Origin of the sequence: Actinomyces naeslundii (genome assembly GCF_001956585.1) — a bacterium.
In the GTDB taxonomy this organism is placed as follows: domain Bacteria; phylum Actinomycetota; class Actinomycetes; order Actinomycetales; family Actinomycetaceae; genus Actinomyces; species Actinomyces naeslundii.
On the sequence record NZ_MSRR01000018.1, the window covers coordinates 1 to 115343 of the forward strand.

Sequence of the window (115343 nt, forward strand, 5' to 3'; positions counted from 1 at the left end):
ACCGCCCAAGAAGCAGTCACCATTCGCAGAAAACTAGCCGAGCACAACCCAGCCGCCCACACCCCCGACCTCGCCATGTCCCTCAAAACCTACGCAAACGTCCTGGAACGGAGTGGCAGCAATAAGGAGGCCGCCCGCATCCGGCAGGTGCGAGATGAGGTCCTCAAGCGGATGAAGGAGACGGAGGAGGGCCACGTCTGACAGGCCCGCCACCACCTCACGCAAACACGACGAGGGCCGGTCACCATCAGGTGACCGGCCCTCCCCGGAGCGTTAACTCAGCGCATCACGCCCTGGCTCACTTCTCGACCTTCTGGGCGGAGGCGCCGCCGGCGGGGGCGAAGCCCGCGGCCTCGGCCTCCTCAGCGCTGGCGAACCAAACCTCGGCGACCGTGGCGTCGTACCAGCGCGAGCCGGGAACGTGGTACTTCATGGAGTCCTCGTTGCCCTTGACCAGGTGGTCGTCGTCGGGAGCGTCCGTGGAGCCCTCCTCCAGGCGGACCGCGCCGGCGTACTCGGCCTTGTCAGCCTTGTCGTCCTTCTCGGTCTCGGACTTCTTCGCGGCCTTGTCCTCGTCGGCGACGGCCTTCTGGGCGGCCTTCTTGGCGGTGGCGATCGCGTCGTCCACGACCTCCTTGCGAGCAACCGGCTCCAGCACCAGGGAGATGACCGCCATGGGGGCGTTGTCGCCCTTACGGGGGGTCGTCTTGATGATGCGGGTGTAGCCGCCCTCGCGGCCCTCGAACTGGGGGGCGAGCTCCTCGAAGAGGCGGTAGACGGCGTACTTGTCCGTCACCTTCTTCAGCACGGTGCGGCGGGCGTGCAGGTCACCGCGCTTGCCCTTGGTGATGAGCTTCTCGACATAGGGACGCAGGCGGCGGGCGCGAGCCTCCGTGGTCTTGATCGACTCGTGGACGATGAGCTGCGTGGCCAGGTTGGCGAGCAGGTGACGCTCGTGCTGGGCGCTGCCGCCCAGGCGGGGACCCTTAGTGGGGCGAGGCATGGTTGTCTCCTAGGTGAAAAACGAGCTGGCTCAGGCCTGGTTCTCGTCGCTGAAGGTGGGGTTGGCGTAGTCGTCATCCGAGATGTAGTCGACCGGGGAGCCCTTGAGGGAGAGCCCCAGCTCGGCCAGCTTGTCCTTGATCTCGGAGATGGACTTGGCACCGAAGTTACGGATGTCGAGCAGGTCGGCCTCGCTGCGCGAGACGAGCTCGCCGACGGTGTGGATGCCCTCGCGCTTGAGGGCGTTGGAGGAACGGGCCTGCAGGTCGAGCTCGTCGATCATGAGGGCGAGGTCCTGCTGGAAGGCCTCGTCGATCGGCGAGGGGCCGACCTCGATGCCCTCGGCCTCGACATTGAGCTCACGGGCCAGGCCGAAGAGCTCCACGAGCGTCTTGCCGGCGGAGGCCAGGGCGTCACGCGGGGTGATGGAGGCCTTGGTCTCGACGTCGACGATGAGACGGTCGAAGTCGGTGCGCTGCTCCACACGGGTGGCCTCGACGGAGTAGGAGACCTTCTTGACCGGCGAGTAGATCGAGTCCACCGGGATGCGGGAGATCTCCGCGTTGGGGTCCTTGTTCTGGTTGGCCGAGACGTAGCCGCGGCCGCGCTCGACCGTCAGCTCGATCTCCAGCTTGCCCTTCTCGTTGAGAGTGGCGATGACCAGGTCGGGGTTGTGGATCTCGACGCCGGCCGGCGGGGTGATGTCACCGGCGGTGACCTCGCTCGGACCGGACTTGCGCAGGTACATGACGACCGGCTCGTCGTTCTCCGAGGACAGGACGATCTCCTTGATGTTGAGGATGATCTGGGCGACATCCTCCTTGACCCCGGGGATCGTGCGGAACTCGTGGGGCACCCCGTCGATGCGGACGCTGGTCACGGCCGCCCCCGGGATGGAGGACAGCAGCGTGCGGCGCAGGGAGTTGCCGAGTGTGTAGCCGAAGCCGGGCTCGAGGGGCTCGAGCACGAAGCGCGAGCGGCGGTCCTCGACCACGACCTCCTCGGTGAGCGTGGGTCGCTGTGCAATGAGCACGTGGTTTCCTTTCGTCGCGGCGCCCGCTATATGACGCCGTTCCTCATGGGTGGAGCCGCCGGCCCGCCCGGACCGGTCCTACTCCGTGCCCCGCCGGTCGGGCGGGACGTGGTGAGACGACGACGCAGCACCGGCTGCGCCGTCGTCCCGTGAAGCCTCAGACGCGGCGGCGCTTGGGCGGGCGGCAGCCGTTGAAGGCCTGGGGGGTGACGTCGGTGATCGAGCCGACCTCGAGGCCGGCGGCCTGGAGGGAGCGGATCGCGGTCTCACGGCCAGAGCCGGGACCCTTGACGAAGACGTCAACCTTCTTCATGCCGTGCTCCTGGGCGCGCCGGGCGGCGGCCTCGGCAGCGAGCTGGGCGGCGTAGGGGGTCGACTTGCGCGAGCCCTTGAAGCCGACCTGGCCGGAGGAGCACCAGGCGATGACGGCACCCTGCGGGTCCGTCAGGGAGACGATGGTGTTGTTGAAGGTGGACTTGATGTAGGCGTGACCGTGGGTGACGTTCTTGCGGTCCTTGCGGCGCGTCTTGCGCGCGGCGGCGCGGGTCTTGGGAGGCATTCTTCCTTCTTCGTGATGAGGTCGTCACTGCGCCCTGAGATAGGCGGGCGCGAGCTGCTGCTTACTTGGCCTTCTTCTTACCGGCCACGGTGCGCTTGGGACCCTTGCGGGTGCGCGCGTTGGTCTTGGTGCGCTGACCGTGCACCGGCAGGTGACGGCGGTGGCGCAGGCCCTGGTAGCAGCCGATCTCGATCTTGCGGCGGATGTCCGCCTGAACCTCACGACGCAGGTCACCCTCAACCTGGTAGCTGCCGTCGATGTGGGTGCGGAGCTTGACCAGCTCCTCCTCGGTGAGGTCCTTGACGCGGGTGTCGGGGTTGACGCCCGTCGCCTTCAGGGTCTCGTCCGCGCGGGTACGTCCGATCCCGAAGATGTAGGTGAGTGCGACCTCGACTCGCTTCTCGCGAGGCAGGTCGACACCGGAAATGCGTGCCACGGTGTGGTTCTCCTGTGTGCTCCCGGAGGTCGTCACCCATCTCCCCCACCTCGCTGGGTGGCCCCGGCCTCCGAGAACCGGGGGTTGCGGACCCGCGGTGCGGGTGCGCTGGGATGGGTGCTGGAAAGGGCCGTCCAGGTCTCTGAGCGGCCCGGCGCCGGGGACTCAGCCCTGACGCTGCTTGTGCCGCGGGTTCTCGCAGATGACCATGACGCGGCCGTGGCGACGAATCACCTTGCAGCTGTCACAGATCTTCTTGACGCTCGGCTTGACCTTCATGATGTTCCTCCGCCGGCTCTGAGAGCCGACATGTCACTTGTACCGATAGACGATTCGGCCGCGGGAGAGGTCATAGGGGCTCAGCTCCACGACCACCCGGTCCTCGGGGAGGATGCGGATGTAGTGCTGCCGCATCTTTCCGGAGATGTGCGCGAGCACGACGTGCCCGTTGCTCAGCTCCACCCGGAACATCGCGTTCGGAAGGGCCTCGACGACCGATCCCTCGACCTCGATGACTCCGTCCTTCTTAGCCATGTTCCTCCGTCGGTGCTTTCTCGCTCGAGTTCACCCCGACGACGACGTCGCCGGGCAGCCGCGGTCGCCGTTGCAGAGGCCCCACCACGGGCAGTCCCCTGTTGCCAGGGCCCCGATTGCGTGATGCGGGCATGCGTCATCGACGGACGCGCGTCCAGCGGATAACTTTACGGCAGGCAGCCCGGGCTCCACCATGCCAGATGGCGTCATCACGCGGTGTTTCCTGACACACCGGTGTCATGACGACCGGCCGACGAGCGACACCGGAAGCCGTCCGCCTCCTAGCCCAGCGCCTTGGGCTCGATGCCGTAGGGGGCGAGCCCCTCGGCGCCGCCGTCGGGTGCCGTGAGGACCCACACGCCGCCGGGGACGATGGCCACGGTGTGCTCCCACTGGGCAGCGTGGGAGCCGTCCTGGGTGACAACGGTCCAACCGTCGTCGAGCTCGCGCGTGGCCGGGCTGCCGGCCGTCAGCATGGGCTCGATGGCCAGCACCATGCCGGGACGCAGCCGCGGTCCGCGGCGCTTGACCGAGTAGTTGAGGACATCGGGGGCCATGTGCATGCTCGTACCGATGCCGTGGCCGACGTACTCCTGGAGGATCCCCAGCTCGAGCCCCTCGCGCTCGGCCACGTCCGCGACCACGGCCTCGACGGCGTCGCCGACGGCGTTGAGGCGCAGCTCGCGCCCACTGCCCTCCCCCGCTGCGGCACGAGCCACGGCGGCGATGGCCGCCCACAGGGCCTCCCGGGTGGTGGTGTCCACGAGCCGATCGGTCTCGCTGCGGTACGTCCCACCGACGACGGCGGTGAAGGCGGCGTCGCCGTGCCACTGGGTGCCGTCGTCGTCGAGGATGTAGGCGCCGCAGTCGAAGGTGACCAGGTCGCCGTCGGTCAGGACGCGCTCGCCGGGGATGCCGTGGACGACCTCGTCATTGACGGAGATGCACACGGTGGCCGGGTAGTCGTAGTAGCCCAGGAAGTTCGAGTGGGCACCGGCCGCCTCGATGACGCCGGCCGAGACGGCGTCGAGCTCGGCGGTAGTGATCCCGGCGCGCACCGCCTCGCGCAGGGCGGCGTGGATGTCGGCGACGACGAGCCCGGCCCGACGCATGAGGCGGACCTGCTGCGGGGTCTTGATCTGGATCTGCTCGCGTGAGAGCACGCTGCCTCCTGTGGTCGCGTGGACGGGGTGAGACTGTCGGGGTGTTCCCTCGGGCGTCCCCACAGGCGCTGGGACGGGCCGGAGCATGCGTAGGCGGGCCGTCCGCATGAGCGGACGGCCCGCCGGTGAGGCCTGAGCTCAGGAGCCGGTGATGCCGCGGGCGGCGAGCGCCTCCATGATGCGCCCGGTGACGGCGTCGATCTCGCCCATGCCGTCGACCTGGACCAGCAGGCCGCGCTCGGCGTAGATGCCGGCCAGCGGCGCGGTGGACTCGGCGTAGACCTCGAGGCGACGGCGGATGACGGGCTCGGTGTCGTCGGCGCGTCCCTGCTCACCGGCCCGCTTGAGCAGGCGGGCGACGACGGCCTCGGCGTCGGCGGTGATCTCGACGACGACGTCGAGGGCCAGCCCCGAGCCCTTCAGCATGGAATCGAGCTCACCGACCTGCGCGGTGGTGCGCGGGTAGCCGTCCAGGAGGAAGCCGGCCTTGCAGTCGGCCTGGGCGATACGGTCGGCGACCATGGCGTTGGTGATGGAGTCGGGCACGTACTCGCCCTTGTCCATGTAGGCCTTGGCCTGCGTGCCGAGCTCGGTGGCTCCGGCAACGTTGGCGCGGAAGATGTCACCGGTGGAGATGGCCGGGATGCTGAGGCGTTCGGCGATCCGGGCGGCCTGGGTGCCCTTACCCGCTCCGGGGGGACCGAGGAGAACCATGCGTGCGCTCATGACAAGAACCCTTCGTAGTGGCGCTGCTGCAGCTGGGAGTTGACTTCCTTGACCGTCTGGAGGCCCACACCCACCATAATGAGGATAGTGGTTCCGCCGAAGGGCAGGTGCTGGGACAGTTCCAGCCCGATCACGGCGAGCGTCGGGATGAGGGCGAGAACCACCAGGTAGATGGAGCCCGCCGTCGTGATGCGGTTGATGACGTAGGACAGGTAGCGCACGGTGGGCTCTCCGGCTCGGATGCCCGGGATGAAGCCGCCGTAGCGCTTCATGTTGTCCGCGATCTCCTCAGCGTCGAAGGTGATGGCCGTGTAGAAGAAGGCGAAGAAGAGGATGAGGACGCCGTAGGCCGTCAGGTAGATCGGGTGGGTCTGCTGCAGGTGGGTCATGATCCAGCGCACCCACCCGCTACGTTGGTTGCCGAAGCCGGCGATCAGCTGGGGCATGGCCAGGATCGAGGAGGCGAAGATGACCGGGATGACGCCTGCGGTGTTGATCTTGACCGGGATGTAGGTGGTGGATCCGCCGTATTGGCGGCGCCCGATCATCCGCTTGGCGTACTGCACGGGGATGCGTCGCTGGGCCTGCTCGATGTACACCACCGCGAGGGTGGCCACGAGGACCACGCCGATGACGATGAGGAACTTGGACGCGCCGTTGTTGCCGCCGGCGATGGAGAACATGTTGGAGGGGAACTGGGCCACGATGGAGGTGAAGATCAGCAGCGACATGCCGTTGCCGATGCCGCGCTCGGTGATGAGCTCACCCAGCCACATGATGAGGCCGGTACCGGCGGTCATGGTGACGATCATGAGCAGCATGGTGATGACCGAGCCGCCGGGGATGATCTCAGCGGTGCAGCCGGGGAAGAGCTGGCCGCTGTTGGCGGTGGCCACGATGGTGCTGGACTGGAGCAGCCCCAGGCCGATGGTCAGGTAGCGGGTGTACTCGGTGAGCTTGGCGGTGCCGGCCTGTCCCTCCTTGTGGAGCTCCTCGAAGCGGGGGATGACCACGCGCAGGAGCTGGATGATGATGGAGGCGGTGATGTAGGGCATGATCCCCAGCGCGAAGACGCTCAGCTGGAGCAGTGCGCCGCCGGAGAAGACGTTGACGAGGCTGAGCAGGCTCTGGTCCTGGGTCTGACCGATGCAGGTCTTGACGTTGGCCAGGTTGACACCGGGGGCCGGCACGATCGACCCGAGCCGGAACAGGGCCATGATGCCGAGGGTGAAGAGCAGCTTCGCCCTGAGGTCTGGCGTTCGGAACGCCTGGGTGAACGCGCTGAGCACTCGATCTCCTGTGGACTCGGGGTTGGGTCAGGCCCTGCGGGCAGCAAGGCTGAGCGCAGGGGAGCTGCGCCCACCCCAGACTACCCCGCCGAGGTCTCGACCTGGGCGCTGAGACAGCCTTGCAACGCCGCCGAGATGCGGGTTTTGTCACGTCTCCTCCCGGCGATGCACCCTCGGGTGATTCAGCGCACCTCACCGCAGGCGAGCGTCGTTCATCCGGTTCCTCGACATCGGAGCACGAGAAACCCCGGTGGTCCAGGGATACCTGGACCACCGGGGTCAGTGATCTCGCGACTCGTGACGGCCGTGCTCTCAGAGGGCTACTCCCCCGTCGGGCGCAACCTCACGGCGTTCAGCGCGTGGCGATGGTGCCGCCGGCGGCCTCGATCTTCTCCTTGGCGGAGCCGGACCAGGCGTCGACCGTGAGCGTCAGGGCCACGGTGACGTCGCCGCCGCCGAGGACCTTGACGAGCTGGTTCTTGCGAACCGCACCCTTGGCGACGAGATCCTCCACGGTCACCGTGCCGCCCTCGGGGAACAGCTCGGCGATGCGGCCGACGTTCACGGGCTGGTACTCGACCCGGTTGGGGTTGCGGAAGCCGCGCAGCTTGGGAAGACGCATGTGCAGCGGCATCTGACCACCTTCGAAACCAGGACGGACCTGGTAACGCGCCTTGGTGCCCTTGGTACCGCGACCGGCGGTCTTACCCTTGGACGCCTCACCACGACCCACACGGGTCTTGGCCTTCTTGGCGCCGGGGGCGGGACGCAGGTGGTGCAGCTTGACGACGCGCACCTTCTCCTCCTGCGTGTTCTCGGTGTCAGCCATCTCAGACCTCCTCAACGGTGACCAGGTGGTGCACCGTGGCAATCAGGCCGCGCACGCTGGGGGTGTCCTCGCGCACGACGGACTGGCGGATCTTGCGCAGACCCAGGGTCTTGAGGGACTCGCGCTGGCGGTGGGTGCCCCCGATGCCAGAGCGAATCTGAGTGACCTTGAGCTGCTTGGTCATCTGCTTCGATGCGGACTCAGCCATCACGCACCCACTCCTTCAGCGGCCTTCTCGGCCTCCTGCTTCTCGGCCTGGGCGCGCTTGTCGGCCTCTCCCTCGGCACGGGCCCGCAGCATGGACTGCGGGGCGACGTCCTCCAGGGGCAGGCCGCGGCGGGCCGCGACGGCCTCGGGCTGCTCAAGCTGCTTGAGGGCGTCCACCGTGGCGTGCACGATGTTGATCGCGTTGGAGGAGCCCAGCGACTTGGACAGGATGTCGTGGACACCGGCGCAGTCCAGCACGGCGCGCACCGGACCACCGGCGATAACACCGGTACCGGGAGACGCCGGGCGCAGGAGGACGACTCCGGCGGAGTCCTCGCCCTGGACCAGGTGCGGGATGGTGCGGCGGATCATCGGGACGTGGAAGAAGTTCTTCTTCGCGATCTCGACGGCCTTGGCAATGGCGGCGGGAACTTCCTTCGCCTTGCCGTAGCCCACGCCGACGGTGCCCTCACCGTCACCGACGACCACGAGGGCCGTGAAGGTGAAGCGGCGGCCGCCCTTGACGACCTTGGACACGCGGTTGATGGTGACGACGCGCTCGATGTACTTGTCGTCGTTGCCGCGACCACGGTCGCGGCGGTCGTTGTTGCGGTCGCGGCGGCCGCGGCCCTCGCCCCGGCGCTCGTCGTTCTCGCGCTGGGCCGAGCCGTCGGACGACGCGGACCTGTCTCGCTGCGGTGCAGCCATCAGATGTTCCTCTGCTTTCTCGTCGTCTTAGTGCTCACAGCTTCAGGCCGCCCTCGCGGGCACCCTCGGCGACGGCCGCGACACGGCCGTGGTACTTGTTGCCGCCGCGGTCGAACACGACTGCCTCAATGCCCAGCGCCTTGGCGCGCTCGGCGATCAGCTCGCCGACCTTGCGAGCGGCGCCCACCTTGTGGCCCTCGACGCCCTTGGCGGCCTCCTCCAGGGTGGAGGCGGCGCACAGGGTGTGGCCGATGGTGTCGTCCACGACCTGAGCCACCATGTGGCGGTTGGACCGGGTGACCACCAGGCGGGGGCGCTCGGGCGTACCGGAGATGTGCTTGCGCACGCGCTGGTGGCGGATCTTGCGGGCGATGGCGCGGGGGTTGCCCTTGCCCCTCTTGATCGAGTAAGCCATGGTCACTTACCAGCCTTTCCGACCTTGCGGCGCACGTTCTCGCCGGCGTAGCGCACACCCTTGCCCTTGTAGGGCTCCGGCGGGCGGATCTTGCGGATGTTCGCCGCGACCTCGCCGACCTGCTCCTTGGAGATACCGGAGACGGTGATCTTCAGGTTGCCGTCGACCGTGAAGGTGATGCCCTCGGGGGGCTCAACGGTCACGGTGTGGGAGAAGCCGAGGGAGAGCTCGATGCCCTGGCCCTTGGCGGCGACGCGGTAACCGGTGCCGACGATCTCGAGCTGCTTGGAGTAGCCCTCAGTGACGCCGATCACCATGTTGTTGATGAGGGTGCGCGACAGTCCGTGCAGCGAGCGCGAGCGGCGCTCGTCGTCGGGACGCGTGACCAGGATGGAGCCGTCCTCCTGTCGGGTGACGCTCAGGGGCTCGCTGATCGTGCGGGACAGGGTGCCCTTGGGCCCCTTGACCGTCACGTCCTGGCCGTCGATGGTGACGTCCACTCCGGCAGGAACCGGAACGGGGAGCCGTCCAATACGAGACATGGTTTTCCTCCGTTCCTTCTCTTACCAGACGTAGGCGAGGACTTCGCCGCCCACGCCACGCGACTCGGCCTGCTTGTCGGTCAGGAGGCCGGAGGAGGTGGACAGGATCGCCACTCCCAGGCCGCCGAGGACCTTGGGCAGGTTGGTGGACTTAGCGTAGACGCGCAGGCCGGGCTTGGAGATCCGGCGCAGGCCCTGGATGGCCCGCTGACGGTTGGCTCCGTACTTGAGGCTCAGCGTGAGCGTCTTGCCGACCTCGGCGTCCGTGACCTCGTAGCCGGCGATGTAGCCCTCGGACTTGAGCATCTCAGCGATGTTCACCTTGAGCTTGCTCGACGGCATCGACACGGTGTCGTGGTAGGCGCTGTTTGCGTTGCGCAGACGGGTCAGCATGTCTGCGATGGGGTCTGTCATTGTCATGAGTGGGCCTTGGCCCTTCCTCGTCGTGGTTTCCTTACCGGACCTGCGACGTAAGTTCTTACCAGCTGGACTTGCTCACGCCCGGGAGCTCGCCGCGAAGGGCCATCTCACGCAGGCAGATACGGCACAGGCCGAACTTGCGGTACACCGAGTGCGGACGGCCGCAGCGCTGGCAGCGCGTGTAGGCACGGACACCGAACTTGGGCTTGCGGTTCGCCTTCTCAATCAGAGCGGTCTTCGCCATGTCACTTCTCCTTGAAGGGGAAGCCGAGCTGCTTGAGCAGCGAGCGGGCCTCCTCGTCGGTCTTGGCCGTGGTCACCACGGTGATGTCCATGCCGCGGACGCGGTCGATCTGGTCCTGGTCGATCTCGTGGAAGACGGCCTGCTCGGTCAGACCGAAGGTGTAGTTGCCGTTTCCGTCGAACTGCTTGGGACTCAGACCGCGGAAGTCGCGGATACGAGGCAGGGAGATCGACACCAGACGGTCCAGGAACTCCCACATGCGGTCGCCGCGCAGCGTGGAGTGCGCGCCGATCGGCATGCCCTCACGCAGCTTGAACTGCGCGATGGACTTGCGGGCCCGGGTGACCTGGGGCTTCTGACCCGTGATGGCGGCGAGGTCGCGCACGGCGCCCTCGATCATCTTGGAGTCGTGGGCGGCCTCGCCCACACCCATGTTGACGACGACCTTGACGACGCGCCCAACCTCCATCACGTTGCTGTGCTGGAACTCCTTGAGCAGAGCGGGGCGCACCTCCTCGGTGTACTTCGCCTTGAGACGGGGGGTGGTCTTCTCAGCCATGGTCACAGGTCCTCCCCGCTCTTCTTGGCGTAGCGCACGCGGACGGTGCGCTTGCGGCCATCGGGACGCACGCCCTCCTCGACACGGAAGCCCACGCGGGTGCGCTTCTTGGTCTTGGGGTCGACGAGCATGACGTTGGAGGCGTGGATGGGCGCCTCCACGGTCTCGATGCCGCCGGTGCGGGCGCCCTGCTGGGACTGCCCCACCTTGGTGTGCTTGGTAACGCGCTGGACGCCCTCGACGATGACACGGTCAGTGCCCTTGAGGACCTCCAGAACGCGGCCGGTCTTGCCCTTGTCCTTACCGGCGATGACGATGACCTGGTCGCCCTTCTTGATGCGTGCCATGTTCAGATCACCTCCGGGGCGAGCGAGACGATACGCATGAACTTCTTCTCGCGAAGCTCACGGCCGACGGGGCCGAAGATACGCGTACCGCGCGGCTCCCCGTCGTTCTTGAGGATGACGGCGGCGTTCTCGTCGAAGCGGATGTATGAGCCGTCGGGACGACGACGCTCCTTGCGGGCACGCACGACGACGGCCTTGACGACCTCGCCCTTCTTCACGTTGCCGCCGGGAATGGCGTCCTTGACGGTGGCGACGATCGTGTCGCCGATACCCGCATAGCGCCGACCCGATCCACCGAGAACACGGATGCAAAGGATCTCCTTGGCACCGGTGTTGTCGGCGACCTTCAGTCGCGACTCCTGCTGGATCATTGAGTGTTCTCCTGTCGTCGAGCCGGTTCTCAGGAAGCTCCTGAGCCTGGCCGAACGTTCTTCTGGTCTTGCACACGTCTCCCCCGGCCGCAGGCCGCACGAGGCCGACCCAGGGATAGGGGATGTCCGCGGTACGCTGTCCCCGACAGACACAGGTGCAGGCTGCACGAGGTCTCTGTCGGTCGCACCGAGGGCGCGCGCAACTCCATTAGCCTAGTCCAGCCGCCGCATCAAGCGGTACCTGAGACCGTCACCCCGCCCTGTGCCTTTGCTCACCGGCTTTTCCCGGCTTTCTGGCACTGACGCCGAGGCGGTCCTGCCGGTGACTTCCCCGTCCAGCGGGGACTGCGCTTTCCTGCAGACGACTGGGGTACGACCACCATCGTTTGAGGGAGAAGTACGTTCTGGCTGGAGGACGCAGTTCTCAATCCGCCTGACCGACAGCCTTGCGCCGCGGCCGGGACCGGACAGGGCGGGCATGCTCCGGTTCGGTTCCCGCGGTGAGCGGCCGACGGCGTCGTCACCGCCTGGGTCAGCGGCATGAGGCGACCGCCTGTCATGGAGGGCTACCCACCCCTGACGCAGCCCACTACTGCACGAGGGTGGGAGCGCACTGGCCAAGGGCTGCGCATACTGCACGAACCCCCGCACCTCGGAAAGTACACCCGCACCTCCCCCAGTAGCCCCCAGCCCTCGTGCAGTACACGCCAGACCACACTGGGGCGTTCACGTCCCCAGTCGCCGTCGTACATGGGCCCCGTGGTCAACAACGCCGACGCCGCAGCCTCCCGGGTGGGATGCTGCGGCGTCGGGGGCCGTCTCGACGTCGTCGAGGGCGGCGGTCAACCGAGGGTCACTTGGCGCGCTCGAGGATCTCCAGGAGGCGGAAGTGCTTGGTGGCGCTCAGCGGGCGGGTCTCCATGATGGAGACGAGATCGCCGATGCCGGCCTCGTTGTGCTCGTCGTGGACCTTGACCTTCTTGGAGCGACGGAGGACCTTGCCGTACAGAGAGTGCTTGTAGCGCTCCTCGACGAGGACGACAACCGTCTTGTCCATCTTGTCGGAGACGACGTAGCCGCGACGCACCTTGCGCTGAGGGCGCTCGGTGGACTGCTCGACGTTCTCGGTGCTGGTCTGCTCGCTCACTTGGACTCCTCCGTGCTCGGGGCGGTGCGAATACCGAGCTCACGCTCGCGCACGATCGTGTAGATACGGGCGATGTCGCGACGCACAGCCTTGAGACGTCCGTGGTCCTCGAGCTGGCCGGTCGCCGAGGCGAACCGGAGGTTGAACAGCTCTGCCTTGGCCTTGGAGAGCTCCTCGGCGAGGCGCTCGTTGTCCATGCCGTCGAGGTCGGTGGGGGTCAGGCCCTTGGAACCGATTGCCATCAGACGTCACCACCCTCACGAGTCACGAAACGGGTCTTCATCGGAAGCTTGTGCTGTGCGCGGCGCATGGCCTCGCGGGCGAGGGCCTCGTCGACACCGCCGAGCTCGAACAGGATGCGTCCGGGCTTGACGTTGGCGATCCACCACTCGGGTGCACCCTTACCGGAACCCATACGGGTCTCGGCGGGCTTCTTGGTCAGGGGGCGGTCCGGGAAGATGTTGATCCACACCTTGCCGCCACGCTTGATGTGGCGGGTCATGGCGATACGGGCCGCCTCGATCTGGCGGTTGGTGATGTAGGCGGGCTCGAGAGCCTGGATGCCGTACTCACCGAAGGCGATCTGGTTGCCGCCCTTGGAAAGGCCCGTGCGGTGCGGGCGGTGCTGCTTGCGGAACTTGGTCCGGCGGGGGATGAGCACGGCTCAGGCCTCCGTTCCCTGGTCTGCGGCAGCGGTCTCGGCGGCCGGCGTCTGCTCGGCGGCCTGCTGCTGCTCGGTGTTCTGACGCGAACCGCGCTCGCCGCGGTCGCCACGACGGCCGCCGCGGCGCTCGCCCCGGCCGCGGCCACGGGAGCCGGACTCGGCCTGCTGGCGGGCGAACTCGCGCTCGGTGATGTCACCCTTGTAGATCCACACCTTGACGCCGAGGCGACCGAAGGTGGTCTTGGCCTCGTAGAAGCCGTAGTCGATGTTCGCACGCAAGGTGTGCAGCGGCACGCGCCCCTCACGGTAGAACTCGCTGCGGCTCATCTCGGCGCCGCCCAGGCGGCCGGAGCACTGCACCCGGATGCCCTTGGCACCGGCGCGCATCGCGGACTGCATGCCCTTGCGCATCGCGCGGCGGAAGGACACGCGGGAGGCGAGCTGCTCGGCGATGCCCTGGGCGACCAGCTGGGCGTCCAGGTCAGGGCTCTTGACCTCGAGGATGTTGAGCTGGACCTGCTTTCCGGTCAGCTTCTCGAGCTGACCACGCAGGCGCTCGGCCTCGGCGCCGCGGCGACCGATGACGATGCCGGGACGGGCGGTGTGCAGGTCGACGCGCACGCGGTCACGGGTGCGCTCGATGTCGACCTTGGAGATACCGGCCCGCTCCATGCCGTCCTCCATGAGGCGGCGGATCTTGACATCCTCCTCCACGAAGTCACGGTAACGCTGACCGGGCTTGGTGGAGTCGGCGAACCAGCGCGAGCGGTGGTCCGTGGTGATGCCCAGGCGGAACCCGGTCGGGTTGACCTTCTGCCCCATTACCGGGCTCCTTCCTTCGTTGTGGCGTCGGATTTGTCTCCGACGATGACGGTGATGTGGCTGGTGCGCTTCAGGATCCTGCTGGCCCGACCCTGTGCCCGGGGACGGAACCGCTTGAGGGTGGGACCCTCGTCGGCGAACGCCTCGATGATGAACAGGTCGTTCTCGTCGAAACGCTCACCGTCACGCTCAGCCTTGAACCGGGCGTTGGCAATTGCGGACTCGAGGACCTTGCGCACCGGCACCGCAGCGGCCTGCGGGGCGAATCGGAGCACGTTGACGGCCTCGACGGCGCGCTTGCCGCGGACGACGTCCACGACCCGGCGCGCCTTCATCGGCGTGCAGCGCACGTACTTGGCCTGCGCCTTGGCTTCCATGTTCTCTGCCTCTCAAACTTTCCGACGTCCGTCAGCGACGCGACTTGCGGTCGTCCTTGACGTGCCCGCGGAAGGTGCGGGTCGGAGCGAACTCACCGAGCTTGTGGCCCACCATGGACTCGGTAACGAAGACCGGCACGTGCTTGCGACCGTCGTGGACGGCGAAGGTGTGCCCCAGGAAGTCCGGCGTGATGACCGAACGGCGGGACCAGGTCTTAATGACGTTCTTGGTGCCCTTCTCGTTCTGAGCGTCCACCTTCTTGAGGAGGTGGTCGTCGACGAAGGGACCCTTCTTCAGACTACGCGGCATGATTCAGGCTCCTATCAGCGCTTCTTGCCGGTCCGACGACGACGCACGATGAGGCGGTCGCTGGACTTGTTGGGACGGCGGGTGCGGCCCTCGGGCTTGCCCCACGGTGAGACGGGGTGACGACCACCGGAGGTCTTGCCCTCACCACCACCGTGCGGGTGGTCCACCGGGTTCATGACGACACCGCGGACGGTCGGGCGCACGCCCTTCCAGCGCATACGGCCGGCCTTACCCCAGTTGATGTTGGACTGCTCGGCGTTGCCGACCTCGCCGATGGTGGCGCGGCAGGCGGCCTCCACGTTGCGGATCTCCCCGGAGGGCATGCGCAGCTGCGCGTACTTACCCTCCTTGGCGACCAGCTGGACGGAGGTGCCGGCGCTGCGGGCGATCTTGGCTCCGCCACCGGGACGCAGCTCGACCGCGTGGACGACCGTACCGGTGGGGATGTGACGCAGCTGCAGGTTGTTGCCGGGCTTGATGTCCGCGCCCGGACCGGCCTCGACGACGTCGCCCTGACGGAGCTTGTTCGGGGCGATGATGTAGCGCTTCTCGCCGTCGACGTAGTGCAGCAGGGCGATGCGCGCGGTGCGGTTGGGGTCGTACTCGATGTGAGCGACCTTGGCGGGCACGCCGTCCTTGTCATGGCGACGGAAGTCGATGAGACGGTAGGCGCGCTTGTGGCCACCACCCTTGTGGCGAGTGGTGATACGGCCGGAGGAGTTGCGTCCACCGGACTTGCTCAGCGGGCGCACCAGCGACTTCTCGGGCGTGCTGCGCGTGATCTCCACGAAGTCGGCCACGGAGGAGCCGCGACGACCCGGGGTCGTGGGCTTGTACTTACGGATTCCCATATCGGTCCTTTACCTTCCGTGGCGCACTAGGCCACATCACCGAAGATGTCGATGGTCCCCTCGCGCAGGGTGACGATCGCACGGCGGGTGTCCTTGGACTTGCCGATCCCGGTACGGGTGCGGTGCGTCTTGCCCTTGCGGTTGATGGTGTTCACCGAGGAGACCTTGACGTCGAAGATGGCCTCGACGGCCTGCTTGATCTCGGTCTTGTTGGATCCCGGCGCCACGATGAACGTGTACTGGCCACGGTCCATGCAGGCGTAGGACTTCTCGGAGACCACCGGCGCGATGATGACGTCGCGGGGGTTCTTGGACTTCTCGAGGCTCACTTGGACTCCTCCTCACCCTTGCCCAGGAACGCGTCCAGGCCAGAGGCCGTGAAGACGACGTCGTCGGACTTGAGGACGTCGTAGGTGTTGAGCTGGTCGGCCCACAGGACGTGCGCCTCGGGGGCGTTGCGCAGGCTGAGCCTGGACAGGTCGTCCTGACGGTCCACGATCACCAGGGCCTTGCGGTCGGTGAGGTTACGCAGCGCGACCAGGGCGTTCTTGGTGGAGGGCACCGCGGTGGTGACGAACTCGGTGATGACGTGGACGCGGCCGTTGCGGGCGCGGTCGGACAGGGCGCTGCGCAGGGCGGCGGCCTTCATCTTCTTGGGGGTCCGCTGGGTGTAGTCGCGCGGCTGAGGGCCGTGCACGGTGCCACCGCCGACGAACTGCGGGGCGCGGGTCGAGCCCTGGCGGGCGCGGCCGGTGCCCTTCTGACGGTAGGGCTTGCGGCCACCGCCGCGGACGTCGCCGCGGGTCTTGGTGGCGTGGGTGCCCTGGCGGGCCGCGGCCAGCTGGCCGACGACCACCTGGTGCATGAGCGGAATGTTGAGGGGGGCGTCGAAGACCTCGGCGGGCAGCTCGACGCTGCCGGTCTTCTTGCCCGCGGAGTCGACAACGTCGACGGTGAGTGCCTCAGTCATGGTCTCAGGCTCCCTTCACGGCGGTGCGGACGACGACGACCGAGCCCTTGGGGCCGGGGATCGCGCCGTTGACGAGCAGAACGCCCTTGTCAACGTCGACGCCGCGGATCTTGAGGTTCTGGACGGTGCGGCGCGCGTGCCCCATGCGGCCGGCCATACGCAGGCCCTTGAAGATGCGGCCGGGGGTGGCGCAGGCACCGATGGAGCCGGGCTTGCGGTGGTTGCGGTGGGCACCGTGAGAGGCGCCCACACCGGCGAAGCCGTGGCGCTTCATGACACCGGCGAACCCCTTACCCTTGGAGGTCCCGGTGACGTCGACCAGCTGGCCGACCTCGAAGGTGTCGGCGGCCAGCTCCTGACCGGGGGTGAACTCCGAGGCCAGGGAGGTGCGCACCTCGGCCACGTGGCGACGGGGCTCGACCCCGGCCTTGGCGAAGTGGCCGGCGAGCGGCTTGGTGACCTTACGGGTGTCGATGTCGCCGAAGGCGAGCTGAACGGCCTCGTAGCCATCGGTCTCGATGGTGCGGACCTGGGTCACGACGTTGGTGTCGACCCGGACGACGGTCACGGGGCGCAGGACCCCGTTCTCGTCCCAGATCTGCGTCATGCCGAGCTTGGTGCCGAGCAGCGCCTTGGCAGGCGCGGCGGCAGCCGGCGTGTTAAGCGTTGTCATGGCAGTCCTCAGAGCTTGATCTCGATGTTGACGTCAGCGGGCAGGTCGAGACGCATGAGCGAGTCGACGGCCTTGGGCGTCGGGTCGACGATGTCGATCAGCCGCTTGTGCGTGCGCATCTCGAAGTGCTCGCGGCTGTCCTTGTACTTGTGCGGCGACCGGATCACGCAGAACACGTTCTTCTCGGTCGGCAGCGGCACCGGACCCACGACCGTCGCGCCAGCGCGGGTCACGACGTCGACGATCTTGCGCGCCGAGGAATCGATGACCTCGTGGTCGTAGGACTTGAGCCGGATGCGGATCTTCTGTCCCGCCATGGCGCCTAACCTCTCTTGTACTTGCTTCTGGCCGGTCCACGCGCTCGGGCGTGTCGTTTAAAGGCGCACGCCGCTCCCATGATGGAAGGCGGTGAACCGGTCTGGACACACGGAAACCCGTTCAGGAGGAACGGGTCCGTCAGAAATGGATCCCGGGTGACCCCCGGGGCGGCACAGCCGTGAGCATGCGTGAGCGTGCCCTTGGCCGGCCGGATTACGTTATCAGGGCTCGCACGGGCAGCGGAACCCGAGACAGGACCTAGAGGCTGTGAGTCCGCCCACTGGCACCCGCGCTCGGGCGTGTCGCGCCCACCACCGGGATCTCCGTCGTGTCGATGAGCTCCTGATCATCTGATCGGCCAGACGGCTCCGACAGTGACGCGATCTCCTCCAGAAGCGCCAGGTTCTCCTCCTCGGAGAGCTCCTGCGGGACCGGCAGGTCGGTGAACCAGCGTCGGGGCTCCACGCCGGCATCGTCGTCCATCCAGATCCGCATCTGCTCCTCCCAGGTCTGGGGGCGAGGCTCCTGCTGCTCGTCCCGTTTGCGGACCAGGGCTCGTTCCTTGCGCTCCTTGGCCCGGGCGGCCGCGTAGCCCGAGCGCCACAGGTACAGCCCGACGGCGATGAGGCCGCCCGCCAGCGCGATGATCCACCAGGGGAAGTGCGGGATGTCAGGGCGCTTACCCGCCGCCGCGACATCCTTGGCCGGGGTCGGGTAGATGCGCTCACCGGTCAGCAGGATGCGGTGGGTGTTGATGCCCAACGGTGTGCAGGTCACCAGAGTGAGAAGGTCCTTGCCCTCCTCGACGCGCAGCGCCTCGGTCTCCTCGGGCTCCACGACCTTGGTGCTGGTGACCCGATAGGTGAGGACCTCTCCGAAGACCTCGACGATGAGACTGTCACCGTTCTTCACCTTGTCCAAGTGGGTGAACATGGTGGCCTCAGCCAGTCCGCGGTGCCCGGTGATGACCGATCGGGTCCCCTTTCCGCCGACTGGCAAAGAGGTGCCCTCCAGGTGCCCCAGACCCTTGAGCAGAGTGTCCTCGGCCGTTCCGTGGTAGACGGGCAGATCCAGGGAGATGGAGGGGATCTTGAGACGGGCCATGAGGCCCTCGTTATTGGCCTTGAGAATCGAGCTGTAGTTCAGGGAGCTGTCCTTGCTGGAGCCGGCGCCGGTGGGGACGTGGTTGTTGGCCTCAAGGACCGCGCTGGCGGAGAGCGCCTCGTTGTAGGCGTGGGCCTGGGCGATCTGGGTCTTGGCATCGGGTCGGGCGCTGTCGACCTGAGCCGAGTAGTCGGCGGTCACCTTCGACTGGTTGTACTGGGCCACCCAGGAGGCCGCCGTCGGATAGGTCAGCAGCCCCATGCCCACGACCGCCATGATGGAGGTGACCAGGGCTGAGATCGACAGGCGCCAGGCACGGGGGCGGCGGTGCTTCTGGGTGATCGAAGCGCGGGTGCGCGGAGTCCGGGCGGTGCGGGGTTTGCGTGCGGTGCGGAAGATCATGGGGCCTCGTGCGCTTCCAGGGTCGGGTGTCCGGGGTGGAGATAGTGCGGGGTTGCACATGAAGGTGCAGGCGCTCGACGGATCGAGGCCCGTCGAGTGCCTGCACCGTTTCCGCTCAGGCCACAACCTGACAATCGAGACAGGTTCCGAACACGGTCAAGACGTGGTTGAGGGGAGACTTGAGCGGTCGTGACTGCCTGCTGAGGCCCGTCAGCCTCAGCAGGCAGCGATTCGTCATCAGGCGGCGAGGTCCGCGTTCCGCTTGCGCTCGCGGTAGCGGGCCACGAGGACGGAGCCGACGGCGATCATCAGCAGAGCCGCGCCGGAGGCGGTCAGGATGAGCATGCCGTTGGCACCGGTCAGGGGCAGGCCCGGAACCGACTGCTTGACGTTGTCGATCACGACCTGCTGCGTCACACCGGCCCCAGGCTCCACGGTGATGGCCCGACTGGCGTCTGCGGGAAGCACGTAGCCGGCAGGAGCCTTGGTCTCCACCAGCACGTAGCAACGGTGGGGCGCGTCCACCCGGTTGTCACGACCGGTGTCCTGGACGGAGTCGGAGACGAACAGGGCCTTGAAGTTGATCGTGCCGCCCTCACCGGTGGTGAAGGTGCTCTCACCGTTGATGGTGAGGGGCTGCCCATCGGCCTCCGGGGAGCATGTGTCCGCGTAGGCGTCCTTGGCCTTGTAGATCTGGAACTCAGCACCCTTGAGGCCGTCCTTGTCACCGGACCGGTCGTTGCCGTCGACCTTCTTGATCGTCAGGTCGCCCCACTTCGAGGTCACCTGTTCGGTCGTCGGAGGGTTGTCGGGGTTGGCGGGAGGCGTCTCAGGTGCCGGGGGCTGCTCGGCGTAGGTCGTGTCGGAGATGAGCTGGGCGGTGTTGTTGATGCTGCCGTCGCCGACTTCGGAGACGACTCCCTCGAAGACCGCCTGAAGCTTCTGACCCGGATTGCCCTTGAGCTTGCTCAGACCATTCTGGTTGAAGGTCACGGTCACGGTCTGCCCGTCGGTGCCCAGGGTGTAGTCGGTGCCCTCATCCAGCCGCGTCCCCCCGAGAGTGACGTCTGTAGCCGTCACCTGCTTCAGACGATTGTCCAGGGTGTCCTTGAACTGGTAGTACTTGTAGTAGGAATTGTCATCCAGCTTCGGCAGCGTCGAGGAGACCGGGAAGCGGACTTTGGATCCGACGATGTAGCCGTTGTTCCTCTGGTCCTCGATGGTCTTGGCGACTTCGATCTTCTCGTTCTTGGGGTAGACGTGGACGTCGTAGAGCCACGTTCCATCCGCCTTCGCGGCAGTGTTCGGGTGAGGAATCGTGACCACGAAGGGCTTGGCCTTCTGGACGATGTTGCCAGGAGTCTTGGTCTCGCACACGAGATAGGCCTTGACCGGCAGGCTCTCGATCTTGGCCTCTCCGTCGCGATCAGTGTCGCCCGAGACCCTGCTCGAGCGGAAGGTGTAGTTGGGGAGCGTCGGCTGCCCAGGGTTGGCGCAGGCGTTGTCGGGAATCGCTCCGGTATTGGTCAGGGCGTTGACCTTGGCCCATCCCTCTGAGGTCTTCAGGTCGATCCCATTGATCTCGTAGGCCGTGAACTGCACTCCGGAGACCGGTGCACCCTTGCCATCGTCGTTGGAAGCGGTGCCGTCAGGAGCACCGATGGGGTTGCCGTCTCCGTTGAGGTGCTTGTGGATGGTGAGGGAGCCTAACGCCTCGGTGTTGATGTCTCCGTGGTTGGCGTTCTCGGCCTGAGCCATGGGGGCCAGACCAAGCACGGCCAGGGTGAGGACACCGGCTGCGGCTGCAGCCCGACGCCCCAGCGTGCTGGTGTTGTACTTCATGGGTTGGGATTTCCTTTCACTGTGCGCCGCCGGGGAGGGCAGACGCATGGCAGGGTTAAATCGGGAGCGTGTTCTCCAGCGAACGTCCTCGTCTCGTCCGACGGCGTTAACGGAATAACGTTGCAACCGCCCGTTCACAAACGTTGACACCCACACCTGGGTAACGCCGATAAACTAGCCCACACAACCAAAAGAAACAGCGACGGTAATAGATCTGAAATCGTTTGTTACTGCATTGCGACGCCTTTTATTACGGCACCATCACACCCACGTAATATTGATGTCGCTATTACTACTATTCGTGCCATCGGTAGGGCATCAGCCATCAGGTTCAGGGCACAAAAGACCTCCCCGGTCGGAGCAACTGCTCTGACCGGGGAGGTCTGGTGCTACGCGGAGGCGCGGAGCGTCAGTGGGTCACTTGATGACCTTGGTGACGCGGCCGGAGCCGACGGTGCGGCCACCCTCACGGATGGCGAAGCCGAGGCCCTCCTCCATGGCGATGGGCTGGATGAGCTGGACGCTCATCTCGGTGGTGTCACCGGGCATGACCATCTCGGTGCCCTCGGGCAGGGTGATGACACCGGTGACGTCCGTGGTCCGGAAGTAGAACTGCGGACGGTAGTTCGAGTAGAAGGGGTTGTGGCGGCCGCCCTCGTCCTTGGTGAGGATGTAGACGTGGCCCTCGAACTCGGTGTGCGGGGTGATGGAGCCGGGCTTGCAGATGACCTGACCGCGCTCGACGTCCTCGCGACGGGTGCCGCGCAGGAGCAGACCGCAGTTCTCGCCGGCCCAGGCCTCGTCCATCTGCTTGTGGAACATCTCGATACCGGTGACCGTGGTCTTCTGGGCCTCGCGGATACCGAGGATCTCGACCTCGGAGTTGATCGGGAGCTTGCCGCGCTCCACACGACCGGTGACGACGGTGCCGCGACCGGTGATGGTGAAGACGTCCTCGATGGGCATGAGGAAGGGCTTGTCCATGTCACGCTCGGGAGTGGGGATGAAGTCATCCACCGCGTCCATGAGCTCCTTGATCTTGCCGGCCCACTCGGCGTCGCCCTCGAGGGCCTTGAGAGCGGAGACGCGGATGACGGGAGCCTCGTCGCCGTCGTAGTCCTGGGAGGACAGCAGCTCGCGCACCTCCATCTCAACCAGGTCGAGGAGCTCCTCGTCGTCCACCATGTCGGACTTGTTGAGGGCCACGAGGAGGGCGGGGACGCCCACCTGGCGGGCGAGCAGGACGTGCTCGCGGGTCTGGGCCATCGGGCCGTCGGTGGCGGCGACCACGAGGATCGCGCCATCCATCTGGGCGGCACCGGTGATCATGTTCTTGATGTAGTCGGCGTGACCGGGGGCGTCGACGTGCGCGTAGTGGCGCTTGTCGGTCTCGTACTCGACGTGCGCGATGTTGATGGTGATACCGCGCTGACGCTCCTCGGGAGCCTTGTCGATCTCGTCGAAGGGGGTGAAGGGGTTCAGCTCGGGGTACTCGTCGTGCAGAACCTTGGAGATCGCAGCGGTCAGCGTCGTCTTGCCGTGGTCGACGTGACCGATCGTTCCGATGTTGACGTGCGGCTTGGTCCGCTCGAACTTGGCCTTGGCCACTGGTGTCCTCCTGGGACTCGGGTAGTTCTCTTCGTCGGGATTCGACTAGCACACATGGTAGCCGTCCGGGCGTCGAGAGTCTCTACTGGTGGATGTTGGAAATCTTACTGAAGTGGGTCCCGACCGCCCCGGTGGGACGATCGGGCCGGGGGCCCGCTGCGAGTGCGCGCAGCCGGAGCGGGCCCCGGTGAGTGGGCGTCAGGCGCCCCTGACCTTGGCGATGATCTCGTCGGCGACGTTCTTGGGAACCTCGGCGTAGGAGTCGAAGGTCATGGAGTAGACGGCACGTCCCTGCGTCTTGGAGCGCAGGTCACCGACGTAGCCGAACATCTCCGACAGAGGGACGTTGGCGCGGATGACCTTGACGCCGACGGCGTCCTCCATCGAGGCGATCATGCCGCGACGGGAGTTGAGGTCACCGATGACGTCGCCCATGTACTCCTCGGGAGTACGGACCTCGACGGCCATGACGGGCTCGAGGAGGACCGGCGAGGCCTTCTTGGCACCCTCCTTGAACGCCATGGAGCCGGCGATCTTGAAGGCCATCTCGGAGGAGTCGACCTCGTGGTAGGCGCCGTCGATGAGGGTGGCCTTGATGTCCACCATCGGGTAGCCGGCCAGGACACCGGTGAGCATGGCGTCCTGCACCCCGGCGTCCACGCTGGGGATGTACTCGCGGGGCACGCGGCCACCGGTGACGGCGTTGGCGAACTCGTAGTGCGCCTTCTCGCCGTCGGCGGTCTCGGCGGCCTCGTCGGCCACGAGGGGCTCGAAGCTCATCTGCACCTTGGCGAACTGGCCGGAACCACCCGTCTGCTTCTTGTGGGTGTACTCGACCTTGTCCACCTTCTTGCGGATGGTCTCACGGTAGGCGACCTGCGGAGCGCCCACGTTGGCCTCGACCTTGAACTCGCGGCGCATGCGGTCCACGAACACGTCCAGGTGGAGCTCGCCCATACCGCCGATGACGGTCTGGCCGGTCTCCTCGTCGAGGGAGACGGTGAAGGTGGGGTCCTCCTCGGAGAGCTTCTGGATGGCCACGCTCAGCTTCTCCTGGTCGCCCTTGGTCTTGGGCTCGATGGCCACGTGGATGACCGGGTCCGGGAAGGTCATGGACTCCAGGATGATCGGGGAGTCCTGGGCGCACAGGGTGTCACCGGTGGTGACGTCCTTGAGGCCGATGAGGGCGTAGATGTGGCCGGCGTGGGCCTCCTCCACCGGGTTCTCCTTGTTGGAGTGCATCTGGAAGAGCTTCCCGATGCGCTCCTTCTTGCCCTTGGTGGCGTTGAGGACCATGTCGCCCTGAGAGACCTTGCCGGAGTAGACGCGCACGTAGACGAGCTTGCCGTAGAAGGGGTGGGTGGCCACCTTGGAGGCCAGGGCGGCGAAGGGGGCCTTCTCATCGGCCGGACGGGTGAGCACCTCCTCCTCATCGCCGACGGCGTGGCCCTCGACGTCGGGGACGTCGAGCGGGGAGGGCAGGTAGTCCAGGACGGCGTCGAGCACGGGCTGGATGCCCTTGTTCTTGAAGGCGGACCCGGCCAGGACCGGGAAGGCCTCACCGGCCACGGTGAGCTTGCGGATACCGGCCTTGAGCTCGGCGACGCTGAGCTCCTCGCCCTCGAGGTACTTCTCCATGAGGGTGTCGTCGGCCTCGGCGACCGTCTCGACCAGCTGGCCGCGCAGCTCCTCGGCCTTGGCGACGAGCTCGGAGGGGATCTCCTCGTACTCGACGATGGAGCCGCGGGTGTCCTTGCCGTCGGCATCCTTCTCGGGGAAGCGGATGGCCCGCATCTCCAGGACGTCGACGAGGCCGGAGAACTCGTTCTCGGCGCCGATCGGGAAGTTGAGGACGATCGGGGTGGCGTGGAGGCGGTCGCGGATGGTCTGGACGGAGAAGTCGAAGTCGGCGCCCAGCTTGTCCATCTTGTTGATGTAGCAGATGCGCGGGACGTTGTACTTGTCCGCCTGGCGCCACACCGTCTCGGACTGCGGCTCCACGCCCTCCTTGCCGTCGAAGACCGCGACGGCGCCGTCGAGCACGCGCAGGGAGCGCTCGACCTCGACCGTGAAGTCCACGTGGCCGGGGGTGTCGATGATGTTGATCTGGTTGTTCTTCCAGAAGCAGGTGGTGGCCGCGGAGGTGATGGTGATACCGCGCTCCTGCTCCTGCTCCATCCAGTCCATCGTCGAGGCGCCGTCGTGCGTCTCGCCGATCTTGTAGTTGATGCCCGTGTAGAACAGGATGCGCTCTGTCACGGTGGTCTTACCGGCATCGATGTGGGCCATGATGCCGATGTTGCGGACCTTGGTGAGGTCTGTCAGCACGTCAAGTGCCACTGGTGGTGTCCTTCGTTCGTGTGGGGTACGGAGCTGCTTCCGGCACTACCAGCGGTAGTGTGCGAAGGCCTTGTTGGACTCGGCCATGCGGTGCATGTCCTCGCGGCGCTTGACCGCGGCGCCCAGGCCGTTGGAGGCGTCGAGGATCTCGTTCATGAGACGCTCGGTCATGGTGTTCTCGCGGCGCTGGCGGGAGAAGTCCACGAGCCAGCGCAGCGCCAGGGTGGTGGCGCGGCCGGGGCGGACCTCGACGGGCACCTGGTAGGTGGCACCACCGACGCGACGGGAGCGGACCTCCAGGGCAGGGCGGATGTTGTCCAGCGCGCGCTTGAGGACGGAGACCGGGTCCTGGTCCGTCTTGGAGCGGACGCCCTCAAGAGCGCCGTAGACGATGCGCTCGGCGGTGGACTTCTTGCCGTCCAGCAGGACGCGGTTGACGAGCTGGGTGACGACCGGCGAGCCGTAGACGGGGTCGACGACGAGCGGGCGCTTGGGTGCGGGACCCTTACGAGGCATTACTTCTTCTCCTTCTTGGCGCCGTACTTGGAACGTGCCTGCTGGCGACCCTTGACACCCTGGGTGTCGAGGGCACCGCGCACGATGTGGTAGCGGACACCGGGAAGGTCCTTCACACGACCTCCGCGCACGAGCACGATGGAGTGCTCCTGGAGGTTGTGGCCCTCACCGGGGATGTAGGCCGTGACCTCAATACCGGTGGACAGGCGCACACGGGCGACCTTACGGAGGGCGGAGTTCGGCTTCTTGGGGGTCGTGGTGTACACACGGGTGCACACGCCACGGCGCTGCGGACTGGCCTTGAGCGCCGGCGTCTTGGACGCGGAGCGCTTCGTCGAGCGGCCCTTGCGGACCAGCTGCTGAATGGTAGGCACTACTGATTCTCCATTGGGACGTGAGTCTGTATCTGGCTGCTGCCTGCGTGCCGGACCGCTCCCCCATTGGTGGCTCGACGGCGCACGCCACCGCGGAGAGGGCCGGCCCGCCGGGATCGGGATGACCCGATGATGACGTCCGGAGCCCCGCAGTCAGGGGCCCGTCGGTTCCCGCCGCGGCAGACCCGCGTCACGATGCCGAACTGAACCGACCAGGCATGAGGCCTGGACGAAGCCGACGTCGCTGGGAACGGAATGGAGATGCGGTGACCCGCCTGCGGGCACCGTCGGCCAGGCTACCCGTTCGCCGCAGGAGGGCACCAGGGAGGACACCGGGGCGCGGACGTGGTACTCGACACGTGGCAGAGGTGCGAGGAAAGGCGAAGGGCACCCCGACGTCCATTGCCGAAGACTCACTGGAGGACACGAGAGGTACAGGCGACATGCCCCCTTACCTCGAACGTGGCTAACGTGCGAAAGTGTGGCGGTGAATGTCCCCGCACTCCTGGTCGCCATCGCCGTTGGCTGTGCAGCCATCGCAGTCGTTGCCTGCCCGGTCTCGGCCTTCGCCCGGCGGTACGTGTCCGACCTGGAGCGGGCTGAGGCACGGACCGAGGGGTCCTCACCCGGCGGCACCACCGCCGAGCCGGGCACATTCCGTGTCCAGTGGCTGCTGACGCCCACCTCGCAGGGCGTTCTGGCCGCCATTCTGTGTGGGGTGACGCTCATGCGGGGAGCAGCCGGCGGGGCGTGGGGCGAAGTGATCGTTGCGCTTCCTCTCGTGGCGCTGCTCGGCGCGGCATGCGGTGTCGACGCCGTGTGTCACCGCCTCCCCAACCGCATTCTCGGTCCGGCCGCTATGTGGACCGGTGCGGCAACCGTGACTCTCGTCCTGCTCAACGTGGTCACAGGGACGCCCTTGTCCGAAGCGGGCTGGGCGGCACTCCGGTCCGTTCTGTGCGCAGTGAGTGCTGGCGTCATTGTCGGGGCCATGGCGCTGCTCCCCGGTTCGGGCATGGGACTGGGGGATGCGAAGCTGTGTGCGGTTCTTGGACTGTGGCTCGGATACTTCGGCGGGACCTACGCCGCGATGGGCATCATCCTCGGATTCTTCATCGGCGGGATCGTCGCCATCGCACTGATGATCAGTCGCCTGGCGGGTCGCAAGACACTCATTGCCTTCGGCCCCTACCTGTCACTGGGGGGCTGGTTGACATGGATGCTCGCAGTGGCGTGACCCCGCGGGACGATGCGAGCAGCACAGTCTCCGCGGGAGTCACGCCCCGACTCGGTCACCGACCGAGGAGTCGCCCGCAAAGGGCTTTCCCCACGACGTCCAGCATCTCTCCTGCTCCACCTTGGCGCTGAGCATCGCCGCCACGTCGGGCTGGTCTTCGTCAGCTCACCTATCGGGGCGTGGGCGATGATTCTCCAGTATCCTCCAGCATCATTGGTGATCCACAGAGCAGCGTCATCATGCTCAACGGTTCCGCCGTCGCGGCCTTTCCCTCGATGAATCCAGGTCACGAGGCAGGCGGGAACCTCCTTCGTGCCCAGCATCCACGTTTCCGGTGTCCTCATCACGTAGGTGTCCTCGCGCCCCGGCCCCAGAAGAAACGCCTCTTGAAGATGAGTTTCGTCGTCGAGAGTCTTCCCCGCCTCCTTGAGGTAGGTGACCACGAAGTTGGGGAGCAGGTCCTGGGTGCCGCCGAGCTGGACCGTGGTCACCGGAAGCCCTTGGTCGTTCACTTGCTCCCCACTCACCACCATCTCCGGTACGGTCAACGTCATCCCATACATCGACAGGCTCTTACCGGAGGGGGCGGTCTGCTTGATTACTCTCGATGGCAGGTCGGGAGTAACTGAGAGCTCGGATGCCGGTCGCCGCTCCGGAGCCGTTGGCGACGCTGTCGCCTTCGGGGACCTCGCCTCCGATGGCGTTGCTGAATGATCTGAGGAAACGTCTAGTCACGGCCCGCTCCCAACTTCCTGAGCACGCGCTCAGCGCGACCAAAAGCCCCAGCCCGAGCGCAGACCTTCTATCGAAGCACCACCGCACCTCAGATCCGGAATGACGCCCAGTCACCGTCTTGATCTGCATTATTTCTTCCACATCACTGTTCTCCTTTCCTGCCACTGACACTCATTCCTCTATCAGCACGCACGAGTCAGACCCGATTACCGTCATCCTGCACCGTATCCCGGCTCAGAATGACGTGTGAACACCTACCCCCAGCGCACGTCCACGTGGCGGTTGGCGGCCTTACCGGCCTCATTGACACTGCCGTCCGCATTGGTCTCGGAGGCCACCGGCTCACTCTCCCCCTTGCCGGAGGACTGGACATTCAGGGATGGGACCTTGGAGGTCAGATAGTCCGCGACCGCCTTCGCCCGCTGCTCGGAGAGCGTCTGGTTATGAGCGTCGTCGGCAACGGAATCCGTATGCCCCACCACGGTGACCGTGGCCGGCGGCTTGCCGTTCCAGCGCTTGACGATTTCGTCGAGCACCTGCTTGGCGCGGTCGGTCAGCGCGGCCGAGTCGACATCGAAGGTGACATCACCGGACAATGAGGCCACAGTCGTCTTCCCATCCGAGGAGTAGGTGACCGCGCTGTCCGAGCTGCTCGAGCGCGACACCGGGGTGACAACGCGGTCTACGGTCTGGACCACCCGAGGATTGCCCGGCCCGGCGCTGCCCGGCTGCTTGACGATCGTTGACGGATCGGCTGTGGCGCTGTTGCTCGAAGCCGCCACCGGGCGGCCCGCTTGCGGTGCGACAGGTAGGGCCACAGCTCCAGCAGAAACCGACCACGATGCCGCGCACACGGCGACAGCCGCCGCGGCACGCGCCCCAGGCCGAGGGCGACACTTCACAGCCCTTGCCCATGCTCCATGCGCCTGCTGCCTCATCGGGCCACCGCCACGTTACTGAAGGTTCCGCCGTTCGGAATGGTGACGGTGACGCTCTTGGCGTCCGCCGGGACACCGGAGAAGGTCGCCTGGAGCGCGATCGTCTGACCGGGTTTGACGTACTCCGCGAGGTCGCTGGAGCACAGGCAACCCCCTTGGGAGTCATAGGAGACCCGGTAAATGTTTGAGGAGGACGGCTCAATGAGCGTCAGGCCGTCGGTGTTGTTCGTACTCCCTCCCGGGCTCGCCTTTCCACTGGGCTGAGGAACCGAGTCATCTCCATCGGAGAACGAGTCATAGATCCACATGTCATTTTTCTTGTCATTATTCGTCACGGAGAACATGACGGTTACCGTCGTTCCCGCTCCAGAGACGGAATTCAGAGAGACGGATCCAGCCTTGCCGTCAATACTGGTGGTATGTGACTCACTGACCGCGCCGTTACCGCCATTGCCACTCGCCCCGGCCTGCGCTGATTTCAGCGCCGATGCCGACGTCGACGCACCCGAGTCCTTCGAGCCCGAGCCACCTCCCAGATCGCAGGACGCCAAGGTGACCGTCAGACCGACGGCACTCACAACGGCCAGAACTCGCCGAGAAACAGTCATCATGATGGAACCTCCATTGCTAGTGCTCAGGCCACCTCGACCTGAGGAATGCAAAAACTCTAAGCGGCATTCCTCATCCGAGAAATGGGTAGGCTCCCACGGGGAGAGAACGTGTAGTACACGGATATACCTGGGTCCCCATGGACTATCCAAAGCACCTGGGGACTCCCCTTGGAGCGATGGGTAGTACACGGGGAGCCCCCTTGCTAGGACGATTACGTTATGATTACGCTCCGTCGTTGAGAAATTCCGGCGGCCTCATCTAAGGAGTTCCTGTGACCTCTCCATTCTCCCGTTCTCTCCGTGTTCCTCCAGTGCCGTCTCGTCGGTCTTTTATGGCCCTCTCAGCCCTGGTTGGGATCGGGTTGCCGGTGCTGGCGGGCTGCGACCTTCCGGGGGTGTCGAAGGACAAAGGTGGATCCGCCTCACCATCGGGTTCCTCAGCCACGGCCGGAGGATCGGCCTCGGCCGGCGCCGGCGCCAAGGCAGGTAGCACCGACTGGCAGAAGCTCGACGCCCACATCATGGGCCACAACGTGACCGTGGAGGTCTCCCCCGTCATCCGCCAGGACGAGAAGACCTCGGTCATCGCCCTGAGGCTGACCCGCGCCAAGGACGACGCCTCCATCGACGCCGTCAACGCTCATCCCTTCAGCGACAACGGCAACAAGGTCATCTTCTCGAGCTACTTAGGGGCCCCATCCATCTATCGGCCCGGCGCCGGTGCCTCCCTGGTCAAGCTCCTCGACCTGAGCTCCGGGCGCGTGTGGAGCGCCACCGACGGCAGCGGCGGAATGCTGGGCCTCACCCCCGGCGAGAACATCACCTCCTACCTGTCCTTCGGCAAGGTCGACACCGACACCGTGACCGTCATGGTCCCCATGGCCGGCTTCACCACCGTCTCGGTCCTGGAGGCCGACGCCGCCAAGAAGGCCAAGGTCAACCTGAGCACCGCCCAAACCGGGATCAACAAGTACCCACCCGCCGCCACCGAGCTCGCCGACCCCGTCGCCATCGAGCGCTACACCCGTGCCCTGGACGACTCCACCAGCACCCAGGCCGGCAGCAAGGACATCACCGTCACCCTCAACAGTGACGTCACCTTCGCCTCCGACTCCGCCGACCTCACCCCCGCCGCCGACACCCAGCTCCAGACCGTGGCCAGCCAGCTCAAGCAGCACCCCGACGGCGGCACACTCACCATCGTGGGCCACACCGACGACATCCAGGACGACGCCTACAACCAGACCCTCTCCGAGAAACGCGCCAACGCCGTCAAAACCAAGCTCCAGCAGCTCACCAAGCTGGACAAGTGGAAGACCAGCGTGTCCGGCAAGGGCGAGAGCCAACCCAAGATCAAGGACACCACCGACGAGGCCCGAGCCGCCAACCGAAGAGTCGAGATCACCCTGACCCCCACCGGCGGCACCTCCCCCAAGGACAGCGGCACCACCGCCACCCCCAGCAACGGCAGCGGTAAGCTGCCGGACCCACAGGGCCCCGTCGCCAAGGGCCCCGAGGGCGTCACCCTCACCTCCAAAGGCACCAGCACCAGCGGAGAGGTCACCATCACCCTCGACCACGTCACCCGCACCGGCGGCTACCTCCTGGGCACCATCACCTGCACCGTCAAGGACGGCTCCACCGGCGCACCGCTCCACCCGCTGCTCGAAGACCCCCAGACAGTCCTGGCCAACCAGCGCGACGAGGACGGCAGCGCCCTACCATCCTTCAACGCCAGCGACGGCCTGACCCTCATCGCAGGAGGCGAGCGCATCTTCCCCGCCGACTACCTCGACGCCGACGCCGAACACCACCTCCCCCTGACCGAGCTCAACGTCTCCGACCACCTCAAGACCGGCACCACCACCATCTGCACCATCTGGCCCGACCCCGGCGGCGACACCATCACCCTCGACCACCCCGAAGGAAAGTACTCACCCAAAGGCACCGCCTACCGCCTCACCGACATCCCCATCAAGAACAGCTGAGGCGCATCCGACCCACCGCGGGACGGAGAGGTCGTCCCCGTCCTTGCGAGAGGGAGAGACAAGGACGGGGACGACCGGCTTCTCCACTCCCCTCCCCCATCCGGTGCTCCACCGACACCTTCACCGTAGTCAGCACGGCACCCCCGGACCATGGGCAGTTGCCCCTGTGGAGGGCTCGTGTAGTCCCCGTGCAGTCCCCGGGGACTCCCCGTACACCCCAGGCGGAGCAAAGACAAAGAACGGCGTCGGCCGCCTCCCACGTGAGGAGGCGGCCGACGCCGTCGTGAAGAAACAGAGCCTCAGGCCTTGGTGACATCCATCGGGATGCCGGGGCCCATGGTAGTGGTCATGGTGGCCTTGAGGATGTAGCGGCCCTTCGAGGTCGAGGGCTTGAGGCGGAGGACCTCCTCCAGGGCGGCCTGGAAGTTCTCCGTCAGCTGCTCCTCGGAGAAGGAGGCCTTGCCGATGATGAAGTGGAGGTTGGAGGCGCGGTCCACGCGGAACTCGATACGGCCACCCTTGATGTCGGAGACGGCCTTGGCCACGTCCATCGTCACGGTGCCGGTGCGGGGGTTGGGCATGAGGCCGCGGGGGCCCAGAACACGGCCCAGGCGGCCGACCTTGCCCATGAGGTCGGGGGTGGCCACGGCGGCGTCGAAGTCCGTGTAGCCCTTGGCAACCTTCTCGATGAGCTCGTCGCCACCGACCTCGTCCGCGCCTGCGGCGAGGGCCTGCTCGGCACGCTCACCCTGGGCGAAGACGACGACGCGGGCGGTCTTACCGGTACCGTGCGGCAGGGACACGGTGCCGCGGACCATTTGGTCCGCCTTACGGGGGTCGACTCCCAGACGGAAGACGACATCCACGGTGGCGTCGAACTTGGTGATGGAGGTGGACTTGGCCAGGTGAATGGCCTCGGCCGGGGTGTAGAGGACTCCGGACTGGATCTTCTCAGCCGCGGCGCGGTAGGCCTTGGAGCGCTTGGTCATCTGCTTCTCCTTGCAGTCGTGGTGTTCGGGCCGCGCGAGGCCCTTCCACGGTTTCGTATGGGGGTTGAGTTGAGAGAGCCGACAGGCCGGCGAGTGCCTCAGGCCTCGACGGTGATGCCCATGGAGCGGGCGGTGCCGGCGATGATCTTGGCGGCGGCCTCGACGTCGTTGGCGTTGAGGTCGGGCATCTTGGACTCGGCGATCTCACGCACCTGAGCCTGGGTCAGGGAAGCCACCTTCACGGTGTGGGGGGTGGCGGATCCCTTGGGGACGCCCGCGGCCTTCTTGATGAGCTCGGCTGCCGGCGGGGTCTTGGTGATGAAGGTGAAGGAGCGGTCCTCGTAGACGGTGATCTCCACGGGGATGACGTTGCCGCGCTGCGCCTCGGTCGCCGCGTTGTACGCCTTGCAGAACTCCATGATGTTGACGCCGTGGGCACCCAGGGCGGGGCCGATCGGCGGAGCGGGGTTGGCCTGGCCGGCCTGGATCTGGAGCTTGATCAGCCCGGCGACCTTCTTCTTAGGGGCCATAGGAATGGGTCCTTCTTACTTGTCCGGATGTGCTGCACGCCTGCCGTGCAGCCGTGGGTGCATGCGCACGCACAAGCGCTCATCGTAGCCCGCTGCGGAGCTGCACAGGGCGCCCGGTGCGCGGTATCACAGGACAGCAGCCTGTGATACGCGGCTCCCTGACACCGCCGGGTTCAGCGGTCCGGGAGACCGATGGCCCGACGGCGCAGGACGCGTCGTCGGGCCACGGCGGATGACGGAAACTCTCCTTGGAGTCGGCCTTAGATCTTGGCGACCTGGGTGAAGGAGAGCTCGGCCGGAGTGTCGCGGCCGAACAGGGAGATGAGTACCTGGAGCTTCTGGGTCTCGGGGTGGATCTCTGAGATCGTGGCCGGCAGGGACTCGAAGGGGCCGTCGGTGACGATGACCGACTCGCCGACCTCGAAGGCGACCTCGAAGACCTGACCACCGGTGGCGATCTGGGTGCCGGAGCCGGACTCGGGCGCGGTGGCCTCGGCGGCCGCGGCCTCCTTGGCGGCGATCTCCTCGGGCGTGGGGCCGAGCTGGGCGACGGCCTCCTCGAAGGTCAGCGGCACCGGGTTGTAGCGGTCCCCCACGAAGCCGGTGACGGCCGGGGTGTCCTTGATGGTGCGCCACACCTTGTCCGAGGTCTCCGGGTCGTCCAGGTCCATGCGCACGAACACGTAGCCGGGGATGCGCACCCGGGAGACTTCCTTCTTCTTGTTGCCGTTCTTGATCTCGATAACCGTCTCCATGGGAACGGTGGCGTCGAAGATGTAGTCCTCGACCTCGAAGTTCTCGGCGCGGGCCATGATGTCGGTGGCCACGCGGCGCTCGTAGCCGGAGTAGGTGTGCAGCACGTACCACTGCCCCGGCAGGGCCGACATCTGACGGCGGAACTCGGCCAGCGGGTCGACGACAGGGGCCTCCTCGACCGGCTCGGCCGGCTCAGCAGCCTCGACGGCGTCGTCGGTCTCCGGGACGACGGTCTCGACGGCCTCGTCAGTCTCAACAGCCTCCACGTCGTCGGCGGCGGCCGAGGTGAGGACCTCGGCGTCGTCGGGGGTGGTCTGCGAGGAGACGTCCTCAGACATGGTGTACCTGCTTTCCAATGGCGTGAGACGAGAGGTGGCAACGGGCTGCGCGAAGGGCAGCGACGGTGAGAGACGAGGTCAGGAGTGGGCCGGCCGCCCACCCACGAGGGTGCGGCCGCCGAGGCCGAGGATCAGGCGAAGAGCCACATGACGGCTTTGTTGAAGGCGAAGTCCAGCACCCCGGTGAAGGCCATGATGGCGACGATGAAGACGACGACCACTGTGAAGTACGTCCACAGCTCATTCATGGTGGGCCAGACAACCTTGCGCAGCTCGTCAATGACCTGGCGGATGAACAGGGCGATGCGCCCGAAGAAGCCGCGCTTCCTGTCCGGCTTGCCTGCCGCGGCGCGTGCGCTCTCGCTCATGAATCTGGGTCCTCAGGGTCGACGGTTAGGCCAGTTCCCGCACAGCGGGGAGAAGACGAAACCGACGGGATCTCCCGACAGATCCGCCGTTCTCAGCAGGGCAGGCGGGACTCGAACCCACAACCGCCGGTTTTGGAGACCGGTGCGCTACCAATTGCGCCACTGCCCTTCAGCGGTGCTCTAGTCTGCCACACGAGCAGACGTTTGCGGTAACTGCGAGCCGTGGGGTGCGCCACGCCGCCCCCGAAGGCACCACAGACGACATGACGTACGTACGGACGGAGCTGCCAGCGGGCGCGTTTTCACGTGCAGGTTTCGCAGCTCGTGGGACCATAGCCGCGTGACACCTGCACCCACACACCGTGTTTCCGCCCGACTGTCCGCCATCGCCCCGTCCGCCACCCTGGCCGTTGACGCCAAGGCCAAGGCCCTCAAGGCCGCTGGCCGCCCGGTCATCGGCTTCGGCGCCGGAGAACCTGACTTCCCCACCCCCGACTACATCGTCGAGGCCGCCGTCGCCGCCGCGAAGGACCCGGCCAACCACAAGTACTCCCCCGCCAAGGGCCTGCCGGTCTTGCGCGAGGCCATCGCCGCCAAGACGCTGCGCGACTCCGGCTACGAGGTCTCCCCCGACGACATCCTGGTGACCAACGGCGGCAAGCAGGCCGTCTTCCAGGCCTTCGCCGCCCTGGTCGACCCCGGTGACGAGGTCCTTCTGCCCGCGCCCTTCTGGACCACCTACCCCGAGGCCATCACCCTGGCCGGCGGCACAGCAGTGGAGGTCTTCGCAGGCGCGGACCAGGACTACAAGGTCAGCGTCGACCAGCTCGAGGCCGCGCGCACGGAGCGCACCAAGGTGCTGCTGCTGTGCTCTCCGTCGAACCCGACCGGCTCGGTCTATTCTCCCGAGGAGCTGACCGCCATCGGCCAGTGGGCCCTTGAGCACGGCATCTGGGTCATCACCGATGAGATCTACGAGCACCTCCTCTATGACGGCGCCCAGACCGCTCACGTCGTCAAGCTGGTTCCCGAGCTGGCCGATCAGACCATCGTCCTCAACGGCGTGGCCAAGACCTACGCCATGACCGGATGGCGCGTGGGCTGGATGATCGGGCCGAGCGATGTCATCAAGGCGGCCACCAACTTCCAGTCGCACCTGAGCTCGAACGTCGCCAACGTCTCCCAGCGCGCGGCGCTGGCGGCCGTCAGCGGCGACCTGACCGCCGTCAAGCAGATGCGCACCGCCTTCGACCGGCGCCGGCGCACCATGGTGGAGATGCTCTCGCAGATCGAGGGGCTGACCGTGCCCGTTCCGCGCGGAGCCTTCTACGCCTATCCCAGCATCGAAGGACTGCTCGGACGCACGCTGCGCGGCACCGAGATCGACAGCTCGGCCACGCTGGCCGCGCTCATCCTCGAGCACGCCGAGGTCGCCGTCGTTCCCGGTGAGGCCTTCGGGCCCTCCGGCTTCGTGCGGCTGTCCTACGCGCTGGGCGACGACGACCTGGCCGAGGGCGTGGGACGGATCCAGAAGCTCCTGGCCGAGGTCGAGTAGAAGAGGCCCCATATCCTCGTCCCGAGCCGGGCATGTTTCGCCGAGACCGACAGATTTTCTGTGGGGCACCGCGAAACATGCCCGGCTCGGTGTTTGATATCAATGTGGTTGCGGGCAGGGCTTCCAGATCCTCGCGGGATTTATCATTCAATTTGTGCCTGCTCACACGTCCGACGATGAACGTCGTGCCACTGATCCCAGTACAGAGCCCGAGGTGCTGGAGTACCTCGCCAGAGCCTTTCCCGACCTGCGCCCCGTCGTCGCCGCTAATCCCGCTGTCCCCGCGGTGCTCCGCGAGCAGATTCTCCAGATGGGCTCGGGCGACCTGCCTCAGGTATCCCCTGCGTCTCCGATGAGTGCGGGAACCGCATCCGGATCGGGAGGGCTCAGAACGGCTGAGACAGCAGCACTCCCCTCGGCCTCAACCGCGGACTACAGCAGCATCTCGCCGTACGCCGCGATCCCTGTGGAGACTGCTCCTCAGACGATGGTGCTGGGAGCCTCGTCGGCGGCGTCGGCGACGGCGTCAGCTCCGGGGAGCGCGCCGGCTCCAGCGACCATGGCACTCCCCGCAGCGACGCCCGCGTCCGGCACTGCCCTAGCAGCCTCGGCGGCACCGGCACCGCCTCTCGACCCTCCTGCGCCTCGTTCCAGCTCCCATGCCAGACTGATGACCACACTGGTCGTCGTTCTGATCCTGGTGGTCGCTGCGGCCGGAGTCCTCGGCGGCATGCTGCTGGCGAACCGGCGCCAGCCTTCGGAGACGAAGGCCGACGCCGTCCAGTCCGTCAGCGCCGCACCGACCCCGACCGAGGGAACAGTGGCGGACCAGGCAGCTCAGTCGTCCACCGAGGCCACCACCGAGAGCGAAGCGGCGTCGGTACCCTCCAGCGGCCCGACTCTTCCCGCATCAACCAAGACCTACTCCTACCAGTACGTGGAAACCCCTTCGAAGAACATCTCCTGCGTCCTCTATGACGAAGGAGTCGGCTGCTCGATCCTGGAGCGGACCTATGCCTCCTCCGGGATGCAGGACTGCTCCGACCGGGAGTTCTCCATCGTGGTGCTCGCCAACCGAACCGAGGTCCGCTGCGGAGAGGAGTACCTGGGAAAGCCGGGGGACACCTTCCACACACTCCAGTACGAGCAGACCACGACCTTCTCCGACTACGCGTGCACCTCGCAGACCAGGGGGATGACCTGCTGGAACACGATCACCGGACGAGGATTCACCATCTCCAGGGAGTCGCACATCCGCTTCTGATGGCCTCGAGCCGGGCACCCGGCGGGATTGCGGGATTTGTCAGTGGGCCCCGCGGCGGGCCTGGATCTCACGGCCTTGTGCCAACCAGGTCTCGGCGCGGGCCAGGCGCCCCTCGGCGTCGGGGCGCCACGGGCCGCCGTCCTCACGGCGGGCACCGGCCACGAGGGACAGGACGACACCGGCACACCGGGCCCGCAACGAGACTGGGTCCACCTGCTGCTCGGCCATACGGGTCCAGGTCTCCAGGATGGGGCGCAGCTTCGGGTAGGAGGCGGGCGCCAGGTGGTCCAGGACGCTCACGTGCCCCAGCAGACAGGCCAAGTCGTCAACGCGATAGCCGGGCCCCAGGGAGTCGACATCGAGCAGGCTGGTGACGGCCTCGCCCTCCATAAGGACGTTCGCCTCATAGAAGTCGCCGTGCACCGGGACCGGCCGGCCAGCGTCGGAGGTGGCCATGAGCTGCTCTACCCCCTCGGCCACGGCCCGGGCCCGAGCCGCGTGCTCGGGCAGGACCGTGGCAGCGGCGTGCGCGTAGTGGCGGGCCCGCTCGGACCAGGCGGCGTGCGCGGGCAGCTGCATGGCGCTGGCCGGCAGAGCGTCCAGCAGGGAGATGAGCCCACGGAAGACACGCTCGCTGCGTGAGACGCTCATGCCCTGGGACAGCAGTCCGGACAGTGCCACGCCCCGGCCGGTGGACAGCAGGACCAAGCCATCGGGATCCTCGCGCAGGACCTCGGGCGCGGGCACGCCGGAGGCGGTCAGCAAGCGGTGGCGCTGAGCGAAAGAGGGTGCCTGGCTCGGACGCAGAACCTTGGCGTAGGCGGTGGTCTCATCCGGGAAGGTGGCGCGCACGACGGCTCGACGCGTGGGCCGGTAGGCGACCATCGTGGCCTTGACCTGGGTGCCGATCCGGGCCGAAAGCAGCGAGGGCGTGCAAGCGACCACCAGTCCCGGAAGCTCCGGGTCGGCCGGGTGCCGCCACACGTGGACCGCGGGGCCGTCCCCGCCGGTGGGAGCCACTCGGGTCAGGCCCGGGGCGTGCGGGTTGGACAGGCGCGCTGTCGTGGCGCACAGGTACTCAGTGGTGGATCGCCCGTTGGGCGCGACAACAACCGCCGTGTAGCCCACGGATACGCCCGCTCCGGGACGGTGATGGACCGAGTGGACCTCCCAGCTGGCCAGGCGCTGGCCGGCCGGGGCGAGGGCGGCGGAGAGCACGGACGCGGCGCGCGGCCCCGTCAGCAGGGCCACCTCCTCGGGCTCCTGGGACGCCGACGAGTGGTTCATGAGAGTTAGTCTGCCCCACGCACCTGATGGTTCGCCGCTAAATCGCCCCCTGGTGTTCGGCAACAGCGGAAGCACCGGCCCCACTCTGCTCGGTGGGACGAATCGCGGGAACTATCAAAGACGGATTCCGGTTCGATCGACGAATCTGTCACTCCGGGCGACTTTTAGGTCGGAGTGAAGGCCTCTCACCACACCCTCCGCACTCATCCGCGCAGGTCCCGGCGCTCCCCTTCTGTCACGGGCGCTCAGCACCACCCGGAGAAGTCGCCGATCGTGACACCAGAGCACCTCCGGCCTCGCGCAGGGGCGTCGCGGACGAAGTCATCGTCGGGCGCGTGGAAGAATCCACCTATGCGCGACCTCGCCACCCTCCCCAAGGCGCACCTGCACCTGCACTTCACGGGATCGATGCGCCTGGACACCCTCATCGAGCTGGCCTCCTCCTCGCGCACTCGCCTGCCCTCCAGCTTCCTGGACGGAGACCCCCTGCGCGTGCCCGCAGACCGGCGCGGCTGGTTCCGCTTCCAACGCGCCTATGACACCGCCCGGGCCCTGGTGCGCACCGAGGAGGTCATGCGCCGCATCGTTCTGGAGGCCGCGCTCGACGACGCCGACGAGGGGTCACGACGCCTGGAGATCCAGGTCGACCCAACCAGCTACGCCCCCTTCGTCGGAGGGATCACCCCGGCCCTGGAGATCATCCTCGACGCCGCCAAGCAGGCCACGACCCTGACCGGTGTGGAAGTGGCCGTCATCGTGGCGGCCTCCCGGATGCGCCATCCCCTGGACGCGCGCACCCTCGCACGCCTGGCGGTGCGCTACGCCGGGGACCAGCCCGGCGAGGTTGTCGGCTTCGGCCTGTCCAACGACGAGCGCGCCGGACGAACCGCTTCGTGGGAGCGGGCCTTCGCCATCGCCCGACGGGGCGGCCTGGCCTCCATGCCGCACGGCGGAGAGCTCCTGGGACCCGACCACCTGCGCGAGGTCGTCTCCGCACTCGGCCCCACGCGTCTGGGCCACGGGGTGCGCGCCGGTGAGGACCCCGCGCTGCTGGACGCGATCATCGCCGCGGGCATCAGTCTGGAGGTCTGCCCCGCCTCCAACGTGAGTCTGGGCGTCTACCGCAGCCCCGACGACGTCCCCCTGCGCACGCTCATGAGTCACGGCGCGCAGATCGCCCTGAGTGCTGACGACCCGTTGCTCTTCCAGTCCCGACTCGTCAACCAGTACGAGATCGCTCGGACCCTGGGCTGCGACGACGCCGAGCTGGCCGAGCTGGCCCGCGGGTCGATCCGCGCATCCCTGGCCTCACCGAGCACCAAACGGGCCTGGCTGGCCGAGGTGGATGCCTGGCTGGCAACGCCCGACCGGAGACCGGAAACGGGGAGCAACGGCAGCCGCGAGGCTGACGCCCCCGAGTCTCATGCGCTTCCCGAGCAGGGAGCCTAGAAACCGACCTGGACGGGCTCGGGCACGAGGGTGACGCCGTAGCGCTCGCGCACGCCCGCCACGATCTCATCGCGCAGCCGGGCCAGGTCCGCCCCGGAAGCACCACCCCGGTTGGTCAGGGCCAGCACGTGCTTGGTGGACAGCCCGGCCGACGCACCCGGCTCCACGGTGAAGCCCCTGGTGAAGCCGGCGTGGTCGATGAGCCAGGCCGCACTGGTCTTGACCAGGCCCTCGATCACGGGGGCCTCCTTGGTACCGAGCACCACCTGGGAGTGGTCGGTGACCGGGAAACGAGGGGCGTCCTCGGGCAGGCTCCCCGCCTGATCCTCGGTCAGGATCGGGTTGGTGAAGAAGGAACCGGCAGACCAGGTGTCGTGGTCGGAAGCGTCCAGAACCATCCCCTTGGAGCGGCGCAGCTCGAGAACCGCCTCGCGCAGCTCGCGCTCGGGCACGCGTTCGCCCAGCTCGACACCGAGCGCACCGGCCAGCTGGGAGTATGCGACGCGAGAGGACAGGGAGCCCTGCCTCACGGCGAAGGTGGCGTCGAGAACCACCCAGCGCCCGGTCGGCCCCCACAGGCGCCCACCGCCGACCTCGGCGTCGGTGAGGGACTGCTTGAGGCGGGAGTCGCGATACGCCAGCCCCAGCTCGCCCAGGGCCAGCCACACCACCCGGTTGCGCAGACGGTCCCAGGCGCGCACGCTGGCGATGAGCTCGGCGACCTCGGCGCCGTAGGCCCCGATGTTCTGCACAGGGGCGGCACCGACCGTACCGGGGATCCCGGACAGGGGCGCGAACCCGGCCCACTGGCTGGCGATGGCCTCACGCACCAGGTCGTCCCAGGTGGTACCGGCGGTGGCCGTGATCTCCACACCGCCGCACACCGAGTCGGAGACGAGTGAGACCTCAGCGCGGGTATCGCGGATGACGAGCCCATCGAATCCGGCGTCGGAGGCCATGATGTTGGAGCCGCCACCGATGACGAGGACGGGCGTGCCGGCGGCGTCGGCCTCGCGGATCGCCTCGGTCAGATCGCTCTGGGTGGTGGCCTCGACGTAGCTGCTCACCGGGCCGCCCACGCGCAGGGTGGTCAGCTCGGCCAGGCGGGTGGGCCGCGTGCCGGTGCCGGGCGCGTGCGCCAGGGCCTGGACGGGTTCGGGCCAGGCCGAGGGGTCGACGTCGGCGCTCAGCGGGACGGTGCAGTCACCCTCCGCCAGGCGCGGATCGATCGACGGCTCGGTCGACGTCGCAGCCCGCGGTGCAGCCGACGGATCGATGGGGGTGCGGTCTTCTGGGGCGGTGGTCAACGGAGGTCTCCGCTCTTCCTGGTCAGTTCCTCTTGAGAGACAAGCAGGGCCCCGCTCACACCAGCGGTGTGCACGGAGCCCCGAGGCGCGGACAGGCCGCTCGCCTCACTTCTTGTTGCGACGCTGGTGACGCGTCTTGCGAAGCAGCTTGCGGTGCTTCTTCTTGGCCATGCGCTTGCGGCGCTTCTTGATGACGGATCCCATGAGATCTCCTCGCAGTTCGCTTCGTAGTGCCCGCAGACCCTCCCTGCGGGCCGAGGCGGGCCGGCGAGGGTTGATGCCATGGGGCAGTTGGTCGGCGCGTGAGGCTCAGCGGCCGACCACGCAGGTGACCGCCTGAGTCTAGCGGGTCCTAGGACCCCGATGCCTCCGACGCGTCGTGGCCCCAGTCACCCAGCCCGGCAGCCAGGTACTCGTGAACAGCGCGCTCTGGAACACGGAAGGAGCGCCCGACCTGCATCGCGGGCAGATCACCGGAGTGCACCATCCGATAGACAGTCATCTTGGACACGCGCAGCATCGCCGCCACCTCGGCCACGGTGAGGAACGAGGGGGCGCCGGAGGCGCTGGGGGATGTGGGAAGGCCCGGTGCCATGAGCTTGAGGTCCGTTCGTCGCGGGTGGCCCCGTCGGGGGCAGGAACACCGCCAATATATCCCCGCACCAGACATCGCACAGGAATTCCTGGACCCCAATCGCCACACGCGTCGCATTTCACACTGGGACACCAATTGTCGCTGCCGCAACCGCAGTTATCGCACCCGAGAACCGTTCCGGCGACCACCACCGGCAGCCCGGATGCATCCCAGAACACGCCGACCCCCACGCCGCAGAACGTGACGAAGCCGCCCCAACAGGACCACAATGGCGACCGTACCCCAGACAGACAGCGCCCAGGAGCCGGCCGGCCGCGGATCCCGCAGCGGATCCGGGCACGGCCCGCACGCCGCCAGGCGACGCCAGGCTCACTGGCACGCCCCGCTCGTGGGCGTTGTCGGCCGTCCTTGGAAGCGGCACAAGAAGCACCCGGCCGGGGCAGGCGGCGTCGACGACACCGTTGAGCCACCCGTCCGGCCCCCGCTTCCAGGCACAGAGCCCACCGGGCTGCGTCGCCTGCTCAGGCACTTCGAGCCGCTCAGCCAGATCGCACGGGCGGCGAGGTTCTACCCGGCCCGACTGGCGGTTATCGTCTTCGCCGCCATCATCATGGTGGTCACGCTCCTGCTCAGCCTTCCGATCGCCACGGAGAGCGGGAAGCAAGCCGACTTCCTCGACGCCCTGTTCACCGCCACCTCAGCAGCATGCGTCACGGGCCTGAGCACCGTGGACACAGCCACCTACTGGTCCGCCTTCGGGCACGTCGTCATCATCCTGGCCGCCGCCGTGGGCGGTCTGGGGGTCATGACCCTGGCATCGCTGCTGTCCCTGGCGGTATCACGCCACGTGGGACTGACTCAGCGGATGCTGGCCGCCTCGGAGAACCAGTCGCGCCTGGGCGAGGTGGGCCGCCTCCTTCGCGCCGTCATCTACACGGCCACCGGCTGCGAGCTCCTCCTCACGCTCATGCTGCTACCCCGCTTCCTGGGCCATGGCCTCGATGTGGGGCACTCCCTGTGGTACGCGGCCTTCATGGCACTGTCGATCTTCAACAATGCCGGCTTCGTCATCATGCCCGAGGGCCTGGGCGCCTACGCCACCGACTGGTGGATCGGCCTGCCGATCATCCTGGGGACCTTCATGGGCGCCGTCGGCTTCCCCGTGATCCTGGACATCATGGGCCGACGACGCAGGCCCCGGACATGGAGCCTGCACACGAAGCTGACCCTGACGACCTACCTGGCCCTCACCGGCGCCTCAACCCTCGCCATCGCCACCTTCGAGTGGAACAACCCGCTCACCTACGGAGCACTGCCCACGGGCGGCAAGATCATGACCGCCCTGATCAACGGCGTCAACGCCCGGTCCTCGGGGCTGTCCACGATCCCGCCCGAGCACATGCACGAGGCCACCTGGTTCCTCCAGGACGCCCTCATGTTCGTCGGCGGAGGCTCGGCCTCGACGGCCGGCGGCATCAAGGTCTCCACCTTCGCGGTCCTGCTTCTGGCGATCCTCGCCGAGGCTCGCGGTGACCAGGACATCGAGGCCTTCGGGCGGCGCATCACACCCTCGACCGTGCGCCTGAGCGTGGCGGTGGCCTTCATCGGCGCCAGCGTCATCGGGTTCGCCACGCTCCTGCTCCTGCAGATGACCAACCTGTCCCTGGACCGGATCCTCTTCGAGGTCATCAGCGCGTTCGCGACCGTGGGCCTGTCCACGGGCATCACCCCGACTCTTCCCGCGAGCGCCAAGTACGTCATCGTGGTGCTCATGTTCGTCGGCCGCGTGGGCACGATGACGGCGGCCAGCGCCCTTGCACTGCGCGAGCGGCGCCGCGTCATCCGGATGCCCGAGGCCAGCCCGATGATCGGCTAGCGCCTGCCGGCCGATTCCATACTCGCTCACCCAGCAGCCCGCAGACACCAGCGGGAACGATCAACTCCCCTCAGGTTCCGACCCGTCCGGGGCGAGCAGGTGTCCGAGGGTCGCGGCCGCACTCTCCACATCCGCACGGCCGGTGATGAGCTGCTCAACGATCAACCCGAAGGACACACTCTGGATCAGGGAGGCCAGCTGCTCGGGATTCAAGCGAGCGGAGATCGTTCCAACCCTCTGCCCGTTGCGGCACAGGCGGATGAGTCCGCTGCGGATGTCGTGGTAGTTCTCCTGGACCATGACGCGCATCTCGGGATCACGAGTCAGCTCGCCCCAGGCGTGATAGGCCAGTGGCGCCCAGGCGCTCAGTCCGACGTCGTCAGCATCCTTGCGGACCTCACCTCGCCGAGCGGAGGCCCGCCGCGAGGTGGAGGCGGCCTCGCCGGCGTGCTGCTCGAGGTCGTCGCGCTCGTAGTTGAGCAGGACGAGCGCCTCGATGAATCCCTGCTCGAAGTCGGGCAGTGCCTCGGACTCGGCGAGCTGCTTGATCCGCTCGACGAGCGGCCCCATCCGCCGAGCCAGGACCTCGCGCATGAGAGAGCGCTTGCCCTCGGGGAAGTAGCGGTACACGGTCGACGACGACATCCCGGCTGCGGCAATGACCTCGTCCATAGAAGTGGCCTGGAAGCCGCTGCGGGCGAAGCACTCCTCGGCGGCCTGCAGGATTCGGGCTCTTTGGCGCTCCCGGTGAGCGGCGGTCACTCGTGGCATGAACTCAGGATAAGCGACTCAGAACACCTCAAATCGAAACGATCGTTGTTGACTGAGCGCCACGCACTCCCTAGACTCTCGAGCGCAAGCGAAAACGATTGTTTTGATGTGGAGGTTCGCAATGACATCCTCAGTGGCATCCGCTCTCAAGGAGCGGACCGAGTCGGCACAGGAGACACAGGAGGAGACGACCGTCACGACCGCGCGGCGGCCGGGCCGCCGCGCGGTCATGGTCAGCGCCGTCCTCACCCAGCTGATGATCGTCCTGGACCTGACGATCATCGCCATCGCCCTGCCTCGGATGCAGGACGACCTGGGAATGACCGTGTCCCAGAGCCCGTGGACGGTCACCGGCTACAGCCTGGCCTTCGGTGGCCTGGTGCTCTTCGGGGGAAGGCTCTGCGCCGTGGTGGGTATCCGCCGCTCCTACCAGGTGGGACTGATCGGCTTCGGGGTCGCCAGCCTCGCAGCCGGGATGGCGACCTCCTTCCCCGTCCTGCTGGTGGCCCGCGTGGCCCAGGGCTGCTTCGGCGCCCTGCTGGCCCCCACCTCCCAGTCACTGCTCAATGTGACCTTCACCGAGCGCACCGAGCGCGAACGTGTCTTCGCGATCTTCGGCGCCACTGGCGGTCTGGGAGCGGCCGTCGGGCTGCTGGTCGGCGGAGCCCTGACCGACTGGCTCAGCTGGCGCTGGGCGCTCTACATCAACATCCTCCTGGCCGCTGCCGCTCTTCTCATCGGGCAGCGCCCTGCCACCGGCCGACCAGCGCGACCGCGGCTCACGCATCACTGACGACCTGACCGGCCTGGTCCTGGGATGCGGGGCCTGCTTCAGCGCCGTCTACGGGCTCGACCGGGCCCAGCAGACCTCCTGGACCTCGACGTCGACCGTCAGCTGGCTGGCACTCGGCGGCATCGCCGCGGTGCTGTTCGTGGTCCGCGAGCGCTTCGCGAATCGTCCGGTGCTGCCCCTGTCGATGATGGCACTACCGGTGCGGGCGGCCTCCTACGCCACGCAGTTCATCGCCGGCGCCGGCCAGATGGGGGCGATCATCTACCTGACCTACTACATGCAGAACCACTTCGGCTACTCGCCCTTCAAGAGCGGAGTCGTCTTCCTTCCGATGGTCCTCGCCCTGATCGCCACCGCGATCCCGGCCGGGCGCGTCATCGTGCCCAGGCTCGGGGCACGCGGCACCCTGCCGCTGGGGCTGGCGGTACTGACCGGCTCCTTCCTCATCTTCTCGCGTATGACGACGCAGTCCTCCTACTCGCAGGTGGCGCTGCCCGGCCTCATCGTCTTCGGGATCGGCCTGGGGCTGACGATGCCGGTCACCTTCAACTCCGGCACGCGCGGGGTGGATGCGAAACGGACCGGACTGGCCTCGGCGATCCTGAGCGCCGCCCAACAGATCGGCGGTTCCTTCGGGGTCGCGCTCATGACCTCCTACGCCACCCAGCACGCCGAGGACTACGTGGCCGAGCACTCCGAGGAGGTCAGGGCGGCCGCCATGGAGGCGATGATGCGGGCCCAGGCCCTGCCGCAGTCGCCCGCGGGCAAGCAGATCATCGAGGCCCTCAAGGCCCAGCTCGTCGATCGGGCCCAGATCGAGGCATACGCCGGCGGATTCACGATGATGGCCTGGATCCTGGCCGGGGCCGGGGCGGCCCTGGTGGCCTGCGGGATCGCCCTGAGCGTCCGCCGTCGTCGCACGCGGTAGCGTAGGAGTCACCGTCCGACGGCCGACCTCAGGAGACCTCATGCCCGCCCCACCCTCGCGCACCGACTCCACGCTTGTCATCGGGCTGGGACGCTTCGGCTCCGCTGTTGCCGCCACCCTGGACCGGCTCGGGCGCGAGGTGCTGGCCGTGGAGGCCAATCCTGCGATCGTGCGCCAGTGGACCGGCCGCATCCCGCTGGTGGAGGCCGACGCCACGGACGTGGAGGCCCTGGAGCAGCTGGGCGCCACCGAGTTCGGCACGGCGGTCGTGGGGGTGGCGACCTCCCTGGAGGCCTCCGTCCTCATCACCGGCAACCTCGTGGACCTGGAGACGCCCCAGATCTGGGCCAAGGCCATCTCCCGCGCCCACGGACGCATTCTGCGACGCATCGGCGCCCACCACGTGGTCTACCCCGAGTTCGACGCCGGTCAGCGCGCCGCCCACCTGGTCTCGGGCCGCATGCTCGACTACATCGAGATGGAGAAGGGCGGCTTCACCATCGTCAAGATGCGCCCGCCCACGGAGCTGCACGGATTCACCATCGGCCAGTCCAAGGTGCGCTCGCGCTACGGGGTGACCGTCTTCGGTCTCATGAGCCCAGGCGAGCCCTTTGAGTACGCCACCCCGGACACGCTGGTCTCCGCCGAGGACGTGCTGGTCGTCGGCGGGGACGCCGCCCTCCTGGAGCGCTTCGCCAACCGCGCCTGAGCGGCGCGAGTCTCACAAGGCCCCCGGAAGGCCCTCAGAAGGCGGAGACCTGGGAGCGCTTGGCCTCGGCGGCGCCGTCGGCCTCAGCAGCCACAGCCGCGAGGTCCTTGCCGATCCCGGCGGCGCCGTAAGCACCGAGCAACCCCTCGACGAAGGGCGCTGCGGAGAGCCGAACCCGCTCGGCCACGGCCGGCTCCAGCATCTCGAGAGCCATCTCGGCACTCATGATGCCGCTGCCCAGGTCCGCCAGCATCAGGACGCCGTCACAACGGTCGGCGAGCGGCTCGACGACGGAGACGATCAGGCCGGCATCGGTACCCAGCTCCCCGTCAGCCAGCCCGGCTGCGAGCTCAACGGGGACGTCGACGGCCACGATGAGCCGGCGCGCCAGGTCGAGGGCGGCCTCGGCCAGAGCACGGGAGTGGGAGACCAGGACGATGCCGACACTCACCGAGGCGACGCTCGACCGCTCCGGCTGAGGAAGCGGCACAGGATCGGAGGAGACTGCGGGACTCACGGGGCTCACACCGTCCTTGCGGCCACGACGTCGTCGAGGGCCGCGAGAAGAAGGGCGGTGGAGGCGGCACCGGGGTCGATGTGGCCGGCCGAGCGCTCCCCCAGGTAGGAGGCCCGCCCCTTGGTGGCGACCATGGGCTTGGTGGCGTCGCGCCCCTCGGCGGCGGCCCGCGCAGCGGCCGCAACACCTGCGGCGAGATCATCGGGATGGGTGCGCAGCGCCTCCAGGGCCGGGCTCCAGGCGTCGAGCATGGTCTTCTCCCCCGTGGTGGCGCGCCCACGCGCGGCGATGCCACCGATCCCGGCCTCCAGCCCGGCCGCGAGCGCTCGCGCGTCGATGCCATCCTGCCCCGACAGGGCGCCGCCGGTGCGCAGGAAGAAGGTTCCGTACAGAGGCCCCGCGGCTCCCCCGACGGTAGAGACCAGGGTCGTGCCGACCTTCTTGAGCAGTGCGTCGGCGGCGGTGAAGCCGCCGGCCCCCACCGCGTCGACCGCAGCGGCCAGGCCGCGCTTCATATTGGTGCCATGGTCGGCGTCACCAATGGCGGCGTCCAGCTCAGTGAGCTCCTCGGCGTGCTCGCCGATGAGCTCGGCGCTGCGACGCACCCAGGCCTCCAGGTCGGCCACACTCAGCGTCTGCCGGGCGGATCCCTCGTCCGCTGTCATCTTGCTCCTCCTTCAGCTCTCTCCGGGCCGCCCGCGAGAACCGCGGGCGACGCGATTGTGCCAGACCCTCACATGCCCCAGCGCAGGCCGGGGGTGTGCACGGGGGCGTCCCACAGACGTAGCAGCTCGGCGTCGACGCGCACCAGGGTCAGGGAGCAGCCGGCCATGTCGAGACTGGTGATGTAGTTACCCACGAGGTTACGCGCCACCGTGATCCCGGCACCCTGAAGGAGGCGGGCGATCTCGCCGTACATGAGGTAGAGCTCAAGCAGCGGGGTGGCGCCCATGCCGTTCACCATGGCGATGACGCCCTCATCAGCACCGGCGGGCTCCAGCTCGGTCAGCTCGGCCAGGATCGGGGTGACGAGGCGCTCGGCGACCTCGGCCGCGGAGGCGACCTTCTCACGGTGACGGCCGGGCTCTCCGTGGATGCCGATGCCGATCTCCATCTCGTCGGCCGGAAGGTCGAAGGAGGGCTTGCCGTTGGCCGGGACGGTGCAGGAGGTCAGCGCCATGCCCATGGAGCGGCCGGCGGCGTTGACGCGCGCGGCGATGCCGGCGACCTCGTCCAGCGGGCGCCCCTCCTCCGCGGCGGCGCCCGCGATCTTCTCCACCATGACGGTCACGCCCACACCGCGCCGTCCGGCGGTGTAGAGGGAGTCCTCGACGGCGACGTCGTCATTGGTGACGACGCTGGCGACCTGGATGCCGGAGTCGGCGTCGACGATCTCGGCCGCCATCTCGAAGTTCATGACGTCGCCGGTGTAGTTCTTGACGATGTGCAGGACGCCGGCGCCGCGGTCGACGGCGGTGGTGGCGGCGACCATCTGGTCGGGGACCGGGGAGGTGAAGATCTCGCCGGCACAGGCCGCGTCGAGCATGCCGGTGCCCACGAATCCACCGTGGAGGGGCTCGTGCCCGCTGCCGCCGCCGGAGATGATGGCGACCTTGCCCTTCTCCTTGCGCTGGTGGCGGTAGACGATGTGCTGGTCGAGGTCGACGTCGAGCTCGTGGGGGTGGGCGGCGGCCATGCCCCGCAGGGCGTCCGTGACCACGCTGTCAACGGAGTTGATGAGTTTCTTCATGGGCCTGACGCTACCGCGCCGCGGGTCTGCGCGTACCGCCAGAGGTCCCAGGGAAAAAGGCCTGTGCACATCGGTGCAGGTCACGGTGGCCCGGACGGCACGGATGCGCACCCAGGGGCCGCGTCGACAGGCACGACGGCACCCGATCGTGAGCGCGACCACCACCCCGCCTGGACGTCACCCATAGAAATTCTGGGGACTATCTGGGGAGGTCCTTTTTCTGGGGCATCCTCACGGCGGTTCCAGGCAGGATAGAGGCATGGACCTGTCCGTTGTCGCCATCGTGGCCACCATCGCAGCCGGTGTGGCCATCCTGGTCGCAGTCGCTGCCGTCTTCGCCGCGCGGCGCTCGACGGCGCACGCGGACCTGGCCCTCAAGGAGGCCTCACGGATCTCCCGGGCCAGCATCTCGCGGATCAACGAGGTCCAGTCGGAGGCGAGCTCGGCCCGCCTGGCGGCGCGTCACGCCGCCGAGCGACTGCGCTCCATGACCAAGGAACGCACGACGCCGGACAGTGTCGCCGCCTACCGCGTCTTTCTGAGGGAGGTCGTCGAGGACTCCAAGCACCTCCTGGGCCCCGAAGGCACGGGAACCATGAAGAATGAGGCGCTGGACCGGCTGCGGGTGGGGGCGCTCGTGGGCGGCTCGGACGAGGTACTGCGGGCGCTGCGCAACTTCGCCCTGCTGCGTACTCAGCAGCCCGAGGCCCCCTGGCCCAGCGCCTACGCCATGGCCTACGCACGCCTGGAGTCCGACCTGGTCACCGCGATCCGCAACGACCTGGGATCCTCCGAGGAGTCCCTGACCGCCGACCAGATCTGGGGAGCGGTCAACGCCCGCTGCGTCGACCCGGCCTTCCGGCTGGCACTGCTCAGCCCCCTGGAGGACGTGCTGCGCAACGCCGGACAGGACCCCACCCATTACGACCTCGACCACCTCATCAAGCCCGCCGACCGCTTGGGTCTCTTCGGCTCCACTGGGGCCGTCGGACCGACCGCCCCTGCACGGTCCGTACCTTCCGCGCCTCCTGCCGGCGCCTCCGCCCCCCAGCCCCGACGGCGCTCGCGGCGTGCTCCGAGCTGGGTGACGCCAGAGGCCTCGGTGGGGGTCGCCGAGACGGTTGAGCAGAGTGCTCCAGCAGCAGAGGCAACGCCACGGACAACGACAGAGACGGCCGGAGGAGCAACGACGGCCAGCACCGGGCTGCCCGACTCCTCCGACGTCGTGTGGGCTCCGCTCAGCCCAGGAGGTCGAGGCTCGCGCGCCACCACAGCCACCGGCGCAGCACCGACCGCTGCACCCACCGGATCACCGGCTGCCACGTCCGCGGGAACCTGGGAACAGGCCGTTGCGGGCCAGCGGGCCACGGCCGCCCCTCGCACCGAACCTGCGCAGCCACATCCTGCGAGCCCAACGAGCCCTCGGGAACCAGGGCCTCAGCGTCCCGTCTTCGAGGACCCGACACCCAGTCGCATCTCCCGACGTCGCCGCAGTCAGGGCCCCCAGACCGCTCCGTCCACTGAGGCGGCCGCCGTCCCCGGGACCGAGCTCGCCTCGTCGAGGACCGCCACAGCCGCGCCACCCTCGACGCCGGCCTCGATGCCGTCCGAGGGAGCAGTCGCAGCAACGGCCTCAACGGCGTCGGCCGCTCCAGCCGGGACCTCGACAACGTCGGCCAACACCGAGGAGACAGAGCCCGTCTTCGCTCCGGCCTTCCCCGAGGCGCTGACCAGGGGCCGTGCGGCTGAGCCGAGCGCACCGATCGCAACAGGCGTGCCCTCCGCAGCCGCCCCGGCACAGCCCGCACCGACGCAGCCGCGATCCACCCGCACTCGCGCGAGCTCAGCGTCCAGGCCCCCAGCCGCCTCTCCGGTGAAGGCCACGGCAGTCGCCGCCCAGACGGTCACGGTACCGACGGGGCCTCAGGCAGGTTCGCAGCCCGCCAGCCCTGCCGCGTCCGCACCGCTCACCGCCGCGGCAGGGACCGGTGGCTACGGCATCGTCCCACCCCGGGGCGCGACGGAACCATCCGCACAAGCACCGGGCCACGCCGGTGGTCCCCTCCCCGCCTCATCGGGTCCTCCCGGCCTCAACGTCCCCCAGCCGGCCGATCAGGGCTCCGCCGTGGCCGCAGCCGGTGCCGTCCCCACCAGCGCCGTCGGATCTCACCGGGCACCTGCCGTCCCGGCACGTACGGCCGCTCGAGCCGGATCCACCCACGCGGCAGACCCGGACACTCAGCAGACCGTCACCGTCACAACGGGTCCTTCGGCAACGGCTGCAACGACGTCGGCGAGCGCACCGGCGTCCGAGGCCTGGTCCTTCACTCCCCCGTCCTTGCAGGACTCCACTGAGATCCCCCAGGCTCGCGGCGCCTGAACCAACCTCTCCGGCCACCGGGTCGTTCTCCCCATCCCATCCGGGCCCCCGGCCCCGCCCACCGTGACAGAATCCGGGTGCGGGAAGCCACCCGGCTTCCGCAGAAGGGAGCCGGCACGTGAGCGTCTTCGCCTGGTGCGCGATCATCGGCTGCGTCACGCTCCTGGCCGGTGTCATGCTCGACGGGGTGCTGGACGCGTTCCTCCCCGACGGGTTGGTGCCGGTTCTGGCTCTGCCGGTAGCCGTGTTCGGTGCGATCGGCATGGTGATGACGGCGATGTCCGGTTCCACCGCCACGCACGTTCCAGTGGCGATGGTGTGGGGAGTCCCGACAGCGCTGGGGATCGCCTCGGGCGCGGTGACACGCTGGCTGTGGAACCGTCTGAGACGGACCATGCCGCTGGATGCGGCTCCACCCACCGCCGCTGAGCTCGTCGGCGAGAAGGTCACCGTCCTGTGGTGGAAGGACGGCAGCGGCGAGGTCCGTGCCATCACCCGCGGCAACCAGCTCACACTGCCGGCCCGCTCGGAGGAGCCGTTGCGTTCGGGCCAGAGCGCCTGGGTGCTCGACGCCGTCGACTCCACCCTCACCATCACTCCGTGGGGGCAGGTCGACAGCTGAGCGCCGCCAGGTGGCGACGTCGGCCTCCGCCGCCCCATCCCTTCATCTTTCCCCAGCTCCCGATAAAGAAAGGAACACCGCATGGACGCAATGCTCATCGGCGCCATCGTCATCATCGTCATCATCGCGCTGCTGGTAGTCGCCTACCTGTTCAGCCGGATCGTCGTCGTCCCCTCCAACCTCACCGGCCTGATCTCCGGGTCGAACCGGGGCACGGTCAAGATCATCCACCCCGGTGGGCGCGACTTCGTCCTGCCGGTCATCCAGACCATCCAGTACCTGCCCTTCACCCAGACCACGATCGGTTTCAAGGTCACCGCCGAGGACGAGAACAAGATCCATGTCAACGTCGCCGCCGTGGCCGCCGTCAAGGTGGGTGACTCCGACGAGCAGGTGCGCGCCGCGGCCAAGCGCTTCCTGGGCAAGCCCAACACGGACCAGGCCATCGCCGACTCCGCGCGGGAAGCGCTCATCGGCTCCCTGCGCTCGATCATCGGGCACATGACGGTCACCGATCTCATCTCCGACCGCGACGCCCTCCAGCGCAACGTCTTCGACGACGCCAAGAGCATCATGGCCAACATGGGCCTGGAGATCGACATGCTCCAGGTCTCCGAGATCACCGACGCAGGCGGCTACATCGAGTCCCTGGGGGTGCCCGAGCAGCAGCGCGTTGAGAAGGACGCCCGCATCGCCCGGGCCAACGCCGAGCGCGAGGCCCGCGACGCCGAGGTCACCTCCCGTCAGCAGATCGCCGAGCGCGAGCGCGACCTGTCCCTGCGTCAGGCCCAGCTCAAGGCTGAGACGGACAAGGCCCAGGCCGACGCCGACTCCGCCGGCCCGATCGCACGCGCCGCCAAGGAACGCGAGATCGCCATCATCGGTCAGGAGGCCGCCGAGGCCAAGGCCGCCCTGACCGAGCGCGAGCTGGACTCCACGGTCCGCAAGCCCGCCGACGCCGCTCGCTACCAGCGTGAGCAGGAGGCTCAGGCCTCCAAGACCGAGGCACTGCTGCGAGCCCAGGCCGATGCCGAGCGCACCCGCCTGGATGCCGAGGCCCAGGCTCAGGCCACCGTGGCCCGCGCCGAGGCCGAGGCCAAGGCAACCGCAGCCCGGGCCCGCGCCGAGGCCGACGCGATCGCGGCCCGCGGTCAGGCCGAGGCCGACACGATCCGCGCCGCCGGTGAGGCAGAGGCCAAGGCCATGAGTGACAAGGCCGATGCCCTGGCCAAGTACGGCGAGGCCGCCACCCGCCAGATGCTGCTGGACAAGGCCCCCGAGATCGCCCGGGCCCTGAGCGAGCCGCTGGCCAGCGTGCGCGACCTGTCGATCATCTCCACCGAGGGCGCCTCCGCTCTGCCCAAGGCCGTGGCCAGCAACGTCGAGCAGCTCGATGTCATCCTGCGCAGCCTCGTGGGCACCGGCCTGACTGACATGGTGGGCACCCGCCTGCCGGGCTCCAGTTCCTCCGACGGGCAAGAGGGCAATACCCCGGTCGACGTCGTCGATCACCAGGAGGGCTGAGAGTCAAGCTGCCGATAGGCAAAACGGCGACTCCTGATGCGGCCGGGTGCAGGATTTCTGCGCCCGGCCGCGTAACATGTCCCCAACAATCTTCCAGACCCATCCAGACTCAGCAACGGGCAGGTCAACATGCGACGTCGCGCCTTCCTCATCGCCGCACTCGGCACCACCATGGGCGCCAGTGCCGTGTCCTTGAGCGGCTGCGCCAGTATCAAGCAGCGCATCGCACGCGCGTGGGCCCCACAGTCAACCACGCTCCTTCACGCATCACTGTCCAAGCCCCCGAAGGCCACCGCCATCCCGACCGCCTTCGGCGCCGAGCCGGTGTGGCCCACGCGCATCGAGGAGAACAAGAATCGGCCGTGGCCCACCAACGCAACGATCGTGGCCGCCCACGGCTCCTTCCTCATCGCCTACGACATGGGCGACATCGAGAACACCGCCCTGTCCGGTGACCGCCCCATCATCGTGGACCTCACCGGGCCGACGAACTACGCGATCGTCCCCGACGACTCCGAGCACGGGTACCGCATCGAGCAGATGACCCCGCCTCCGATCACTGGCGTTATCGAGGAGAACCGCGTCGCCCCCAGTCCCGGCACGCTCGTCACCGAGCAGTTCATCAGCGCCGGCGTGTGCGACGACGAGTTCGCCTATCTCATCACCGGCACCGAGGTCGTCAGGACCGGCCGGCCGCCCGAGAACCGCGGGCGGATGAACCTGCTCAAGATCCGTCTGGCCAACCGCAGCATCGTTGCCAGCACGTTGCTCGGGGAGGGACTCGCCCTCAAGGCGAAGGAGGCGACCTACCGCGCCGGCTCCTCGATCTCGCTGACCTCCGACGGCGCCAGCCTCCTGGTCACGAGCAGCATCCCGCACCGAGCCCTGAAGCTGTCTGCGGCCGACCTCTCCGTGCAGCTCGACCTCGCCTCGACGACGTCCCAGAACTTCGGCGCGGTGGACGGCGGGGAGGCGGTGGCCCTGCTCAGTGACGACGGCAGGACCCAGACGGCCGTCGTCACCCTCGCCGATGGCGTCACCCACCCCTTGGAGAACATGAATGCCTGGATCGTACACCAGGGCTACCTCTACGCCGTCGGCAGCCGCACGAGCGATCGCCCCGGCTCCGAGCGAATCATCAACCTCGCCACCGGCGAGCAGGTCGAGCTCGAGGAGATGCCGGACGACTACGTGGAGCACAAGCAGGCGACCGTGAGCGCGAGCAACGGCGTCATGATCAGAAAGAGCGACTACATCCAGGTCCGCAGGAACGGCTCCGCAACCGCAGTCCTCTCCCGGAAGTCGACTGAGAAGGAGTCCTACAGGAGTGCGGCGATCTACAGGTCCGTCCTCTACCTCACCCTCAACGGTGGCCGTCTGCGCCTGGTCGACCTGAACACCGGCAAGGTGATCCAGGAGTCCAAGACCAGCAATCCCAACGAGATGGTGACGGTGACACCCTACGGCTTCTGCAACGAGATCAACTTCTACCCGGCCACCGCCTGGCAGTCCTGAGCCCGTTGCCAACCGCAACAACCCAGGAGACGTCGACGCCCAGGACCCGCACCGAGTCAATGCGGATACCTGTGGGGCACAGCTGGACGGCTCAGATGTCCTCGAGGACCTCGCCCTTGGTCTCCCGGGCCAGCATGTAGATGAGACCGCCCAGGACCAGCATGGCCGCGAAGAAGAGGAAGGCCGGGAAGACGGCCGCCAGCGGGTGCGCCAGCTCCTTGAGGTTGTCCGAGCCGATCATCGCCCCCATGAGCAGCGGGCCGACGATCTTGGCGACCGCGCCGATGCCGTAGCCCAGTCCGAGTCCCGTGCCTCGGGCGTCATTGGGGAACTGCTCACCGCCGAAGGCGTTGAGGATCCCGAAGGCGCCGTCGCCGAAGCCCATGGTGACGCAGATGCCGGTGAAGAAGATGATCCAGGAGGTCTCCCAGTGGGCGGAGAAGGCCACGATGACCGCACCCAGGGCGCCGATGATGCCGAAGGAGAACATCGTCCAGCGCCGCCCGATCCGGTCGGCGAGCCAGGCCGAGGCCAGTCGGCCGAGGAGATCCACCAGGGAGACCCCCATGAAGAGCGTGCCCACGGTGTCGGCGTTGATGTCGTCGAAGCCGACCTCCAGGAGCGTCTGTCCCCAGGACTGCACGGTGAAGGACCCCAGGATGAAGCAGAAGGAGCCAATCGAGACGATGAGCAGGGGCCTGAGGTGCTTGCGGAACAGCTCGGAGTAGGCGATGCGTTGCTCGGTCTCAACCGGGGGCAGGGCGCCCACGGCGTCGGGGCTCAGCTCCAGGGCCCAGGCGATGGACTTGCGGGCCTCGCGCTCGCGACCCTGGGAGAGCAGGTAGCGGGGCGACTCCGGAACGATCCTGATCCAGGCCAGCAGCAGGATCGGAATGGCACCCAGGGCGATGAGACCGCGCCAGTTGTCGTGCATGGCGCGCTGTCCCAGGGAGCCCAGGAAGAGCCCCAGGGGGATGAACACCGAGCCGAGCCCGGCCAGCAGACCGCGCTGCCTGGTGGGGACGAACTCCTGGACGTAAGGAATGGAGACGATATTGAGGCCCCCGACGCCCACGCCGACCAGCACCCGTAGGAGGGCGAGCATCATCCACCAGCCGGTGGGGGTGAACACCGAGGCCAGGGTGAAGATGGTGAAGAGCAGGACGCACCAGAAGAAGGTGCGTCGTCGGCCCATCCGGTCGGCGGCCCGGCCCCACATGACCGATCCAAGGACCGTCCCCAACCCGGAGCAGGCCAGGATGACACCGGTCTCGAAGCCGCCCAGGCTCCACTCCTTCTGGAGCTGGACGACGGCGAAACCGATGAGGAACATGTCGAAGAACTCCGAGACGTTGGCGACGATCGCCAGTCCGATAATGCTTCGCTGGTGGCCCGTCAGGGGCCGGGAGTCGATCTGTTCAAGGGCGCTCATGGCGACAGCTCCCGGTGCCGCGCGTCCCGATGCGGTACTCATATGCGGTCCAATCTACGGTGAGCGATGGCTGAACCCTCGATCGTCCGCGGCATTGACAATGAACACGCGCCCATCCGTGTACTTGCCCGGTTCTACAGAAGCGGGAAGGATCAGCCGTGATGCCCGACCGCAGGTGCGCCAGCACGGTGCTCGCGGCCACGAGCAATATGCACCCTCATGCACAAGGAGTCCTCAGTTATGAGCGCTGAGCCACTGCTCACCGATCTTGACCGTCAGGCCATCGCGGTTTCCAAGGCGCTGGCCGCCGACGCCGTGGAGAAGGCCGGGTCGGGCCACCCCGGTACGCCAATTTCTCTGGCGGGGGTGGCGTGGCTGCTCTACCAGCGTGAGATGGTCCACGACCCGACGGACCCGGGCTGGCTGGGGCGCGACCGGTTCGTCCTGTCCATCGGGCACGCCTCACTGGTGCAGTACATCCAGCTGTTCCTGGCCGGCTACGACATCGATCTGAGTGGCTTCACGGCCTTCCGCTCCCCGGCCGGTCTGCCGGGCCACCCCGAGTTCGGTGAGGTTCCCGGGGTGGAGACGACCACCGGACCGCTGGGGGCGGGCTTCGCCAACGCGGTGGGCCTGGCCATGGCGGCGCGCCGCGAGCACGGGCTGCTCGACGCCGGCACCCCGCTGGGCGAGTCGGTCTTCGACCACTTCGTCTACACGATCCTGGGCGACGGCTGCATGCAGGAGGGCGTGACCTCAGAGGCCGCCTCCCTGGCCGGTACCCAGCAGCTGGGCAACCTCATCGCCATCTACGACGACAACGACATCTCCATCGAGGGCAACACGGACATCGCCTTCACCGAGGATCCCTCGGCACGCTTCGAGGCCTACGGGTGGCACGTGCTCGACGTCGACTGGCGCACCGGCCCCGACGGCTACGCGGAGGACCTCCAGGCGCTGCACGAGGCCATCGTGGCGGCCCGCGCCGAGACCGAGCGGCCGTCACTGATCCGTCTGCACACGATCATCGCCTGGCCCTCGCCGACCAAGCAGGGTCAGGAGTCCTCCCACGGCGCCAAGCTCGGGGGTGAGGAGGTCGCCGGGCTCAAGCGGGCCCTGGGCCTGGATCCCGAGCAGAGCTTCATCCTGCCCGACGACGTCGTCGCCCACGCCCGGAAGCAGGCCGCCGAGAGCACCCGGGCCGCCCGAGCGGTCTGGGACGAGCGCTTCACGGCATGGCAGCAGGCCAACCCCGACGGCGCCGCGCTGCTGGAGCGGCTTCGGGCGCACCGCCTTCCCGAGGGCCTTCAGGCCGCCCTGCCGACCTGGGAGGTCGGCCAGTCCCTGGCCACCCGTGCGGCGTCGGGCAAGGTGCTCTCCGCGTTGGCAGACGTGGTACCTGAGCTGTGGGGCGGGTCGTCGGACCTGGCCGGCTCGAACAACACGAGTATGGCCGACGAGCCCTCCTTCCTTCCCACTCCCCTGGCGCAGGCCGACGGTGACGGGCCCTTCGGGCGCACCATCCACTTCGGTGTGCGCGAGCACGCCATGGGATCGATCCTCAACGGCATCGCCCTGGACGGTCTCACCCGCGCCTACGGGGGCACCTTCATGGTGTTCTCCGACTACATGCGCCCGGCCGTGCGCCTGGCGGCGCTCATGGGCATCGGCTCGATCTTCGTGTGGTCCCACGACTCCATCGGCGTGGGTGAGGACGGCCCCACCCACCAGCCCGTCGAGCACCTGGCGGCGCTGCGCGCCATCCCGGGCCTGGCCGTGGTGCGGCCCGGGGACGCCAACGAGACCGCCGCGGCCTGGGCCGAGATCCTGGCCCGTCCGGACCAGCCGGCCGGCATCGCCCTGTCGCGTCAGAACCTCACCGTGAACGCCTCCGCCAGCGCCGCGGCCGAGGGCGTGCGCCGCGGCGCCTACGTCCTGGCCGAGGCCACCGACGCAGGCGGCGGCCAGACCGACCCCGAGGTGGTCCTGATCGCCACCGGCTCCGAGGTCGGCGTGGCCGTGGCGGCCCGCGACGTCCTCCAGGAGCAGGGCACGCCCACCCGGGTGGTCTCCGCCCCCTGCCTGGAGTGGTTCGCCCAGCAGGACGCCGCCTACCGGGACCAGGTACTGCCGGCCGGTGCCGCCAAGGTCGCCGTCGAGGCCGGCATCGCCCTGGGCTGGCGCGAGATCGTCGGTGACGCCGGCGAGATCGTCTCCCTGGACCACTACGGCGCCTCGGCCGCCGGCACCGCCCTGTTCGAGGAGTACGGCTTCACCGCCGACAACGTCGCCCAGCGCGCCCGCCAGGCCCTGGCCCGCACCCGCGGCTGACTCCCGGCCCCATCACCACCGAGCCGGTCGTTCTTCAGCTAGCCATACGGACAATCCGTGGGGCTACCTGAAGAACGACCGGCTCAATGTGTGAGAAATATATGTCACGGGGATACTACTCCCCATACTGAACAGGTGACGCGCCGGAAGATTTTGGGCACGCTGGGTCCGGTCGCGCCGCCGGGCGCACTGCGACACCATTCCCCGAACACAGAAAAGGCCGTCTCTCATGAGCGCACAGCAACCCGCCCAGAACGCCCCCCAGATCCCTGACAGCAACGACTCCGGTGAGGACCAGCCCCTGCGCACGCGCTACTACTACCTCATCATGACCATCATGGTCGTGATCGGCGTCGTCATCGATATCGCGATCTTCATCGGAATCATCACGAACGCCGAGGGGAGGGTGCGCATCCCCTACCTGGTCTTCATTCTTCCCGTTGTCGGTGCTCTGGCGGTCGGCAGGTTCGCCGACGCGGCCCTGGCCAAGAAGTCTCCTCACCTGGTGCCCGGTTACGTGGCCCCGCAGTACCAGCCCTATCCGGGTGCGGCCCCTGCACAGCAGGGCTACGGCCAGCCTCAGCAGCCGCAGTACGGACAGGTCCCCACCGGTCAGGCTCCCCAGAACCAGCAGCCCTATGACCAGGGAGGGCAGCCGGGGCAGACCGGCCCGGTCGGCTACTGAGGCCCGGAGGGCGCCGAGCAGATGCCCGAATAGATGTCGGTGGGGCCCGATACGCTCCCGTCATGCCCGCATCGAAGAGCCCCAAGGCGCCTAAGGTCTCCTACCACTGCACCGAGTGCGGCTGGTCCAGCCCCAAGTGGATGGGCCAGTGCCGGGAGTGCCGCGAGTGGGGCACCCTCGAGGAGGTCCAGTCCGCCGGCACCTCGGGTGGGGCCGTCGGCGGCAGTGCCCTGGCCGCGGCCAGTGCCGTGCGACCGACGGTGTCCGCCCGTCCCATCGGGGAGGTCAGCGCCACCGAGGCCAGGGCCCGCCCCACCGGGGTGGGCGAGCTGGACCGGGTCCTGGGTGGCGGGATCGTACCGGGCGCCGTCGTGCTGCTGGCCGGCGAGCCCGGCGTCGGGAAGTCCACGCTGCTGCTCGACGTCGCCGCGAAGGCCGCCGCCGTGGCGCGCGAGCGCGGGGACGGGCCGGTCCTCTACGTCACCGGTGAGGAGTCGGCCTCGCAGGTGCGGCTGCGGGCAGAGCGCATCGACGCCCTGGATCCGGGGCTGCTCCTGGCCGCGGAGACCGAGCTCGGGTCCCTGCTGGGGCACGTGGAGGCGGCCGGCCCCTCCCTGCTGGTGGTGGACTCGGTTCAGACCATCGCCTCGGCGCAGGTCGAGGGCAGTGCCGGAGGCGTCACCCAGGTCCGGGCCGTGGCCGGCGCACTCATCGCGGTGGCCAAGGAGCGCAGTATCCCGGTGCTGCTCGTGGGGCACGTGACCAAGGACGGCGGGATCGCCGGACCCCGGGTCCTGGAGCACCTGGTCGACGTCGTCGCCCAGTTCGAGGGCGACCGCCACGCCCGCCTGCGCCTGCTGCGGGCCGTCAAGAACCGCTACGGCCCCACCGACGAGGTCGGCTGCTTCGACCTGGGCGAGCGGGGCATCGTGGGGCTGGCGGACCCCTCGGGCCTGTTCCTGTCCGCCGCCCGCTCCGAGGTGCCGGGAACCTGCGCCACCGTCACCCTCGAGGGGCGCCGGCCCATGCCGGTGGAGATCCAGGCGCTCGTGGCCTCCACCAACGCCGGCTCGCCGCGGCGCACCACCTCCGGGGTGGACCACTCGCGCACGGCCATGGCGCTGGCGGTTCTCAGCGCCCGGTTGCGGGTGGACACCTCCAGCACGGACGTCTACGTCTCCACCGTGGGCGGGGCGCGCGCCGTCGAGCCGGCCACGGACCTGGCAGTGGCCATCTCCGTGGTCTCGGCCGCGCGCAACCTACCCACACCCGCCGGGCTCGTGGCCTTCGGCGAGGTGGGGCTCACCGGTGAGGTGCGTGCCACCGTCGGCATCCAGCGGCGCCTGGCGGAGGCCTCCCGACTCGGCTTCGACCGGGCGATCGTACCGCTGGCGGGCTCAGCCGAGCTGCGCGAGGTCGCCGGGATGCAGGTCCTTCCGGTCTCTCACGTAGGCGAGGCGATGGGGGCGGCGCTGCCTCGTTAACAGCGTTGACGGCGCAGCCGTGAACCGATCCGCTCGACGGCGCAGCCGCACGCAGCCAACAGACCGAGTGGTCCAGTGTGGGAAGGCCCTCTCCGAGAGGCGGCCCGCCTGCCGATACCATGGAGCCGTGAGCACCGATGGGTGCGCGCTCAACCAGATGGCCTGAAGCCAGAAGGTTCGAGACGCTCGTACCGCCCCGGTGAGCACTCACCGTGCGAGTCCTTACCCCGGGTCACCGTGAGATCAGGAGAGATGATGATCGAGGCCGCTGGCCAGCTGCGCGAGACGCTTGCGCTCGTCGCTCCCGGCACCGTCCTTCGCGACGGCCTGGAGCGGATCCTGCGCGGTCGTACCGGAGCGATCATCGTGCTGGGCTTCGACCCAGTGGTCGAGGCCATCTCCTCAGGCGGCTTCCACCTCGACGTCGAGCTCTCCGCGGCCCGCCTGCGCGAGCTGGCCAAGATGGACGGCGGCGTCGTCGTCGACATGGACACCGCCCGGATCCGGCGCGCCAACGTCCAGCTCCTGCCCAACGCCTCGATCCAGACCTCGGAGACGGGCATGCGCCACCGCACCGCCGAGCGCGTGGCCCGCCAGACCGGCTACCCAGTCATCTCCGTGAGCCAGTCGATGCGGATCATCTCCCTGTACGTGGACGGCAAGCGCCACGTTCTGGAGCCCAGCGAGTCCATCCTGGCCAGCGCCAACCAGGCCCTATCCGCCCTTGAGCGCTACAAGGCCCGTCTCGATCAGACCTCCGCCGGCCTGGACTCCCTGGAGATCGAGGACCTCGTCACCGTACGCGACGTCACCTCGGTGCTCCAGCTCATGGAGATGGTCCGTCGCATCTCCGACGACATCGATTCCTACGTCCTGGAGCTCGGCACCGACGGGCGCCTTCTGGCCCTGCAGGTCGAGGAGCTCACCCGGGGCCTGCTGGCCGAGCACGGCTTCCTCCTGGAGGACTACCTGCCCGAGGGCCTGGACACCGCCACCGTGGATGCGCGCCTGAAGTGGGTGGGCTCCCCCGCCCTCCTGGATCTGGCGATGGTGGCGCGCTCCATGGGCCTGGGCGGCATCGACGGCCAGGACCTGGACGCTCAGGTCTCCCCGCGTGGACTGCGGATCCTGTCCAAGATCCCGCGCCTGCCCGTGGTCACGGCGCGCGCCGTCGTCGAGCAGTGGGGGTCCCTGCAGGGGGTCCTCGGTGCGACCATCGAGGAGCTCGAGGCGGTTGAGGGCGTCGGCGCCCAACGGGCTCGGACCCTGCGCGACGGATTGTCGCGGCTGGCGGAGATCTCCGTCGTCGAGCGCTACGCCTGAGCCCTCCAGGTTCCCTGAGCGCCGACGCCGACGAGCACCCGGCGCTGCCGGGGCCGCTGCCACGACCAATCGGAGTCAGCCGACGACGAAGACCCGGTCCTCAGTCAGGTCCTTGTCCCCCATGACGAAGCGGAAGCGGTAGGTCCCGGCCCCCGCGGCACTGCCGGGCGCGGTCTGTGCCTGGCCGGCCGAGGCACTCGCAGAGGAGGCGCCGGTCGCACTCGGGTCGGTCGAGGCCGCGCCCTGGTCGGTGGCCTTCCCACTCGCGTCCTTACTCGGCGTGGACGAGGCCGGCAGCGCGGTGGCGGCGGCGCAGTCGGAGGTGGCGGCGTTCCCGTTCCACGTCACGCTGACGTCAGCGGCCTGCCCCGGAGGCAGAAGCAGCGGGCGCTTGGTCTGGCCCACCGGGCAGGTGACGGAGTCCCATACCTGCTGAGAGCCCGAGGAGACCCGCACGCCCACGGCCTGGCTGCCGGCGTCGAGCAGACAGGGTGCCGATCCTTTGTTGACCAGGGAGATGGAGAAGGTCGCCCCGACGCCAACGCCTATGGACTCCGGCCCCTGCACCGTGTTCGACAGTGCCGAGGGGTCACAGGCTCCCGGCGTGGGGTAGACGGTGTGCACCTGAGCGGCGGCGCGCTGCTCGTCCTGGCTACGGATGGTGCCACGCACCCAGAGGTAGCCGACGACGACGGCCACCACGAGCAGCAGGAGGAACAGCAGGATGCCTCCTAGGACCAGTGCACGGCGCAGGCCGTAGCGGGGCTGGGGAGGGATCGGCTTGCGCAGGCGCCCGCTGCGGGGCTGCTCGGGGCCCTGCTGAACCGAGTCGGGGGCCCCGGTGAGTCGCCCGCCGCCGATGTGGGCCCACTGGATGCCCTTGCCCCAGCCGCTGCGACGATGACCGGAGCGACCGGCCTGGGTCGAGCTCGTCCGGGCGGAGCGAGCGGTTCCCGGAGCGGCCTGCCGCGAACGCGCCGCCGAGGAGGCCTCAGCGGCCTGTGAGCTCTCAGAGCGCTGCTGCCCCTGACCGGGGCGCCCTTTCCGCTTGCTGGCCTGAGCCGACTTGCCCCCTCCGGAGGTCCTACCCGTCTGCCCCGAGTGCAGAGGGTGCCCGGCCCGATTGGCGCTGGAGGTACGCCCCCCTCGGCCCTTGGCCTGGGGGCCTGGCTTCTTTCCCTGGGGGGACCTGGCCGTACCGGTCCCGGACTCGCCGGCGCCGCCCGTGTGCCGGTGCGGCCGGGACTGGGATCCGGATGATGAGCGGCCCGTCGAGGAACCCGCGCCACGACGGGCCGCGCCTCGTCGTCCTGCGCTTTCCCCATGACTGCGTCCGCGTCCTTTGGCCATGGTCACGACTCTACCGGCGCAACGGGCTCGGTGCCGTGAGCGCCCCGCCCGGGCGGCGCGCCGAGCCACAGACCTTCGTCGCAGTCCGAGTGGTTCCGTGCCCGCCGGCCCGGTCGCAACCACGATCCCCATGGTGAGTCCGCGAACTCGTCGGGGAGGGGAGGCGTGCGGTTACGGGAGCCGGTAGGAGACGCCGTCGTCGTCGGTGGTAATGAGTCCGTCGACCAGGAGCGTGGACAGGGCTCGCACGGGCTGATCGGGATCGGGGGCGCCACCACTGGAGCGCAGTCCCGCCCGGGCGGCGCAGGCCACGAGCTCACCGGCGTCGACGGGCTGTCCGTCAGCGGCCTCCCGCAGGCGAGCCATGACCAGGCCACGGGCCTGGCGGTCGGTTCCGTGCCAGGCCTGGCTGCGGCGTCGGCCGGCATGGACGTCCGCGGGGCGGCCTGCCGCGAGCCAGGCGCAGTCGCTGCGCCAGGGACAGGCGTCGCAGTCCGGTTCGCGGGCGGTGCACACCAGGGCGCCGAGCTCCATGACGGACACCGACCAGTGGGCGGCGGTGGCGTCGTCGCCGGGCAGCAGGTGCAGCGCCCGCTCGCGCTCGGCCCGGTTGAGGCTGGGGGCCGGCAGGGCCTGGCCTCCGACGGCGCGCGCCAGGACCCGCCTGACATTCGTGTCCAGCACGAGGGCGCGGCGGCCGTGGGCGAAGGCCAGGACGGCACCGGCCGTGTACTCCCCCACCCCGGGCAGGGCCAGGAGAGCGTCCAGGTCATCGGGCAGGACGCCGTCGTGCTGCTCGACGACGCTGCGGGCGCACTCGATGAGCCGCAGGGCCCGGCGTGGGTAGCCCAGGCGTCCCCAGACCCGCAGCACCTCGGCGGTGGAGGCCTGGGAGAGCTCGGCAGGCCCGGGCCAGCGCCGCATCCACTCCTGCCAGGCGGGGACGACGCGGGCCACCGGGGTCTGCTGGCTCATGACCTCCGAGACGAGGACCTCCCACGGCGTTGTTCCGGGGCGGCGCCACGGCAGGTCGCGGGCGTGGGCGTCGTACCAGGCGATGACGCCCTGCGCCGAGGGCTCAGCCGGATCGGCGAGTGGCAAGGGCGATGCCGACGGCGCGGCAGTGATCGTGTCGGGAGAGGCAGGGCGGGCAGGCACGGGGGACACCGTAGCGGCAGCGGCTTGGACGGGACTGGCCGTCGCCGTCGCCGTCGCCGGCCGACTGTGTTGTCTCGTGGCTTCTGAGGGTTTCGGATGTCATGACATCTGAGAAACCGGTGCGTGCTGTACAAGGTCTGGGTTCTACTGGCCGCGAGGTGGGTGTACTCCGCGAGATTGGGGGTCTCGTGCAGTACGCACAACCCCTGGCCAGCGCACCCCGGGCCTCGTGCAGTAGCGGGCCCAGGTCCTCACCTGGGAGCGGAGACCGACCGAGCGGGTGACGGAGGCGACGCCGCTCGGCCGCGCACCCGCACTCAGGGACGGCTCAGCCCCTGTCGACGCTCCTGACGTTCCCGGAGTCCCTGCTGGATGCCGAGGACGCCGCTCAGCTCGACGTACTCCCCCGTCTCCTGGGTGTATCCGCGAGCCACGGCCCAGGACCAGATGCGGTCCAGCTCGGCGGCCCCCTTGCGCTCCAGCGCCTCGCCGCTGAACCCGGACCAGCTCAGGCCGGTCAGGGCGATGGCCTTGCCGTCATTGTCGACGACGTACGCCTCGGCATGACGGATCTGGGGCCTGCCGGCGGCGACGCTCAGGGCCGCCGGCGCACCGGAGACCTTGACGAACAGACCCGTGCGCGACCGGGGCCAGGGGATGTCGCGGCCCCTGCAGCCGGCCCCCACGTGAATGCCGGTGGCGTCGAGCACCGTGCGCACCGACATGAGGAGCAGGACGCCGAGTGCCAGGAACACCCCGAGCAGCAGCAGGATGACGAATGCAGTGATCGTTCCCTCATCACCGAGGTGGATGAGGTTCCAGACCGCTCCGGCCAGGCACGCCAGCCCGAAGCCGTCACCGACGAGGAGCTGGATACGGCTGGCGAGCGTCGCCGTGGGTTTGAGCACGACCTTGTCCTGCTCGAGTGGGATCGGACCGAGCTGAGAGGGCTGGTACTCAGGCTGCGGGGTCGACGCCGTCGGCTGCTGACCGCCCGCAGCGCCATAGGCCGGCTGGTCGGCACCGACCTGGCCGTACTGGGCCTGAGGACCGGGTTGGCCGTACTGGCTCTGTTGGGCGGTGACGCCGTACCAGCCGGATTGGTCGGGCTGGAACTGCCGGCCGTAGGAACCGTTGACCGGTGGCTGGCTCATGAGCACTGTCCTCAAGGGGTCTTCGGATGCACAGGAATGTGTCGAGGCCTCGTCAGGCTACCGACTCGGCCCCGCGGCAGCCCCAGGCAGAACTCCCCATAACCCTGAACAGTCCGTGACGGCTACCTGCCACGGGCGAGGCGGCGCAGCACGCGCACCCGCGAGGACCACGTCGCGGGACGGACGACCGTGCCCGTGGTCTCGCGTTCGGCGTTGTCGAAGAGGTCCTCGATGACGGCGTCGTGCAGAGGCTCGACCGCGGCCGAGAACATGAGGCGCATGGCGCCACGGGTACGGCCGATGAGGACGTGGCGGATGCGCGTGCGCCTCTCGTCCAGGGCGTCGAGGCTCAGCTCGTGGGCACCGATGATCCCCGTGCGGGGACGGAAGGAGAAACGTACCCGTCGGCCGGGCTCGTACTCGCTCACGTAGTAGTAGATGTCGTCATGCCCTCCATCGGCTCCCAGCGCCAGAGGCCGGTCCAGGACCATCGGCGGCCAGTACCGCGAGGGCCAGAGGCGATCATCCTTCTGCCCGAGCCCGTCGAGCAGGACGCCCAGGGGCTCGAGTGGGGCGTTGATGACGCGTTCGTGAACGTTGCGGATCATGGGTGCTCCTCCACGGTTGTCTCATGGCTGTCACACAGTTGTCGGTTGCTTGTCCGGAAGGATCGCGCCCGTTCTGCACCCAAGCCGCAACGCGAGCTCGCTCGGCCCGACCGGCTCAGCCTGCTCGACTCACAGGCGCAGGAGCATGCGGGCGTTACCCAGGGTGTTGGGCTTGACCCGGGCCAGGTCGAGGAACGCGGCCAGGCCGTCGTCGTGAGAGCACAGCATCTCGGAGAAGACGTCCGCGCCCACCGGGGTGCCCTCGATCGGCTCGAAACCGTGGGAGCCGAAGAAGGGCTCCTCGAAGGTCAGGCAGAACACCCGTTTGAGTCCCATCTCCCGGGCCTGCGCAATGAGCTCGCGCAGAATGGCCGAGCCGAGACCGGTCCCCACGGCGTCGGGGTGGACGGCCAGGGTACGCACCTCGGCGAGGTCGTCCCACATGACGTGCAGCGCCCCACAGCCCACGATCCTGGGCGTGGCCGAGGCCTCTCCGTCATCTCCTCCACCATGCCCGACGACGTCGGGAATCTCCTCGGCGACGATGAACTCCTGGATGTCCTCGAAGTAGGAGATGAGGTCCTTGGAGACCAGGACACGGCGCTCGGCATAGGGGCGCACCAGCTCTGCGATGGCGCGCACGTCCGCCGGGCGCGCCGGCCGCAGAATGCGGTGCGAGCCGTCAACCCCGTAGACCTCGGCCCGGTGCGTCGCCCGGCCGCTGGGCAGGTGTTCATCTGTCATGACAGCAGTGCTGCTCATCGTCGTCCGTATTCAGTAGGGCTCAGTTCTGGCCTCTCGACCCGCGAGCCGGCGCTACACCGGCGATGTCGGGGCCGTAGTAAGCAGACCGCAGCGCGATCCGGGCCCACATCCTGCCACGTTCACGGCTCATCGAGAACCGCCTCCCGCCTGGCCTCGGGCCTCGGCGAGCTCCAGGACGGCGCGGGCCGTGGCGTCATCAACGATGAGATCGGTGGCGGTCCGGGCGCGCAGCGCGGCCAGGAGAGCCCGGGCCTTGCCGGTTCCGGCGGCCACGCACAGGCGGCGCGGGATGCGGGAGAGCTGGGCCGGCGTCGGACCGGTGGCCCGGGCATTGAGGGTGACATCACGCCACGAGCCGTCGGAGCGCAGCAGGACGGTGCACACGTCCCCCACCACGTTCTGGCGACGCAGGACGGCCTGGTCACGGGCGGTCAGGTGGCCGCCCTCGTAGACCTGGGAGGGCAGGGCCCCGTTGAGGGCATCGAGGGCGCCGACGCCGAAGACGGCCAGGCTCGCACGGCGCGTCACCGCCAGGACCCGCTTGACCGAGCGCTCCGACCACATGGCCTCGCGCGTGGCCACGTGGTCGAAGAAGGCCGGCACCGGGAAGGAGATCGTGCGCGCCCCCAGCGACAGACGCATACGGGAGAGGACCTCCCCGGCGCTGGGCCCCTCGCGCACCGGGTCCGAGGCACCATTGAGCTGGACGACCGTCAGCCCCGGGACCGAGCGCGAGGGCAGGGCGGCGCTGACCTCGGACATGGTGGTGCCCCAGGCGACGCCGACGACGACACCTCCGCTGCCCCTGCCCTGGACCGGGCCCTCGCCACCTGAGCCTGCCGGGTCCTGGACCTGCGGTCCGCCGTTGCCGGCCTGCTCGGCCAGGGCCTCGATGAGGTCGACCATATGCGCTGCGGCGACGGAGGCGACCTGCTGAAGGCGGTGGATCTCCGTGGTGCCCTCACGCACCGGCACGATATGCGTACGCACCCCGAAGGCCTGCGTCATCCTCCCCTCCAGGGAGCCGGCGCCGCCGGGCTGGACAAGGGTGACCCGCACGACGCCCTCCTGACGGGCGCGCGCCAGGAGACGCGAGACGGTGGAGCGCGAGACCCTCAGGTGGTGAGCGATCACCTCCATCGTCTCGCCCTGGACGTAGTACATGGAGGCCGCCTCGTAGGCGCGCATGAGACCGCCGGGGTCGGCTGCGCTCGCCGCGCGCCCGACGGCGTCAGTGGTGTCTGTGCCGGTCACGTCGTTCTCCTCCGACCCTCCCCGCCGCCGGGGTCGCCAGCGCCGCAGGAGGGCCTGATTCCGATCCTTCAGGGAAGCGGACAGCCTCCACAAGGACAGATGTCTCGCAGCTGACGGACATTCTTGTGGATGCCTCCAACCCTACGTGCACGTTCGTGCACGCACCTTGCGCATTCTCCCACACACAGCAAGAGTAGTGACTGCCGCCACGACGTGGCCGTGCGAGCGAGGCAGACGCAGCAGGGGCCGACATCCGCAGTCGGCAGCTGAGGCTCAGTCCGCTCTGGCGCCCAGCACCCCGGTCAGCGCCGACCGGGGACCCGCTGGCGCTACCGGCCCGCGCCGCGCCACGCAGACTGATCCAACCGCCGTCACGACACGTAGGAGCCACAGGAGCCATGACCTCCACCCGCACCCCCTCCTCGAAGAAGAAGACCCCCGCCCGCGCCGCCGGTTCCTCGGGCCCCACCGCCCCCTCCTACCCCGCCCCCACCCACGACACCGCCCTCAACGCCGCCCAGCGCGAGCACGCCCTGGAGGAGATGTCCTCAGCCGAGGGCCTGGACCTCCTCGTCGTCGGCGGCGGCGTCACCGGCGCCGGCATCGCCCTGGACGCGGCCGCCCGCGGCCTGCGCACCGGCATCGTGGAGATGGGCGACTGGGCCTCGGGCACCTCCTCGTGGTCCTCCAAGCTCGTCCACGGCGGCCTGCGCTACCTCTACCAGCTCAACTTCGCCCTCGTGCACGAGGCCCTCACCGAGCGCGGCCGCCTGCTGAGCACCACCGCGCCGCACCTGGTCAAGGCCCAGCCCTTCCTGTGGCCGCTCAAGCACCACTACGAGCGCTCCTACTCCGCCGTCGGCGTGGGCATGTACGACGCCCTGGCCCTGGCCGGCTCCCGCGGCCGCAAGACCGTGCCGATCCAGCGCCACCTGGGCCGCAAGGGCACCTCCGCCCTCGCCCCCTCACTGGACACCAGCGGCCTGGCCGGCTCCATCCGCTTCTTCGACGCCCGCGTCGACGACGCCCGCCTGGTCATCGACCTGGTGCGCACCGCCGTCGGCCTGGGCGCACTGGCCGCCAACCGCACCAAGGTCACCGGCTTCATCACCGACGAGCGCGGCCACGTCCACGGCGCCCGCGTCACCGACCTGGCCACCGGCCAGACCCACGAGATCCGCGCCAAGCGCACTATCAACGCCGCCGGAGTGTGGACCGAGGACGTCCAGGACCTGGCCACCGACGCCGGCGGACTGAAGGTCCTGGCCTCCAAGGGCATTCACATCGTGGTCCCCAAGGAGGCCATCGACGCCGAGACCGGGGTCTTCCTGCGCACCGAGAAGTCGGTCCTGTTCATCATCCCCTGGCCCGAGTACTGGGTCATCGGCACCACCGACACCCCCTGGGACCTGGACGTCTCCAAGCCCGTGGCCACCGCCGCCGACGTCGACTACATCCTCGAGCACGCCAACTCCGTGCTGTCGCGGCCCATCACCCGCGACGACATCATCGGCGTCTACGCGGGCCTGCGCCCCCTGCTCCAGCCCAAGCTCAAGCCGGGCGCGGAGTCCGCCTCCACGAAGGTCTCCCGCGAGCACACGGTCACCCGGGTCGCCCCGGGCCTGACCGCGATCGCCGGCGGCAAGCTGACCACCTACCGGGTCATGGCCTCCGACGCCGTCGACCACGCCCTGGGCGAGGCCCTGTCCCACGCCCACCCCTGCGTCACGCAGGAGCTGCCCCTGGTGGGCGCGGCCGGCTACCACGCCCTGGCCAAACGAGCCGGGCGGATCGCCAGTGAGCGAGGCTGGACCCTGGAGCGGGTCACCCACCTGCTGGACCGCTACGGCGACGAGACCCCGGCCCTGCTGGCCTCCATCGACAACGCTGACGATCCCGAGGCGCGCCTGGGCGAACCGCTGGCGGAGGCCCCCACCTACCTGCGCGCCGAGGTCGCCTGGGCCGTCACCCACGAGGGCGCCGAGAGCCTCGACGACGTCCTGCTGCGCCGGGTGCGCCTGGACCTCTCGCGCCGCGACCGGGGCCTGGCCGCGGCCGACGAGATCCTGTCGATCATGGCGCCGCTGCTGGACTGGTCGAAGGAGGACGTCGCCACGCAGAAGGAGGCCTACGCCCAGCGCGTGGCCCAGATCGCCGCGGCCGAGGCCGAGCTGACCGACGCCGCCGCGGTGGCGCACATCACCGAGCCGATCTAGGCTCCTGCCGGCCGAGCACCCCGCCCCGGCGCCGCTCAGCCCAATACCCTCGTGCTGCCCGCCGTTCCCGGCGGCGGCGGGCAGCACGTCAAAGCATCATCCATCGAGAATCCGGACCACGCCGGTGACGTCCGAACCCGCACAACGTCGTGCAGAAAGAGAGCCGCAATGTCTGCGAGCCTGACCCAGATCTTCGCCTCGGAGGTCTTCGGGACCTTCCTTCTCATCCTTCTGGGCTGCGGCGTCGTCGCCGGTGTTGCACTGCCCACCTCCAAGGCCAAGGACGGCGGCTGGATCGTCATCACCATGGCCTGGGGCCTGGCGGTGTTCGTGGGCGTCTACGCCGCCTACAAGACCGGTGCTCACCTCAACCCGGCCGTAACCATCGGCCTGGCGGTGGCAGGACGGGACCTGGCCGAGGGGATCCCCGCCTCGGCGACCAATATCGTGGTCTACTTCGCCGCCCAGATGGTGGGCGCCATCCTGGGCGCCACCGCCGTGTGGCTGACCTACAAGAAGCAGTTCGACCAGAAGGCCGACGCCGCCGCCAAGCTCGGCGTGTTCGCCACCGGCCCGGCGGTGCGCTCCTACGGATGGAACGTCGTGACCGAGGCCGTGGGCACCTTCGTCCTGCTGGCCTGGATCATCGCCTCGGGCAAGACCCCCTCCGGGCTCGGCCCGCTGGCCGTGGCCCTGGTCATCGTCGTCATCGGCCTGAGCCTGGGCGGACCCACCGGCTACGCCATCAACCCGGCCCGTGACCTGGGCCCGCGCATCGCCCACGCCATCCTGCCCATCCCGGGTAAGGGCGGCTCGGACTGGGCCTACTCCTGGGTCCCGGTCGTCGGCCCGATCATCGGCGCCGTCGCCGCAGGACTCATCGTCCCCCACATCGCCGGACTGTTCTGATCCCGGCAGCTCCCCTCACACACAGTCACAGCCCCTCACAACGCAGTGAAAGGACATTTCCTTGAGCCTCAACAGCACAGCTGACAACGATGAGAAGAAGTACGTCCTGGCCATCGATCAGGGTACGACCTCCTCACGCGCCATCCTGTTCAACCACGACGGAGGGATCGTCGCCGTCGACCAGAAGGAGCACGAGCAGATCTTCCCGCGCGCCGGCTGGGTCGAGCACAACGCGAACGAGATCTGGGACAACGTCCGCTCCGTCGTCGGCGGGGTACTCGCCAAGGCGCAGATCAACCGCCACGAGATCGCCTCGGTGGGCATCACCAACCAGCGCGAGAGCGCCGTCGTGTGGGACAAGAACACCGGCGAGCCCGTCTATAACGTCATCGTCTGGCAGGACACCCGCACCCAGAAGATCTGCGACCGCCTGGCCGGTGATGACGGCCCGAACAAGTACAAGGACCGCGTCGGCCTGGGACTGGCCACCTACTTCGCCGGCCCCAAGGTGACCTGGATCCTGGAGAACGTCGAGGGGGCCCGCGAGCGCGCCGAGGCCGGCGACCTCCTCATGGGCACCATGGACACCTGGACGCTGTGGAACCTCACCGGCGGGGTCAACGGGGGCGTGCACGCCACCGACGTCACCAACGCCTCGCGCACGATGCTCATGAACATCGACACCCTGGACTGGAACCCAGAGATCTGCGCGGACATGGGCATCCCCGTGTCCATGCTCCCCGAGATCCGGCCCTCCTCGGGCGTGTTCGGCTACGGCCGCAAGAACGGCCTGCTGGTGGACACCCCCATCAGCGGCATCCTCGGCGACCAGCAGGCGGCCACCTTCGGGCAGGCCTGCTTCGAGAAGGGCCAGGCCAAGAACACCTACGGCACCGGCTGCTTCATGCTCATGAACACGGGCACCACCCCGGTGCGCAGTGAGAACGGGCTGCTGACCACCGTGTGCTACCAGATCGGGGACGAGCCGGCCGTCTACGCCCTGGAGGGCTCGATCGCCGTGGCCGGCTCACTGGTGCAGTGGCTGCGCGACAACCTGGGCATCATCGCCGACTCCAAGGACATCGAGGCCCTGGCCGCCAGCGTCGAGGACAACGGCGGGGCCTACTTCGTGCCGGCCTTCTCCGGGCTGTTCGCCCCGCACTGGCGCCCCGACGCCCGCGGCGCCCTGGTGGGCCTGACCCGATACGTCAACAAGGCCCACATCGCCCGGGCCGTGGAGGAGTCCACCGCCTACCAGACCCGCGAGGTCCTCGAGGCCATGAACCGGGACGCCGCGGCCTCGGGATCCACGGGAGCGGCCCTGACCGAGCTCAAGGTCGACGGCGGCATGACCCGCGACGAGCTGCTCATGCAGTTCCAGGCCGACCAGGTGGGCGTTCCCGTCGTGCGCCCGAAGGTCGCCGAGACCACGGCGCTGGGGGCGGCCTACGCCGCCGGCATCGCGGTGGGCTTCTGGTCCGGGACCCAGGACGTCATCGACAACTGGGCCGAGGACAAGCGCTGGGAGCCGGCCATGGACGAGGCCGAGCGCGAGCGGCTCTTCCGCAACTGGAACAAGGCCGTCCAGCGCACCCTGGACTGGGTTGACGAGGACGTGGTCGAGTAACACGTGATATGACCGCGTAACGTCCAGCAGCGCTCGGGCGGTGGCAGCACCTGCAGCCGCCCGAGCAGCACATGAAGTGCCCCGGCGCCGCCGGTGGACCCCGTCTCCTCCACGGATCCGCCGACGGCGCCGTCCTGCACCACTAGTCCTCACATACACTGTTGCACCCCTTGACGGATCGGTAGATTCCTGGGTGGCGCTCCCCGGCCTGCTCCGTGGGGCCCTTCCCGTCCCCCTTGCGAGGAGTCCCTGCATGACGGCTCATCCGCCCACCGCCCACACGTACTCGCCCGCCTCGGCCCCGTCGGCCTCGACGCCGGCACTGCCCGTCGATGAGCCCGACGACCTCTCCGGTCCCGGCGGCTCCGCCGAGGCGGCCGCGGGAGAGCGGCTCATCGACCGGATCGAGCGGTCCGACATCCTGCGCATCGCGGTGGTGGGTCTGGCGGTCCTGGGCGCCTGGGTCGCGGGGGCCACCGGCACGCCCGGTTGGGCGGTGGGCGCCGTCGGGGCCGCGGCCCTGCTGGTGGGCTGCTGGCCGCTCGTCGTCGAGGCGGTCGGAGACCTGCGCGAGCGGCGCATGAGCATGGAGCTGTCGATGCTCCTGGCCATCGTCGCGGCGGCAGCGATCGGTGAGTGGGTGACGGCTCTGGCCGTGACCGTCTTCGCCCTGTGCGCCGAGGTCCTCGAGGACCTGTCGATGGACCGGGGCCGCGACGCCCTGACCGACCTCATGTCCTTTTTGCCGCAGACCGCACGGGTGGTGACCGGGCCGCACACTGACGAGGTATCCGAGGTCCCCCTGGACAAGGTGCGCCCGGGGCAGGTCATCGCCCTGAGCCCCGGGGGCCGGGTGCCGGTCGACGGCGTCGTGCGCACCGGGCGGGCCGACGTCGACCAGTCCCGGATCACCGGGGAGGCGCTGCCCGTCCAGGTCGGGCCCGGAGACCGGGTCCCGGCCGGGTCGATCACGCGCGGCGCCCTCGAGCTCGAGGTCGAACGGGTCGGCGAGGACTCCTCCTACGGGCGGATCGTCGCGGCGGTGCGCCACGCCCAGTCCTCGCGCGCACCGGTCCAGCGTCTGGCCGACCGCCTGGCAGCCCGCATCGTCTACCTGGCGCTGGCGGCGGCCCTCATCACCTTCCTGACGACCCGGGACGTGCGCGCCACGATCTCGGTCATCATCGTGGCCGGGGCCTGTGGGGTGGCTGCGGGCACGCCTCTGGCGGTTCTGGCCGCGATCGCCCGCGCTGCCCGCTGCGGGGCCTTTGTCAAGGACGGCACCCACCTGGAGCAGCTCTCCGCGGTGGACACGGCGGTGCTGGACAAGACCGGGACCCTCACCGTGGGAGCACCCCGGGTCGTGTCCGTGACCCCGGTGGAGTCCGTTGCGCAGCCCGGCGCGGGCGAGGCCGAGATCCTGGCCCTGGCGGCCGCGGCGGAGTGGAACTCCGAGCACCCGATCGGCAGGGCCATCCACACCGAGGCCGCCGTACGTGATCTGACGGTACCGGTGCCCGACGACGTCGCCTACTCCCCCGGCGCCGGCGTGAGCGCTCGCGTCGACGGGCGCCGGATCACGGTGGGACGCCGTGAGGATCAGGAGGGTCGGGACCGGGCCCGCACCAGGTCCGCTGCCGACGACACCCACGACGCTACCGACGCTGACGGCGCTACCGATGCTGTCTCATCCACCGCCTCCGACTTCGAGTCCGACCCGGAGGCGCCGGCGGCCACCTCCGTGGTCGAGGTCCGGGCCGACGGCCGGCTCCTGGGCACCATCGCCCTGGCCGACCGGCTGCGCCAGGGAGCGGCCACCGCCGTGCGCGACCTGAGCGACATGGGCCTGGAGGTCCTCATGCTCACCGGCGACTCGCCCGCCTCAGCGAGGCATGTGGCCCGCGTACTCGGCATGGCGGAGGAGCAGGTGCGCGCCGGGCTCCTGCCCACTGACAAGGAGAAGGTCATCGATTCGCTGCGTCGGGCGGGAAAGTGCGTGGCCATGGTGGGCGACGGCGTCAACGACGCCCCGGCCCTGAGCGCAGCCGACGTCGGCGTCGCCATGGGCACCGGAACGGACGTGGCCCGCGAGGCCGGTGACGTGGTGCTCGTAGGCTCCGCCCCGGCCGACCTGGTCGAGACCGTGCGGGTGGCGCGCAGGGCCCGGCGCATCATCATGGTGAACTTCGTGGGCACGGTCGTGGTCGACGTCGTTGGCATGATCGCCGCCGGGCTGGGGCTGCTGGGTCCCGTGGCCGCGGCTCTCGTGCACGTCGTCTCCGAGTCCGCCTTCATCCTCAACTCGGCCCGTCTGGTACCTCGGCCGGCCCGCAGACGATGACGGGACCAGTCGAGGCTGCCGGAGATTTAGCGCACGGACCGAGCCGCAATATCGTGGCAGATGCCGCAGCGCGCCGTCGGCCAGGACTGAGCACTCCCTCACTTTCTCCTGGGAACCTGCGCGAAAACGGTGACCTACCGCGCCGCATGGTGCACGAGCCGCCATCTCCGTGGCATGATCGTTAGGCCTTAGTACCCAGGACGCAGCACCGCGGCTGCCCACCCGGCACCGTCCGCGACCTGGCCGACCTCATCAGTACTCACAGTGGAGTAGCCATGACGCCAGCCGTCCAGTCAGCCTTGGCGGGCCTGCCCGCCGCCTTCACGCCGTCGACCACCGCAGTGGGAGGAAACGTCTACCTCACCGCCGCGGTGGGTCTGCTGCCGCTGGTGGTGTTCTTCGTCCTCATGGGGGTGTTCAAAGTGGCCACCCACTGGTGCGCCATCATCTCCCTGGTGATCGCGGCCATCACCGCGATCACCCTGTTCCACATGCCGGTGGGCATGACGGTCATGAGCGCCACCCAGGGCATGGCCCTGGGATTCGTCCCGATCGTCTACATCATCATCGCGGCCGTGTGGCTCTACAACCTCACTGACGTCTCGGGTCGCTCCAAGGACCTGAAGGCTGTGTTCAACGTGATCGGCAAGGGCGACATGCGCGCCCAGGCCCTCATCGTGGCCTTCTCCTTCTGCGGCCTGCTCGAGGGGCTGGCCGGCTTCGGCGCACCGGTGGCGATCGCCGCCGCCATGGTGGCGACCCTGGGCCTGCCCAAGCTCAAGGCGGCCGTCGTCGTCATGGTCGGCAACGCCATCAACGTGGGCTTCGGCGCCATGGCCATCCCCACCACGACGGCAGGCAAGCTCGGCGGCCAGGACCCGGTCACGGTCGCCACCGCCATGGGGCACCTGACCTGGGTGTTCTGCGCCTTCATCCCGCTCCTGCTGCTGTTCATCCTCGACGGCGCGCGCGGCGTCAGGCAGCTGTGGCCGCTGGCGATCGTGGCGGGGCTGGCCACCGGGGTGGGTCACTTCTTCACCCCCTCGATCTCCTACGAGCTCACCGCCGTGCTGGCCTCCCTGCTGGGACTGGCCGCCTCCTACATCTTCCTGCTGGTGTGGACCCCCAAGACCCCTGACGAGTACCGCTCCCAGGTGGCCGCCGACGACACCCCCGACCGCGAGCGCGTCATCCTGGCCCTGCTGCCATACATCCTGGTGGTGGTCATCATCGCCGCGACCAAGCTGTGGACCCTGGGTGTCAATCTCGACAAGGCCTTCAAGGCCACCGACCTGCCCGTGAAGTGGCCCGGCGTGTACGGCCAGCTCCTGAACGCCAAGGGCGAGGCCTCCAAGAGCGCCATCTACACGCTTCAGACCCTGTCCAACCCGGGCACCTGGATCTTCCTGACCGCCATCATCGTCACCTTCGTCTATGCGGCGCGCTCGGTGCCGGGCAAGTTCGAGATGAGCGTGGGCAAGGGCTTCGCCACGCTGGCCAAGACCTGCTACACGCTGCGCATGGCGATCCTGACGATCGCCGCCGTCATGGCCCTGGCCTACGTCATGAACTTCTCCGGGCAGACCTCCGCGATCGGTGCGGCCCTGGCGGCCACGGGCGCCGCCTACGCCTTCCTCTCCCCGGCCCTGGGCTGGGTGGGCACCGCCGTGGCCGGCTCGGCGACGAGCGCGGGCGCCCTGTTCGCCAACCTGCAGGCCACCGCCGCCCAGGGGGCCGGGCTCGACCCGAAGATCCTGCTGGCCGCCAACACGATCGGCGGCGGGCTGGGCAAGATCGTCTCCCCGCAGAACCTGGCCATCGCCTCGACGGCGGTGGACGCCCCCGGCACGGATGCCGAGATCCTCAAGAAGGCGGCGCCCTACTCCCTCGGGCTGCTGGTGGTGCTGGGCACGCTTGTGCTCCTGGCCTCCCAGGTGGGGCTGGGCGTCTGAGGCCACCGGCCACCCACGTCCGTTACCGTGCACTGCGCCCCCGGATCCTTCGCGGCTCTGGGGGCGCAGACGCGTACTCGGGCTCCGACGTCGGATCGGGAACGTACCTCTCGATCGAGAACTGCGACCTCCCACAGACGACTGTACCCCAACACCCGCAATCTGCAGGAAAACGCAGTCCTCGCGGCAAAAGTACGTTCTCGAGGGCGGCTGCGGTGGCGAAAGCGAGGTGATTCTGTTGTGATGAGACCGAAGGAGGCTGCCGTGACAGCTCATGCTCCCCTGGCTGCTGGACGCAGGCACACCGTCGGGCGCCTCCCCAACGGCCGAGTGGTCGCCGTCGGAGCAGATTCCGCCGGAGAGTGCCGTGTGTCGCAGTGGCGGGACGTGGTCGCCGTGGCGGCCGGCAATGTCCACGCGGCCGGCAACACCGGGCGCTCTCACACACTGGGACTCCGCAGCGACGGAACGGTTCTGGCATGCGGATGGAACGCGCAGGGTCAGTGCAATGTCCAGGACTGGCATGGCATCGTCGCCGTTGCCGCGGGATGGAGATTCAGCGCAGGACTGCGGGGCGACGGGACGCTGGTGACCACCGGCCGCGACACCGAGGGGCAGCGGCAGGTGGACCGCTGGAGCGAGATCACGGATATCAGCTGCGGCGACTGGCACACGGTGGCCGTTCGTGCCGACGGAAGCGTCTGCGCGGCGGGCAGCAACGCCGCGGGCCAGTGCGAGGTGCACGACTGGCATCGGATGCGTGCGGTGTCGGCGGGCTATCTCCACACCATTGGCCTGCTGGAGAACGGCGCTGTTCGCGCGACCGGACGTCCGGAGTTCTGGGCCGGGATCGAGCACTGGACCGACATCATCGCCGTGGCGGCGGGCAGCCACCACAGCGTCGGACTCAGGGCCGATGGGACCGTCGTCGCAGTAGGCAGGTCGGAGGCCGGTCAGTGCGATGTGGGCCATTGGCGCGACATCGTGGCCATCGCGGCGGGCGCGGCCCACACCGTGGGGCTCCGCACCGACGGCGGCGTCGTCGCCACCGGCAGCAACAGCTACGGACAGCTCGAGGTCGGGGCCTGGCCCTCCAGCTGAACCCGGCGCTCACGGCCGACGACGCCGTCGTAGGTTCTGTGGGTCTCACAGGCCTCGCAGGATCAGGCCCAGCCCCGAGCGCAGCTGGCCGATCACCTCGTCGGACTCGGTTGGCGGGGCGTTGAGCAGGTCGAGGGTCAGCCCGTTGACGACGGCGGTCACTAGGCGCGCTCCTTCGGCGGGTGACAGGTCCACGCGCATACGACCGGCCTTCCGAGCATCCGTCAGAATGCCCTCGACCCAGGTACGCATGATCTGGAGCGCCTCCCAGTAGGTATCGGCCAGCCAGGGCCTGGTGGATGCGGCGGCACCGAAGGCGACCCAAGCAGCCGCGTCCTCGCGCTGCACGGCCCCGGTCGGCAGAAGCTCGGCAAGAGCCCTCACCAGGGTCTCCGGCTGTGCGGGGTCGACCTCATGAGAGAGAACACGGCCGGCCTGGCGCTGGACGGAGCAGACGAGGGCGTCGGTCAGCAGAGTTCGCCGGCTCGGCGAGCGGTACTGAACGGTGCCCGGGGCGACGCCGAGCCGGGCGGCCACACTGCGAACACTGACCCGGTCGAAGCCCTCCTCGGCGATGATCGCAATAGTGGCGTCAGCGGTCATGCTCACCGCCGGTGACATCAGGCTATTGAGGACCGATCGCTGGTCCGTTTCCTGGTCCATGACGCTGCCCCTCCGTGGTTTCCCGTCTCCGTGCCTTCGCAGGCGCCCTCCACCATCGTTACTTCCACCGACTCCTCGGGCGCTCAATAGCGGTTGCCTCACCAGACTATCCCCCATACGATCGTACGAGAACCATCGTACGGTCGTACGACAGTAGTCGATCAACGAGCGAGGTACCCCATGGAACACGCCGCCACACTCGCAGGACTCGCCCTGCTGGACTCCACCAGCCTGGGCACACTGGCCATCCCGATCGCGCTCGTCGTGCGCAGCCATCGCGTGGACCGCAGGCCGATGGCCATCTACCTGACCACCGTGTGCCTGGTGTATCTCGGCCTCGGGATCGCCTTGGTGGCCGGCTTCGACCTCATCAGCTCCGCCGCGGCACGCCTGGCCCGAACCGGGATGGCACAGTGGGCGACCCTCGTCATCGGTGTGGTGCTGGCGGGTTTCGGCATCCTCAGCCCTGACCCGGCCAAGCCCGAACCCGGAACAGATTCTCTGGGAAGCCGGCCCACTCCCGCCTCGGCCAGGGCGATGGTCGTTCTGGGACTGGGAGCCTCACTCGCCGAAGCCGCCACCATGGTTCCCTACATCGCGGCGACCGGGATCATCGCCTCCTCACCAGAGGCTTGGCCGGTACGGATCGTCACCTTGAGCCTGTACTGCCTGGTCATGATTGCACCCGCCCTCGTCCTGCTCATCCTGGCCGATACGCTGGGGCAGCGCTTTCTACCCAAGCTGGCAAGAATCGCCCCCAGGCTGGAGTACGAGGCCAAGGTCACCCTCCTGTGGATCGCAGCGATCCTCGGTCTCCACCTCGCCGGGCGCAGCGCAGGCACCCTGGGCCTGTTGGGTTAGCTGCACCAATCGGGGACGTACTTCTCAACCGAGAACTGCGTTCTCCCACCGATGACTACGCCCCGGCATCTGCATCCCGCCGGCAGACGCAGTCCTCGTCATGAAGGTGCGTTCTCGCAGAAAAAGTACGTCCTCGACGGCGGTGGTCACGCTCCCGCCGGAGCCTCCCCGAGACCCGCCACGGATAAGGACAGTGATGCATGACGCAATCCGCGTCTAGGACTTACCTCCCACATGCCGCAAACACCCCCTGATCAACCCACCCCCGACGCACACAGATCTGCACTATTTCGCCGGAAAACCCACTCCGGAGAACGAGACCGACCGGCCAGGAGACCGACGTCGTCAGATGACCCCCATCGTCGGCCCGTAGCCTGAGACACAGCCGAGGCCGCAACAGATCCTGCCCCGCACAGGCAGTTCGAGGCGGTCCTCGTGACAGTCTCAGCTACGACGTCGTGGAGGCATATCGTGCGAATCGCCCTTTTCGCCACCTGTCTTGCGGACACCATGTTCCCGCAGGCAGCGCAGGCAACCGTCACCATCCTGGAGCGGCTCGGCCACCAGGTCTGCTTCCCCGAGGGACAGGTCTGCTGCGGCCAGATGCACGCCAACACCGGCTACTTCAAGCAGGCCGCCAAGATCACCCGTAACCACGTGGACACCTTCTCCCCCGTCCTCGACGGCGAGTGGGACGCCATCGTCATCCCCTCGGGCTCCTGCACCGGCGCCGCCCGCCACGAGCAGGGCCTCGTGGCCGAGCACGTGGGCGACACGGCTCTGGCCAAGCGGGTCGAGCAGATCGCCGCTCACACCTACGACCTCACCGAGCTGCTCATCGATGTCCTGGGCACCGAGGACGTGGGCGCCTACTTCCCGCACACGGTCACCTACCACCCCACCTGCCACTCGCTGCGGATCGCCAAGGTCGCCGACCGCCCCTACCGCCTCCTCAAGGCCGTTGAGGCCCTCACCCTCATCGACCTGCCCGACGCCGAGGTCTGCTGCGGCTTCGGCGGCACCTTCTCCATGAAGAACTCCGAGACCTCCACCGCGATGCTCGCCGACAAGATGAGCAACGTGATGTCCACGCGCGCCGAGGTCCTGTGCGCCGGCGACTACTCCTGCCTCATGCACATCGGCGGTGGCCTGTCGCGCGTTAACTCCGGGGTGCGCATCATGCACCTGGCCGAGATCCTGGCCTCCACCAAGGACGCGCCCTTCGAGGGCAACATCTCCTTCGCCCCCAAGCACGTCCAGCACACCGGCAGCTCTCAGCACGCACAGGCGGTGGCACGATGACACAGGTATTTCTGGGCATGCCCCACACGGGCGGCTGGCGCACCGAGGTCGAGCAGCCCGAGGACACGCTGCGCTGGGGGCCCACCTTCCCCGAGGGAGCGCACAAGACGCTGGCCAACACCCAGATGCGCCGTAACCTGGGCCACGCCACGCGCACCATCCGCTCCAAGCGCGCCGACCGCGTGGCCGAGATGCCCGACTGGGAGGACCTGCGCAACGCCGCGGAGGCCGTCAAGTTCGAGGTCGCCTCGCGCCTGCCCGAGCTGCTGGAGCAGTTCGAGGCCAATGTGACCGCCCGCGGCGGGATCGTCCACTGGGCACGTGACGCCGCCGAGGCCAACCGGATCATCACCGACATCATCGCCTCCAAGGGCGTCGACGACGTCGTCAAGGTCAAGTCGATGGCAACCCAGGAGACGAACCTCAACGAGTACCTGGCCGACCGGGGCATCACTGCCCACGAGACGGACCTGGCCGAGATGATCGTCCAGCTCGCCGACGACATGCCCTCGCACATCGTGGTACCCGCCATCCACCGCAACCGCTCCGAGGTGCGCGGCATCTTCCTGGACCGCATGGACGACGCCCCGGCGGACCTCTCGGACGACCCGCAGGAGCTCACGGCCGCGGCCCGCTCGCACCTGCGCAACAAGTTCCTGCACGCCTCGGTGGCCGTCTCCGGCACCAACATGGGCGTGGCCGAAACCGGCACGGTCTCGATCTACGAGTCCGAAGGCAACGGACGCATGTGCCTGACCCTGCCGGACACGCTCATCACCCTCATGGGGATCGAGAAGCTGGTGCCCCGGTTCCAGGACGTGGAGATCTTCTCCCAGCTCCTGCCGCGCTCGGCCACCGGTGAGCGTATGAACCCCTACACCTCCATGTGGACGGGTGTCACCGAGGGTGATGGCCCCAAGGAGTTCCACCTGGTGCTCATGGACAACGGGCGCACCAAGACCCTGGCCGACCCGGTGGGCCGCCAGGCGCTGGCCTGCATCCGCTGCGGGTCGTGCATGAACATCTGCCCCGTCTACCAGCACACCGGTGGGCACGCCTACGGCTCGGTCTACCCCGGCCCGATCGGCTCGATCATCACACCCCAGCTCACGCAGGGGCTGGCCGACGACGACCCGGTCCACACCCTGCCCTTCGCCTCCTCCCTGTGCGGGGCCTGCGGTGAGGTGTGCCCGGTCAAGATCGACATCCCCACGATCCTCGTCCACCTGCGGGCCCGTTCCGTGGACGTCAAGCGCCGCATGGTGCCGGATGTGTGGGACGTGGCCATGAACGTCTCAGCCCCGGTGATGTCGAAGAGCTCGCTGTGGGAGGCCGCCTCGCAGACGGTCAAGGCCTCGGCGCTGCTGGGCGGCAAGGAGGGCAAGATCGGCGCCCTGCCCTTCCCGGCCTCCTTGTGGACCGGGGCGCGCGACCTGCCGGTGGCCCCCTCGGAGACCTTCCGCCAGTGGTGGCGGCGCACTCACCCCGACGGCGAGACCCCCCTGAGCCAGACCGCCGACTCCAGGGCCGACCACGGCTACGCAGACGGCTTCCCGGCCGATCCGCCCCCGCCTCCCGGCGAGCCGGTCCCCGGAAGCGCGAGCGCCGACGGCGAGCCGACCCCGGCCGCGCTGGACGCACGCTCGGCCATCGCCAACCCTGAGCCGATCGCCTCGGAGACCTCCGAGACCCCGACCGGCTCGACCAGCAAGGAGGAGCTGTGATGGATGCGAAGTCCGCGATCCTGGCCCGCGCCCGCGACGCGATCTCGCGGTCCCAGACCCGGCCGGTGGGGCCGATCCCGCGCAACTACATCCGCTCCGGGGAGAATCCCCCCGGCTCCAAGCCCGTGGTCGACGAGATGATCGAGAAGCTCGAGGACTACTCGGCCGAGGTCATCGTCGCCCCCAAGGACGCGGCGATCCTGGACGCCATTGACGAGCTGCTCGGCGAGGCGCGCACCGTCGTCGTCCCCGATGGACTGCCTGAGGCCTACAAGGAGGCGGCGGCCCGCAACGGCCGTACCGTGGTGGAGGACTCCCGCCAGGAGGCCATCGCCACCCTCGACCTCAATGAGATCGACGCCGTGGTGACCTGCTCACGTGTGGGCGTGTCGATCTCGGGGACGATCGTCCTCGACGGCGAGCCGGACCAGGGCCGCCGGGCCATCTCGCTGGTGCCGGACAAGCACGTCGTGGTCCTGGAGCGCGAGTCGATCATGCCGACGGTCCCACAGGCCGTCGACGTCCTGGGCGAGCACCCCACGCGCCCGATGACGTGGATCGCCGGCGGCTCAGCCACCAGCGACATCGAGCTCGTGCGCGTCAACGGCGTGCACGGCCCGCGCAACCTGCGCGTCGTCGTCGCCCACTGAGGTTCATCAAGCACAGCCGGATCCCGCGTTGCCCGATCGCATCCCGATCGGGCGACGCGGAGTTTCATCCGCTCCCGCAAGGATTCCGGCGGGTGGTAGGGGCGGTGCGGACCAGGCCGGTGAGGCGTGCCCGAGGCATGTGCACACCCGTTTTCCATGGAGGCGGGGTTGACTGGGGGTGAGTGGTGGTAGCGCGGAAAGGACATCGTCTTGAGCATCTCGCTGGCAGAGTCGCCCCTGGCACCCGACTATGACCGCTCCGCCATGTCCACCGGGATCGTCCACATCGGCGTGGGCGGCTTTCACCGCGCCCACGAGGCCGCCTGCCTCGACAGTCTCATGCGCAGACGCGCCGGGAGCGCCGCCCCGGAGGCCGCCTGCCTGGACTGGGGGATCTGCGGCGTCGGGCTGCTGCCCGGGGACACGCGGATGCGCGACGCGCTGGCGGGTCAGGGCCACCTCTACACCCTCGTCCGCAAGCACCCCGGCGGGCTGCGCGACCCGGCGGTCATCGGCTCGATCCACGACTACCTCTTCGCCCCCGACGACCCTGAGGCGGTCCTGTCCCTCCTGAGCGCACCGTCCACCCGGATCGTCTCGTTGACGATCACCGAGGGCGGTTACAACGTCGACGACACGACAGGCGAGTTCCACGTCTTCAGTCCCGGCGCCGTCCACGACGCCGAGCACCCGGGTGAGCCGACGACGGCCTTCGGCTACATCGTCGAGGCGCTGCGACGCCGTCGGGAAGCGGGAACCGTGCCGTTCACGGTCCTGAGCTGTGACAACCTGCCCGGCAACGGGAAGGTGGCGCGCACGGCGGTCGTCTCCCAGGCCGCGATGAGTGACCCGGAGCTGGCCGACTGGATCGACGGCAACGTCGCCTTCCCCAGCTGCATGGTCGATCGGATCACCCCGCAGACCACGCAGACGGATATCGCGGAGCTTCGGCGCGGACTCGGCGTTGAGGACGCCTGGCCAGTGGTCTGCGAACCCTTCAGCCAGTGGGTGCTCGAGGACGACTTCCCCGCCGGGCGGCCCCCGCTGGAGGAGGTCGGGGTGCAGATGGTCGACGACGTCGCCCCCTACGAGCTCATGAAGCTGCGCCTGCTCAACGCCTCCCACCAGGGACTGGCCCACTGGGGGCGGCTGCTGGGGATGGAGTACGCGCACGAGGCAGCGGCCGACGAGGACATCTCCTCATGGGTGCGGGCCTACCTCGAGCGGGAGGCCCGCGCCACCCTGCGCTCGGTGCCGGGGATCGACCTGGACGACTACGTGGACACGCTCTTCGAGCGCTTCACCAACGAGGCGATCGCGGACACGCTCTTCCGCCTGGCACAGGGAGCCTCCAGCCGGATGCCGAAGTTCGTTCTGGGCACGGTGCGCGACAACCTGACCGCCGGGGGGCCGATCCGCCTGGGGACGGCGATGGTGGCCGCATGGGCGCTGGGCGATGAGGGGGTCGATGAGAACGGCGACGAGATCGTCATCGACGACCCAATGGCCGATGAGCTGCTGCCCCTGGCGGCCGCGCAGAGGGCCGGCCACGAGACCGCCTTCATCTCCCACGAGGGAGTCTTCGGCGACCTGGCGACCGACGAGCGCTTCCGACGGACCTTCGTCGAGGAGCTGGACGCCCTGCGCCGCAACGGCGCGCGGGCGCGTCTGCGCAGCCTGGCCGGCCGCACCCGAGCGGCTTAGCCCCGGCCCGTACCCGGCCGCGCGGATCGTCCCCCCGCCGCCGAGCAGACACCACCGCACCGGCGAGTGGTGCCCCGCAGAGATTCCGCAGAGATCCTGCATAGATTCCACCCCTCTCACACCACCCCTCCCCCACCACATAGATTGCTAAGCCTTACCTTGCTTTGGTGACCTTTGTCCCATAGCATGAGGTGGTTCGTGAGTCTCAGGGCTGGGCCATGGAGGCCGGCTGCTCACGGGCACTCCGCGCCGCGGAGCATCCAGAATCCGACTCACTGATGAGGTTCCTATGGTCAAGCGCCAGCTTCCCAACCCGAGCGAGATCTTCGAGCTGCTGCACTTCAAGACGCCCGAGCTCAATCCCAGGCGTCGACGCCTCGACGCCGCGCTGACCACCTGGGACCTGCGCAAGATCGCCAAGCGGCGCACCCCGGCCGCGGCCTTCGACTACACCGACGGCGCCGCTGAGGGCGAGGTCTCGCTGCGCCGTGCCCGCCAGGCCTTCCGCGACATCGAGTTCCACCCCGACATCCTCCACCCGGCCGTCGACGTCGACACATCCTGCGAGATCCTGGGCGGCCGCTCCTCCATGCCCTTCGGCATCGCGCCCACCGGCTTCACCCGCCTCATGCAGACCGAGGGCGAGGTCGCCGGGGCCGGGGCCGCGGGCGCCGCAGGCATCCCCTTCACCCTGTCCACCCTGGGCACCACCTCCATCGAGGACGTCAAGGCCGCCAACCCCCACGGGCGCAACTGGTTCCAGCTCTACGTCATGCGTCAGCGGGAGATCTCCTACGGACTGGTCGAGCGCGCCGCTGCTGCCGGCTTCGACACCCTCATGTTCACCGTCGACACCCCCGTGGCCGGGGCCCGCCTGCGCGACAAGCGCAACGGCTTCTCCATCCCGCCCCAGATCACGGCCGGCACCGTCCTCAACGCGATCCCCCGCCCGTGGTGGTGGTTCGACTTCCTGACCACGCCCAAGCTGGAGTTCGCCTCCCTGAAGTCCACCGGCGGCACCGTGGGCGAGCTCCTTGACTCCGCCATGGATCCCACCATCAGCGACGACGACCTCAAGGTCATCCGCTCCATGTGGCCCGGCAAGATCGTCATCAAGGGCGTGCAGACCGTCGAGGACTCCAAGCGCCTCATCGACCTGGGCGTCGACGGCGTCCTGCTGTCCAACCACGGCGGGCGCCAGCTCGACCGCGCCCCCGTCCCCTTCCGCCTCCTGCCCGAGGTGGTCCGGGAGGTCGGCAAGGACGCCACGATCATGGTGGACACCGGCATCATGAACGGCGCCGACGTCGTGGCCGCTGTCGCCCTGGGCGCCAAGTTCGGACTCGTGGGTCGCGCCTACCTCTACGGCCTCATGGCCGGCGGCCGCGAGGGCGTGGACCGCATGATCGAGATCCTCTCCGACGAGGTCATCCGCACTATGAAGCTCCTGGGCGTCTCCAGCCTGGACGAGCTCGAGCCGCGTCACGTCACCCAGCTGACCCGCCTGGCCCCGGTGCGCCCGCAGGTCAAGGCCGCGGCCGACGCCCTCACCCGCTGAGCCCCGGGCCGCACAGCCGCACCGGTCCCGGCACCCCTCCGCTCGTCGGAGGAATCCCTCACGGCCGCTCCCCTTGCGGCACCCGGTGGCCCCGGAGACGACCCCCAGTGGTCCTCTCCGGGGCCACCGGCGTCCTGACGAGAACCGGAAGCATGCCGGAAACAGACCAGGCGCTATGGTCCGGGAAGAATCACATCTCTCCTCGGCGACGGGTCTGGGCCTCTTTGTGCGAGACGAACCACCCAGCGCCCCGGATCACCCCTGTGGTCGGCCCCGAACGACCACCGCCCTGAGGAAGGGACAGCGCCATGGCACAGTCCACGTCAGACCCAGTATCGAGCCCGACGTCAGGCCCCGCGACGACGGTCGACGACCTCGAGGAGGACCTCGCCCGGCCCGGTCGCCTCATCTCCAGCCGGTGGCGGCCTCGCAGCCTGCGCACCACGCCGTCGAGGGAGGACCGGGGGCTGTTCGGCCACCCCCGGGGGCTGCCCTGGATGCTCAACGTGGAGATGTGGGAGCGCTTCTCCTACTACGGCATGCGCGCCATCCTGCTGTACTTCATCACCGACACGATGGCCCATGGGGGCCTGGGCCTGAGCGATACCAGCGGACAGGTCGTCATCGCGCTCTACGGGATGGCCGTCTACCTGCTGGCCATCCCCGGGGGCATCTTCGCCGACCGCGTCATCGGGCCGTGGCTGTCCACCCTCTACGGCGGCGTGGTCATCATGGCCGGGCACATCTGCCTGACCATCCCCACCACAGTGACGTCCTGGACGGGGATCGTGCTGGTCGCCGTCGGAACCGGCTTCATCAAGCCGAACCTGACGACCATCGTCGGCGGCCTCTACGACGACGATGACATCCGCCGCGACGCGGGCTTCCAGCTGTTCTACATGTCCATCAACGTCGGTGCCTTCGCCTCTCCCCTGCTCACCGGCTGGCTGCGCGAGCACTACGGCTACCACGCCGGCTTCTCCTCGGCCGCCATCGGCATGGCCTTCGCCCTGGCGGCCTTCGTCCACGGCCGCCACAAGCTCTCGGCCTTCGCCTTCACCGTCCCCAGCCCCATCCGCCCCGAGGAGCGCCAAAGGCTGCTTCTGGGATCCCTCGGGGTCCTGGTCGCCATCGGCGTCGTCGTTGCCGTCCTCCAGGTGCTCACCGGCGACCTGGTCACCACCGTCGCCACGGCGGGCCTCCTCGTCCCGGTCGGAACGGCCGTGGCCTACTTCGTGGTCATGTTCCGCTCCCCGAAGGTCACCGTCCCCGAGCGCACCCACCTGCGCGCCTACATCCCCCTGTGGATCGGCGCGGTGCTGTTCTTCATGATCACCGAGCAGGCCGCCGGCAAGATGGCCACCTTCGCCGAGTCCAACACGGACCTGCGGCTGCCCTTCTTCGGCTGGTCGACCACCGCGGAGGCCTATCAGTCGGTCAACCCCGCGGCTATCGTGCTCCTGGCCCCGCTGATCGGCATGCTGTTCACCCGGCGGGCGGGCAGGTTCCCCTCCACCATCATGAAGTTCGTCATCGCGGTGCTCATCGTGGGGCTCTCAGCACTCATGCTGGGTTACGGATTCCAGATCTGGCCGGGCGGGCAGCACCTGTCCCCCTGGTGGTTCCTGGCGCTGGTCTACGTCATCCAGACCGTCGCCGAGCTCTTCCTGACCCCGGTCGGCCTGGCAACGACGACCGCCCTGGCCCCCAAGAGCTTCGCCTCCCAGGCGATGGGGCTGTGGTGGCTCAGCGTCGCCACCGGACAGGGCGTCGCCGGATTCGTCATCGCCCAGACCGAGCACCTCTCCGACGCCACCTACTACTACGGTCTGGGCGCGGCCACGCTGCTCATGGCCCTGGTGCTGTTCGCCGTCGCCCCGTGGACGCAACGGCAGATGGCCGACGTCGAGACGGCCACCGCCAAGTGAGCCGCGGCCGACCAGCGTCTTGCCGAGTGGCCCCACCCCGTCTCGGCGGGAATCACCTGCCTGATTCTCCTCGCATTCCCCCACAACCGACCGAACGGTCGGAGTAAAGTGCACGGGTACCTGTGGTTCGTACCGGACACCGATGGTCCGGTTGCACTCCTCACCCGACCACAGGAAGGGAGAGTCTCATGTCAACGACCCCGACTCCCGTCGAGGACGATCTCGCCAGCGGCCGGATGATCACCAGCCGCTGGCGGCCCGCCACCCTGCGCATGACGCCATCGAAGGACGACCGCGGACTGTTCGGCCACCCCCGGGGCCTGCCCTGGATGCTCAACGTGGAGATGTGGGAGCGCTTCTCCTACTACGGCATGCGCGCCATCCTGCTGTACTTCATCACCGACACCGCGGCGAATGGCGGCCTCGGTCTGAGCGCCAACTCCGGCCAGGTCATCCTGGCCTCCTACAGCGCCGCCGTCTACCTGCTGGCCATCCCCGGGGGCATCTTCGCCGACCGCGTCATCGGGCCGTGGCTGTCCACCCTCTACGGCGGGGTAGTCATCATGGCCGGGCACATCTGCCTGTCCATCCCCGTGGTGGCCACCTCCTGGCTCGGTATCATCCTGGTAGCCGTGGGCACCGGCTTCATCAAGCCGAACCTGTCCACGATCGTCGGGGGTCTCTACGACGACGATGACCCACGGCGCGATGCCGGCTTCCAGCTGTTCTACATGTCGGTCAACGTCGGATCGCTCGCCTCTCCCCTGGTGACCGGCTGGCTGCGCGAGCGCTACGGCTACCACGCCGGCTTCTCCTCGGCCGCCGTCGGCATGGGGGTGGCCCTGATCGCCTTCGTCTACGGCCGCCACAAGCTCTCGGCCTTCGCCTTCACCGTCCCCAACCCCATCCGCCCCGAGGAGCGCACGAGGTTCGTGCTCGTATCGGTGCTGACCGTGGCGGGGACGGCCGCACTTGTCGCGGTCCTCAGCACTCTGACCGGAAGCCTGCTGGACGCCATCTCCACCACCATGCTCATCATTCCTGCCGGAGCGGCGTTGGGCTACTTCGCACTCATGTTCCGCTCCCCCAAGGTCACGGCCCGCGAGCGCTCCCACCTGCGTGCCTACATCCCCCTGTGGATCGGCGCGGTCCTGTTCTTCATGATCTCCGAGCAGGCCGCCGGCAAGATGGCCACCTTCGCCAAGGACTACACCGACGGTCATATCCCGCTGATCGGATGGGCCCTCACCCCGGAGACCTACCAGTCCATCAACCCGGCCACGATCGTCATCCTGGCCCCGTTCATCGGCTGGCTCTTCACCCGGCGGGCAGGCAGGTTCCCCTCCACCATCATGAAGTTCGCGATCTCAGTGCTCACCATCGGCACGTCGGCCTTCATTCTGGGCTACGGCTTCCAGACCTGGACCGGCGGCGCGAAGCTGTCCCCCTGGTGGTTCCTGGCCGTGGTCTTCATCATCCAGACCGTCGCCGAGCTCTTCCTGTCCCCGGTGGGACTGTCCACGACATCGGCGCTGGCGCCCAAGAACTTCGCCTCCCAGACGATGAGCCTGTGGCTGCTGACGACGGCCACCGGCCAGGGCCTGGCCGGTTTCATCATCTCCAAGACGGAGCACGTCGCGAACTCCACCTACTACTACGGCCTGGGTGTCGTGACGGTCGCCGTAGCGATCGTCCTGTTCATCGTCGCCCCGTGGACGGAGCGGAAGATGGCCGACGTCGGGGTCACGGTGCAGGACTAGGCGCGGCTGGGGCGCCGCGAGTTCGTAGGTTGAGTCTCGGGTTCGTAGGTTAAGGGTACGAACCCGAGGGTTAACCAACGACCGCGTGCCTCCGGCTGCCGCCGGCGAGGATGGAGAAGGGAACCGCCTTGAAGGACTACGTCTCCGGCGAGGAGCTCATCGCGGAGATCCGCAAGCGCGCCGAGCTGTTCATCGCCGAGTTCGACGACGTCCCCGCCTCCGAGCTCCACATCCTCAAGGACGGGGTGGACCGCACGCCGGCGCAGATGCTCGCCTACCAGCTGGGGTGGATGGACCTGCTGCTGGGCTGGGAACGTGATGAACGTGCCGGACGCGAGGTGGTCACGCCCGCACCCGGCTACCGGCGGAACCGGCTCGGCGATCTCTACAGCACCTTCTACGAGCAGTGGAGCGACGCCTCCCTGCCCCGGCTTCAGGATGCCTTCCGGGAGAGGGTAGACGGCGTCGTCGCCCTCGTGGCATCGCTGAGCCGGGAGGAGCTCTTCACCTCCGGGCAGCGGGCGTGGGCCTCCTCGACGCCGTCGGCCTGGCCGGTGGCCAAGTGGGTGCACATCAACACGGTGGCGCCCTTCACCTCCTTCCGCACGAGGATCCGCGCCTGGAAACGCCGCTGAGTGCCACGGGGAGAGGGGCGTACTCATAGGAGCAGGAAGCCGGTCGGAGCCGGTCACTGCCCCGGCCCTGAGAGGCGCATGCCTGCCACTCGATCGTGTGGGGGGCCACCGGTGTCTCCGGTGGCCCCCCACAGGATCAGAGAGTGCTCACGTCATCTGGCGGTGATCGCCTCGGCGAGCTCCTCGAAGCAGCTGACGTAGGCGTCGATCGCTTCATCCGTGTGGGTCACCGACAGGGTCCACTCCTCCTCGCGGCCCGGAGTCATGAAGATCCCCCGGTTCATGTTGAACAGCCACGCGAGCTCGGACAGCTCCGCGTTCTGGTGCTCCTTGAAGGACTCGTAGTCGACGACCTTCTTGGGGGAGAAGGTGACGCAGCCCTTGCCGCCAACGCCCACCGCGTAGCCCGGAAGGTTGTAGCGCTCAATGACCTCCGTGCACCCCGCGAGAATGCGATCGTTGAGGTGGTCGAGGTGGGCGTAGGCCTCCGGGGTGAGGACCTTCTCGAGGTTGGCCCGCACGGCGGCCATCGCCAGGGGGTTGCCGTTGTAGGTGCCGACCTGGAACACGGTGTGGTCCTCCACCACGGACATGACCTCCTCGGTGCCTCCGATGGCGCCCGAGGGCAGACCGGCGCCGAGGGCCTTGGCCATGGTCACCATGTCGGGTGTCACTCCGAAGCGCTTGGTGGCACCGCCCGGACCGATGCACAGGCCGGTCTTGACCTCATCGAAGATCAGGACGACGCCGTGTCGCCGGGTGATCTCGCGAACCTGCTCCAGATAACCCGGTTCCGGCAGCACGACGCCCAGGTTCATCATGGCCGGCTCCATGATGACGCAGGCGGGCTTACGACCCTCATCAGCCAGCCGGATGATGCGGCGTTCCATGGCCTCGGCATCGTTGAAGGGAACCGGCACCGTCATCTGGACGGTGGCGTCGGGGATGCCGCCTCCGTAGGGCAGGGAGGCCAGGTTGTCACGGTCACCGATCTTGTCGTACTCGACGCCGATCGAGACCATGACGGTGTCGTGGTGCCCGTGGTAGGAGCCGAAGATCTTCATGACCGTGTCGCGACCGGTGTAGGCGCGTGCGATGCGGATGGCATCCATCGTGGACTCCGAGCCCGAGTTCGTGTAGCGCCACTTCGGCAGTCCCCACCTGCTCGAGAGGTTCTCCGCCACCGCCAGGGCATCCTCGGTCGGAGCGGCGAAGTGGGTGCCCTTGCCGTACCGCTCCAGAACGGCCTCACCGATCACCGGATGGGCATGTCCCTGAAGCATCGATCCGAAGCCGTTGTGGAAGTCCCACATCTCGTTGCCGTCGACATCCCAGACCTTCGGCCCCTGCCCGCGTTCGAGGTAAATGGGCCACGGCTCACGCAGCTGGTACGAGGAGGCGACACCGCCGGAAAGACTGTTCCTCGCGCGGTTGTACATGTCGCCGGATCCCTTGGTCCGTTCATTGAGGCGCTTGGACTCGATCTCGGTCAGCTCAGCGACTCGCTCCATATTGATACTCATTGCTCACTCCTTCGTGGTCCGGCCTGGCGTCCACATATCGTGCGTTTGATTACCGGTGCATCGATCGGCTGTGTCCGTCGATGCGATGACAATGTGTTTTCCTCTCAGCTCCTTCCGCCGGCCTGGCGCGGAGGGAGCTGTTTTCATGTGTGCGCGTTCGCTCCGGTTCACCGGCAGTCACGACGCAGCACGGAGCGGGTAGGTTTCGTCACCGTCTTCAAAGACAGTCGCCACCTTCGTCTCCTCAGTGACAGCGTCGGATCGTGCGATCACCTCCCCGCGGAAGAAGGCCGGTGCTCGGACGTACTGCACAAGCATCAGCACCACGCCCAGGAGAATGAGGGCCAGGGTGAGGACGAAGACGAGACCGACGCCGAAGACCTGCGATCCCGATCCGTACTCCGGGTCGAGGGAGTCCTTCAAGGTGAGCCCGAGGAGCGAGAAGAGGATGAGACCTCCCAGCCCCGGTGAGACCAGCATGAAGAAGAAGTTCCTCACCGAGCGGAACCACTGTCCTCGGAAGTACCACACCGCGGCGAAGGCGGTGAGCCCGTAGTAGAAGGCGATCATCGCCCCCAGGGTCTGAACCGTGTCCCACAGGACGGAGGTGGATACGAAGCGCAGAAGCGTGTAAAAGGTCGAGGCGGCGACCGCCGAGACGACTGTTGCGTGACCGGGAGTGAGGAAGCGCGGAGAGATCTCGCCGAGCTTCTCCGGCATTGCTCCGTAATACCCCATCGACAGCAAGGTGCGGGCCGGAGAGACGAAGGTGGACTGCAAGGACGCCGCGGACGAGACCAGCACCGCCGTCGACAGGAGGATCGCGAACGGCCCCAGAACCGGTCTGGCCAAGGCGAAGAAGACATTGTCCTGGATCGCGGGATTGCCCAGTCCTATCCCGTCCTTCCCCAGGCCGGCGAACATCATGGATCCGATCGTGACGAACATGTACACCGAGACGATGGTCATGACGGTGAGCACGGCAGCGCGCCCGGGGGTGGAGCTGGCGTCGTCGGCCTCCTCATTGACCGTCAGCGACACGTCCCAGCCCCAGTAGATGAACAGGGACAGGGAGACGCCCGCCACGAAAGTCCCCAGCGAGTCGACGGCGAACGGATTGAACCATTCGAGCTTCAAGGGCGTCGGGTTGACGGCGGTTCCGGTGAAGTAGCGGTAAATGGCCACCGCGCCGAAGCCGAGGAACACCGTCAGCTGAAACCCCACCAACCAGTACTGGAGCTTCTGGGTGGTCTGCATATCGCGGTACGCGATCCAGGTCGCCAGCGTGATGAAGACCAGGCAGGTGAGGGTATTGACCCATACGTTGTCGGAGAGATCCGCAATGGCGGGTTTGCGAGTCACCTGTGCGAGCAACAGGTAGAAGAAGTCGACCGCGATGGCCGCGAGGTTCGACAGGACGACGACGGTCGCCACAATCAGCCCCCATCCGTTCATCCACCCGATCCACGGCCCGAAGGCGCGAGTCCCCCAGGTGAAGGAGGTGCCCGAGTCGGGCATCGCCGCATTGAGCTCTCGGTATCCGAAGGCGACCAGGAGCATCGGGATGAAACCGACGAGGAAGATCGCCGGCACCTGTTCGCCCACCTCTGAGGCGGTCGGTCCCAGTGCGCCGGTGAGCGTGTACGGGGGCGCGATGCAGGACACGCCGATGATGATGGCGCCGAGCAGACCGACAGAACCCTCGGCCAGTCCCTTCTTCGACAGCCCGCCTCCGGAGCCCGTGGTCGCCGCGCTCATGTTCCACCTCCGACGTCGGCCGGATCAGCCGGGACGGCGACGAGCGGTACGGGCAGGACCCGCAGGATCTTGTTGGCGTCCGGCCCCAGGAACAGGCGCCCGCTCTGGGCCAGCCGTGCCGACCCCAGGAAGGCCAGCTCATTCCTGCTCCACTCCATGGCCAGCACGGCGGCGCTCATGGAGTGGGCGTGAACGATCTGGACACGCTGATCATCCAGCCCATTGAGATCCAGGCGCACCTCGGCGAGCAGGGCCTCGGTCCGCTTCTCGATCTCCGCGGTGTCCTGTGAGTCCCCGGTGGCCACCGTGACGAGACGCAACGGGACACCAGCCCTGTCGGCGAAGGTCCTGGCCTTGCTCAGCACCCCCCTCCACCTGCCGGACTCCCCCAGCATGACCGTGATGCGTGAGAGGCTGTCGAGAGGGGCGTGCCTCATGCCGCGCGGGGACAGGGCGACCGGAACAGTCGAGGAGTTGAGCAGCGTCTGCCCCACGGAGCCGAGGGACACCCGCCCCAGGACCCCGTGACGACCTCCGCCGGCTACGAGCAGGTCGGCCTTGAGCTCCTCGGCCGAGGCGATGATGCCCTCGGGGAAGGAGAGGCTGTACCGCAGGTATTTGCTCACCGGCACACGGGGCCGATGCTCCTCCATGATCTCCGACATCCATTCGTCGACCTGCGTGGCAACGACGTCCTGGAAGGCGTGATCGGTGACGTCAAGGACGTAGCGCCCCTCGCCGCCCTTGACGACGGTGACGAGATCGAGTGGGCACGAGAACGCTTCAGCGAGAGACACCCCCAGGTGATAGGAGTCTCGACCGCCGAGCGAGTTGGTGAAGGCCGTCAGAATGCGCATGGGGGTGATCTCCTGTTCGCTTCCGGGGCGTCACAGGGCACTCATGACGTGCTTGATGCGGGTGTAGTCCTCCACGCCGTAGACGGAGAGGTCCTTGCCGTAGCCGGACCGTTTGAATCCGCCGTGCGGCATCTCCGCAACGAGGGGGATGTGGCAGTTCACCCAGACGCAGCCGAAGTCCAGGTCCCTGCTGAATCGCAGGACACGCTGGTGGTCGGTCGTCCAGATGGACGAGGACAGGGCGTAGTCCACGCCGTTGGCCAGGGCCAGGGCCTCGTCGTCGGAGGAGAACTCCTGAACGGTCAGGACCGGACCGAAGACCTCCTGCTGCACGAGTGCGTCGTCCTGCTTGAGTCCCGAGATGACGGTGGGCGCGTAGTAGTACCCGCTCTCGCCGACGCGGTGGCCGCCGGTCAGCAGGTGGGAGTGCGCGGGCCGCTCCTCGACAATCTTCTGCACGGATTCGAAGTGCCGGGCATTGTTCAGGGGACCGTAGAACGCCTCCTCCTCGGGAATCGGGCCGGTCCGCAGGGACTCTGCGTGACGCACCAGCGCGTCGGTGAACTCCTTGGCCACCGAGGCCTCGACCAGGACGCGGGTGGCGGCGGTGCAGTCCTGCCCGGAGTTGAATATCCCTGCGGCGGCGATGCCCTCGGCGGCCGCCTCGATGTCGGCATCGGCGAAGACGATGGCGGGGGCCTTGCCTCCGAGCTCGAGGTGGACGCGGGTCACGTTGCCGGCCGCCTGTTCGGCGAGATCCGAGCCTGCGCGCACCGATCCCGTGAGCGCGACCAGCCCGGGCACCGGGTGGGAGCTCATGAGGCGCCCGGTCTCTCCGGTGCCGAGCACCAGGTTGAAGACCCCGGGCGGGAGGATCTCACTGGCGATCTCGGCGAAGACGACGGCGCTCTCGGGCGTGTTGGCACTCGGCTTGAGCACCACCGTGTTGCCTGCGGCCAGAGCGGGCCCGACCTTCCAGATGAGCATCATGAAGGGGTAGTTCCACGGGACGATCTGCCCGACGACGCCGATGGGCTCGCGGCGAATCTGCGAGTTCAGCCCCTCGGCGTACTCGCCCGAGGCGACACCCGACTGGAGGCGGGCGGCCCCGGCGAAGAACCGCAGCTGAGAGGCCCCTGTCATGACCTCCTCCGCCCGGATCATCTCGGCGAGCTGACCGGTGTTGCGGCGCTGAGCCTCGACGAGCCGGTCGGCATTGGCCTCCAGGGCGTCGGCGAGCCGGAGCAGGAGCATCTGCCGTTCCGCCGGCGTTGTCAGCCGCCAGCTCTCGAAGGCCTTGAGGGCGGCGTCGTAGGCGGCGTCGACATCGGCGGGCCCTGAGAGCGGGCACTGCGCTACGACCTGTTCCGTTCGGGGATCCACGACGTCGAACGTGGCATCGGTGGCTGCCGGAATAAATATTCCATCAATGAAATTCTGGAGGAGAGGAAGGCTCATGTGAATCACTCTGCTTCTTGGCTTCGGCGGGACGTCGGTGTCGAGGTGAGAAGTGTCGAAAGTCGAAAGAATGAGACGACTCGGGCCTCTACTGCCCAAGCTCACGCAGGACCCATGCAGGCCACATCGCCGCTAGCGCCCGACGCGCCACAAGTCCTGTGACAACAACGCGGGCTAAGGTCCTAGGTGACGGCATCATAGTAAACACACACCACCAAGTATGTCGAACATCACGTTCCTTGCTTCATGGAATCGCGCCAACACAAGGAAAAGTCGCCCACATGCGAGATGACGGACCGTCACTCCGCCAAAAAATGTAACGCAAACCACAAATTTGCCCGCTGCTCGGCATCCTCGACATCGACGCCGAGCGCCCTCCTCAGGCGCACAAGACGTGCGGGGACGGAGTTGCGATGCACCCCCAGACGCTCGGCGATGCGCTGCACCGCCCCGGCCTCGCTGAGGTAGACCTCCAGCAGCTCGAGCAACTCGGGCTGATCGATGACGCCCCCGAGGCGGGCGCGGGCGAAGGCACGAGCCCGATCCTCATCCAGGAGGTCTGTGACCGACGGCAGCCCCGAGGCCTCCCAGCGCACCGCCTGTCCGAGCTGTCGAGCGCCGGTGCAGACGGACAGCGCCTGCTGTGCACCCCGCTGCAGGTCAGTGATGCCGGTGGGGCCGCTGACTCCGATCCGCATCCGCCTGGTCCATGGTGCGACACGGCCGTCCTCGAGAAGCGCGGGAACGCGCTCGGCCTCACCAAGGATTGTCAGGCGGTCCCCGCCCCGGTCCGTGCGCCACAGAAGCCGTTCCCCCACTGCAGCCCCCCGCCTCTCGACGAGCAGGCGGGCCAGCACCGTGGAGAGCCCGGCAACGGCGGCACTGCCACCCTCGAGGCAGATGACACGCCACTGATGGCCGCCACCGGCAGCGGACACCGACCGCCGCTCCGGAGACGGGAGGCGTGTGAGGACGAGCTCTTGAACCTGGTCCGCCAGTGCCAGTCCCTGCGCAACCTCACCCGCCAGGAGATGCTCGGCAGCCGCCCCCACGAGCCGGAGGAGCCATCCGGTGAACGCCTTGGAGGACTCGGCGATGAGATTCAGAAACGACCAGGCGAGATCGACTCCCAGGGTCTGGGCGCGCGTGAGTGTCTCGCGCTGAACGGTCACCAGGTAGCTCTCGGGCTCCCCGGTGATGCCGACAGGGCGAACGACCAGCCGCATATCATCACCGAGCCCGACCGCCCCGGCTCCTCGCATCCCTCCCGGACGGATCCTGTCGATGCACTCGGCGACCTCGTCGTCGATCCCCGTAGCCACCGGACCGAAGGGGCCGACCACGGTGCGCCCCGCGGCGTCCCGCAGGGATACCTCCCCCCGGAGGATCGAGGCCAGGGCACGCATGATCGCGCTCTGGTTGTCCTTGGCGGCTGCACGCGTCAGCTGCTGCAGGACCAGGGTCTCCTCGTCCCCCGCCCCCTCGGCGCCGATCTCGGGCTCGGCCGTCTGAAGCATGGCCCCCACTTCACGGCTGATGGAGGCGAAGGAGACCTCGAGGGGGACCTCGAGGAGATTGAGCCGCCCGATCCGGCAGGCCTCGCGCAGATCCTCGGGCACGGTGTCGAAGGCGATGCCGGTTCCCAGTCCGAGTGCGGCGACTCCTGCCTCGACCAGTGATGCCACGTACTCCCGCCACGTGCCCGCCTCGGCATCGGCCATGACGAGTCCCGTGGTGAGAACGAGCTCACCGCCCTCGAGGTAGGACGCCGGTTGGAGGAGCTCGGTCGCGACGACCCAGGTGAGCGCGGCACGCGGTGCGGGCAGGAGCACCGCCTGAACCCCCAGGTCCGCTCGATCCATGAGATCCGACACCAGCACCATGTCTGGATTCAAACACCGTTCTATGCATCATGCACAGGATTCGCGACATTTTGTGCAGCACGCTTAGGTGTTCAGCCCTAGGAGCGGGCATAGCCTGAAGCGGAACTCATAGCCGAGCACGTTATCTACGACATCCCGGAGCGCTCTGTTCCACTGCAGATCTCCGCCCGTCACGACACACTGTGAGGTCCACATGGCAACGCTGCCCCAGACCATTCATCTCACCACTCCTCTGCCCGGCCCCGAGGCCCGCACCCTCGACGAACGCGCCGGCGCCGCACTCCCACGCGCCCTGACCGCCGCCATGCCGACATTCGCACGGCGCACGGACCGCGGCGTCCTGGAGGACGTGGACGGCAACCGTCTCATCGACTTCGGATCAGGCATCGCGGTGACAACCGTGGGCGGTGCGGCGGCGCCCGTCGCCGCTGCGATCCAGGAACAGGCCGAGAACCTGACGCACACCTCCTTCGCCGTCACGAGGTACGCCGGCTACATCGAGGTCGCCGAACGCCTGAACGCCCTGACCCCGGGCAGCTTCCCGAAGAAGACCGCACTGTTCAACTCCGGGGCGGAGGCCGTCGAGAACGCCATCAAGCTCGCCCGCAGGCACACCGGCCGCCAGGCGGTGGTCTGCTTCGACCACGCCTTCCACGGGCGCACCTCCCTGACCATGGGACTGACGGCCAAGGTCGCCCCCTACAAGGGCGGTTTCGGCCCCTTCGCCCCGGAGCTCTACCGGGTTCCCGGCTCCTACCCGTACCGCGATGGACTGGACGGCGAGGCCGCCGCCGAGCGCACGATCAGTCAGATCGAGAAGCAGGTGGGGGCGTCCTCCGTCGCCGCCGTCATCATCGAGCCCATTCAGGGCGAAGGCGGGTTCATCGTTCCGGCCCCCGGCTTCCTCACCGCGCTCCAGCGCTGGTGCCACGACAACGGCGCGGTCTTCATCGCCGACGAGATCCAGTCGGGAATCGCCCGCACCGGGGCATGGTTCGCCTGCGACCACGAGGGAGTCGTTCCCGACCTGGTGACGACCGCCAAGGGCCTGGCCGGGGGCATGCCGCTGTCGGCAGTCACCGGTTCGGCCGAGATCATGGACTCCGCCGAACCGGGTGCCCTCGGCGGCACCTACTGCGGCAACCCCCTGGCCTGCGCCGCCGCCCTGGCGACCCTGGACATGATCGAGGAGCACGATCTCCTTGGACGGGCCCGCACGATCGGCGAGACCGGCATCCGCCTGTTGGAGCAGTGGAAGGCGAAGGACCCCCGCATCGGCGAGGTCCGGGGCAAGGGCGCCATGATGGCTCTTGAGCTCGTCGACCCCGTCTCACAGAAGCCCGACGCCGCACTGACCGCCGCCGTCGCGCAGGCCGCGCGCTCACGCGGTCTGATACTGCTCACCTGCGGCACCTACGGCAATGTCATCCGCCTGCTGCCGCCGGTGACCATGCCGGACGAGCTCTTCACCGAGGGCATGGAGATCCTTGAGCAGGCACTCCGAGACCAGCCCTGACCCCCTCATTCCACCCACGTCTCAAGGCCGCTCCGGCCCGGATCATGACGCTCCACCCGACCGACTCAGGAGGTAGCTCCATGCCCTCGACCCCTCACCCCCTCGCCGATGCTCGCGCGCAGCTCGCCGAGGCGATCCAGTTCCTCGGCTTTGACGACGGAATGCGTCGCATGCTCGAGACCGCCCGTAAGGAGGTGACGGTCTCAATTCCGCTGCGGCGCGACGACGGCACGATGGAGCTGCATATCGGCCACCGCGTCCAGCACAACATCTCTCGTGGCCCCGCGAAGGGAGGGATCCGTTACTCCCCCAACGTGGACCTCGACGAGGTCCGAGCGCTGGCCATGTGGATGACATGGAAGTGCTCTCTTCTCGATCTGCCCTACGGCGGAGCAAAGGGAGGGGTCCAGGTGGACCCGCGGGCCCACTCGGAAAGAGAGCTCGAACGCCTGACCCGCCGCTACACCTCGGAACTGATTCCTCTCATCGGGCCCGGCAAGGACATCCCCGCTCCCGATATGGGCACCGACGAGCAGACCATGGCCTGGATGATGGACACCTACTCGGTGGCCACGGGGCACACCGTGCTGGGGACCGTCACCGGCAAGCCGGTCAATCTCGGTGGATCACAGGGACGGGCCGCAGCCACGTCCCGCGGCGTCGTCTACTCCGCTCTCAACGCGATGGAGAGCATCGGCCTGACCCCCTCACAGGCCACCGCGATCGTTCAGGGCTTCGGCAAGGTCGGCCGGGGCACCGCCCGCTTCCTTCACGAGGCGGGCGTGAAGGTCCTGGCCGTAGCGGACGTCTACAGCACGATTCGCAACGACAAGGGCATCGACGTCCCCGCGCTCGAGGCCTTCGTGGATGAGACCGGTACCGTCGACGGGTTCCCCGGCGCGGATCCGATCCCCCCGAGCGACCTCTTCGCGATTCCCTGCGACGTGGTCGTTCCTGCGGCCGTCGAGGGGGTCATCACCGAGCAGACCGCACCGACGATCGACGCCAAGCTGGTCGTCGAGGGCGCCAACGGCCCGACGACGCCCACGGCCGACGCGATCCTGGCCGACAAGGGGATCCTGGTCGTACCGGATATCCTCGCCAACGCCGGTGGCGTCATCGTGTCCTACTTCGAGTGGGTGCAGGCCAACCAGTCCTACTGGTGGACCGAGAAGGAGGTCAATGAGCGCCTGCGCACCAGGATGGACAAGGTATGGAACGAGGTCTCGGACTTCTCCAGGGATCACGGGCTGTCACTGCGCACCGCGGCGACGACAATGGCCGTCAAGCGCGTTGCCGAGGCCCACGTCTCCCGCGGTCTCTACCCGTGATGCGCGGCAGACGACAGTCGATACTCAGGGAGCACAACCATGGCTGACACAAGACCAGGCGCGGCCGCTGGCACGGCGGCGGCGTACACGACCCTCGGAGCCCACCCGGCTCTGGCCGACTACCTGCGCAGGATCCGCCCCGAGGAGGGGATGCTCCTGGGCGGGCGGATGACGGCAGCGTCCGACGGCGGAACCTTCGACGTCGTCGACCCCGCCAGCAACGCCGTATTCGCACGCTGCACGGATGCGACTCCGGCGGATGCCGCACGCGCCGTCGACGCCGCCTCCGAGGCGCTGCCGACATGGAGCGCCACCCCGCCGCGGCAGCGCGCTGAGCTGCTGCGGACCCTGTTCGACCTCATGGTGGGACAGGCCGAGGAGCTCGCGGTGCTCATCAGCGCCGAGAACGGCAAGTCGTTGGACGATGCCAGGGCGGAGGTCCTCTACGCGGCCGAGTTCTTCCGATGGTTCTCCGAGGAGGCGGTGCGCACCGAGGGCGGTTTCGGCTCCTCCCCGGCAGGCGGGACCCGGACGATCGTCACGCACCGGCCGATCGGGGTGGTCGCCATGATCACCCCCTGGAACTTCCCGGCGGCGATGGGGACCCGCAAGATCGCCCCGGCCCTGGCCGCCGGGTGCACGGTGGTGCTCCGCCCCGCGTCCCTCACGCCCCTGACGGCGGTGGCACTGGGCCATCTGATCCTGCAGGCCGGCATGCCCGCGGGCGTGGTGAACATCGTGCCCTCGAGCCGGTCCGCGGAGGTGTCGACGACGTGGCTCGAGGACTCCCGGGTCCGAGCCGTCTCCTTCACCGGATCGACCCAGGTCGGTCGTGTGCTCATGAAGCAGGCGGCGGAGAAGGTACTGGTGTCGTCCATGGAGCTCGGGGGGAACGCGCCCTTCGTGGTGGCGGCCGACGCCGATATCGACGCCGCGGTGACGGGCGCCGTCCAGGCCAAGCTCAGGGGCGGTGGCGAGGCCTGCACCGCCGCCAACCGCTTCTACGTCCACCAGGACGTCGCCCAGGAGTTCACCGAGAAGTTCTCCGCCGTCGTCCGCGACCTGAGGGTCGGGCCGGCTCTGGCGGACGAGGCGAACCAGATCGGCCCCCTGGTGACAACGGCTGCCCGCGACAAGATCAACGCCCTGGTGGATGGGGCGGTGGCCGGGGGCGCCGTCGTCTATGCCGAGTCCTCCTGGCCCCGGGAGTCTCCGGGAGCGTTCGTACCGGTGCGGGTCCTCACGAATGTCGCCCCCGACGCGGAGATCGTGCGCACCGAGATCTTCGGCCCCGTCGCCCCGATCGTCACCTGGGACGACGAGGACGAGCTGCTGACGTGGATCAACGATACGGACTACGGGCTGTCGGGCTACGTCTTCTCCCGCGACCTCGGGTGGGCACTGCGCCTGGCCGAGCGCATGGAGGTCGGGATGGTCGGCGTCAACCGTGGGCTCGTATCCGATCCCGCTGCCCCCTTCGGGGGCGTCAAGCAGTCCGGTATCGGGCGTGAGGGCGCGCGCGAGGGGATCCGTGAGTTCCAGGAGACTCAGTACTACTCGGTCGCCTGGCGCTGAGGGGCCCGCCCCCGAGCAGTGCTCGACCGCGAGGGTCGATGTCATCGATATACGTGGTGCCCCGGGCCGAGAGCCCGGGGCACCAGTGCGCTGACACTCAGGTCGTCAGCGGTTCAGGAGGCCTTGGGGTAGGCCTTCTGAACGGCGTCGAGCATCTCGAGGGCCGAGTAGTAGTCCAGCCGGAAGGATGAGGGCGGCATGTACTGCACCTTGCCTCCGGTCACCGGGGCTGCCGAGCTGAAGGTCTCGTTGCTGGTGACGGCGTTCTTCGCCGTCTCGTCGGCGGCGATGACCACCCAGTTCTCACCGGTCAGTCCCGCCTGGACGTTCTCGGGCGAGAGCTGGACGATGTCCTTGCGGTCACCCATGGACTGGTCACCCTTGACGTTGTCGGGGACGGTGGCGATGGTGAAGCCCAGGTCCTTGAGGAGCTGGACCTGCGGGGCCTCCTCGGTGAAGGCGTTGGCGCCCTTGGTGCCGTCCCCGGGGACCGTGAAGACCGACGTCGCCCCCTGCGGGACGGCGATGGCGCCCTTGGCCTTCTCCGCCTTGGTGGTGTAGTCCTTGACGACGGAGTCGGCCTTGGCCTGGCGGCCGGTGGCCTGGCCCAGGGTCTTGGTGACGTCCTGCCAGGAGTGCGATCCGTAGTCGATGACGAGGACGGGGACCTCGAGCTGGCGCAGGCTCTCGACGACCTTGACGGCCGAGTCCTGCCCCGTCTTGGCGACGATGATGAGGTCGGGGTTGTCGCCGGCGACCGTCTGGGCGAGGTTGTCCTCAGTCCCGTCGATGGCCTTGACGCCCTTATCGGTGGCCTGCTTGGACCACTGGGTGAAGAAGCCGTTGTCGTCGGTCTTCTCGTCCTTCTTCTTGGCCGGCGTCGAGGCGACCACCGGGGCGTCGATGGCCAGAAGCGATCCGGTCAGCGTCACCGAGGTGGACACGATGCTCTTGGGCTCGGCCTTGATCTCGACGTCGACGCCGTCGTCCCCCTTGACGGTGACCGGCCAGGTGGCCTCGGTGGAGGCTCCGGCCGAGGCGGCACCGGAGGCCCCGGCCGAGGCTGCGCCGGAAGCCCCTGCGGAGCCGGAGGCGGATGAGGTGGAGGTCGAGCCGGAGGAGCCGCAGGCCACCAGGCCGGTGCTCAGCACCATGGCTGCCACGGCGAGGATGCCCTGCCTCAGGCGGCTGGCACGCCGCGAGGATGCGTTCATCTATCTGTGTTCCTTTCTTATCCGTCCTGCTGGGAGCGAGCAGTCGGGCTGGTGCCTGCCGAGGCGGGTTCGGCAGAAGGCTGTGGTGCCGGACCTCCGGCAGAGTCGGCGCGAACGGCGGGGGCCGTAGCAGGGGCGGTGCCGGCCGGCGTGACCGCGCCCAGGTGACGGGGCACCACCATGGGGGTGCCTGCGACCGGGTCGGGAGCGATGACGGCCGCCAGTCCGAAGACCTCCTCGATGAGGTCCTCAGTGAGGATCCTGCGCGGGGAGCCGGTGACGCGGACCCGGCCGTCGTGCATGACGATCATGTGCTCGGCGCAGCGCGCGGCCTGGTTGAGGTCGTGCAGGACGGCCACCACCGTGCGTCCGTCGGCGTTGAGACGGCGGCACAGCTGGAGGATGTCGACCTGGTGGGCCAGGTCGAGGAAGGTGGTGGGCTCGTCCAGGAGGATCGTCTCGGTGCCCTGGGCCAGGGCCAGGGCGATCCACACGCGCTGACGCTGGCCACCGCTGAGCTCATCGACGGGGCGGGCGGCCAGGTCGGTGACCCCCACCATCTCCATGGCCTCCTCAACGGCCGCCCGGTCCTCTTGCGACCACTGGCGGAACAGGCCCTGGTGGGGGAAGCGACCGCGGGCCACGAGGTCGCGCACCAGCATGCCGCCGGGCACGACGGCGCTCTGGGGCAGCAGGCCGACCCTGCGGGCCACCTCCTTGGTACCCAGGCGGACGATGTCAGCGCCATCGAGGAGAACCGCCCCTCGGGTGGGCCGGTGCAGACGGGCCAGGGCGCGCAGCAGCGTGGACTTCCCACAGGCGTTGGGCCCCACGATGGCGGTGAAGACGCCGGCCGGGACGTCGACGTCGAGGTCACGGGAGACCACGTGGCTCTCGTAAGCGATGGTCGCACCCCGGGCGGCCAGCCGAGCCTCGGAGGCAGCTGGTCCGGCGCCGGCGTTCAGATCGGTGGAGAGCAAGTCGGTCACAGGGATCTCCTTCCGCGCGCCGCCACGGTCAGCGCCACCATGAGGTAGAGCCCGCCGACGGCGTTGGTCACCACACTCGCGGGCATCGACTCGAGCAGCAGCTGGCTGAGCAGGTCGGCGCCCGCCAGCAGGAGGCTCCCGGTCAGGCCGGATACCAGCAGCGGGGGCTGAGGGGAGCCGGTGAGGAGGCGGGCCAGATGGGGCGCTACGAGGGCCACGAAGCCGATGGGGCCGGCCGCCATCGTCACCACGGCCACCAGCACGGTGCCCAGCAGGACGAGGAGGGCGCTGGCGCGGCGGGTGGGGCTGCCCAGGATGGTGGCCACCTGCTCCCCCAGGGACAGGACCCGCAGGTGCCGGGAGGCCAGCAGGGTGAGGGTCACGGTGACCCCGATGGCCAGGCAGATCGGGGTGACTACCGGCCACCGGGCGGCCCCGAGGCTGCCGGTGATGGCCTTGAGGGCGCCCAGGCCCTCGTCGTCGTCGACCCGCACCAGGAGCCAGCGGTTGACGGAGACGAGCATGGAGCTGATGGCGATCCCCACGAGGATGAAGCGCAGGCCGGTGAATCCGCCGCGCAGGGAGACGAGGTAGGTCACCACCCCTACGGCGGCCCCGCCGATGAAGGAGGCCAGGGAGGTGGACAGCATGGAGCCGGGCAGGAGCAGGACGCTGACCAGGATCCCGGTCTGCGCGCCCGTGCTGAAGCCGATGAGGTCGGGTGATCCCAGGGGGTTGCGGGTGATGGTCTGGAAGACGGCGCCGGCCACGCCCAGGGCCAGGCCCGCCACGAGCCCCAGCAGGATCCGGGGCAGCTTCCACGTGACGACGACGACCTGGACGATCCTGCGCCCCCGCCCCTGGAGCGCGTCGATGACCTCCTGGGTGGAGACGGTGAGCTTTCCCAGGCGCAGGGCGGCCACGGCCACCGCGAGGCCGAGCGCCAGCAGCATGAGGCCGATGAGGACGTGTCGAGGGCTGATGAGCACGGACCAACGGCCGACGACGATCCACAGGCGTCCGCCGTCGGTCCCCACGTGGAGACGACGGCGCGGGCCGGCAGCGGCGGGAGGACGCACCGCAGCGGCGGCACGGTTCAGTCTGATTCCCCTCATGAGGCCCGGTCCTTCATCCGCAGGACCATGAGCAGCAGGACGGGCGAGCCCACGAAGGCCGTCAGCAGACCGACCTGCATCTCGCCGGGGCGGGCCAGGACGCGCCCCAGCACGTCGGCGGCCAGGACGACGACAGGACCGCCCAGCGCGCACAGCGCCACGATCCAGCCCCGGTGGGGTCCCATGAGCCAGGAGGCCGTCAGCGGGGCCATGAGCCCGACGAACCCGATGGGGCCGGCGACCGTGGTGGCGGTGGCGCACAGGAGCGTGATGACCACCAGGCTCAGACCCCGCACGAGGCCGACCCGGGTGCCCAGGGCGGCGGCGACGTCGTCGCCCAGGGCGATGTTGTCCAGGGCGCCGGCCAGGAGGAGGGCCGCGCCGGCTCCCAGGACCACGAGGAGCGTCATCGGCAGCAGGGGGATATCGGCGCGGGTCAGGGAGCCGACCTCCCAGTCGATGAAGGTGCGGAACAGGTTCGGCATCGCCAGCACGACGCCGCGGATGACCGCCCCGGCGAAGGCCGAGAAGGCAACGCCGATAAGCACCAGACGCACCGGCGAGGAGGTTGAGCCACCGATCATCCCGATGACCTGGACGAGCGCGGTGGCGGTCAGGGCGCCACCGGCCGCCAGAAGGAGCTGACCGGGGACCGGGAGCACGCCGAGCGCTGCGGTACCCAGGACGATGCCCAGCGAGGCACCGGCGTTGACGCCGAGCAGCCCGGGCTCGGCCAGGGGGTTGCGGGTGACGGCCTGCATGATCGCGCCGGCCACCGCCAGGGCGGCGCCCACGAGCACGCCGATGATGGTGCGCTGCACGCGCAGGACGTTGATGTTGTAGGAGACGTTGGAGGCGTCCGGGTGGAGCAGGTAGTGGGCGACCTGGTCTGCGGGGATCCTGGAGGAGCCGACGAACAGGGAGGCCAGGACGCACAGGGCCAGCAGCGCGACGGCAGCCAGGAGGATGGCCGGACGGCGTGCGACCACGCGAGCACTCACCTCCGCCACTCTCTGAGAACGGGAGCGAGGACGGCCCCGAGGACCCCGATCGGCATCTACTCTCCCCACGTCACATGTACAAAGGTAAACCTAACCTAAAAGGTGGGGTGATGTCTGTCAAACCTGGACTGACCTGTCGTTTTAATCATCGCACCAGCACCACCCAACAGAAGGACGGGGCCGAGCACATCCTCCTCACGGAGTATGTCGCACGTGTATACACTCAGCGTATAGTCGTGAGCATGGAATCCAGACTCATTCTTCTTGGCCTGCTCAGCGCCGGACCTGGGCACGGATACGACCTCAAGCGATCCTGGGACCACTGGTTCGCCGCCTCCAAGCCGCTGGCCTACGGCCAGGTCTACGCCACGCTCGCCCGCCTGGTGCGCGACGGGCTCATCACCCAGATCGAGACCGAGCCCGGAGCCGGCCCGGAGCGCAAGCGCTACGAGGTCACCGACGCCGGACGCCAGAGCGTCGAGCAGTGGCTCCTGACCCCCGTCGCCCCGGCCGGCGACGTCCAGGCCGACATTTTCGCCAAGACCGTCATCGCCCTCATGCTCGACGACGACGCCGGGCGCCTCCTCGACCTCCAGCGCGCCGAGCACATGGCGCGCATGCGCGAGCTGACCCGCCTCAAGCAGGACGGCGACCTGCGCACGGTGCTGCTGGCCGACCACGCCCTGTTCCATATCGAGGCCGATCTGCGCTGGATGGAGACCACTGCGGCCCGCCTGGGCGAGCTGCGAGCGGAGGTACGCTCATGAGTGCCACCACTGTCACGGCCGCCGGCGTCGACCCCGCTCCTGGACAGGGCGAGGCACACCCGCCGGGCGAGGTCATCATGCGCGCCCGCGGCCTGGAGATGAGCTTCGGGCGGACCCACGCGCTGCGCGGCGTCGACCTGGATCTCCTGGCCGGTGAGGTCCTGGCCGTGACCGGCCCGTCGGGCTCGGGCAAGTCCACCCTCCTGCACGTCATGGCCGGGGTCCTCGTGCCCGACGCCGGAAGCGTCAGCTACCACGGAGGCAAGTCGCCTGGAGGCGGCGCGACGGACGTCGCTGAAGACATCGCTGTGAACATCGCTGTGCTGGACGAGGCCGCCCGCAGCCGCCTGCGCCTGAACGAGTTCGGCTTCATCTTCCAGTTCGGCCAGCTCCTGCCGGACCTCTCCGCCCTGGACAACGTCACCATCCCCCTGCTCCTGGCCGGCACCCCGCGCAGAAGGGCGCTGGCCCAGGCCCGCGAGGCCCTGGGCGAGCTGGGACTGAGCGAGCACCTGGACAAGCGCCCCACCCAGCTCTCGGGCGGGCAGGCTCAGCGGGCCGCCGTCGCCCGGGCGCTGGTGACCGGTCCGCGCATCCTCTTCGCCGATGAGCCCACCGGTTCCCTGGACTCCCTGGCCGCCGAGCGAACCATGGAGGTGCTGCTGGCCTCGGTACGCTCCCGCGGCGCCAGCCTGGTCATCATCACCCATGACGCGCGCGTCGCCGCCTACGCCGACCGGGAGGTCACCGTGCGTGACGGCCGTGTCGGGCCCGGCGCCACACGGGCCGGTTCCGGCCCGAGCGCGCCCAGGCACGCCGCCACCGGGAGCCGGTCATGAGCCGCATCGCCCTGACCCGTCTGCTCGTCGCCAACGACCGCTCCGCCCGGCGCCGCCTGGCCGGGATCGTCGCCGGCGTCATGGTGGGGGTGGCGCTGTTCCTCATGCTGCTGGCCGCCGCCCAGGCCTTCCCCGAGCGCAGCATGCGCTCCAGCTGGCCGTCCACGGCCCTCCTGCCCGGCCTCTCCCAGCAGTCGCGCCACACGGACCTCCAGCCCGACCACGTTCTGAAGGGCAGCGAGCTGGCCGTCGCCAGCAGCTCCGACGTCACAGGCAGCAAGCCGATCACGGTCCTGCAGGTGGCCCTGCCGGAGTCGGGCACCACCTCGGTGAGGATCCCGGGCTCCGACGTCGTACCGAAGCAGGGCGAGTACCTGGCGTCGCCGGCTCTGGCCAAGCGCATCGCCTCCCTTCCCGCCGACCAGCTCGGCGACCGCTATGGCAGGCAGGTGGGCGTCCTGAGCCCTGACGCCGTCGAGGGCCCGGACTCGCTCGTGGCCGTCGTCGGGACGGATCTGGGAACCGTGGCCTCCTCTCAGTCCTACATCCCTCCCCAGGTGGTCACCTCGTTCCAGGGCATCCCCTACGAGAACGAGGCGTATCGGATCGCCATGCTCATCGGCGCCATTGCGGTGCTCGTGCCCGCGCTGCTGCTCATCGGGATCGTCACCGACCTGGGGGCGGCGCAGCGGGCCGAGCGCTTCGCCACCCTGCGCCTCATCGGGGCCACGCCTCAGCAGGTGGCCCGCACCGCGGCCCTCGAGATCGGGGCCACCACCTTCGTCGGCGCCCTGGCGGGCGTGGCGCTCTATCTGGCCATGATCCCTGTGGCCGCGCAGATCTCGCTGGGGTCGAGCAGCTTCTACCACTCCGACCTGCTGCGCTCACCGGTCAACGCGGTCCTCGCCGTCGCCGTCACCACGGCGGGAGCGGCGGCCGTGGCCTGGTGGCGCACGCGACGGGCCGACCTCGGCCCTCTGGGCGGGTCCCGCGAGCGTACCGAGCGTCGCCCCCGCCTCATCTCGCTGGCACCCGTGATACTGGGGACCGCGGGGCTGGTCAGCACCCCGGCGGTGGCCCACCAGAAGTCCGCACTGACCATCTACCTACTGCCCGCCTCCTTCCTGTGCGCGATGCTGGGGCTGCTGTGGGCCGGGCCGCTCCTGACCTGGTGGGTTGCGCGAGGAGGTCGGGCGCTGGCCCGATCGGCGGCGCAGGTCATCGGCTTCAACCGCATCACCCAACACCCTCGGGCGGTCTTCCGAGCGGTGGCGGGCGTCGTTATCGCCGTCTACGCCATGACGGTCTTCGCCGTCGCCATCACAGTCGCCGCGGGCACCCGCGACATCACTCAGGGCAACGGCCACTTGTCCCCCTCGACGCTTGAGGCCATCCCTGCGGTCAGCGACGAGGGCACCCTGGAAAGCGCCGTCGACCGGCTCGCCGCCGTCCCCGGGGTGACGACGGTCGCGGTAGGGAGGATGAGTGAAGACTCCAGGCAGGAGGGTCAGGTCATCCTCGAGGCCGACAAGGCGGAGGCCCTCGGAGCGCCGCACGTGGAATCTCCTAACGGCGCGGTGAGCATCAGTACCCGGTGGCTGTATGAGAACACGGCCGCCTCGCCGTCACCGGTCAGTGCCGAGGAGCTGGCGACCGCCCGTGAGCAGGGCGCGCCCATCCTCCTCGTGGGCACCGACCCGGCCAGCCCCGGAGCCGTCGAGCGGGCCCGCACCTCCCTGGCCACCTCCGGACTGGTTCTGGGAACCTCCCCCTCCTCGCCCAGCTCGATCCAGAGCATCCAGGACAGCGCCATGGAGAACCAGTTCGCCCGGCTCGGCTACATCGGCATCCTCATCGCCGCGGGCATCTCCGCGGTCTCGCTCGGGGTCTCGACGGTGGCGGCGCTGCTGGGGCGCAGGCGGGTCCTCGGCCTGCTGCGGCTGGTCGGCATGCCGCCGGCGACGCTGCGCTCCATGGTCTCCTACGAGACGGTGCTGCCGGCGGCCACGGCTCTGGTCATGAGCATCGGCCTGGGCTGGTTGACCGCGTGGGCTCTGGTCGGCGGGGTCTCGGGCCGCCGTATCAGCTGGCCGGACGGAGGCTACTGGCTGGTGCTGGGAGCCTGCCTGGCACTGGTAGCGGTGGCGACCCTGGTCAGTGCCCGCTACGGCCGCCGCATGCTGACCGCCACCACCGTCCGATTCGAGTAGCGGCGGTTCATGGTGTCCATATCGGTGACAAAGGCCTTGACCGGGCTCAGTTACGGAAAAGACAACCGCATGATTCCACGGTTCCTTTCGGCGGAGTGATGGCCTCGGAACTCCTTTGTCACCGATTTGGACACGAGTCCCTCCTTCACGTCCGGGCACCGGGGAGAACAACCCCCGGTGCCCGGAGCCGATCTGCGATAGAACAGGACCATGACCGCAGGACGGACCGACACGGCCGCAGGCTCCTCCACCGCGGCCTCCCCGAGGCCGCCGGTCCTCACAGCACCGGACCTCAGCCGCCTGCGCGACGGCGCGGCCGATGAGCTGGCCGCCGGCGAGATGGTCGAGGACCTGCGGCTGGCCGAGGCGGACCTGAGCGGCGCGGGTCTGTCCGCGATCAGCCTGCTGAGCTGCCGGTTCTCGGAGGTCTTCGCCGACGACACCGATCTGACTGCGGCACGGCTGGTCGACTGCCGCCTGGAGCGTCTGAGCTCCACCTACCTTCACAGCCCGCGCTCCACGTGGCGCGCGGTGGAGCTCACCGGCTCGCGCATCGGCGCCTGGGAGATCTACGACGCCGACCTCGAGTCCGTCCTCATTGAGGACTGCCGCCTCGGCTTCGCCAACCTCGCAGGGACCGTTCTGCGCGACATCCTCATCCGGAGCACCAGGATCGACGAGCTGGACCTGAGCGGCATCGAGGCCGAGCGGGTCCGCTTCGAGGACTGCCAGGTGGGCACGCTGCGCCTGCGCGGTGGGAGCCTGAGCGACGTCGACCTGCGGGGGCTGGAGATGAGGGTGGTCAGCGGCGTCGGTTCACTGGCCGGGGCGACTATCAGCGGCGAGCAGCTCACCGAGCTCGCGCCGCTCTTGGCGCAGCACCTGGGGCTGCGGGTCGAGGACCAGGACGACGGGCAGAATCCGATAACAGGGAGTAGGCGAGCATGACGCTACTGACATCCGATGACGTCCTCAACGTGAAGTTCGATAGCACGAGACTCCGCGAGGGATACGTTCAGGACGAGGTCGACGAGCTCCTCGACGAGGTGACCACCACACTGCGGGGACTCGAGGAGCGCCTCGGAATGGGACCGGGAGCGACTACCGGTTCTCACCAGGAGGCGGAGATACTTCTGACCTCCCAGGACGTCAGGAACATACGGTTCAAGACATCCAAGTTCCGAGAAGGGTACGAGCAGCCGGATGTCGACGCCTTCCTGGACACGGTCATCGCCACCATGGAGACCATGGAGGCCCGGCTGAACGGAAGTGTCTACGGGGCGGACACGAGCTACGGATCAGCGCCCGGGGCGTACGGGAACGCCGGCTACACCACCGGGGCAGGGACCGTCCCGGGAGCCGGCGGAGCGATGAGCGACCCGCAGTACGCCGAGGCGATCGCCCAGCGAGACCAATACATCGCCCAGCTTCAGCAGGAGAATGCCTACCTGCGCGCCGAGCTCGAGTCTGCCCAGCGCCGCCTGGGGACGACAGGGTCCTAGGCCTCGTCAGCGCTGAGAAGTCCAAGACTGCGGAGCAGGTGAGGCATCGTTGTCGATGGGCAAGGCCCTTGAGTATCAGTCTCCGGGAGGCTGTCCGTCGGCAGATGGCACCTGGCCGCGGCCTGCGCACCCCTGTCCCAGGGGAAGTCGTCCGGAAGCATCTTCGCGTCCTTACTGCTCAGGCCCGTCAGCTCCCGGTAGTGCGTCTGCGCATCAGCCTGGTTCTGGTAGTTCTTCACGGGAGCGTAGTGGGCGTTGAGCCAGACCTCGAAGCAGGGCACGGAAACAACGCCGTGCACAACGGTCCGCTTGCTACTCAGCCTTCGGCATTTGGCCAGAAAGTCATGACGGTCCCGACCATCATGGTCGACGACGATCCATACCTCCCTGTAGTCGCCGAGATCTGACCGAGGCCCGCTGAGCTCCTTGACGACGGTGAGCGGATCACCGTTGATGACCTTCACTTTAACTGAGACTCTGTCGCGGTCCACACGTCGGCACAGCTGCTGCAGGTAGGCGTTCTCGGTGACCCGCCCATTAGTCACGAGGAGAACGGTGCACAGTTCGGCTCGTTGGCTGCGCCGTTTCCTTTTCGGTGGTGTCATCTCACTTCGCCCCTGCCGGCGTTAAGAGGTACCGGCGGAGGCTGGAGGTGTCTACCCGAGGGATAGCACCAAAAGCACCGGCGAGATAACGGCGCTGCTTGTTCGTGCCCTTGCGGTTGGAGGGGAAGTCTGCGAGCGAGAAGAGTTCACTGGCACCGAAGGGGGACTTCTCCGTCATCCACGCCTCGCCCGCCTCCAGGAGTTGGACGGGGGAATTGTCCAGGAGCGCCGTGTCATGGGTTGTGAAGACGATCTGGGCACCCCGGGTATTGAGGTCCGGGTCCTTGAACATGTCCACCAGTGTGGCGGTCAGTGTTGGGTGGAGGCTCGCGTCGAGCTCGTCAACACACAGCACCTGGCCCAGTTGCAAGGCATCGATGGCGGGACCGACCGTCGCCAGCCAGGTGAGAGTTCCTTGACTCTGCTGGCTGCTCGCCAATGGGTACTCCTCACCGTCGGCACCGCGGTGGTGGAGGACAAGGTGACGCTGGAGCTCCTTGAGCACCTCGGCGGGAACCTCAGAATCCTCGTCTTCGCTCCACGGAAACCGTCGCAGAAGTTCAAGCACCTCCCGAGGGACCTCCTGCCTCTCGACCTCGAGACCGACGATGCCAAGATCGGCAACCTGAGCAATAGCATTCGTGATGCCAGTCCACTGCTCAGGGGCGTCCGTGAGCCGACTCATCACCCACCGCAGACGCGAGCTGCGCTCCTCATCACTGTGGTGGATGAAGCGCATGGCTCGCAAACTGCGCGCAATCGGAGCAAGGGTGGCGTGCTTGTACTTGAGAGCGATGGCGAGGAAGAGGTCCTTGGACGTCGTGATTCGACGAACCTCGTTCGTGGCACCCTTGAGGGTGGTGCCGGACTCGACCGTGGGCTCGTCATCCTCGGGGCCCTGGGTACGCACGAAGACCTTGCGCCAGCGCTGCCCCGCGGCCCAGAGCTCCTCACGCGAAATGCCCCAGCGATGCGCCTCGACACTGTAGCTGTAGCGCTCGTTCTCGTGGGTGAAACCAATGGAGAAACGGGACGGCTGCGCCGCGTGGTCACGATCGAGACTGAAGGGCTGATACAGGATGTCCCGCTGATCACCGACGGCATGGTGGAGGCAGTCAAGCGCGTCCAGGAGGGTCGACTTGCCTGAGGCGTTGGCACCGAAGATCGCCGCCACGCGCCATGTCTGCTCCCTCCAGGAGGAGCCGCCACGCGGCGTCAGAGTCTTGAGCGAACCTCGAGTGAGATCGAGGGTCACCTCCTCTGCGTAGCAGCAGTAGTTCGCCACAGTGAAGTCCAACAACATACCGCCACCCTAGTGTGAATGACTCGTTTTGGGAAGTTTTTTCCCAAACGTCAACTCTCATGGCACTATCCTCACCACTCAAGCACCCAGCTTGAGATCCGACGGCCCGAGACGACAAAGCGCCGGCCGGCCATCACCTGCCCGGAGGCGGCAATGACCGGCCGACGCTATGGCCGCGGAGGCGGAGTACGGCTCAGCTCCGCTTGACTAGGGGGAAGGTGATGGTCTCGCGGATGCCCTGGCCGGTGAGCACCATGAGGAGGCGGTCGATGCCCATGCCCATGCCGCCCGATGGCGGGAAGCCCTGCTCCATGGCCACGAGGAAGTCCTCGTCCAGCACCATGGCCTCGGGGTCGCCCTTGGCGGCCGCGAGCGCCTGGGCCTCGAA

General features: G+C 68.4%; 108 protein-coding genes, 1 tRNA gene and 2 pseudogenes (1 of these 111 running past the window's edge). 40 read left to right on the forward strand and 71 right to left on the reverse strand.

Annotated features, from left to right (window positions below; translation table 11 throughout):
- Positions 1-201, forward strand: a pseudogene (locus tag BKH33_RS08505) (hypothetical protein); the annotation flags it as partial.
- A 97-nt stretch (positions 202-298) separates the two neighbouring features.
- Here BKH33_RS08505 and rplQ read toward each other — a convergent pair.
- The 36 genes from rplQ to rpsL form a co-directional block, all read right to left on the reverse strand.
- A complete protein-coding gene (gene rplQ / locus BKH33_RS08510) occupies positions 299-1003 on the reverse strand; it encodes a 50S ribosomal protein L17, sunset domain variant (RefSeq protein ID WP_003781867.1) in 705 nt (234 codons plus the stop codon).
- Positions 1004-1033: 30 nt separating this feature from the next.
- Positions 1034-2035, reverse strand: a complete 1002-nt coding sequence (locus BKH33_RS08515) for a DNA-directed RNA polymerase subunit alpha (RefSeq protein ID WP_003781877.1) — start codon at positions 2033-2035, stop codon at positions 1034-1036.
- 157 nt (positions 2036-2192) lie between these two features.
- On the reverse strand, positions 2193-2594 hold the full coding sequence (gene rpsK / locus BKH33_RS08520) for a 30S ribosomal protein S11 (RefSeq protein ID WP_003781888.1): 402 nt from the start codon (positions 2592-2594) through the stop codon (positions 2193-2195).
- Positions 2595-2655: 61 nt separating this feature from the next.
- Positions 2656-3030, reverse strand: a complete 375-nt coding sequence (gene rpsM / locus BKH33_RS08525) for a 30S ribosomal protein S13 (RefSeq protein ID WP_043539058.1) — start codon at positions 3028-3030, stop codon at positions 2656-2658.
- Between the two features lie 165 nt (positions 3031-3195).
- Positions 3196-3309, reverse strand: a complete 114-nt coding sequence (gene rpmJ, locus BKH33_RS08530; RefSeq protein ID WP_003781903.1) for a 50S ribosomal protein L36 — start codon at positions 3307-3309, stop codon at positions 3196-3198.
- A gap of 33 nt (positions 3310-3342) precedes the next feature.
- A complete protein-coding gene (infA, locus tag BKH33_RS08535) occupies positions 3343-3564 on the reverse strand; it encodes a translation initiation factor IF-1 (RefSeq protein WP_003781847.1) in 222 nt (73 codons plus the stop codon).
- A 281-nt stretch (positions 3565-3845) separates the two neighbouring features.
- Positions 3846-4727: a type I methionyl aminopeptidase gene (gene map, locus BKH33_RS08540; protein ID WP_003781900.1), complete on the reverse strand. Its 882-nt coding sequence runs from the start codon at positions 4725-4727 to the stop codon at positions 3846-3848.
- Between the two features lie 138 nt (positions 4728-4865).
- A complete protein-coding gene (locus BKH33_RS08545) occupies positions 4866-5453 on the reverse strand; it encodes an adenylate kinase (RefSeq protein WP_171971914.1) in 588 nt (195 codons plus the stop codon).
- Positions 5450-6742: a preprotein translocase subunit SecY gene (gene secY, locus BKH33_RS08550; RefSeq protein WP_003781874.1), complete on the reverse strand. Its 1293-nt coding sequence runs from the start codon at positions 6740-6742 to the stop codon at positions 5450-5452. The genes BKH33_RS08545 and secY overlap by 4 nt, the downstream gene beginning before the upstream one ends.
- Before the next feature lie 352 nt (positions 6743-7094).
- A complete protein-coding gene (gene rplO, locus BKH33_RS08555; RefSeq protein ID WP_003781827.1) occupies positions 7095-7571 on the reverse strand; it encodes a 50S ribosomal protein L15 in 477 nt (158 codons plus the stop codon).
- A 1-nt stretch (position 7572) separates the two neighbouring features.
- On the reverse strand, positions 7573-7779 hold the full coding sequence (rpmD, locus tag BKH33_RS08560) for a 50S ribosomal protein L30 (RefSeq protein ID WP_009403599.1): 207 nt from the start codon (positions 7777-7779) through the stop codon (positions 7573-7575).
- Positions 7779-8486, reverse strand: coding sequence for a 30S ribosomal protein S5 (gene rpsE, locus BKH33_RS08565; protein WP_003781868.1), 708 nt, complete (start codon positions 8484-8486; stop codon positions 7779-7781). The genes rpmD and rpsE overlap by 1 nt, the downstream gene beginning before the upstream one ends.
- 34 nt (positions 8487-8520) lie before the next feature.
- Complete coding sequence (gene rplR, locus BKH33_RS08570) at positions 8521-8901, reverse strand: 50S ribosomal protein L18 (protein ID WP_043539061.1); 381 nt, start codon at positions 8899-8901, stop codon at positions 8521-8523.
- Between the two features lie 2 nt (positions 8902-8903).
- On the reverse strand, positions 8904-9443 hold the full coding sequence (rplF, locus tag BKH33_RS08575) for a 50S ribosomal protein L6 (protein WP_003781878.1): 540 nt from the start codon (positions 9441-9443) through the stop codon (positions 8904-8906).
- A gap of 21 nt (positions 9444-9464) precedes the next feature.
- Positions 9465-9863, reverse strand: coding sequence for a 30S ribosomal protein S8 (gene rpsH, locus BKH33_RS08580; protein ID WP_003781870.1), 399 nt, complete (start codon positions 9861-9863; stop codon positions 9465-9467).
- 58 nt (positions 9864-9921) lie between these two features.
- Positions 9922-10107: a type Z 30S ribosomal protein S14 gene (locus BKH33_RS08585; RefSeq protein ID WP_003781856.1), complete on the reverse strand. Its 186-nt coding sequence runs from the start codon at positions 10105-10107 to the stop codon at positions 9922-9924.
- 1 nt (position 10108) lies between these two features.
- Positions 10109-10666, reverse strand: a complete 558-nt coding sequence (rplE, locus tag BKH33_RS08590; protein ID WP_003781879.1) for a 50S ribosomal protein L5 — start codon at positions 10664-10666, stop codon at positions 10109-10111.
- A 2-nt stretch (positions 10667-10668) separates the two neighbouring features.
- Entirely contained in the window at positions 10669-11013 is a 345-nt protein-coding gene (gene rplX / locus BKH33_RS08595; RefSeq protein ID WP_003781892.1) for a 50S ribosomal protein L24, read from the reverse strand.
- A gap of 2 nt (positions 11014-11015) precedes the next feature.
- The gene (gene rplN / locus BKH33_RS08600; RefSeq protein WP_003781898.1) at positions 11016-11384 is read right to left on the reverse strand and encodes a 50S ribosomal protein L14; all 369 of its coding nucleotides are present in this window, start codon (positions 11382-11384) and stop codon (positions 11016-11018) included.
- A gap of 853 nt (positions 11385-12237) precedes the next feature.
- Entirely contained in the window at positions 12238-12531 is a 294-nt protein-coding gene (rpsQ, locus tag BKH33_RS08605) for a 30S ribosomal protein S17 (protein WP_003781865.1), read from the reverse strand.
- The gene (gene rpmC, locus BKH33_RS08610; protein WP_003781894.1) at positions 12528-12773 is read right to left on the reverse strand and encodes a 50S ribosomal protein L29; all 246 of its coding nucleotides are present in this window, start codon (positions 12771-12773) and stop codon (positions 12528-12530) included. The genes rpsQ and rpmC overlap by 4 nt, the downstream gene beginning before the upstream one ends.
- Positions 12773-13192, reverse strand: a complete 420-nt coding sequence (rplP, locus tag BKH33_RS08615; RefSeq protein ID WP_003781881.1) for a 50S ribosomal protein L16 — start codon at positions 13190-13192, stop codon at positions 12773-12775. Before rplP ends, rpmC begins: the two co-directional genes overlap by 1 nt.
- A gap of 3 nt (positions 13193-13195) precedes the next feature.
- The gene (rpsC, locus tag BKH33_RS08620) at positions 13196-14017 is read right to left on the reverse strand and encodes a 30S ribosomal protein S3 (protein ID WP_003789299.1); all 822 of its coding nucleotides are present in this window, start codon (positions 14015-14017) and stop codon (positions 13196-13198) included.
- Positions 14017-14394 carry a 50S ribosomal protein L22 gene (rplV, locus tag BKH33_RS08625; RefSeq protein WP_003786067.1) on the reverse strand — a complete coding sequence of 126 codons (378 nt, stop codon included), beginning with the start codon at positions 14392-14394 and terminating at the stop codon, positions 14017-14019. Before rplV ends, rpsC begins: the two co-directional genes overlap by 1 nt.
- A 31-nt stretch (positions 14395-14425) precedes the next feature.
- Positions 14426-14704 carry a 30S ribosomal protein S19 gene (gene rpsS / locus BKH33_RS08630; protein ID WP_003786073.1) on the reverse strand — a complete coding sequence of 93 codons (279 nt, stop codon included), beginning with the start codon at positions 14702-14704 and terminating at the stop codon, positions 14426-14428.
- 14 nt (positions 14705-14718) lie between these two features.
- Positions 14719-15555 carry a 50S ribosomal protein L2 gene (gene rplB, locus BKH33_RS08635; protein ID WP_003786084.1) on the reverse strand — a complete coding sequence of 279 codons (837 nt, stop codon included), beginning with the start codon at positions 15553-15555 and terminating at the stop codon, positions 14719-14721.
- 26 nt (positions 15556-15581) lie between these two features.
- Positions 15582-15884: a 50S ribosomal protein L23 gene (gene rplW / locus BKH33_RS08640; RefSeq protein WP_003786064.1), complete on the reverse strand. Its 303-nt coding sequence runs from the start codon at positions 15882-15884 to the stop codon at positions 15582-15584.
- On the reverse strand, positions 15881-16525 hold the full coding sequence (rplD, locus tag BKH33_RS08645; protein WP_003786068.1) for a 50S ribosomal protein L4: 645 nt from the start codon (positions 16523-16525) through the stop codon (positions 15881-15883). Before rplD ends, rplW begins: the two co-directional genes overlap by 4 nt.
- Positions 16526-16529: 4 nt before the next feature.
- Positions 16530-17198 carry a 50S ribosomal protein L3 gene (rplC, locus tag BKH33_RS08650; protein ID WP_003786075.1) on the reverse strand — a complete coding sequence of 223 codons (669 nt, stop codon included), beginning with the start codon at positions 17196-17198 and terminating at the stop codon, positions 16530-16532.
- An 8-nt stretch (positions 17199-17206) separates the two neighbouring features.
- Positions 17207-17515: a 30S ribosomal protein S10 gene (gene rpsJ / locus BKH33_RS08655; protein WP_003786051.1), complete on the reverse strand. Its 309-nt coding sequence runs from the start codon at positions 17513-17515 to the stop codon at positions 17207-17209.
- A gap of 259 nt (positions 17516-17774) precedes the next feature.
- Complete coding sequence (locus BKH33_RS08660; RefSeq protein WP_003786046.1) at positions 17775-19022, reverse strand: class C sortase; 1248 nt, start codon at positions 19020-19022, stop codon at positions 17775-17777.
- 237 nt (positions 19023-19259) lie between these two features.
- Positions 19260-20864, reverse strand: a complete 1605-nt coding sequence (locus BKH33_RS08665) for a SpaH/EbpB family LPXTG-anchored major pilin (RefSeq protein ID WP_003786077.1) — start codon at positions 20862-20864, stop codon at positions 19260-19262.
- 417 nt (positions 20865-21281) lie between these two features.
- On the reverse strand, positions 21282-22472 hold the full coding sequence (gene tuf, locus BKH33_RS08670) for an elongation factor Tu (RefSeq protein WP_076067072.1): 1191 nt from the start codon (positions 22470-22472) through the stop codon (positions 21282-21284).
- A 198-nt stretch (positions 22473-22670) separates the two neighbouring features.
- Positions 22671-24812 (reverse strand): elongation factor G, encoded by a 2142-nt coding sequence (gene fusA, locus BKH33_RS08675; RefSeq protein WP_003786048.1) that lies wholly within the window; start codon positions 24810-24812, stop codon positions 22671-22673.
- 45 nt (positions 24813-24857) lie between these two features.
- Positions 24858-25328, reverse strand: coding sequence for a 30S ribosomal protein S7 (gene rpsG / locus BKH33_RS08680; RefSeq protein ID WP_003786052.1), 471 nt, complete (start codon positions 25326-25328; stop codon positions 24858-24860).
- Complete coding sequence (gene rpsL, locus BKH33_RS08685; protein ID WP_003786082.1) at positions 25328-25702, reverse strand: 30S ribosomal protein S12; 375 nt, start codon at positions 25700-25702, stop codon at positions 25328-25330. The genes rpsG and rpsL overlap by 1 nt, the downstream gene beginning before the upstream one ends.
- A 487-nt stretch (positions 25703-26189) precedes the next feature.
- Here rpsL and BKH33_RS08690 point away from each other — a divergent pair, with 487 nt between their 5' ends.
- Positions 26190-26939 carry an A24 family peptidase gene (locus BKH33_RS08690; protein WP_003786061.1) on the forward strand — a complete coding sequence of 250 codons (750 nt, stop codon included), beginning with the start codon at positions 26190-26192 and terminating at the stop codon, positions 26937-26939.
- 989 nt (positions 26940-27928) lie between these two features.
- Here the strand turns inward: BKH33_RS08690 and BKH33_RS08695 are convergent.
- Together BKH33_RS08695 and BKH33_RS13680 are read right to left on the reverse strand one after the other, a co-directional pair.
- A complete protein-coding gene (locus BKH33_RS08695) occupies positions 27929-28528 on the reverse strand; it encodes an OmpA family protein (protein ID WP_076067068.1) in 600 nt (199 codons plus the stop codon).
- A gap of 80 nt (positions 28529-28608) precedes the next feature.
- The gene (locus BKH33_RS13680) at positions 28609-28920 is read right to left on the reverse strand and encodes a hypothetical protein (protein ID WP_232621471.1); all 312 of its coding nucleotides are present in this window, start codon (positions 28918-28920) and stop codon (positions 28609-28611) included.
- A gap of 635 nt (positions 28921-29555) precedes the next feature.
- Between BKH33_RS13680 and BKH33_RS08705 the strand changes: the two genes are divergently transcribed.
- A complete protein-coding gene (locus tag BKH33_RS08705; RefSeq protein WP_076142696.1) occupies positions 29556-31211 on the forward strand; it encodes an OmpA family protein in 1656 nt (551 codons plus the stop codon).
- A gap of 299 nt (positions 31212-31510) precedes the next feature.
- Here the strand turns inward: BKH33_RS08705 and rplA are convergent, their stop codons facing one another.
- From rplA to BKH33_RS08730, 5 genes are all read right to left on the reverse strand, one after another.
- Positions 31511-32200 carry a 50S ribosomal protein L1 gene (gene rplA, locus BKH33_RS08710; protein ID WP_003780509.1) on the reverse strand — a complete coding sequence of 230 codons (690 nt, stop codon included), beginning with the start codon at positions 32198-32200 and terminating at the stop codon, positions 31511-31513.
- Between the two features lie 98 nt (positions 32201-32298).
- Positions 32299-32730: a 50S ribosomal protein L11 gene (gene rplK, locus BKH33_RS08715; protein WP_003780507.1), complete on the reverse strand. Its 432-nt coding sequence runs from the start codon at positions 32728-32730 to the stop codon at positions 32299-32301.
- Positions 32731-32990: 260 nt separating this feature from the next.
- Complete coding sequence (gene nusG / locus BKH33_RS08720; protein ID WP_076070155.1) at positions 32991-33824, reverse strand: transcription termination/antitermination protein NusG; 834 nt, start codon at positions 33822-33824, stop codon at positions 32991-32993.
- Positions 33825-33955: 131 nt separating this feature from the next.
- On the reverse strand, positions 33956-34192 hold the full coding sequence (gene secE, locus BKH33_RS08725) for a preprotein translocase subunit SecE (protein WP_003780736.1): 237 nt from the start codon (positions 34190-34192) through the stop codon (positions 33956-33958).
- Positions 34193-34288: 96 nt separating this feature from the next.
- Positions 34289-34361, reverse strand: a tRNA-Trp gene (locus BKH33_RS08730).
- A gap of 171 nt (positions 34362-34532) precedes the next feature.
- Here BKH33_RS08730 and BKH33_RS08735 point away from each other — a divergent pair.
- Positions 34533-35747, forward strand: coding sequence for a pyridoxal phosphate-dependent aminotransferase (locus BKH33_RS08735; protein ID WP_003780738.1), 1215 nt, complete (start codon positions 34533-34535; stop codon positions 35745-35747).
- Positions 35748-35901: 154 nt separating this feature from the next.
- Positions 35902-37011 (forward strand): variant leucine-rich repeat-containing protein, encoded by a 1110-nt coding sequence (locus BKH33_RS14135; RefSeq protein WP_232621472.1) that lies wholly within the window; start codon positions 35902-35904, stop codon positions 37009-37011.
- A gap of 39 nt (positions 37012-37050) precedes the next feature.
- Here BKH33_RS14135 and BKH33_RS08745 read toward each other — a convergent pair whose 3' ends face one another.
- Positions 37051-38298 carry a phosphotransferase gene (locus tag BKH33_RS08745; protein WP_003784151.1) on the reverse strand — a complete coding sequence of 416 codons (1248 nt, stop codon included), beginning with the start codon at positions 38296-38298 and terminating at the stop codon, positions 37051-37053.
- Positions 38299-38649: 351 nt separating this feature from the next.
- Here BKH33_RS08745 and BKH33_RS08750 point away from each other — a divergent pair, with 351 nt between their 5' ends.
- A complete protein-coding gene (locus tag BKH33_RS08750) occupies positions 38650-39747 on the forward strand; it encodes an adenosine deaminase (protein WP_076076030.1) in 1098 nt (365 codons plus the stop codon).
- On the opposite strand, the gene BKH33_RS08755 is transcribed toward BKH33_RS08750, so the two are convergent.
- The 3 genes from BKH33_RS08755 to BKH33_RS08765 all read right to left on the reverse strand — a co-directional run bounded on the left by BKH33_RS08755 (position 39744) and on the right by BKH33_RS08765 (position 41649).
- Entirely contained in the window at positions 39744-41054 is a 1311-nt protein-coding gene (locus tag BKH33_RS08755; RefSeq protein ID WP_003784130.1) for a UDP-N-acetylmuramate dehydrogenase, read from the reverse strand. The two genes, BKH33_RS08750 and BKH33_RS08755, sit on opposite strands and share 4 nt — an antisense overlap.
- 105 nt (positions 41055-41159) lie before the next feature.
- On the reverse strand, positions 41160-41258 hold the full coding sequence (locus BKH33_RS08760) for a 30S ribosomal protein bS22 (protein WP_003792170.1): 99 nt from the start codon (positions 41256-41258) through the stop codon (positions 41160-41162).
- Between the two features lie 148 nt (positions 41259-41406).
- Complete coding sequence (locus tag BKH33_RS08765) at positions 41407-41649, reverse strand: helix-turn-helix domain-containing protein (RefSeq protein WP_003784138.1); 243 nt, start codon at positions 41647-41649, stop codon at positions 41407-41409.
- Positions 41650-41917: 268 nt separating this feature from the next.
- On the opposite strand from BKH33_RS08765, the gene BKH33_RS08770 reads away from it, so the two are divergent.
- Positions 41918-43525: a TrkH family potassium uptake protein gene (locus BKH33_RS08770; RefSeq protein ID WP_003784136.1), complete on the forward strand. Its 1608-nt coding sequence runs from the start codon at positions 41918-41920 to the stop codon at positions 43523-43525.
- A 60-nt stretch (positions 43526-43585) separates the two neighbouring features.
- On the opposite strand, the gene BKH33_RS08775 is transcribed toward BKH33_RS08770, so the two are convergent.
- The gene (locus BKH33_RS08775) at positions 43586-44296 is read right to left on the reverse strand and encodes a TetR/AcrR family transcriptional regulator (RefSeq protein ID WP_043539569.1); all 711 of its coding nucleotides are present in this window, start codon (positions 44294-44296) and stop codon (positions 43586-43588) included.
- A gap of 121 nt (positions 44297-44417) precedes the next feature.
- Here BKH33_RS08775 and BKH33_RS08780 point away from each other — a divergent pair.
- Positions 44418-46017 (forward strand): annotated as a pseudogene (locus BKH33_RS08780) (MFS transporter).
- Between the two features lie 40 nt (positions 46018-46057).
- Positions 46058-46726 carry a potassium channel family protein gene (locus BKH33_RS08785; protein ID WP_003784157.1) on the forward strand — a complete coding sequence of 223 codons (669 nt, stop codon included), beginning with the start codon at positions 46058-46060 and terminating at the stop codon, positions 46724-46726.
- 34 nt (positions 46727-46760) lie between these two features.
- On the opposite strand, the gene dhaM is transcribed toward BKH33_RS08785, so the two are convergent.
- From dhaM to dhaK, 3 genes are all read right to left on the reverse strand, one after another.
- Complete coding sequence (dhaM, locus tag BKH33_RS08790; protein ID WP_043539573.1) at positions 46761-47177, reverse strand: dihydroxyacetone kinase phosphoryl donor subunit DhaM; 417 nt, start codon at positions 47175-47177, stop codon at positions 46761-46763.
- Between the two features lie 71 nt (positions 47178-47248).
- A complete protein-coding gene (dhaL, locus tag BKH33_RS08795; protein WP_003784128.1) occupies positions 47249-47908 on the reverse strand; it encodes a dihydroxyacetone kinase subunit DhaL in 660 nt (219 codons plus the stop codon).
- Between the two features lie 68 nt (positions 47909-47976).
- Positions 47977-48993 carry a dihydroxyacetone kinase subunit DhaK gene (dhaK, locus tag BKH33_RS08800; protein WP_003784155.1) on the reverse strand — a complete coding sequence of 339 codons (1017 nt, stop codon included), beginning with the start codon at positions 48991-48993 and terminating at the stop codon, positions 47977-47979.
- Between the two features lie 259 nt (positions 48994-49252).
- On the opposite strand from dhaK, the gene BKH33_RS14140 reads away from it, so the two are divergent.
- The 4 genes from BKH33_RS14140 to BKH33_RS08820 all read left to right on the forward strand — a co-directional run bounded on the left by BKH33_RS14140 (position 49253) and on the right by BKH33_RS08820 (position 55034).
- Positions 49253-51373: a hypothetical protein gene (locus tag BKH33_RS14140; protein WP_232621473.1), complete on the forward strand. Its 2121-nt coding sequence runs from the start codon at positions 49253-49255 to the stop codon at positions 51371-51373.
- Between the two features lie 118 nt (positions 51374-51491).
- The gene (locus BKH33_RS08810) at positions 51492-51995 is read left to right on the forward strand and encodes a nodulation protein NfeD (protein ID WP_003784997.1); all 504 of its coding nucleotides are present in this window, start codon (positions 51492-51494) and stop codon (positions 51993-51995) included.
- Positions 51996-52076: 81 nt separating this feature from the next.
- A complete protein-coding gene (locus BKH33_RS08815; protein ID WP_003785012.1) occupies positions 52077-53519 on the forward strand; it encodes an SPFH domain-containing protein in 1443 nt (480 codons plus the stop codon).
- Between the two features lie 129 nt (positions 53520-53648).
- Positions 53649-55034, forward strand: coding sequence for a hypothetical protein (locus tag BKH33_RS08820; RefSeq protein ID WP_003785006.1), 1386 nt, complete (start codon positions 53649-53651; stop codon positions 55032-55034).
- A 91-nt stretch (positions 55035-55125) separates the two neighbouring features.
- Here the strand turns inward: BKH33_RS08820 and BKH33_RS08825 are convergent, their stop codons facing one another.
- A complete protein-coding gene (locus BKH33_RS08825; protein ID WP_143228630.1) occupies positions 55126-56466 on the reverse strand; it encodes an MFS transporter in 1341 nt (446 codons plus the stop codon).
- Between the two features lie 240 nt (positions 56467-56706).
- On the opposite strand from BKH33_RS08825, the gene tkt reads away from it, so the two are divergent.
- From tkt to disA, 4 genes are all read left to right on the forward strand, one after another.
- A complete protein-coding gene (tkt, locus tag BKH33_RS08830) occupies positions 56707-58797 on the forward strand; it encodes a transketolase (protein WP_167368385.1) in 2091 nt (696 codons plus the stop codon).
- A gap of 229 nt (positions 58798-59026) precedes the next feature.
- Positions 59027-59482 carry a hypothetical protein gene (locus tag BKH33_RS08835; protein ID WP_003784992.1) on the forward strand — a complete coding sequence of 152 codons (456 nt, stop codon included), beginning with the start codon at positions 59027-59029 and terminating at the stop codon, positions 59480-59482.
- 62 nt (positions 59483-59544) lie between these two features.
- Positions 59545-60966: a DNA repair protein RadA gene (gene radA, locus BKH33_RS08840; protein WP_003785001.1), complete on the forward strand. Its 1422-nt coding sequence runs from the start codon at positions 59545-59547 to the stop codon at positions 60964-60966.
- A 252-nt stretch (positions 60967-61218) separates the two neighbouring features.
- The gene (disA, locus tag BKH33_RS08845) at positions 61219-62289 is read left to right on the forward strand and encodes a DNA integrity scanning diadenylate cyclase DisA (RefSeq protein ID WP_100219068.1); all 1071 of its coding nucleotides are present in this window, start codon (positions 61219-61221) and stop codon (positions 62287-62289) included.
- A 75-nt stretch (positions 62290-62364) separates the two neighbouring features.
- On the opposite strand, the gene BKH33_RS14145 is transcribed toward disA, so the two are convergent.
- From BKH33_RS14145 to BKH33_RS08875, 6 genes are all read right to left on the reverse strand, one after another.
- Positions 62365-63639 (reverse strand): hypothetical protein, encoded by a 1275-nt coding sequence (locus tag BKH33_RS14145; RefSeq protein WP_232621474.1) that lies wholly within the window; start codon positions 63637-63639, stop codon positions 62365-62367.
- A gap of 171 nt (positions 63640-63810) precedes the next feature.
- The gene (locus BKH33_RS08855) at positions 63811-64797 is read right to left on the reverse strand and encodes an HhH-GPD family protein (protein WP_076142699.1); all 987 of its coding nucleotides are present in this window, start codon (positions 64795-64797) and stop codon (positions 63811-63813) included.
- A 317-nt stretch (positions 64798-65114) separates the two neighbouring features.
- Positions 65115-65951: a hypothetical protein gene (locus BKH33_RS08860; RefSeq protein WP_081388440.1), complete on the reverse strand. Its 837-nt coding sequence runs from the start codon at positions 65949-65951 to the stop codon at positions 65115-65117.
- Between the two features lie 122 nt (positions 65952-66073).
- Positions 66074-66559, reverse strand: a complete 486-nt coding sequence (locus BKH33_RS08865; protein WP_003781568.1) for a hypothetical protein — start codon at positions 66557-66559, stop codon at positions 66074-66076.
- Between the two features lie 129 nt (positions 66560-66688).
- Entirely contained in the window at positions 66689-67321 is a 633-nt protein-coding gene (locus tag BKH33_RS08870; protein ID WP_003781561.1) for an amino-acid N-acetyltransferase, read from the reverse strand.
- Between the two features lie 129 nt (positions 67322-67450).
- Positions 67451-68512 (reverse strand): sugar-binding transcriptional regulator, encoded by a 1062-nt coding sequence (locus BKH33_RS08875; RefSeq protein ID WP_373692703.1) that lies wholly within the window; start codon positions 68510-68512, stop codon positions 67451-67453.
- Between the two features lie 464 nt (positions 68513-68976).
- On the opposite strand from BKH33_RS08875, the gene BKH33_RS08880 reads away from it, so the two are divergent.
- The 6 genes from BKH33_RS08880 to BKH33_RS08905 all read left to right on the forward strand — a co-directional run bounded on the left by BKH33_RS08880 (position 68977) and on the right by BKH33_RS08905 (position 78724).
- Entirely contained in the window at positions 68977-70794 is a 1818-nt protein-coding gene (locus BKH33_RS08880; protein WP_076142700.1) for a glycerol-3-phosphate dehydrogenase/oxidase, read from the forward strand.
- Positions 70795-70962: 168 nt separating this feature from the next.
- On the forward strand, positions 70963-71703 hold the full coding sequence (locus BKH33_RS08885; RefSeq protein ID WP_075410413.1) for an MIP/aquaporin family protein: 741 nt from the start codon (positions 70963-70965) through the stop codon (positions 71701-71703).
- A 61-nt stretch (positions 71704-71764) separates the two neighbouring features.
- Positions 71765-73330 carry a glycerol kinase GlpK gene (gene glpK / locus BKH33_RS08890; protein WP_003784692.1) on the forward strand — a complete coding sequence of 522 codons (1566 nt, stop codon included), beginning with the start codon at positions 71765-71767 and terminating at the stop codon, positions 73328-73330.
- A gap of 253 nt (positions 73331-73583) precedes the next feature.
- Positions 73584-75671, forward strand: coding sequence for a heavy metal translocating P-type ATPase (locus tag BKH33_RS08895; RefSeq protein WP_081395428.1), 2088 nt, complete (start codon positions 73584-73586; stop codon positions 75669-75671).
- Between the two features lie 275 nt (positions 75672-75946).
- Positions 75947-77623 carry an L-lactate permease gene (locus BKH33_RS08900; protein WP_003780702.1) on the forward strand — a complete coding sequence of 559 codons (1677 nt, stop codon included), beginning with the start codon at positions 75947-75949 and terminating at the stop codon, positions 77621-77623.
- 264 nt (positions 77624-77887) lie between these two features.
- Positions 77888-78724 (forward strand): RCC1 domain-containing protein, encoded by an 837-nt coding sequence (locus BKH33_RS08905; protein ID WP_003780699.1) that lies wholly within the window; start codon positions 77888-77890, stop codon positions 78722-78724.
- Between the two features lie 45 nt (positions 78725-78769).
- Here BKH33_RS08905 and BKH33_RS08910 read toward each other — a convergent pair whose 3' ends face one another.
- Positions 78770-79327, reverse strand: coding sequence for a TetR/AcrR family transcriptional regulator (locus BKH33_RS08910; protein WP_232621568.1), 558 nt, complete (start codon positions 79325-79327; stop codon positions 78770-78772).
- 240 nt (positions 79328-79567) lie between these two features.
- Between BKH33_RS08910 and BKH33_RS08915 the strand changes: the two genes are divergently transcribed.
- The 9 genes from BKH33_RS08915 to BKH33_RS08955 all read left to right on the forward strand — a co-directional run bounded on the left by BKH33_RS08915 (position 79568) and on the right by BKH33_RS08955 (position 91509).
- Positions 79568-80248, forward strand: coding sequence for a GAP family protein (locus BKH33_RS08915; RefSeq protein ID WP_003780725.1), 681 nt, complete (start codon positions 79568-79570; stop codon positions 80246-80248).
- A gap of 471 nt (positions 80249-80719) precedes the next feature.
- Complete coding sequence (locus BKH33_RS08920; RefSeq protein WP_003780705.1) at positions 80720-81550, forward strand: (Fe-S)-binding protein; 831 nt, start codon at positions 80720-80722, stop codon at positions 81548-81550.
- Positions 81547-83274 (forward strand): LutB/LldF family L-lactate oxidation iron-sulfur protein, encoded by a 1728-nt coding sequence (locus tag BKH33_RS08925; RefSeq protein WP_003780697.1) that lies wholly within the window; start codon positions 81547-81549, stop codon positions 83272-83274. Before BKH33_RS08920 ends, BKH33_RS08925 begins: the two co-directional genes overlap by 4 nt.
- Positions 83274-83924, forward strand: a complete 651-nt coding sequence (locus tag BKH33_RS08930; RefSeq protein WP_003780698.1) for a LutC/YkgG family protein — start codon at positions 83274-83276, stop codon at positions 83922-83924. Before BKH33_RS08925 ends, BKH33_RS08930 begins: the two co-directional genes overlap by 1 nt.
- A gap of 264 nt (positions 83925-84188) precedes the next feature.
- Positions 84189-85628, forward strand: coding sequence for a mannitol dehydrogenase family protein (locus BKH33_RS08935; RefSeq protein WP_100219001.1), 1440 nt, complete (start codon positions 84189-84191; stop codon positions 85626-85628).
- A gap of 289 nt (positions 85629-85917) precedes the next feature.
- Positions 85918-87186: an alpha-hydroxy acid oxidase gene (locus BKH33_RS08940; RefSeq protein WP_003780722.1), complete on the forward strand. Its 1269-nt coding sequence runs from the start codon at positions 85918-85920 to the stop codon at positions 87184-87186.
- A 308-nt stretch (positions 87187-87494) separates the two neighbouring features.
- Positions 87495-89114 (forward strand): peptide MFS transporter, encoded by a 1620-nt coding sequence (locus BKH33_RS08945; RefSeq protein WP_003780716.1) that lies wholly within the window; start codon positions 87495-87497, stop codon positions 89112-89114.
- A gap of 188 nt (positions 89115-89302) precedes the next feature.
- The gene (locus BKH33_RS08950; protein ID WP_003780691.1) at positions 89303-90874 is read left to right on the forward strand and encodes a peptide MFS transporter; all 1572 of its coding nucleotides are present in this window, start codon (positions 89303-89305) and stop codon (positions 90872-90874) included.
- A gap of 128 nt (positions 90875-91002) precedes the next feature.
- Positions 91003-91509 (forward strand): ClbS/DfsB family four-helix bundle protein, encoded by a 507-nt coding sequence (locus tag BKH33_RS08955; protein ID WP_043538804.1) that lies wholly within the window; start codon positions 91003-91005, stop codon positions 91507-91509.
- Between the two features lie 152 nt (positions 91510-91661).
- Here the strand turns inward: BKH33_RS08955 and BKH33_RS08960 are convergent, their stop codons facing one another.
- From BKH33_RS08960 to BKH33_RS08980, 5 genes are all read right to left on the reverse strand, one after another.
- Positions 91662-93032 (reverse strand): aspartate aminotransferase family protein, encoded by a 1371-nt coding sequence (locus BKH33_RS08960; protein WP_003780726.1) that lies wholly within the window; start codon positions 93030-93032, stop codon positions 91662-91664.
- A gap of 177 nt (positions 93033-93209) precedes the next feature.
- On the reverse strand, positions 93210-94790 hold the full coding sequence (locus BKH33_RS08965) for an APC family permease (RefSeq protein WP_003780706.1): 1581 nt from the start codon (positions 94788-94790) through the stop codon (positions 93210-93212).
- Positions 94787-95647 (reverse strand): universal stress protein, encoded by an 861-nt coding sequence (locus tag BKH33_RS08970; RefSeq protein ID WP_076070223.1) that lies wholly within the window; start codon positions 95645-95647, stop codon positions 94787-94789. Before BKH33_RS08970 ends, BKH33_RS08965 begins: the two co-directional genes overlap by 4 nt.
- 30 nt (positions 95648-95677) lie before the next feature.
- The gene (locus BKH33_RS08975) at positions 95678-97105 is read right to left on the reverse strand and encodes an aminobutyraldehyde dehydrogenase (RefSeq protein ID WP_043538806.1); all 1428 of its coding nucleotides are present in this window, start codon (positions 97103-97105) and stop codon (positions 95678-95680) included.
- A gap of 299 nt (positions 97106-97404) precedes the next feature.
- Positions 97405-98988 carry a PucR family transcriptional regulator gene (locus BKH33_RS08980; protein ID WP_076070226.1) on the reverse strand — a complete coding sequence of 528 codons (1584 nt, stop codon included), beginning with the start codon at positions 98986-98988 and terminating at the stop codon, positions 97405-97407.
- A 193-nt stretch (positions 98989-99181) separates the two neighbouring features.
- On the opposite strand from BKH33_RS08980, the gene gabT reads away from it, so the two are divergent.
- From gabT to BKH33_RS08995, 3 genes are all read left to right on the forward strand, one after another.
- Positions 99182-100504, forward strand: a complete 1323-nt coding sequence (gene gabT / locus BKH33_RS08985) for a 4-aminobutyrate--2-oxoglutarate transaminase (RefSeq protein WP_003780708.1) — start codon at positions 99182-99184, stop codon at positions 100502-100504.
- An 80-nt stretch (positions 100505-100584) separates the two neighbouring features.
- Positions 100585-101835 carry a Glu/Leu/Phe/Val family dehydrogenase gene (locus tag BKH33_RS08990; RefSeq protein WP_003780700.1) on the forward strand — a complete coding sequence of 417 codons (1251 nt, stop codon included), beginning with the start codon at positions 100585-100587 and terminating at the stop codon, positions 101833-101835.
- 39 nt (positions 101836-101874) lie between these two features.
- Positions 101875-103410 (forward strand): NAD-dependent succinate-semialdehyde dehydrogenase, encoded by a 1536-nt coding sequence (locus tag BKH33_RS08995; protein ID WP_003780713.1) that lies wholly within the window; start codon positions 101875-101877, stop codon positions 103408-103410.
- Positions 103411-103523: 113 nt separating this feature from the next.
- Here BKH33_RS08995 and fepB read toward each other — a convergent pair whose 3' ends face one another.
- The 4 genes from fepB to BKH33_RS09015 are packed head-to-tail and all read right to left on the reverse strand — an operon-like array spanning position 103524 to position 107738.
- Positions 103524-104624, reverse strand: coding sequence for a Fe2+-enterobactin ABC transporter substrate-binding protein (gene fepB, locus BKH33_RS09000; protein ID WP_003780717.1), 1101 nt, complete (start codon positions 104622-104624; stop codon positions 103524-103526).
- Positions 104625-104641: 17 nt separating this feature from the next.
- Positions 104642-105613: an ABC transporter ATP-binding protein gene (locus BKH33_RS09005; protein WP_003780693.1), complete on the reverse strand. Its 972-nt coding sequence runs from the start codon at positions 105611-105613 to the stop codon at positions 104642-104644.
- Entirely contained in the window at positions 105610-106728 is a 1119-nt protein-coding gene (locus BKH33_RS09010; protein ID WP_003780707.1) for a FecCD family ABC transporter permease, read from the reverse strand. Before BKH33_RS09010 ends, BKH33_RS09005 begins: the two co-directional genes overlap by 4 nt.
- Positions 106725-107738: a FecCD family ABC transporter permease gene (locus BKH33_RS09015; RefSeq protein WP_050998468.1), complete on the reverse strand. Its 1014-nt coding sequence runs from the start codon at positions 107736-107738 to the stop codon at positions 106725-106727. Before BKH33_RS09015 ends, BKH33_RS09010 begins: the two co-directional genes overlap by 4 nt.
- 233 nt (positions 107739-107971) lie before the next feature.
- Here BKH33_RS09015 and BKH33_RS09020 point away from each other — a divergent pair, with 233 nt between their 5' ends.
- The 5 genes from BKH33_RS09020 (at position 107972) to BKH33_RS09040 (ending at position 113047) form a co-directional block, all read left to right on the forward strand.
- Positions 107972-108496, forward strand: a complete 525-nt coding sequence (locus tag BKH33_RS09020; protein WP_043538809.1) for a PadR family transcriptional regulator — start codon at positions 107972-107974, stop codon at positions 108494-108496.
- Positions 108493-109335 carry an ABC transporter ATP-binding protein gene (locus BKH33_RS09025; RefSeq protein ID WP_003780718.1) on the forward strand — a complete coding sequence of 281 codons (843 nt, stop codon included), beginning with the start codon at positions 108493-108495 and terminating at the stop codon, positions 109333-109335. Before BKH33_RS09020 ends, BKH33_RS09025 begins: the two co-directional genes overlap by 4 nt.
- Positions 109332-111545, forward strand: a complete 2214-nt coding sequence (locus tag BKH33_RS09030; protein ID WP_076142701.1) for an FtsX-like permease family protein — start codon at positions 109332-109334, stop codon at positions 111543-111545. The genes BKH33_RS09025 and BKH33_RS09030 overlap by 4 nt, the downstream gene beginning before the upstream one ends.
- A 210-nt stretch (positions 111546-111755) precedes the next feature.
- Positions 111756-112493 carry a pentapeptide repeat-containing protein gene (locus BKH33_RS09035; RefSeq protein WP_003780543.1) on the forward strand — a complete coding sequence of 246 codons (738 nt, stop codon included), beginning with the start codon at positions 111756-111758 and terminating at the stop codon, positions 112491-112493.
- Positions 112490-113047, forward strand: a complete 558-nt coding sequence (locus BKH33_RS09040) for a DivIVA domain-containing protein (RefSeq protein ID WP_003780524.1) — start codon at positions 112490-112492, stop codon at positions 113045-113047. Before BKH33_RS09035 ends, BKH33_RS09040 begins: the two co-directional genes overlap by 4 nt.
- On the opposite strand, the gene BKH33_RS09045 is transcribed toward BKH33_RS09040, so the two are convergent.
- The 3 genes from BKH33_RS09045 to BKH33_RS09055 form a co-directional block, all read right to left on the reverse strand.
- Complete coding sequence (locus tag BKH33_RS09045) at positions 113044-113592, reverse strand: RloB family protein (protein ID WP_043538722.1); 549 nt, start codon at positions 113590-113592, stop codon at positions 113044-113046. The two genes, BKH33_RS09040 and BKH33_RS09045, sit on opposite strands and share 4 nt — an antisense overlap.
- 61 nt (positions 113593-113653) lie before the next feature.
- The gene (locus BKH33_RS09050; protein WP_003780535.1) at positions 113654-114955 is read right to left on the reverse strand and encodes an AAA family ATPase; all 1302 of its coding nucleotides are present in this window, start codon (positions 114953-114955) and stop codon (positions 113654-113656) included.
- Positions 114956-115148: 193 nt separating this feature from the next.
- Positions 115149-115343, reverse strand: partial view of a lysine--tRNA ligase gene (locus BKH33_RS09055; RefSeq protein ID WP_003780545.1) — the final stretch only. The gene runs 1512 nt beyond the window's last position; the window shows 195 of its 1707 coding nt (coding positions 1513-1707); the start codon falls outside the window, past its right edge — the gene reads right to left on this strand; the stop codon is at positions 115149-115151.

Coding starts and splice junctions, on each gene's coding strand:
- rplR (WP_043539061.1), bottom strand. CDS start 8,901: ATGGCTTACTCGATCAAGAGGGGCAAGGGCAACCCCCGCGCCATCGCC.
- rpsE (WP_003781868.1), bottom strand. CDS start 8,486: ATGGCTGCACCGCAGCGAGACAGGTCCGCGTCGTCCGACGGCTCGGCC.
- rplV (WP_003786067.1), bottom strand. CDS start 14,394: ATGGAAGCCAAGGCGCAGGCCAAGTACGTGCGCTGCACGCCGATGAAG.
- radA (WP_003785001.1), top strand. CDS start 59,545: ATGCCCGCATCGAAGAGCCCCAAGGCGCCTAAGGTCTCCTACCACTGC.
- BKH33_RS08665 (WP_003786077.1), bottom strand. CDS start 20,864: ATGAAGTACAACACCAGCACGCTGGGGCGTCGGGCTGCAGCCGCAGCC.
- rpsS (WP_003786073.1), bottom strand. CDS start 14,704: ATGCCGCGTAGTCTGAAGAAGGGTCCCTTCGTCGACGACCACCTCCTC.
- BKH33_RS08835 (WP_003784992.1), top strand. CDS start 59,027: ATGAGCGCACAGCAACCCGCCCAGAACGCCCCCCAGATCCCTGACAGC.
- infA (WP_003781847.1), bottom strand. CDS start 3,564: ATGGCTAAGAAGGACGGAGTCATCGAGGTCGAGGGATCGGTCGTCGAG.
- BKH33_RS08970 (WP_076070223.1), bottom strand. CDS start 95,647: ATGCGCATTCTGACGGCCTTCACCAACTCGCTCGGCGGTCGAGACTCC.
- BKH33_RS08825 (WP_143228630.1), bottom strand. CDS start 56,466: ATGAGCGCCCTTGAACAGATCGACTCCCGGCCCCTGACGGGCCACCAG.
- BKH33_RS08965 (WP_003780706.1), bottom strand. CDS start 94,790: ATGAGCGCGGCGACCACGGGCTCCGGAGGCGGGCTGTCGAAGAAGGGA.
- rplE (WP_003781879.1), bottom strand. CDS start 10,666: ATGGCTGAGAAGACCACCCCCCGTCTCAAGGCGAAGTACACCGAGGAG.
- BKH33_RS08975 (WP_043538806.1), bottom strand. CDS start 97,105: ATGAGCCTTCCTCTCCTCCAGAATTTCATTGATGGAATATTTATTCCG.
- fepB (WP_003780717.1), bottom strand. CDS start 104,624: ATGAACGCATCCTCGCGGCGTGCCAGCCGCCTGAGGCAGGGCATCCTC.
- BKH33_RS08785 (WP_003784157.1), top strand. CDS start 46,058: ATGCCCGCCCCACCCTCGCGCACCGACTCCACGCTTGTCATCGGGCTG.
- rplO (WP_003781827.1), bottom strand. CDS start 7,571: ATGGCTGACACCGAGAACACGCAGGAGGAGAAGGTGCGCGTCGTCAAG.
- BKH33_RS08865 (WP_003781568.1), bottom strand. CDS start 66,559: ATGATCCGCAACGTTCACGAACGCGTCATCAACGCCCCACTCGAGCCC.
- disA (WP_100219068.1), top strand. CDS start 61,219: ATGATGATCGAGGCCGCTGGCCAGCTGCGCGAGACGCTTGCGCTCGTC.
- BKH33_RS09020 (WP_043538809.1), top strand. CDS start 107,972: ATGGAATCCAGACTCATTCTTCTTGGCCTGCTCAGCGCCGGACCTGGG.
- BKH33_RS14145 (WP_232621474.1), bottom strand. CDS start 63,639: ATGGCCAAAGGACGCGGACGCAGTCATGGGGAAAGCGCAGGACGACGA.
- BKH33_RS08545 (WP_171971914.1), bottom strand. CDS start 5,453: ATGAGCGCACGCATGGTTCTCCTCGGTCCCCCCGGAGCGGGTAAGGGC.
- BKH33_RS08945 (WP_003780716.1), top strand. CDS start 87,495: ATGGCACAGTCCACGTCAGACCCAGTATCGAGCCCGACGTCAGGCCCC.
- secE (WP_003780736.1), bottom strand. CDS start 34,192: ATGAGCGAGAGCGCACGCGCCGCGGCAGGCAAGCCGGACAGGAAGCGC.
- dhaK (WP_003784155.1), bottom strand. CDS start 48,993: ATGAAGAAACTCATCAACTCCGTTGACAGCGTGGTCACGGACGCCCTG.
- rpsG (WP_003786052.1), bottom strand. CDS start 25,328: ATGCCTCGTAAGGGTCCCGCACCCAAGCGCCCGCTCGTCGTCGACCCC.
- BKH33_RS08930 (WP_003780698.1), top strand. CDS start 83,274: ATGGATGCGAAGTCCGCGATCCTGGCCCGCGCCCGCGACGCGATCTCG.
- BKH33_RS09035 (WP_003780543.1), top strand. CDS start 111,756: ATGACCGCAGGACGGACCGACACGGCCGCAGGCTCCTCCACCGCGGCC.
- BKH33_RS08860 (WP_081388440.1), bottom strand. CDS start 65,951: ATGAGCCAGCCACCGGTCAACGGTTCCTACGGCCGGCAGTTCCAGCCC.
- BKH33_RS08585 (WP_003781856.1), bottom strand. CDS start 10,107: ATGGCGAAGACCGCTCTGATTGAGAAGGCGAACCGCAAGCCCAAGTTC.
- BKH33_RS08765 (WP_003784138.1), bottom strand. CDS start 41,649: ATGGCACCGGGCCTTCCCACATCCCCCAGCGCCTCCGGCGCCCCCTCG.
- BKH33_RS08775 (WP_043539569.1), bottom strand. CDS start 44,296: ATGCCACGAGTGACCGCCGCTCACCGGGAGCGCCAAAGAGCCCGAATC.
- nusG (WP_076070155.1), bottom strand. CDS start 33,824: ATGTCTGAGGACGTCTCCTCGCAGACCACCCCCGACGACGCCGAGGTC.
- rplQ (WP_003781867.1), bottom strand. CDS start 1,003: ATGCCTCGCCCCACTAAGGGTCCCCGCCTGGGCGGCAGCGCCCAGCAC.
- rpmC (WP_003781894.1), bottom strand. CDS start 12,773: ATGGCAATCGGTTCCAAGGGCCTGACCCCCACCGACCTCGACGGCATG.
- rplA (WP_003780509.1), bottom strand. CDS start 32,200: ATGACCAAGCGCTCCAAGGCCTACCGCGCCGCGGCTGAGAAGATCCAG.
- BKH33_RS08900 (WP_003780702.1), top strand. CDS start 75,947: ATGACGCCAGCCGTCCAGTCAGCCTTGGCGGGCCTGCCCGCCGCCTTC.
- BKH33_RS14140 (WP_232621473.1), top strand. CDS start 49,253: ATGGACCTGTCCGTTGTCGCCATCGTGGCCACCATCGCAGCCGGTGTG.
- BKH33_RS08770 (WP_003784136.1), top strand. CDS start 41,918: ATGGCGACCGTACCCCAGACAGACAGCGCCCAGGAGCCGGCCGGCCGC.
- BKH33_RS08880 (WP_076142700.1), top strand. CDS start 68,977: ATGACCTCCACCCGCACCCCCTCCTCGAAGAAGAAGACCCCCGCCCGC.
- rplC (WP_003786075.1), bottom strand. CDS start 17,198: ATGACAACGCTTAACACGCCGGCTGCCGCCGCGCCTGCCAAGGCGCTG.
- BKH33_RS08960 (WP_003780726.1), bottom strand. CDS start 93,032: ATGAGTATCAATATGGAGCGAGTCGCTGAGCTGACCGAGATCGAGTCC.
- BKH33_RS08750 (WP_076076030.1), top strand. CDS start 38,650: ATGCGCGACCTCGCCACCCTCCCCAAGGCGCACCTGCACCTGCACTTC.
- rpsH (WP_003781870.1), bottom strand. CDS start 9,863: ATGACAATGACAGACCCCATCGCAGACATGCTGACCCGTCTGCGCAAC.
- gabT (WP_003780708.1), top strand. CDS start 99,182: ATGGCAACGCTGCCCCAGACCATTCATCTCACCACTCCTCTGCCCGGC.
- rpsK (WP_003781888.1), bottom strand. CDS start 2,594: ATGCCTCCCAAGACCCGCGCCGCCGCGCGCAAGACGCGCCGCAAGGAC.
- rpsJ (WP_003786051.1), bottom strand. CDS start 17,515: ATGGCGGGACAGAAGATCCGCATCCGGCTCAAGTCCTACGACCACGAG.
- BKH33_RS08910 (WP_232621568.1), bottom strand. CDS start 79,327: ATGACCGCTGACGCCACTATTGCGATCATCGCCGAGGAGGGCTTCGAC.
- BKH33_RS08875 (WP_373692703.1), bottom strand. CDS start 68,512: ATGCGCGCCTACGAGGCGGCCTCCATGTACTACGTCCAGGGCGAGACG.
- BKH33_RS08815 (WP_003785012.1), top strand. CDS start 52,077: ATGGACGCAATGCTCATCGGCGCCATCGTCATCATCGTCATCATCGCG.
- BKH33_RS08660 (WP_003786046.1), bottom strand. CDS start 19,022: ATGATCTTCCGCACCGCACGCAAACCCCGCACCGCCCGGACTCCGCGC.
- BKH33_RS08990 (WP_003780700.1), top strand. CDS start 100,585: ATGCCCTCGACCCCTCACCCCCTCGCCGATGCTCGCGCGCAGCTCGCC.
- BKH33_RS09025 (WP_003780718.1), top strand. CDS start 108,493: ATGAGTGCCACCACTGTCACGGCCGCCGGCGTCGACCCCGCTCCTGGA.
- BKH33_RS09030 (WP_076142701.1), top strand. CDS start 109,332: ATGAGCCGCATCGCCCTGACCCGTCTGCTCGTCGCCAACGACCGCTCC.
- rplF (WP_003781878.1), bottom strand. CDS start 9,443: ATGTCTCGTATTGGACGGCTCCCCGTTCCGGTTCCTGCCGGAGTGGAC.
- BKH33_RS08915 (WP_003780725.1), top strand. CDS start 79,568: ATGGAACACGCCGCCACACTCGCAGGACTCGCCCTGCTGGACTCCACC.
- rpmJ (WP_003781903.1), bottom strand. CDS start 3,309: ATGAAGGTCAAGCCGAGCGTCAAGAAGATCTGTGACAGCTGCAAGGTG.
- BKH33_RS09040 (WP_003780524.1), top strand. CDS start 112,490: ATGACGCTACTGACATCCGATGACGTCCTCAACGTGAAGTTCGATAGC.
- rplX (WP_003781892.1), bottom strand. CDS start 11,013: ATGGCACGCATCAAGAAGGGCGACCAGGTCATCGTCATCGCCGGTAAG.
- BKH33_RS08705 (WP_076142696.1), top strand. CDS start 29,556: ATGGCCCTCTCAGCCCTGGTTGGGATCGGGTTGCCGGTGCTGGCGGGC.
- BKH33_RS09050 (WP_003780535.1), bottom strand. CDS start 114,955: ATGTTGTTGGACTTCACTGTGGCGAACTACTGCTGCTACGCAGAGGAG.
- BKH33_RS08820 (WP_003785006.1), top strand. CDS start 53,649: ATGCGACGTCGCGCCTTCCTCATCGCCGCACTCGGCACCACCATGGGC.
- rplK (WP_003780507.1), bottom strand. CDS start 32,730: ATGGCCCCTAAGAAGAAGGTCGCCGGGCTGATCAAGCTCCAGATCCAG.
- BKH33_RS08940 (WP_003780722.1), top strand. CDS start 85,918: ATGGTCAAGCGCCAGCTTCCCAACCCGAGCGAGATCTTCGAGCTGCTG.
- rplB (WP_003786084.1), bottom strand. CDS start 15,555: ATGGGAATCCGTAAGTACAAGCCCACGACCCCGGGTCGTCGCGGCTCC.
- BKH33_RS08760 (WP_003792170.1), bottom strand. CDS start 41,258: ATGGGATCCGTCATCAAGAAGCGCCGCAAGCGCATGGCCAAGAAGAAG.
- BKH33_RS13680 (WP_232621471.1), bottom strand. CDS start 28,920: ATGTGGATCTATGACTCGTTCTCCGATGGAGATGACTCGGTTCCTCAG.
- BKH33_RS08885 (WP_075410413.1), top strand. CDS start 70,963: ATGTCTGCGAGCCTGACCCAGATCTTCGCCTCGGAGGTCTTCGGGACC.
- BKH33_RS09010 (WP_003780707.1), bottom strand. CDS start 106,728: ATGAGGGGAATCAGACTGAACCGTGCCGCCGCTGCGGTGCGTCCTCCC.
- BKH33_RS08870 (WP_003781561.1), bottom strand. CDS start 67,321: ATGAGCAGCACTGCTGTCATGACAGATGAACACCTGCCCAGCGGCCGG.
- tkt (WP_167368385.1), top strand. CDS start 56,707: ATGAGCGCTGAGCCACTGCTCACCGATCTTGACCGTCAGGCCATCGCG.
- rpmD (WP_009403599.1), bottom strand. CDS start 7,779: ATGGCTGAGTCCGCATCGAAGCAGATGACCAAGCAGCTCAAGGTCACT.
- dhaL (WP_003784128.1), bottom strand. CDS start 47,908: ATGACAGCGGACGAGGGATCCGCCCGGCAGACGCTGAGTGTGGCCGAC.
- BKH33_RS08995 (WP_003780713.1), top strand. CDS start 101,875: ATGGCTGACACAAGACCAGGCGCGGCCGCTGGCACGGCGGCGGCGTAC.
- BKH33_RS08935 (WP_100219001.1), top strand. CDS start 84,189: ATGTCCACCGGGATCGTCCACATCGGCGTGGGCGGCTTTCACCGCGCC.
- rplD (WP_003786068.1), bottom strand. CDS start 16,525: ATGACTGAGGCACTCACCGTCGACGTTGTCGACTCCGCGGGCAAGAAG.
- BKH33_RS08895 (WP_081395428.1), top strand. CDS start 73,584: ATGACGGCTCATCCGCCCACCGCCCACACGTACTCGCCCGCCTCGGCC.
- BKH33_RS08925 (WP_003780697.1), top strand. CDS start 81,547: ATGACACAGGTATTTCTGGGCATGCCCCACACGGGCGGCTGGCGCACC.
- rplN (WP_003781898.1), bottom strand. CDS start 11,384: ATGATCCAGCAGGAGTCGCGACTGAAGGTCGCCGACAACACCGGTGCC.
- BKH33_RS08980 (WP_076070226.1), bottom strand. CDS start 98,988: ATGGTGCTGGTGTCGGATCTCATGGATCGAGCGGACCTGGGGGTTCAG.
- BKH33_RS08950 (WP_003780691.1), top strand. CDS start 89,303: ATGTCAACGACCCCGACTCCCGTCGAGGACGATCTCGCCAGCGGCCGG.
- BKH33_RS08745 (WP_003784151.1), bottom strand. CDS start 38,298: ATGAACCACTCGTCGGCGTCCCAGGAGCCCGAGGAGGTGGCCCTGCTG.
- rpsC (WP_003789299.1), bottom strand. CDS start 14,017: ATGGGGCAGAAGGTCAACCCGACCGGGTTCCGCCTGGGCATCACCACG.